At 55.6% G+C, this 114,650-nt stretch carries 114 protein-coding genes, 1 tRNA gene and 1 pseudogene (2 of these 116 cut by a window edge); 40 read left to right on the top strand and 76 right to left on the bottom strand.

All coding sequences use genetic code 11. The features are described from left to right. The 3 genes in view from FKW31_RS12845 to FKW31_RS12835 are tightly spaced (at most 47 nt apart) and all read right to left on the bottom strand, a layout consistent with a single transcriptional unit that may run on beyond the window. A protein-coding gene (locus tag FKW31_RS12845) for an acetoin dehydrogenase dihydrolipoyllysine-residue acetyltransferase subunit (protein ID WP_150178732.1) crosses the window boundary here: on the bottom strand, positions 1-538 show its start. The gene continues 629 nt to the left of window position 1, outside the view; the window shows 538 of its 1,167 coding nt (coding positions 1-538); the start codon lies at positions 536-538; its stop codon lies off the left edge, out of view. Between the two features lie 3 nt (positions 539-541). Further along, a complete protein-coding gene (locus FKW31_RS12840; RefSeq protein WP_063353664.1) occupies positions 542-1,570 on the bottom strand; it encodes an alpha-ketoacid dehydrogenase subunit beta in 1,029 nt (342 codons plus the stop codon). Between the two features lie 47 nt (positions 1,571-1,617). Beyond that, positions 1,618-2,613 carry a thiamine pyrophosphate-dependent dehydrogenase E1 component subunit alpha gene (locus FKW31_RS12835; RefSeq protein WP_035354178.1) on the bottom strand — a complete coding sequence of 332 codons (996 nt, stop codon included), beginning with the start codon at positions 2,611-2,613 and terminating at the stop codon, positions 1,618-1,620. Positions 2,614-2,851: 238 nt separating this feature from the next. Here FKW31_RS12835 and FKW31_RS12830 point away from each other — a divergent pair, with 238 nt between their 5' ends. From FKW31_RS12830 to FKW31_RS12815, 4 genes are all read left to right on the top strand, one after another. Next, positions 2,852-3,076, top strand: a complete 225-nt coding sequence (locus FKW31_RS12830; RefSeq protein WP_170315329.1) for a hypothetical protein — start codon at positions 2,852-2,854, stop codon at positions 3,074-3,076. 70 nt (positions 3,077-3,146) lie between these two features. After that, positions 3,147-4,760, top strand: coding sequence for an inorganic phosphate transporter (locus FKW31_RS12825; RefSeq protein ID WP_006117113.1), 1,614 nt, complete (start codon positions 3,147-3,149; stop codon positions 4,758-4,760). A 56-nt stretch (positions 4,761-4,816) separates the two neighbouring features. Further along, positions 4,817-5,734 (top strand): polyphosphate kinase 2, encoded by a 918-nt coding sequence (gene ppk2, locus FKW31_RS12820; RefSeq protein WP_089178678.1) that lies wholly within the window; start codon positions 4,817-4,819, stop codon positions 5,732-5,734. Positions 5,735-6,191: 457 nt separating this feature from the next. Then, positions 6,192-7,919 carry a Hint domain-containing protein gene (locus FKW31_RS12815; RefSeq protein ID WP_238332836.1) on the top strand — a complete coding sequence of 576 codons (1,728 nt, stop codon included), beginning with the start codon at positions 6,192-6,194 and terminating at the stop codon, positions 7,917-7,919. A gap of 96 nt (positions 7,920-8,015) precedes the next feature. Here the strand turns inward: FKW31_RS12815 and FKW31_RS12810 are convergent, their stop codons facing one another. Together FKW31_RS12810 and FKW31_RS12805 are read right to left on the bottom strand one after the other, a co-directional pair. Further along, positions 8,016-8,603 (bottom strand): hypothetical protein, encoded by a 588-nt coding sequence (locus FKW31_RS12810; RefSeq protein WP_006117110.1) that lies wholly within the window; start codon positions 8,601-8,603, stop codon positions 8,016-8,018. 142 nt (positions 8,604-8,745) lie between these two features. Beyond that, the gene (locus tag FKW31_RS12805) at positions 8,746-11,196 is read right to left on the bottom strand and encodes a TonB-dependent receptor (protein WP_150178730.1); all 2,451 of its coding nucleotides are present in this window, start codon (positions 11,194-11,196) and stop codon (positions 8,746-8,748) included. A 136-nt stretch (positions 11,197-11,332) separates the two neighbouring features. Here FKW31_RS12805 and FKW31_RS12800 point away from each other — a divergent pair, with 136 nt between their 5' ends. Together FKW31_RS12800 and FKW31_RS12795 are read left to right on the top strand one after the other, a co-directional pair. Continuing rightward, positions 11,333-13,528, top strand: coding sequence for a M13 family metallopeptidase (locus FKW31_RS12800; RefSeq protein WP_150178729.1), 2,196 nt, complete (start codon positions 11,333-11,335; stop codon positions 13,526-13,528). A 124-nt stretch (positions 13,529-13,652) separates the two neighbouring features. Beyond that, complete coding sequence (locus FKW31_RS12795) at positions 13,653-14,858, top strand: energy transducer TonB (protein WP_035354184.1); 1,206 nt, start codon at positions 13,653-13,655, stop codon at positions 14,856-14,858. Positions 14,859-15,081: 223 nt separating this feature from the next. Here the strand turns inward: FKW31_RS12795 and FKW31_RS12790 are convergent, their stop codons facing one another. Then, complete coding sequence (locus FKW31_RS12790) at positions 15,082-16,776, bottom strand: Hint domain-containing protein (protein WP_150178728.1); 1,695 nt, start codon at positions 16,774-16,776, stop codon at positions 15,082-15,084. A 317-nt stretch (positions 16,777-17,093) separates the two neighbouring features. Between FKW31_RS12790 and FKW31_RS12785 the strand changes: the two genes are divergently transcribed. The 3 genes from FKW31_RS12785 to FKW31_RS12775 all read left to right on the top strand — a co-directional run bounded on the left by FKW31_RS12785 (position 17,094) and on the right by FKW31_RS12775 (position 19,046). Next, the gene (locus tag FKW31_RS12785; protein ID WP_006117106.1) at positions 17,094-17,534 is read left to right on the top strand and encodes an acyl-CoA thioesterase; all 441 of its coding nucleotides are present in this window, start codon (positions 17,094-17,096) and stop codon (positions 17,532-17,534) included. Positions 17,535-17,768: 234 nt separating this feature from the next. Further along, positions 17,769-18,593, top strand: coding sequence for a ferritin-like domain-containing protein (locus FKW31_RS12780; RefSeq protein ID WP_063353656.1), 825 nt, complete (start codon positions 17,769-17,771; stop codon positions 18,591-18,593). Positions 18,594-18,662: 69 nt separating this feature from the next. Further along, positions 18,663-19,046 (top strand): VOC family protein, encoded by a 384-nt coding sequence (locus FKW31_RS12775; RefSeq protein WP_150178727.1) that lies wholly within the window; start codon positions 18,663-18,665, stop codon positions 19,044-19,046. 142 nt (positions 19,047-19,188) lie between these two features. On the opposite strand, the gene FKW31_RS12770 is transcribed toward FKW31_RS12775, so the two are convergent. The 4 genes from FKW31_RS12770 to FKW31_RS12755 all read right to left on the bottom strand — a co-directional run bounded on the left by FKW31_RS12770 (position 19,189) and on the right by FKW31_RS12755 (position 25,618). Continuing rightward, the gene (locus FKW31_RS12770; RefSeq protein WP_150178726.1) at positions 19,189-23,640 is read right to left on the bottom strand and encodes a Hint domain-containing protein; all 4,452 of its coding nucleotides are present in this window, start codon (positions 23,638-23,640) and stop codon (positions 19,189-19,191) included. 104 nt (positions 23,641-23,744) lie between these two features. After that, complete coding sequence (gene crcB / locus FKW31_RS12765) at positions 23,745-24,179, bottom strand: fluoride efflux transporter CrcB (RefSeq protein WP_150178725.1); 435 nt, start codon at positions 24,177-24,179, stop codon at positions 23,745-23,747. 9 nt (positions 24,180-24,188) lie between these two features. Continuing rightward, positions 24,189-24,959: an SDR family NAD(P)-dependent oxidoreductase gene (locus FKW31_RS12760; RefSeq protein ID WP_150178724.1), complete on the bottom strand. Its 771-nt coding sequence runs from the start codon at positions 24,957-24,959 to the stop codon at positions 24,189-24,191. Positions 24,960-25,108: 149 nt separating this feature from the next. Continuing rightward, on the bottom strand, positions 25,109-25,618 hold the full coding sequence (locus tag FKW31_RS12755; protein ID WP_150178723.1) for an Rrf2 family transcriptional regulator: 510 nt from the start codon (positions 25,616-25,618) through the stop codon (positions 25,109-25,111). An 80-nt stretch (positions 25,619-25,698) separates the two neighbouring features. On the opposite strand from FKW31_RS12755, the gene FKW31_RS12750 reads away from it, so the two are divergent. From FKW31_RS12750 to FKW31_RS12735, 4 genes are all read left to right on the top strand, one after another. Next, a complete protein-coding gene (locus FKW31_RS12750; protein WP_150178722.1) occupies positions 25,699-26,073 on the top strand; it encodes a DUF488 domain-containing protein in 375 nt (124 codons plus the stop codon). Positions 26,074-26,495: 422 nt separating this feature from the next. Continuing rightward, complete coding sequence (purU, locus tag FKW31_RS12745) at positions 26,496-27,341, top strand: formyltetrahydrofolate deformylase (protein WP_089178672.1); 846 nt, start codon at positions 26,496-26,498, stop codon at positions 27,339-27,341. A 68-nt stretch (positions 27,342-27,409) separates the two neighbouring features. After that, complete coding sequence (locus tag FKW31_RS16185) at positions 27,410-27,889, top strand: hypothetical protein (protein ID WP_202878726.1); 480 nt, start codon at positions 27,410-27,412, stop codon at positions 27,887-27,889. A gap of 128 nt (positions 27,890-28,017) precedes the next feature. Continuing rightward, positions 28,018-28,539: an RcnB family protein gene (locus FKW31_RS12735; protein ID WP_150178721.1), complete on the top strand. Its 522-nt coding sequence runs from the start codon at positions 28,018-28,020 to the stop codon at positions 28,537-28,539. A gap of 123 nt (positions 28,540-28,662) precedes the next feature. On the opposite strand, the gene pnuC is transcribed toward FKW31_RS12735, so the two are convergent. From pnuC to FKW31_RS12605, 28 genes are all read right to left on the bottom strand, one after another. Further along, positions 28,663-29,226 (bottom strand): nicotinamide riboside transporter PnuC, encoded by a 564-nt coding sequence (gene pnuC / locus FKW31_RS12730; protein WP_150178720.1) that lies wholly within the window; start codon positions 29,224-29,226, stop codon positions 28,663-28,665. Beyond that, positions 29,223-30,530 carry a phosphotransferase enzyme family protein gene (locus FKW31_RS12725; RefSeq protein ID WP_150178719.1) on the bottom strand — a complete coding sequence of 436 codons (1,308 nt, stop codon included), beginning with the start codon at positions 30,528-30,530 and terminating at the stop codon, positions 29,223-29,225. The genes pnuC and FKW31_RS12725 overlap by 4 nt, the downstream gene beginning before the upstream one ends. Positions 30,531-30,532: 2 nt before the next feature. Continuing rightward, entirely contained in the window at positions 30,533-33,034 is a 2,502-nt protein-coding gene (locus tag FKW31_RS12720; protein WP_193562079.1) for a TonB-dependent receptor, read from the bottom strand. 6 nt (positions 33,035-33,040) lie between these two features. Continuing rightward, positions 33,041-34,303: a sodium:proton antiporter gene (locus FKW31_RS12715; RefSeq protein ID WP_150178718.1), complete on the bottom strand. Its 1,263-nt coding sequence runs from the start codon at positions 34,301-34,303 to the stop codon at positions 33,041-33,043. A gap of 72 nt (positions 34,304-34,375) precedes the next feature. Then, entirely contained in the window at positions 34,376-34,822 is a 447-nt protein-coding gene (locus FKW31_RS12710) for a hypothetical protein (protein ID WP_150178717.1), read from the bottom strand. Between the two features lie 123 nt (positions 34,823-34,945). After that, positions 34,946-35,515 carry a hypothetical protein gene (locus FKW31_RS12705; protein WP_006117091.1) on the bottom strand — a complete coding sequence of 190 codons (570 nt, stop codon included), beginning with the start codon at positions 35,513-35,515 and terminating at the stop codon, positions 34,946-34,948. 6 nt (positions 35,516-35,521) lie between these two features. After that, positions 35,522-35,677, bottom strand: a complete 156-nt coding sequence (locus FKW31_RS16460; RefSeq protein WP_238332834.1) for a hypothetical protein — start codon at positions 35,675-35,677, stop codon at positions 35,522-35,524. Next, entirely contained in the window at positions 35,667-36,620 is a 954-nt protein-coding gene (locus FKW31_RS12700; protein WP_238332833.1) for a phage tail protein, read from the bottom strand. Before FKW31_RS12700 ends, FKW31_RS16460 begins: the two co-directional genes overlap by 11 nt. Before the next feature lie 7 nt (positions 36,621-36,627). Next, complete coding sequence (locus tag FKW31_RS12695) at positions 36,628-37,206, bottom strand: DUF2612 domain-containing protein (protein WP_150178716.1); 579 nt, start codon at positions 37,204-37,206, stop codon at positions 36,628-36,630. Further along, positions 37,206-38,399 (bottom strand): baseplate J/gp47 family protein, encoded by a 1,194-nt coding sequence (locus FKW31_RS12690; protein WP_193562082.1) that lies wholly within the window; start codon positions 38,397-38,399, stop codon positions 37,206-37,208. Before FKW31_RS12690 ends, FKW31_RS12695 begins: the two co-directional genes overlap by 1 nt. A 28-nt stretch (positions 38,400-38,427) precedes the next feature. Beyond that, complete coding sequence (locus FKW31_RS12685) at positions 38,428-38,781, bottom strand: hypothetical protein (protein WP_006117087.1); 354 nt, start codon at positions 38,779-38,781, stop codon at positions 38,428-38,430. Positions 38,782-38,792: 11 nt separating this feature from the next. Further along, on the bottom strand, positions 38,793-39,482 hold the full coding sequence (locus tag FKW31_RS12680; protein WP_150178715.1) for a Gp138 family membrane-puncturing spike protein: 690 nt from the start codon (positions 39,480-39,482) through the stop codon (positions 38,793-38,795). Further along, positions 39,479-40,405, bottom strand: coding sequence for a baseplate hub protein (locus tag FKW31_RS12675; protein ID WP_150178714.1), 927 nt, complete (start codon positions 40,403-40,405; stop codon positions 39,479-39,481). The genes FKW31_RS12680 and FKW31_RS12675 overlap by 4 nt, the downstream gene beginning before the upstream one ends. Beyond that, positions 40,402-40,722, bottom strand: a complete 321-nt coding sequence (locus FKW31_RS12670; RefSeq protein ID WP_006117084.1) for a phage baseplate plug protein — start codon at positions 40,720-40,722, stop codon at positions 40,402-40,404. The genes FKW31_RS12675 and FKW31_RS12670 overlap by 4 nt, the downstream gene beginning before the upstream one ends. Continuing rightward, a complete protein-coding gene (locus FKW31_RS12665) occupies positions 40,719-41,432 on the bottom strand; it encodes a hypothetical protein (protein ID WP_089178664.1) in 714 nt (237 codons plus the stop codon). The genes FKW31_RS12670 and FKW31_RS12665 overlap by 4 nt, the downstream gene beginning before the upstream one ends. Positions 41,433-41,467: 35 nt before the next feature. Next, the gene (locus FKW31_RS12660) at positions 41,468-42,505 is read right to left on the bottom strand and encodes a hypothetical protein (protein ID WP_150178713.1); all 1,038 of its coding nucleotides are present in this window, start codon (positions 42,503-42,505) and stop codon (positions 41,468-41,470) included. Next, positions 42,490-42,639 carry a hypothetical protein gene (locus FKW31_RS16070; protein WP_166443406.1) on the bottom strand — a complete coding sequence of 50 codons (150 nt, stop codon included), beginning with the start codon at positions 42,637-42,639 and terminating at the stop codon, positions 42,490-42,492. The genes FKW31_RS12660 and FKW31_RS16070 overlap by 16 nt, the downstream gene beginning before the upstream one ends. Positions 42,640-42,674: 35 nt before the next feature. Then, complete coding sequence (locus tag FKW31_RS12655) at positions 42,675-43,130, bottom strand: hypothetical protein (protein WP_150178712.1); 456 nt, start codon at positions 43,128-43,130, stop codon at positions 42,675-42,677. A gap of 39 nt (positions 43,131-43,169) precedes the next feature. Continuing rightward, positions 43,170-43,607, bottom strand: a complete 438-nt coding sequence (locus FKW31_RS12650; RefSeq protein WP_006117079.1) for a phage tail fiber protein — start codon at positions 43,605-43,607, stop codon at positions 43,170-43,172. Between the two features lie 2 nt (positions 43,608-43,609). Further along, positions 43,610-44,764 carry a DUF3383 family protein gene (locus FKW31_RS12645; protein WP_150178711.1) on the bottom strand — a complete coding sequence of 385 codons (1,155 nt, stop codon included), beginning with the start codon at positions 44,762-44,764 and terminating at the stop codon, positions 43,610-43,612. An 18-nt stretch (positions 44,765-44,782) separates the two neighbouring features. Then, a complete protein-coding gene (locus FKW31_RS12640) occupies positions 44,783-45,319 on the bottom strand; it encodes an LIC_12616 family protein (RefSeq protein WP_193562078.1) in 537 nt (178 codons plus the stop codon). Continuing rightward, entirely contained in the window at positions 45,316-45,696 is a 381-nt protein-coding gene (locus tag FKW31_RS12635) for a hypothetical protein (protein WP_150178709.1), read from the bottom strand. The genes FKW31_RS12640 and FKW31_RS12635 overlap by 4 nt, the downstream gene beginning before the upstream one ends. After that, positions 45,687-46,193, bottom strand: coding sequence for a DUF4054 domain-containing protein (locus FKW31_RS12630; RefSeq protein WP_150178708.1), 507 nt, complete (start codon positions 46,191-46,193; stop codon positions 45,687-45,689). The genes FKW31_RS12635 and FKW31_RS12630 overlap by 10 nt, the downstream gene beginning before the upstream one ends. Before the next feature lie 36 nt (positions 46,194-46,229). After that, on the bottom strand, positions 46,230-46,547 hold the full coding sequence (locus FKW31_RS12625) for a hypothetical protein (protein ID WP_006117074.1): 318 nt from the start codon (positions 46,545-46,547) through the stop codon (positions 46,230-46,232). A 46-nt stretch (positions 46,548-46,593) separates the two neighbouring features. After that, positions 46,594-47,631: a major capsid family protein gene (locus FKW31_RS12620; RefSeq protein ID WP_035354206.1), complete on the bottom strand. Its 1,038-nt coding sequence runs from the start codon at positions 47,629-47,631 to the stop codon at positions 46,594-46,596. Then, entirely contained in the window at positions 47,631-48,131 is a 501-nt protein-coding gene (locus tag FKW31_RS12615; protein ID WP_150178707.1) for a hypothetical protein, read from the bottom strand. The genes FKW31_RS12620 and FKW31_RS12615 overlap by 1 nt, the downstream gene beginning before the upstream one ends. Positions 48,132-48,169: 38 nt before the next feature. Then, positions 48,170-49,171: a DUF2213 domain-containing protein gene (locus tag FKW31_RS12610; protein WP_150178706.1), complete on the bottom strand. Its 1,002-nt coding sequence runs from the start codon at positions 49,169-49,171 to the stop codon at positions 48,170-48,172. Then, positions 49,172-50,548, bottom strand: coding sequence for a DUF1073 domain-containing protein (locus FKW31_RS12605; protein ID WP_150178705.1), 1,377 nt, complete (start codon positions 50,546-50,548; stop codon positions 49,172-49,174). A 147-nt stretch (positions 50,549-50,695) separates the two neighbouring features. Here FKW31_RS12605 and FKW31_RS12595 point away from each other — a divergent pair, with 147 nt between their 5' ends. Then, positions 50,696-51,847: a rhodanese-related sulfurtransferase gene (locus FKW31_RS12595; protein ID WP_170315328.1), complete on the top strand. Its 1,152-nt coding sequence runs from the start codon at positions 50,696-50,698 to the stop codon at positions 51,845-51,847. Here the strand turns inward: FKW31_RS12595 and terL are convergent. Genes terL through FKW31_RS12580 form a run of 3 tightly spaced genes read right to left on the bottom strand, consistent with a single transcriptional unit; the run spans position 51,844 to position 54,014 of the window. Continuing rightward, entirely contained in the window at positions 51,844-53,298 is a 1,455-nt protein-coding gene (gene terL / locus FKW31_RS12590; protein WP_150178703.1) for a phage terminase large subunit, read from the bottom strand. The genes FKW31_RS12595 and terL overlap by 4 nt on opposite strands. Then, entirely contained in the window at positions 53,279-53,485 is a 207-nt protein-coding gene (locus FKW31_RS12585; RefSeq protein ID WP_035354212.1) for a hypothetical protein, read from the bottom strand. Before FKW31_RS12585 ends, terL begins: the two co-directional genes overlap by 20 nt. Then, complete coding sequence (locus tag FKW31_RS12580) at positions 53,472-54,014, bottom strand: hypothetical protein (protein ID WP_150178702.1); 543 nt, start codon at positions 54,012-54,014, stop codon at positions 53,472-53,474. The genes FKW31_RS12585 and FKW31_RS12580 overlap by 14 nt, the downstream gene beginning before the upstream one ends. Before the next feature lie 162 nt (positions 54,015-54,176). Between FKW31_RS12580 and FKW31_RS12575 the strand changes: the two genes are divergently transcribed. Further along, positions 54,177-54,824 (top strand): hypothetical protein, encoded by a 648-nt coding sequence (locus FKW31_RS12575; protein ID WP_150178701.1) that lies wholly within the window; start codon positions 54,177-54,179, stop codon positions 54,822-54,824. On the opposite strand, the gene FKW31_RS12570 is transcribed toward FKW31_RS12575, so the two are convergent. Next, positions 54,821-57,016, bottom strand: coding sequence for an acyltransferase family protein (locus FKW31_RS12570; RefSeq protein WP_150178700.1), 2,196 nt, complete (start codon positions 57,014-57,016; stop codon positions 54,821-54,823). The two genes, FKW31_RS12575 and FKW31_RS12570, sit on opposite strands and share 4 nt — an antisense overlap. A 100-nt stretch (positions 57,017-57,116) precedes the next feature. Here FKW31_RS12570 and FKW31_RS12565 point away from each other — a divergent pair, with 100 nt between their 5' ends. The 3 genes from FKW31_RS12565 to FKW31_RS12555 all read left to right on the top strand — a co-directional run bounded on the left by FKW31_RS12565 (position 57,117) and on the right by FKW31_RS12555 (position 60,505). After that, on the top strand, positions 57,117-57,425 hold the full coding sequence (locus FKW31_RS12565) for a hypothetical protein (RefSeq protein WP_150178699.1): 309 nt from the start codon (positions 57,117-57,119) through the stop codon (positions 57,423-57,425). A 22-nt stretch (positions 57,426-57,447) separates the two neighbouring features. Further along, on the top strand, positions 57,448-58,791 hold the full coding sequence (locus FKW31_RS12560) for a B12-binding domain-containing radical SAM protein (protein ID WP_089179882.1): 1,344 nt from the start codon (positions 57,448-57,450) through the stop codon (positions 58,789-58,791). A gap of 613 nt (positions 58,792-59,404) precedes the next feature. Continuing rightward, positions 59,405-60,505 (top strand): Hint domain-containing protein, encoded by a 1,101-nt coding sequence (locus FKW31_RS12555; protein ID WP_238332830.1) that lies wholly within the window; start codon positions 59,405-59,407, stop codon positions 60,503-60,505. Positions 60,506-60,584: 79 nt separating this feature from the next. Here FKW31_RS12555 and FKW31_RS12550 read toward each other — a convergent pair whose 3' ends face one another. Next, positions 60,585-61,139, bottom strand: a complete 555-nt coding sequence (locus tag FKW31_RS12550) for a recombinase family protein (RefSeq protein ID WP_035354216.1) — start codon at positions 61,137-61,139, stop codon at positions 60,585-60,587. A 313-nt stretch (positions 61,140-61,452) separates the two neighbouring features. Between FKW31_RS12550 and FKW31_RS12545 the strand changes: the two genes are divergently transcribed. Continuing rightward, a complete protein-coding gene (locus tag FKW31_RS12545) occupies positions 61,453-63,216 on the top strand; it encodes a Hint domain-containing protein (protein ID WP_150178697.1) in 1,764 nt (587 codons plus the stop codon). Between the two features lie 87 nt (positions 63,217-63,303). Here the strand turns inward: FKW31_RS12545 and FKW31_RS12540 are convergent, their stop codons facing one another. Genes FKW31_RS12540 through FKW31_RS12525 form a run of 4 tightly spaced genes read right to left on the bottom strand, consistent with a single transcriptional unit; the run spans position 63,304 to position 66,068 of the window. Continuing rightward, a complete protein-coding gene (locus FKW31_RS12540; RefSeq protein WP_006117060.1) occupies positions 63,304-63,843 on the bottom strand; it encodes a hypothetical protein in 540 nt (179 codons plus the stop codon). A 42-nt stretch (positions 63,844-63,885) separates the two neighbouring features. Beyond that, positions 63,886-64,560: a hypothetical protein gene (locus FKW31_RS12535; protein WP_238332829.1), complete on the bottom strand. Its 675-nt coding sequence runs from the start codon at positions 64,558-64,560 to the stop codon at positions 63,886-63,888. Between the two features lie 3 nt (positions 64,561-64,563). Next, positions 64,564-65,400: a winged helix-turn-helix domain-containing protein gene (locus tag FKW31_RS12530; RefSeq protein ID WP_150178696.1), complete on the bottom strand. Its 837-nt coding sequence runs from the start codon at positions 65,398-65,400 to the stop codon at positions 64,564-64,566. Next, complete coding sequence (locus tag FKW31_RS12525) at positions 65,400-66,068, bottom strand: hypothetical protein (RefSeq protein WP_006117057.1); 669 nt, start codon at positions 66,066-66,068, stop codon at positions 65,400-65,402. The genes FKW31_RS12530 and FKW31_RS12525 overlap by 1 nt, the downstream gene beginning before the upstream one ends. Before the next feature lie 157 nt (positions 66,069-66,225). Between FKW31_RS12525 and FKW31_RS12520 the strand changes: the two genes are divergently transcribed. Together FKW31_RS12520 and FKW31_RS12515 are read left to right on the top strand one after the other, a co-directional pair. Beyond that, the gene (locus tag FKW31_RS12520; RefSeq protein ID WP_089178647.1) at positions 66,226-67,023 is read left to right on the top strand and encodes a LexA family transcriptional regulator; all 798 of its coding nucleotides are present in this window, start codon (positions 66,226-66,228) and stop codon (positions 67,021-67,023) included. 217 nt (positions 67,024-67,240) lie between these two features. After that, entirely contained in the window at positions 67,241-69,235 is a 1,995-nt protein-coding gene (locus FKW31_RS12515; RefSeq protein ID WP_150178695.1) for a Hint domain-containing protein, read from the top strand. 40 nt (positions 69,236-69,275) lie between these two features. Here FKW31_RS12515 and FKW31_RS12510 read toward each other — a convergent pair whose 3' ends face one another. Next, positions 69,276-69,494: a hypothetical protein gene (locus FKW31_RS12510; RefSeq protein WP_063353627.1), complete on the bottom strand. Its 219-nt coding sequence runs from the start codon at positions 69,492-69,494 to the stop codon at positions 69,276-69,278. Between the two features lie 120 nt (positions 69,495-69,614). Then, positions 69,615-70,271 carry a LysE family translocator gene (locus tag FKW31_RS12505; protein WP_150178694.1) on the bottom strand — a complete coding sequence of 219 codons (657 nt, stop codon included), beginning with the start codon at positions 70,269-70,271 and terminating at the stop codon, positions 69,615-69,617. Between the two features lie 219 nt (positions 70,272-70,490). Here FKW31_RS12505 and FKW31_RS12500 point away from each other — a divergent pair, with 219 nt between their 5' ends. From FKW31_RS12500 to FKW31_RS12480, 5 genes are all read left to right on the top strand, one after another. Continuing rightward, on the top strand, positions 70,491-71,942 hold the full coding sequence (locus FKW31_RS12500) for a Hint domain-containing protein (RefSeq protein WP_150178693.1): 1,452 nt from the start codon (positions 70,491-70,493) through the stop codon (positions 71,940-71,942). Positions 71,943-72,127: 185 nt separating this feature from the next. After that, positions 72,128-72,472, top strand: coding sequence for a hypothetical protein (locus tag FKW31_RS12495; protein WP_238332828.1), 345 nt, complete (start codon positions 72,128-72,130; stop codon positions 72,470-72,472). Positions 72,473-72,617: 145 nt separating this feature from the next. Beyond that, complete coding sequence (locus FKW31_RS12490; protein ID WP_089179881.1) at positions 72,618-72,935, top strand: hypothetical protein; 318 nt, start codon at positions 72,618-72,620, stop codon at positions 72,933-72,935. Positions 72,936-73,025: 90 nt separating this feature from the next. Next, entirely contained in the window at positions 73,026-74,276 is a 1,251-nt protein-coding gene (locus FKW31_RS12485) for an FAD-dependent oxidoreductase (RefSeq protein WP_006117047.1), read from the top strand. A 4-nt stretch (positions 74,277-74,280) separates the two neighbouring features. Next, complete coding sequence (locus tag FKW31_RS12480) at positions 74,281-74,811, top strand: c-type cytochrome (protein ID WP_035351092.1); 531 nt, start codon at positions 74,281-74,283, stop codon at positions 74,809-74,811. Positions 74,812-74,895: 84 nt separating this feature from the next. Here the strand turns inward: FKW31_RS12480 and FKW31_RS12475 are convergent, their stop codons facing one another. The 4 genes from FKW31_RS12475 to FKW31_RS12460 all read right to left on the bottom strand — a co-directional run bounded on the left by FKW31_RS12475 (position 74,896) and on the right by FKW31_RS12460 (position 80,194). After that, positions 74,896-77,112, bottom strand: coding sequence for a TonB-dependent siderophore receptor (locus FKW31_RS12475; protein WP_035351090.1), 2,217 nt, complete (start codon positions 77,110-77,112; stop codon positions 74,896-74,898). A gap of 423 nt (positions 77,113-77,535) precedes the next feature. Further along, the gene (locus FKW31_RS12470) at positions 77,536-78,225 is read right to left on the bottom strand and encodes an invasion associated locus B family protein (protein WP_150178691.1); all 690 of its coding nucleotides are present in this window, start codon (positions 78,223-78,225) and stop codon (positions 77,536-77,538) included. Positions 78,226-78,266: 41 nt separating this feature from the next. After that, positions 78,267-78,644, bottom strand: coding sequence for a hypothetical protein (locus tag FKW31_RS12465; protein ID WP_006117042.1), 378 nt, complete (start codon positions 78,642-78,644; stop codon positions 78,267-78,269). Positions 78,645-79,039: 395 nt separating this feature from the next. Further along, a complete protein-coding gene (locus tag FKW31_RS12460; RefSeq protein ID WP_255448264.1) occupies positions 79,040-80,194 on the bottom strand; it encodes a Hint domain-containing protein in 1,155 nt (384 codons plus the stop codon). 465 nt (positions 80,195-80,659) lie between these two features. Between FKW31_RS12460 and FKW31_RS12455 the strand changes: the two genes are divergently transcribed. Both FKW31_RS12455 and FKW31_RS12450 read left to right on the top strand, forming a co-directional pair. Then, on the top strand, positions 80,660-81,484 hold the full coding sequence (locus FKW31_RS12455; RefSeq protein WP_150178689.1) for an META domain-containing protein: 825 nt from the start codon (positions 80,660-80,662) through the stop codon (positions 81,482-81,484). 228 nt (positions 81,485-81,712) lie between these two features. Beyond that, positions 81,713-82,213: a CHRD domain-containing protein gene (locus tag FKW31_RS12450; protein ID WP_035351123.1), complete on the top strand. Its 501-nt coding sequence runs from the start codon at positions 81,713-81,715 to the stop codon at positions 82,211-82,213. A 121-nt stretch (positions 82,214-82,334) separates the two neighbouring features. Here the strand turns inward: FKW31_RS12450 and FKW31_RS12445 are convergent, their stop codons facing one another. Further along, positions 82,335-82,766: a hypothetical protein gene (locus FKW31_RS12445; protein ID WP_089178642.1), complete on the bottom strand. Its 432-nt coding sequence runs from the start codon at positions 82,764-82,766 to the stop codon at positions 82,335-82,337. Positions 82,767-83,028: 262 nt separating this feature from the next. Then, positions 83,029-83,982, bottom strand: a complete 954-nt coding sequence (locus FKW31_RS12440) for a hypothetical protein (protein ID WP_150178688.1) — start codon at positions 83,980-83,982, stop codon at positions 83,029-83,031. Between the two features lie 242 nt (positions 83,983-84,224). On the opposite strand from FKW31_RS12440, the gene FKW31_RS12435 reads away from it, so the two are divergent. Together FKW31_RS12435 and FKW31_RS12430 are read left to right on the top strand one after the other, a co-directional pair. Beyond that, positions 84,225-84,911 carry a YoaK family protein gene (locus FKW31_RS12435; protein ID WP_170315327.1) on the top strand — a complete coding sequence of 229 codons (687 nt, stop codon included), beginning with the start codon at positions 84,225-84,227 and terminating at the stop codon, positions 84,909-84,911. Between the two features lie 31 nt (positions 84,912-84,942). Next, on the top strand, positions 84,943-85,746 hold the full coding sequence (locus FKW31_RS12430; protein WP_150178687.1) for a hypothetical protein: 804 nt from the start codon (positions 84,943-84,945) through the stop codon (positions 85,744-85,746). A 67-nt stretch (positions 85,747-85,813) separates the two neighbouring features. Here FKW31_RS12430 and FKW31_RS12425 read toward each other — a convergent pair whose 3' ends face one another. Next, positions 85,814-86,002 (bottom strand): hypothetical protein, encoded by a 189-nt coding sequence (locus tag FKW31_RS12425; protein ID WP_003626200.1) that lies wholly within the window; start codon positions 86,000-86,002, stop codon positions 85,814-85,816. Between the two features lie 263 nt (positions 86,003-86,265). Between FKW31_RS12425 and FKW31_RS12420 the strand changes: the two genes are divergently transcribed. Continuing rightward, the gene (locus FKW31_RS12420) at positions 86,266-86,445 is read left to right on the top strand and encodes a hypothetical protein (RefSeq protein WP_089178639.1); all 180 of its coding nucleotides are present in this window, start codon (positions 86,266-86,268) and stop codon (positions 86,443-86,445) included. 114 nt (positions 86,446-86,559) lie between these two features. On the opposite strand, the gene FKW31_RS12415 is transcribed toward FKW31_RS12420, so the two are convergent. Together FKW31_RS12415 and FKW31_RS12410 are read right to left on the bottom strand one after the other, a co-directional pair. Next, the gene (locus FKW31_RS12415; protein ID WP_063353613.1) at positions 86,560-86,958 is read right to left on the bottom strand and encodes a hypothetical protein; all 399 of its coding nucleotides are present in this window, start codon (positions 86,956-86,958) and stop codon (positions 86,560-86,562) included. A 53-nt stretch (positions 86,959-87,011) separates the two neighbouring features. Beyond that, entirely contained in the window at positions 87,012-87,422 is a 411-nt protein-coding gene (locus tag FKW31_RS12410; protein WP_006117031.1) for a YggT family protein, read from the bottom strand. 20 nt (positions 87,423-87,442) lie between these two features. On the opposite strand from FKW31_RS12410, the gene FKW31_RS12405 reads away from it, so the two are divergent. Then, a tRNA-Ala gene (locus FKW31_RS12405) sits at positions 87,443-87,518 on the top strand. 159 nt (positions 87,519-87,677) lie between these two features. Here FKW31_RS12405 and FKW31_RS12400 read toward each other — a convergent pair. Further along, positions 87,678-88,313, bottom strand: coding sequence for a recombinase family protein (locus tag FKW31_RS12400; protein ID WP_006117030.1), 636 nt, complete (start codon positions 88,311-88,313; stop codon positions 87,678-87,680). Between the two features lie 48 nt (positions 88,314-88,361). On the opposite strand from FKW31_RS12400, the pseudogene FKW31_RS12395 reads away from it, so the two are divergent. Next, a pseudogene (locus FKW31_RS12395) lies at positions 88,362-89,828 on the top strand (Hint domain-containing protein); the annotation flags it as partial. 99 nt (positions 89,829-89,927) lie between these two features. Here the strand turns inward: FKW31_RS12395 and FKW31_RS12390 are convergent. Next, positions 89,928-90,170 carry a hypothetical protein gene (locus tag FKW31_RS12390; protein WP_035351113.1) on the bottom strand — a complete coding sequence of 81 codons (243 nt, stop codon included), beginning with the start codon at positions 90,168-90,170 and terminating at the stop codon, positions 89,928-89,930. Positions 90,171-90,371: 201 nt separating this feature from the next. Here FKW31_RS12390 and FKW31_RS12385 point away from each other — a divergent pair, with 201 nt between their 5' ends. Further along, complete coding sequence (locus FKW31_RS12385) at positions 90,372-91,628, top strand: MFS transporter (protein WP_238332826.1); 1,257 nt, start codon at positions 90,372-90,374, stop codon at positions 91,626-91,628. Between the two features lie 81 nt (positions 91,629-91,709). Here FKW31_RS12385 and FKW31_RS12380 read toward each other — a convergent pair whose 3' ends face one another. Beyond that, the gene (locus FKW31_RS12380; protein WP_150178685.1) at positions 91,710-93,389 is read right to left on the bottom strand and encodes a Hint domain-containing protein; all 1,680 of its coding nucleotides are present in this window, start codon (positions 93,387-93,389) and stop codon (positions 91,710-91,712) included. A 323-nt stretch (positions 93,390-93,712) separates the two neighbouring features. Here FKW31_RS12380 and FKW31_RS12375 point away from each other — a divergent pair, with 323 nt between their 5' ends. Continuing rightward, entirely contained in the window at positions 93,713-93,940 is a 228-nt protein-coding gene (locus FKW31_RS12375) for a hypothetical protein (RefSeq protein ID WP_063353573.1), read from the top strand. Between the two features lie 14 nt (positions 93,941-93,954). On the opposite strand, the gene FKW31_RS12370 is transcribed toward FKW31_RS12375, so the two are convergent. Beyond that, complete coding sequence (locus tag FKW31_RS12370; RefSeq protein ID WP_150178684.1) at positions 93,955-95,052, bottom strand: class I SAM-dependent methyltransferase; 1,098 nt, start codon at positions 95,050-95,052, stop codon at positions 93,955-93,957. Between the two features lie 107 nt (positions 95,053-95,159). Here FKW31_RS12370 and FKW31_RS12365 point away from each other — a divergent pair, with 107 nt between their 5' ends. From FKW31_RS12365 to FKW31_RS12350, 4 genes are all read left to right on the top strand, one after another. Next, positions 95,160-96,236 carry a DUF563 domain-containing protein gene (locus FKW31_RS12365; protein WP_150178683.1) on the top strand — a complete coding sequence of 359 codons (1,077 nt, stop codon included), beginning with the start codon at positions 95,160-95,162 and terminating at the stop codon, positions 96,234-96,236. Between the two features lie 105 nt (positions 96,237-96,341). Then, complete coding sequence (locus FKW31_RS12360; protein WP_006117022.1) at positions 96,342-96,803, top strand: (2Fe-2S)-binding protein; 462 nt, start codon at positions 96,342-96,344, stop codon at positions 96,801-96,803. After that, on the top strand, positions 96,800-98,992 hold the full coding sequence (locus FKW31_RS12355) for a molybdopterin cofactor-binding domain-containing protein (protein WP_150178682.1): 2,193 nt from the start codon (positions 96,800-96,802) through the stop codon (positions 98,990-98,992). Before FKW31_RS12360 ends, FKW31_RS12355 begins: the two co-directional genes overlap by 4 nt. A 4-nt stretch (positions 98,993-98,996) precedes the next feature. Further along, positions 98,997-100,301 (top strand): cytochrome c, encoded by a 1,305-nt coding sequence (locus FKW31_RS12350; protein WP_150178681.1) that lies wholly within the window; start codon positions 98,997-98,999, stop codon positions 100,299-100,301. Positions 100,302-100,408: 107 nt separating this feature from the next. Here the strand turns inward: FKW31_RS12350 and aldA are convergent, their stop codons facing one another. From aldA to FKW31_RS12290, 12 genes are all read right to left on the bottom strand, one after another. Next, a complete protein-coding gene (gene aldA / locus FKW31_RS12345) occupies positions 100,409-101,857 on the bottom strand; it encodes an aldehyde dehydrogenase (RefSeq protein ID WP_063353568.1) in 1,449 nt (482 codons plus the stop codon). A 105-nt stretch (positions 101,858-101,962) separates the two neighbouring features. Next, positions 101,963-102,829 (bottom strand): LysR family transcriptional regulator, encoded by an 867-nt coding sequence (locus tag FKW31_RS12340; protein WP_150178680.1) that lies wholly within the window; start codon positions 102,827-102,829, stop codon positions 101,963-101,965. A gap of 6 nt (positions 102,830-102,835) precedes the next feature. Next, a complete protein-coding gene (locus FKW31_RS12335) occupies positions 102,836-103,732 on the bottom strand; it encodes an aldo/keto reductase (RefSeq protein ID WP_150178679.1) in 897 nt (298 codons plus the stop codon). An 84-nt stretch (positions 103,733-103,816) separates the two neighbouring features. Continuing rightward, on the bottom strand, positions 103,817-104,548 hold the full coding sequence (locus FKW31_RS12330; protein WP_006117015.1) for a hypothetical protein: 732 nt from the start codon (positions 104,546-104,548) through the stop codon (positions 103,817-103,819). A gap of 128 nt (positions 104,549-104,676) precedes the next feature. Beyond that, positions 104,677-105,267, bottom strand: a complete 591-nt coding sequence (locus FKW31_RS12325; protein WP_063353565.1) for a hypothetical protein — start codon at positions 105,265-105,267, stop codon at positions 104,677-104,679. Between the two features lie 48 nt (positions 105,268-105,315). Then, positions 105,316-106,695, bottom strand: coding sequence for an outer membrane beta-barrel protein (locus FKW31_RS12320; protein WP_170315326.1), 1,380 nt, complete (start codon positions 106,693-106,695; stop codon positions 105,316-105,318). Positions 106,696-106,803: 108 nt separating this feature from the next. Beyond that, the gene (locus FKW31_RS12315) at positions 106,804-107,313 is read right to left on the bottom strand and encodes a hypothetical protein (protein WP_003625993.1); all 510 of its coding nucleotides are present in this window, start codon (positions 107,311-107,313) and stop codon (positions 106,804-106,806) included. Between the two features lie 2 nt (positions 107,314-107,315). After that, complete coding sequence (gene mauA / locus FKW31_RS12310) at positions 107,316-107,903, bottom strand: methylamine dehydrogenase (amicyanin) small subunit (protein WP_006117008.1); 588 nt, start codon at positions 107,901-107,903, stop codon at positions 107,316-107,318. After that, positions 107,890-108,492 (bottom strand): redoxin family protein, encoded by a 603-nt coding sequence (locus FKW31_RS12305; RefSeq protein ID WP_193561108.1) that lies wholly within the window; start codon positions 108,490-108,492, stop codon positions 107,890-107,892. The genes mauA and FKW31_RS12305 overlap by 14 nt, the downstream gene beginning before the upstream one ends. Further along, a complete protein-coding gene (locus FKW31_RS12300; RefSeq protein WP_150178678.1) occupies positions 108,492-109,034 on the bottom strand; it encodes a MauE/DoxX family redox-associated membrane protein in 543 nt (180 codons plus the stop codon). Before FKW31_RS12300 ends, FKW31_RS12305 begins: the two co-directional genes overlap by 1 nt. Continuing rightward, on the bottom strand, positions 109,031-110,236 hold the full coding sequence (locus FKW31_RS12295; protein WP_150178677.1) for an amine dehydrogenase large subunit: 1,206 nt from the start codon (positions 110,234-110,236) through the stop codon (positions 109,031-109,033). The genes FKW31_RS12300 and FKW31_RS12295 overlap by 4 nt, the downstream gene beginning before the upstream one ends. A gap of 152 nt (positions 110,237-110,388) precedes the next feature. Beyond that, positions 110,389-111,300, bottom strand: coding sequence for a LysR family transcriptional regulator (locus FKW31_RS12290; protein WP_150178676.1), 912 nt, complete (start codon positions 111,298-111,300; stop codon positions 110,389-110,391). Between the two features lie 62 nt (positions 111,301-111,362). Between FKW31_RS12290 and FKW31_RS12285 the strand changes: the two genes are divergently transcribed. Then, a complete protein-coding gene (locus tag FKW31_RS12285) occupies positions 111,363-111,899 on the top strand; it encodes a PACE efflux transporter (protein WP_035351053.1) in 537 nt (178 codons plus the stop codon). A 71-nt stretch (positions 111,900-111,970) separates the two neighbouring features. Here FKW31_RS12285 and FKW31_RS12280 read toward each other — a convergent pair whose 3' ends face one another. Both FKW31_RS12280 and FKW31_RS12275 read right to left on the bottom strand, forming a co-directional pair. Continuing rightward, positions 111,971-112,945, bottom strand: coding sequence for a glycosyltransferase family 2 protein (locus FKW31_RS12280; protein WP_150178675.1), 975 nt, complete (start codon positions 112,943-112,945; stop codon positions 111,971-111,973). A gap of 107 nt (positions 112,946-113,052) precedes the next feature. Next, positions 113,053-114,650, bottom strand: partial view of a YfhO family protein gene (locus tag FKW31_RS12275; protein ID WP_150178674.1) — the 3' portion only. Its footprint extends 1,051 nt past the window's final position; 1,598 of the gene's 2,649 nt are visible here — the last part of the coding sequence; the start codon falls outside the window, past its right edge; the stop codon is at positions 113,053-113,055.

Below are 114,650 nucleotides of genomic sequence, written 5' to 3'. Positions count from 1 at the left end.
CCACGTTTTTAGAGGAAGCCCCATGCCCCGGCAGATCAAATGCTATTACGCGCCTATCTGCCGCCAAAGCATCCTGCGTGAGCAGCCAGTTGCTGATATCTCCACCAAAACCATGCACCAGCACAATGGGCGTACCCTGCTGCGTGCCGACATCACGCACATTCAACGTGTGCTCGCCCACCGTGATCTGCTTGGGTTCACCTGCGGTGGCATCCTGCGTTGCTGCGGCATCCTGCGGGTTGTCTGCATGAAAGTTTTTGATAAAGGCTTCAATATCCACATCTGGCGTTTCAGCATCTGCCAGAACGCCAATCAGTGCGCCCACGGGCAGGGTTTCCCCCGCTTCTGCCACCTGTTTGCGTAGCACGCCTGCGGCGGGGCTTTCATAACTGCTGGTAATTTTGGTGGTTTCAATATCCGCCAGCTCATCACCCTGCTGCACGCTTTGGCCAACAGATACTGTCCATGATGCCAGCTTGCCTTCTGTCATGGCCAAGCCAAACTTGGGCATTGTCAGTGCTGTAATGGTGTCTGTCATGGCTTATGCAACCTTCTGCTTCTGGCTGGAGGTAATGGAGCGCACAGCGGCGGCAATTTTGTTTGCATCCGGCATGTACAGCTTTTCCAGCGGGGTGGAAAACGGCACTGGCGTATGGGGTGGCACCACACGGCGGATAGGCGCTTTAAGGCTGAAAAACGCTTTTTCCGCCACAAGGGCAGAAATATCGCACGCCATGTTGCAGCGTGGGCTGGCTTCATCCACCACCACAAGGCGGCCTGTTTCGGATACAGATTCTAAAATGGTTTCTTCATCCAGCGGGGATGTGGTGCGCGGGTCTATCACTGTGCAGCCAATGCCCTGCTTTTCCAGATCATCTGCTGCGGCGTTGGCCATGCCAACCATACGGCCCATGGCAACAATGGTGACATCTTCTCCTTCACGCGTCACATTCGCTTCACCAAACGGGATGGTATAGGCCTCATCCGGCACGTCTTCCTCATCATCATACATCACTTTGTTTTCAAGGAAGATCACGGGGTCATCATCCCGGATAGCTTCTATCAGCAGGCCCTTGGCCTCGTAGGGTGATGACGGGATAACAACCTTAAGCCCCGGAATATGCGTAAACAGCGGGTAAAGCGCCTGGCTGTGCTGGGCCGCCGCACTAAATCCGCCACCATACATGGCCCGAATAACCAGCGGCGTGGTGGCCTTGCCGCCAAACATGTAGCGGAACTTGGCCGCCTGATTCATGATCTGATCCAGACAACAGCCCACAAAATCTACAAACATCAGCTCGGCCACGGGGCGCAGGCCGGTAGCGGCCGCACCTGCGGCGGCACCAATGTAGGAAGCTTCGGAAATAGGCGTGTCCAGCACGCGGTCATCTCCAAATTCTTCCCACAGCCCTTTGGTTACGCCCAGCACGCCGCCCCAGGCATCTGTAATGCCAGCGGTGCCGCCACGGCCCCCGGCAATATCCTCGCCCATCAGGATCACCCGTGGGTCGCGCCGCATTTCCTGCCGCAGGGCTTCGTTAATGGCCTGTCTGAAACTCTTTTTACCCATTGTTCTGGTTCCCGTTTGCCTGTGTGGCTGAAAAACTGGTGGAAGGGTTAGTACCGCGCATACACATCGGCCATCAGGTCTTTGTCCTGCGGCCACGGCGCCTGCTTGGCGGTGACAACCGCGCTTTCCACCTCATCCGCCACGGCGGCGTCTATTTCATCCATATCGCCTTCGGGCAGCAGGTTTTCCGCCACCGCGCGGGCGCGAAACTTTTTGAGGCAATCATGATCTTTCTTTTGCTCGGCCACTTCTCCGGCCTTGCGATAGGTCATGGCATCGCCTTCAAAGTGCCCATACCAGCGGCTGAGATGCACATGCAGCATCACCGGCCCCTCGCCAGAGCGTGCGTGATCTATGGCGTTGCGGGCTGTTTCATACACTGCAAAAAAATCATCTCCTTCGCAGGAGAAATACGGCAGGCCAAACCCGGCGGCCCTATCCTTTTGCGTGCCTGCGCAGGCGTAAGATGCCCCTGTGGCCTCTCCATATCCGTTGTCTTCCACCACAAACACAGCGGGCAGATGCCAAACAGAGGCAAGGTTCATGCTTTCCAGCGTGGTGCCCTCGTTAGAAGCGCCATCACCAAAAAACGCCACGGCCACACCGTTATCCTTAAGCGTTTTATGAGAAAGAGCAGCCCCGCAAATAAGCGGTGGCCCGCCACCCACAATGCCATTGGCCCCCAGCATGCCTTTAGAAAGATCCGCAATATGCATGGATCCTCCCTTACCGCGGCACACACCGGTATGGCGGCCATAAATTTCGGCCATCATGCCGCCTACTTCCACGCCTTTGGCAATGCAGTGCCCGTGGCCACGGTGCGTACTGGCAATGGTATCGTTATCTGTCAGGTTAGCGCACACCCCCACGGCAGAGGCTTCCTCGCCGCAATAAAGGTGCACAAATCCGGGAATTTCCCCTGTGGCAAATTCCACGTGCAGGCGTTCTTCAAAAACGCGAATGGTACGCATGCTCCGATACGCACGCAGCAGGGCTTCTCTTGAAATCTGAACCGACATGTTCTGCCTGACCTTTCCATACATCTGCACAGCGTTACACGAGTGCCAACGTAGGGAGGAAAGGCGGCGTTCCGGCCTATAGAGGGTAATATATGTTTTTAACGCATATGTGATATTATTATTTCAATATAATAACATGTTTTCAGAGCGTTAGCCTTACTCTTTTGCGAGCAGTTCTCAACGTTTGTCATGAAAGCGTCACGCACAATAGGCCAGCAAGAGGCTAAAGGACTGCTCATCCTGTTTGGAGGAGAAGCAGACAATGTGTGCTGAACCAGTTACTGCAATGCAGCCCGATGCACATAAGCCAAAGTGGCGCGAAGCCGTGCGTGAGCGCTGGCGCACCACGTTGCTCTATGTATGGGAACGTAACGGCACCCCGCACCCGTATGCAGCCCTGCCGCATACCGCACGCCGCAAGGTGTGTGCTGGTGCACGCCCTGCTTCAGCGGCCCATGCGGCCGGTAAGCCGGCCCACGCCGTCTGAAACCTGACAGCAGGACGGGAAAATATCTGCTTTTCCCCCATAGAGTGAAATTGACAGTCAGGAAAAATCCATGTCCGGCACGTTGCTGAGTCCGGCTGCCGCGCCACGCCCAAACATGAAGGGAGGCACCAACCAGGCCTTCCGCATGTTCTTTATGGGTGTGGTGACGGCTGCTCTTGTTTTTGTAGGGTATAGTGTTCTGGCAGACCTGCGGTCTGCTGGTGAAAACGGCATGGCCATTGGGGCCTTTGCTTTATTGGCCTTGGCGCTGCTGATTGCGCTGGGGTTTGAATTTGTAAACGGCTTTCACGATACGGCAAACGCCGTGGCCACCGTCATCTACACCAACAGCCTGCCCCCATTGGTGGCGGTTGTGTGGTCTGGCATGTGGAACCTTGCGGGCGTTCTGGTTTCATCCGGGGCGGTGGCGTACAGCGTTGTTACGCTTCTGCCGGTAGAGCTTATCTTGCAAGTTGGCAGCGGCGCTGGCCATGCCATGATTTTTGCCCTGCTGCTTTCCGCCATTATCTGGAACCTGGCCACATGGGCCTTTGGTATTCCCAACAGCTCCTCCCACGCTTTGGTGGGGTCTATCCTTGGTGTTGGCTTTGCAAACCAGCTTATGTCTCCTGCTGGTAGCGCCCTGTATGGGGTGGACTGGTCTCAGGTGCGCAAGGTGTTTTCTGCCCTGCTGTTTTCCCCCGTTTGCGGCTTTGTGCTGGCTGCGGGCATGTTAATCCTGATGCGTCTGGTTATCCGCAACGCAGCCCTGTATCGCGCCCCAGAGGGTGATGCCCCGCCGCCACTGTGGATCCGTGGTTTGCTGGTAGGCACCTGCACGGGTGTTTCCTTCTTTCACGGCAGTAACGATGGGCAGAAAGGCATGGGCCTTATCATGCTTATTCTTATTGGTGCGGCCCCTACGGCGTATGCGCTTAACCGCGCCATGCCCGATGACATGATGCCCGCCTTTGTGCAAACCGCACAGCAGGCCGCACATGTGTTTGAAGTGCACGGCTCCCCCGCCCCTAGCCTGCCAAGTGCAGAAGAAGCCCGCGCACAGGTTACCGATGCGCTGCGCACCAAAGCAATCGCCCGCCCGGAAATCTATTCCGCCCTTGGCGTGCTGTCTGATGACATTGCGCAATCTGTTGGCAGCTATCACTCCCTCCAGGCTATTCCGGCAGCAGCCGTGCCAAACGTGCGCACAGATATGTATCTGGTGGCGGAAGCCGTGCGCAACATGGGCAAGGTTTCTGGCTTTACGGGGGATGAAACCGCAGAGCTAAGCAAGTTTATGGGGCAGCTTAACGCTGGCACACGCTTTATTCCCACATGGGTTAAAATTGCCGTGGCGCTGGCTCTGGGCCTTGGCACCATGGTGGGCTGGAAGCGCATTGTTGTGACCGTTGGTGAAAAAATTGGCAAAACCCACCTCACCTACGCGCAGGGTGCTGCGGCAGAACTGGTGGCCATGGGCACCATTGGCCTGGCAGAACGCTATGGCCTGCCGGTTTCCACCACGCATATTCTTTCCAGCGGCGTGGCTGGCACCATGGTTGCCGGGGGCGGCGGCCTGCAATGGGCCACACTGCGCGCCATGGCCATGGCATGGGTAACAACCCTGCCCGCCGCCATGCTGATTAGCGGCGTGCTTTACTTCATCTTCCGCCACATCTTCTAACACAACATAAGCGGGGCACCCCAAAGTGCCCCGCTTTTTGCTTGAGGGCCTTGGATATGACAGATCAGGCAACAGAAACACTTCGCGCTGCGGAACATGAACGTGAGCGGATGCGCCAGGAAATTATTGATGACCTGGACGAAGAAATAGAACTGGAATTGCAGGAAGACGATCTGGACGGAACCATTTCCGAATCTGAAAACGCCTTCCGCCGTGAATATTTTAGAGAACTGGTGCGCCTGCAAACAGAACTGGTAAAGTTGCAGGATTGGGTGCAGGCCACGGGCCAGCGCATTGTGGTGCTGTTTGAAGGGCGAGATGCCGCAGGCAAAGGTGGCGTTATCAAGCGCATTACCCAGCGGCTTAACCCCCGCATCTGCCGCGTGGCCGCCCTGCCCGCCCCAACAGACCGTGAAAAAACCCAGTGGTATTTCCAGCGTTATGTGGCGCACCTGCCTGCTGCGGGGGAAATCGTGCTGTTTGACCGTAGCTGGTATAACCGCGCCGGTGTGGAACACGTAATGGGCTTTTGCACCGATGAAGAATATGAAGAATTCTTCCGCTCTGTGCCGGAATTTGAGCGCATGCTGGTGCGCAGCGGCATTAAGCTGGTGAAATACTGGTTCTCCATCACCGATGATGAGCAGGAAGCCCGCTTCCGCGCCCGCATGGAAGACCGGTTGAAGCAGTGGAAGCTCAGCCCGATGGATCTTGAAAGCCGCCGCCGGTGGGAAGCCTACACCAAGGCCAAGGAAACCATGCTGGAAAAATCCAGCATCGAGGAAGCCCCGTGGTGGGTTGTGCAGGCCGTAGATAAAAAGCGTGCGCGGCTAAACTGCATGAACCACCTGCTCTCATTAGTGCCGTATAAGCCTGTGCCACGCCCCGAAGTGGTTTTGCCACCGCGCGTGTATCATGCAGATTACGAGCGCCAGCCCACGCCAGACACCATGATTGTGCCCGAAATTTACTAACCCTCTGTTTTCGGTAAAGCATTGTCAGTTCATGCCTTTTATCACAGTCATGAACTGACAATTTCCAAAAGTTTTTTCCTTTTATAAAATAAAAAAAGCATTCCCCATTAAAAAATGTGGCTTTTCTTTGGCATTCCAGAAAAGTTAACCCGAACACACAAATAAATAAAAACAACTTTAAATACACGTAAACTTATTTGAAATAAATACTTATAAAATATAATTTAATCTCATTTATTTGTTAAAATATTAGCAATAGACATCAAAACGTTAACTTAATTATACTATATCTATAAAATATATAATTTTATATTTACATTTATAAAATAAAATAATTACCACAATAAATTTTTCTAAAAACATTATGTATTACTGCCCCTTTATATATTTAAAAATGCTTGCAGAATCTTATCGTGAGTTTATATGTTGCGAATTATATAACTTTTTAGGGCAACTTATGACAACCGATACATGGACAGGCACCGCAGGTGATAGCAACTGGAACAACGCAGCTAACTGGTCTAACGGCGTCCCAGGTTCAGATTCGGATGTTGTCATCGACACAAATGCCACGCAAAACCAGACAATCAACATTCCATCTGCGGTTGAAATCTCCAGCCTGACCATTACAGGTGATACAAATATTGCGTTGAACAATTACACCGGAGATTCTTCGCAACGCGTTGGCTTTACTGTTGATAACAATATCAGCATGGATGATTACAGTGGCACGCTTCGGGTCAACTCTCTGTATGTGATAAGCTATGGAGATATGACGGGCGGCACCGTTCTGATTGATAACTCTACCGTGCAGCCTTCAGGCAGTTTTACGTCTGTTGCGTCTTTCTGGCCAACACCCAACAATGGCAACACCAATTATCTTAATCTTTCGGGGGCGCAAAACACTGTTCCCTCCGTTATTAACTTTTCCAGTTACGATGCCATCACTTTTGGCAGCCGCCAATCTTCCGATGGTAGCGCGGGCATCCATATCAAATGGGTTCCTTTGGGCAATAACACCTACAAAGTTGTTAACGCCGCAAATGCAGATGATGTTCTGGTAGATTCCCTTACCTTTGTAGATGGAGAATCCCCCGATAAAATCGGCTATGATGGTGATACCGCAACTATCGACTGCTTTCTTGCAGGCGCCCTGATTGAAACACCACAAGGCCCGCGCGCCATTGAAGATATTCAGATTGGCGATGCTGTTTTTGTCTATTCAGATGGTGCAAGAAAAGTCAGCCGCGTCACATGGGCTGGTCATGCCCCGGCAAAGGCAAACACCGCCCTTACGCAGGATGAGGCAGGCTACCCCATCCGCATTGTTGCCAATGCGTTGGCTGAGCATGTACCCAGCACAGATCTGCTGATCACACCAGAACATTGCCTGTTCTTTCATGGCAAGTTTGTACCAGCACGCATGCTGGTGAATGGCAGTTCCATTTTCTATGATACATCCATTGTATCTTACGAATATTACCACATTGAAACCGCAGAACACACCATCATCATGGCAAATGGTGTGCTGACGGAAAGCTATCTGGATACGGGCAACCGCGCATCCTTCCAGCAGAATGGTAGCGTTGTTATGCTGGGGCGCGCGCCCACCAAAAGCTGGGAGCACGATGCCGCAGCGCCTTTATGCATAGATCGTACTTTTGTGGAGCCTCTGTTTCACGCGCTCTCCTATCGTACAAACAACATTGCCGGATGCCATGTATCTGCAAGAAATGTTGAAACAACCACCAACCCCAACCTGCACCTTGTTACGCAGTCCGGGGCTATTGTGCACCCTGCGCGCCACACCACGTGCCAGTACAGCTTTATGCTGCCACCTAACACACAATCCGTACGCATTGTTTCTCGCGCCAGCCGCCCGGTAGATATTATTGGCCCGTTTGTGAATGACCGCCGCTATCTGGGCATTGCCATTGCAAACATACACCTTCTGTGCGCCGAAGATGTGCATAATATTAACGTGCACCTTCAGGCAGAAAAACCCGCAGGTTGGTACGCTGAGGAAGCCGCAGGCTGCGCATGGACAGATGGAGATGCCCTGCTGCCTCTGGATGGATACCTTACCGATGGCAAAATTGGCATGCTGTCCATTACCGTACAGGCAGGTGGCCCCTATGTTATGGAAAACCACCAAAAGGCAGAAACACACACACGCTCTGCCTGATGTTAATCTGTACGCATGGCGTATATAAGCGGGCCCTTATCTCCCCTGTAGCAGATAAGGGCTTGCGGCTTTTAACGGGTCGGCTTTGGCCATAAGCTAATTCAGCACATGGCCATTTGCCACTTTTGTTACAAAGTCATTGCCAATCTGGGCTACGGCTTTTTCACTCGCCTGCATCATGGCGTGTTTAAGCGCCCCGCAGCTTCCGGCCACCGTGTTGCTGCCCTGCCCGGTAATTGGCACCACCTGCACCGGCTGGCCCTGTGCGTTCAGCACCTGCACAGTGCCTTTTAGGGTGGTATCCACCGTGTATTTGTTATCCCACAGGCCCGGTTTAACGCTTACCTGCTCATCCGCTGTTTGCAGGGAAAGGGCCATTGTATAACCGCGTGTTTCTGGGGTTTCCTGCTGCGCATGGGCAAAGCTGGAGCGAATGGCCTGCTGCAACCGCTCCTCTGCAGAAGCCCCTAAATTTGTGGTGTAATTTATGCCAAGGCTGCACGCTATTTGCGCATTCTGCTTGGCAAAGCCCGGCGCAAAACTATAGGCCACCGGCGTTTGCACCAAATGCTGCACCGGCAGATCCTGAATAGGAAAGGAGGCCTCGTTAAGGGCAATGCGAGAACTGCACGCCCCTAAAAGCACCGCCAAAGCAATCAGGCACGCACCGTTTTTACCGGCCATAACCAGACCTCCGTTTCAAAAACAAGAACGGAGGCAATACAAGCAGCGTTACCCGTAAATAAGAAATAGATTTTTAGTGACCAGTTCCGCCCTATTTCTCTCAAAAACGTGAATCACGCGCTTGTTATACTTGATTTAATACTTAAAATCCGCAGGAAACCCGCCCACCAATAAAGCGTGGCTCACCGGGAATATAGAAATACGTGGTGGTGGCCATACCGCCGCTTTCTGCGTAGCGTTTATCCAGAATGTTGCGGGCGTAAAGCGTGGCTTCCCACTTGCCCGAAGGCGGGCGGAACGTTACGTGCGCCCCCAGTAAAAAATAAGATGGCAAGCGCTGATACCCCGTGCCGCCCACCACAATGGCCTGACTGCCCCGGTATTGCCAATCCGGCCCAAAATCCAGCCGATACCCTTTGCCCAAGGGCTGCCGCCACATGGCCTCACCATTCAATGTGAGTTTGGGGGAACCATTATCCACCCCGGCAAAGTTACGCTCTATTGCTTTCCATGTGCCGTGCTGGGCGTAATAGGCGTTGGTGGCGGGGCGATCCACATTGGGGAAGTTCTGAAAATCCCCGCGCTGCCAGCCAATGTTTTGCATAATGTGCAAACGGCTTATGGGGTTGGCCTCCAACGTGGCCTCAAAACCCCAGCTTTCAGATTTAGGGGCGTTTGTAATTTCGCTTAACGGGCCGTAATTGGGAATCAGCACCGTGCCCACAACCTGCTGGTTGTGGTAATCATTATAAAACGCCGCACCGTTAATGCGCAAACGGTTGGGTATGGGGTCTGATTTAAAGCCCAGCTCGTATGTTAGCACCGTTTCGGGGTGAAAGGGGTCTAGCTGCGCCTGCACCTGCGTATTGTTGGCCGTAAAGCCACCGGGCTTAAAGCCCTTGCTCATTTTGTAATACAGCATGGCATTGGGCACGAACTGCCATGAAACCCCCACCTGCCCCGCAAACTGGTTGGAGGCCGTGTTTTCTGCGTGGAAGTTATGCGTAGCCCCGCCAAATATCTGCGATGTCAGGCCCGTTATGCCGCGATCATCCAGTTCATGCAGCAGCCCCGCCCAGATGGTAACGTTATGCGGCAGCCGGTAGCTGACATGCCCAAATTCCGAAACGCTCTGCTGGTTCTGCCCGAAGGAGGTGGACATCATATACCCACGCGCGGCGTAATCTGTGTAGTTAAAGAAGAAGCGCTGGTTCATCTGGCTGCGCTGATAATACCCGCCCACAACCCAGTTCAGCCGCCCACCAAGGGCAGAGCCGTTAAGCCGCGCTTCCTGCGTAAACACGTTGCCATCTATGGTGCGGTAGGTATCGGCCTCCTGCCGTGATGTGCCATCCTGATCCGTGTATTCTCCACGCCGTTCGGTTTCAAACGCGCTTACAGATGTAAATGTTACCGGCCCGAAATCGTGCATGATATGCACATCCGCGCCCCAGTACTGGTTGTGCTCGCTGGGTTTTAGCCCATCGCGGCGGCCTATCAGCTTGTCAAAGGTGGAATTGGAAGACCATTGCGCATCTGTTCCCATGCCGTAATCGGGCAGCGGGGTAGAGCCAATAATGCGGTGCACGGCTTGCGGGGTTACAACCTCGCTGTTGTCCTGCACAAAATGGCCGCCAAGCTGGATGGTGGTTTTATCATCCGGCCGCCAGCGCAGCTTGCCGCGAAGCGCCCATAAATCTGCATCCCCTAAATGGTCTCCATTTTCGGGGTCTCGCTGCCAGCCGCCGCCTTGGCGTGTTTGCCCCGCCAGCCGAAAATCCAGCCCCTTGGCCAATGGGCCAGAAACATAGGCCTCGCTCCGGCTGCGGGCGTAAGAGGCAATATCCTGCGATGCCCCAAAATGCCACGTATCTGTTGGGTCTGCCGTGCGCAAATGCACTTCCCCACCCGTGGTGGACTGTCCGTGCTCTGTGCCTACTGGGCCGGGGGTTACGCTGGCGCTGGCCAGATCAAACATCATGCCGTCTGTCATGGCGGCATAGGGGTAGGCAACATCGTCCACATAGGTCAGCACGGTGGGCATGTTGTTCTGGGTGAAATCATTAAACCCGGAACCACGCAGGTAAAAGTTGGTGGAGGCTGTGCCGTTGATGCTTTGCATCGTTAAGTTGGGGGCTACGTGCTCCAGCCCGCGCAGGGTGGTAATATCGCGGTTGCGCAACAGCTCCGCCGTAAGATGCGTGGTGGCATCTGGCTCATGCTGGGCAGATTGAAACATGTAATCGTAGCGGTGGGCGTTTACCTGCACAGATGTACTACTGCGCGCTTCCACCGCCGCAGGTGGGGCTACGTGGTGCCCCCGGCCTACACCCCTAACAGGCCGCCCATGTGCATGCGGGGGTGTATGTGCTGCTTTGGGCTGGGCAGCCTGCGCCATAATGGGCCACAAACCCAGCGCCATAATGCTGGCACAGCGCAAAACACGGCGCGCCCGATGCGCCGCAACACGCACGCGTTGTTGCTGTGGCCCCCACCATATGGCGGCATGCTGCCTGTATTTTGCTCGGCCAGAAATAACGCCATACCCCTTGCTTGTGTGCACCCGCGGGCCGCCGCATAACGTGCAACGCATAACATTTATGTGTGTTTCAGCCCCCTAATGCGGGGGATGCCTGCAAGATGCAAGCACACATACAGGGCTGGCAGAAAAATTCATTCTCGTAGGGCCTGCTAACATTGCCCTTACTGCACGGGGTAGGCAGCCTTCCATGCCAAGGCTAAGGTGGGGCAGAATATTCTTTGTTTCCGAACACTCTGAGAGGTGGGGCTTGCCCCACGCATCAGACCCAGAAGAAAGAAAGCGGAGACTCCATTTGTCCAATTTCCTCTCCCGTTCCTCCCTGCGTGGCGCATTGTTGCTTTCTGCCGCCCTTGTTGGCGCCACTGCCAGTGCCCCCGCACATGCTGCGCCATCTGCCCCCACAGCGCAGCCAGTCCCCGCCAGCTTTGGTGCGTGGGGCGTAGATCTGGAAGGCCGGGACTTAAGCGTAAAACCGGGGAATGACTTTTTCCGCTACGCCAACGGCACCTATCTGGACCACCTGCAAATTCCCGCAGATATGACAAGCTATGGCCCCTTCAACGCGCTGGCCGAGCTTTCCCGCACACGGGTACAGGATATTCTGAACGATCTTTCCGCCCATCCGGTGGAAAACCCACGGAGTATTGAAGAAAAGCTGGGCACCTTTTACGCCTCCTATATGGATGAGGCAGCCGTAGAAAGCCTTGGCAGCCGCCCGCTTAAGGAAGATCTGGACGCCATTCGCGCCATTAAAACGCCTTCTGATCTGGCAGCCCTTACAGGCTCCTGCCCCGGCAACTTCCAGTTCTCACCGTTTTCTCTGGGTATCAACCCGGATGCAAAAGACCCCACACGCTATGCGCTTAATCTGGATCAGGCCGGGCTGGGGCTGCCAGACCGCGATTATTACCTGAAGCCGGAATTCGCCAGCAAGAAAAAGGCCTATCAGGCTTATGTAGAAAAGGCGCTAACACTGGCAGACTGGCCAGAACCCGCAAAAGCCGCCACAGCTATTGTTACGTTTGAAACACGCCTAGCCAAAGCCCATTGGGCGCGTGAAACCCTGCGCGACCCGCAAAAAACCTACAACCCGATGACGGTGGCAGACCTGGCCAAAAACGCGCCGGGGTTTGAATGGTCTATCTGGCTCTCTGCCGCGGGCCTGCCCGAACAGGGGCTGGACAAGCGCGTGCTGATTGTGGGCGAACCCTCCGCCATTACGGAAGAAGCCCGCGTGGTGGCCGATACGGATATGGATACGCTGCGGGCATGGCTGGCCGCGCATCTGGTAGAAAACGCCACATCCTACCTGCCAGATCGGTTTGAGCAGGCGCGTTTTGCGCTTACCAAATCCCTTACCGGCCAGCCCTCTCTGCCTGCACGGTGGAAGCGCGGCGTGCAGGCCACCAGCTCCGCCATGGGTATGGCGCTGGGCAAGGTGTATGTGCAGCGTTACTTCCCGCCAGAAAACCGCGCCACCATGCAAAAGCTGACCACGGATTTGAAAGACGCCTTCCGCATCCGCCTGCGCAACAATACGTGGATGAGCCCTTCCACCAAGCAGGCCGCGCTGCGCAAGCTTGAAAACTTTGAAGTTCAGGTAGGCTACCCCAATAAATGGCGCGATTATGCCAGCCTTGAGGTGCATAAGGGCGATGTGTACGGCAATGCCCGCAACGGCGTGGCGTATGAATGGCGCTACTGGCTGGCACGGCTAGACCAGCCGGTAGACCGTGATGAATGGGACATGACACCCCAAACCGTAAACGCCTACAACAACCCGCTGTTTGATCAGGTTGTGTTCCCCGCTGCCATTCTGCAACCGCCATTCTTCAACCCCAAGGCAGATATGGCCGTAAATTACGGGGCCATTGGCGGCGTGATCGGCCATGAAATGACCCATTCCTTTGATGATGAAGGCCGCCAGTTTGATGAACACGGCCGCCTGCATGATTGGTGGACAAAGGAAGATGCCGCCCGGTTTCAAAAACTGGCAGACCGGCTTGGCGCACAGTTTGATGCGTTTGAGGTGCTGCCCGGCGTACACGTAAACGGCAAGCTGACAATGGGTGAAAACATTGCCGATCTGGGCGGGCTTACGCTGGCGCTAGATGCGTATCATGCCGCACTTAAAGGCAAGCCCGCGCCCGAACTGGATGGCCTAACGGGGGATCAGCGCGTGTTCCTTGGCTGGGCGCAGGTCTGGCGTGAAAAACTGCGCGAAGAAACCATCCGCCGCTTGGTGGTGACAGATCCGCACTCCCCCCCGCAGGCGCGGGTGAACATGCCCATGCACAATATTGATGCGTGGTACGAGGCGTGGAAGGTGCAGCCCACAGATAAGCTCTACCTTGCGCCAGATCAGCGCGTAAAAATCTGGTAACGCTATCTCTGCCCCACACCGTATGGCCCATGCATGTGCTAGGCCCATACGGTGTGGCAAACTTCGTGCAAACTTCTCTCTGGCACCACAGCAGCAGCCATGACACAATACGCACCACACTGGCATGGGGCCGGTATGCGTAAACCCTGCGGAACAGGTGGAGAATAACGGGCGGGTCATGATCGACAGGTTCAGTTCTTCCCGCCATCCTGCCAGACAGGAACCCCGGCTGCTGCCCGACAGCGGCACAAACGCTGCGGAAAACCCCGCCAGCCAGCGCACATCCCAACCGGATACGGAAGATGTGCGCGCACGGCTTTTTCCCGCAGCACCTGTACCGCGCACACGCGGCGTTAACGTACGCGGCACCTCTACCCCGCTTATCCGCAAGGAAATATACGCAGATCCCACATTGGGGCCTGTGCTTACGGCCTCTTTTCTCGCACATGTACTGCTGCTGGCCGCCTTGTTGTATAAGGCCACGCACCATCAGCCCCAAGGCTCGCCCGATGCCGCCCAGCAATCCGCCGGGGTGGAAATGGTGTTTTCTCAACCGCAGGCTTCCAGCGGTATGGTGGGCGCACAATCCCCCGATGCCGGTGGCGGGAACGAGGCCAAACACGCCGCCCAAACCAGCAGCGAACCCCCGACCCCGGCAGATGCCGAACCCACGCCCACACCCCCGGCAGAGGAAGCGCCCTCCGCCCCCATTCTGCCGCCATCTGATGATGGGCTGCCCAAGCCGGTGGAAAATAAAACACAAACCAAACCCTCTCACCCGGTTACGGGCCACAAACCCAAAACGCCACAGCCTGCGCGCCCCACACCGCACGCCAAGCCAACGCCCCGGCCCAGCCACCACAAGCCCTCTCCGCTGGACCACCCAATGGATATGTCCTTTAACGAGGCCCCAGCCCCACGCCGCAAGCAGCGTGGCCGCCCCGGTGGTTCCAGCGCCCCGGTTGATCTTTCCATTGGCCCGATGGTGGAAAATGGTGAGCTGAACGCCCATTACGCATCGCGCACCACAGTGCATGGCGTGAGCAGTGATTACGCGGCAGAAATTGATGAATGGATCCAGCGCCACCTGTATTACCCGCCAGATGCGGCAGAACGAGGGGATGAAGGCCCATCCTCGGTGCATGTTATTCTGGATCGCACGGGGCATGTGTTCAAAGTGTTCCTGACCAGCGGCTCTGGCTCCTCCGATCTGGATTCCGCAACAATAGGCATGTTCCACGGGGCGCAACTGCCACCCGTGCCGCCGGATATGAAAGATAAGTTCATTAACTTTGATGTGACGGTTAATTACATGCTCATCCGCAACTAACGCGGCAGTGCCTTACATTTTCATGCACCACGCGGGCCAGTATGGCTGCCCTTGCAAGGCTTTGTAGTGGGCACGCCGCATGGTGTGGGGTCTGCACGCCGCACAAAAAACCCAAAGCCAATAAAAAAACGGGGCTCCGGCTTGCACAAAAGCAGCCGATACCCCGTTTTTTAACGTGTAGAGCAGGGTGTTTTCAAACCACCCCACTTTTTATACCAAACCTTCAGGCCGTTTTGGCAAGCCGATGTGCTGGCGTGTCTGATGCCAGATACGGGCCAGCAGCCAATACCTGCATGCTTAGCATACGCAGGCCAGATGTTGATTGGCTTTCCAGATCCAGCATGGCGTTGCCATTTGTCCAGCGGGCTGCGCCACCGTGTTCCAGAACGTACCAGCCGGGGATATCTTCATTTTGTAAATGCGTTGAAATTTCCTGCATATTTTGGGTATCACACAGGGTTACCTGCCCAATGGCCACACCCAATTTGCGCCGGTCATCTACAAACGGGCCTTCTACATCACACGGGCGGCTTGCGCGGGAGACAATCTGCACGCTTTGCACATTTTCTGGCAGCATAAAGGTATAATACCCATCCTGCACCTTTATGGCCCGAATACGCTTGCCAGTGTTGGTTTGCAGGCAGATATCCGGGTCTGTCAGCAACTCACGCGGGGCAGGCTGTGCAGGGGCATGCCCCAAAGCGTTATCCCTGTTTGCAATTTTTTCAAACAAAGGCTGCACAAATTCTTTTTGCGTGCACAAAGGGGCTGCGGCATTTACAGACCAATTGCGCGGTTTGCTGCCAATGCTGGCCAGCACAATGCCAGAACTGCGGAAGCTGGTACGATTGCCCGTATCCAGGTAGCTTTCGCTCAGCACACCATCCGCCATGATAACAGCATGTTCGGGCGTTTCTATGTGGTAATAGGTGTAGGATGTAAACGTACGATCGTAAAAAATGCTGCTGCCATTTACAAGCATACGCACCGGCACAAAGCGCCCATCAAAATACAGGCAGTGTTCGGGCGTTACCAGCATATCCTTGTAAGGCACGCCATCTGCTATGGCATCCTGCACAATACGCACGGGGTATCCGGCCTCATCATCCGCCAAGGTGGGGTTTACCGTAGCCTGTGCATGGCCTGCCCATACAATCTGGCGGGGTTCTGCTTCACCCCTTCCATAAGCCAGCACGGCATCACCCACGCGCAGGTCTTCTACCGCTACATCACCATTGGGGGTGCGGATCATGCTGCCAGCCAGATAGCAGATAAGAATACCGCCCGTGCCATCCGGGTTGGAGGTGTTTGTCCATTCCTTGGGAATATACCATGTTAATCCAAATGGGTTGCCAGAAACCTTAATGCTTGGGCCAAGCGATACGTCAATAACGTTAAGAATATTCAGATCCAGCCCCACCGTGGTGGTGTTTGTGAGTGGATCATAATACCCCCACACATTGGAGGAATCCGGAAAATCTACCGTAAAGTTTGGGGGAACGGTGCTTGTTGTTTTACCGTTTGAATCAATAAACGTGACCACGTTGGAAAGTACACCCACACCAACGCCTGCACTATCCACCTTGATGTTGCCGCCATCTGGCCCAACATTGATAGAACTTAGCACATTGGCGGAAATAATATTTCCCCCCAGTTCCAGCGTGCCACCATCTACCGTAATATTTTTAATGGCCCCAACAGATGCCAGGCCGCCACCCGCCACCACTGTTGCACCGTTTTCCACCACAATGCGGCTGAGCGCCTGCACATCGGCAATATTACTCAGGTTTACCACCACGGGGTCTCCCGCCGGGGTGCCAGCATCCCGCGTGACCAGAATGTTGCCAGTTACGTTAAGGTTAAGCAGATCCTCAACAGAGTAATCTATAACCTTGTCAAACAGTAGATTGATGGCCATGGCCAACGGGTCCTTTTGCATGAATAAAGCCCCGGTTAATTATTTATTAAGCATTAACGCGGGACGTTATTTATTTTTATTTTAAATTCCTTTATAAACAGTAAACGTTTTGAAAAATTTTACATTGCCGTCGCACAGAGCCCGCACGCGCCAGCCAAACCGCCCCCGCGTTACGCTCAAGGCAGGTTTGATCACGAAAAACTGAAGCTGCACCCCGCCATGTTTACGCGCTATCCTGCTGGCAATGCTTTCGTGCAGGGCGGCTCTCTTCCCTGCAAGTCAGAACATAAGGCCCTTGCCAGAAGGAACAGTACTGCATGCCCCGTTCAGATAACTCGCAAATCCCAACCGATATCCCCACCATCCGCGTGGTGGCCATGCCCACAGATACCAACCCGGCGGGAGACGTGTTTGGGGGGTGGATTGTTTCTCAGATGGATCTTGCAGCGGGCACCACGGCAGCTTTTCGGGCCAATGGGCGGTGTGCCACCATTGCCATCAACAGCCTTGTGTTTATGGAACCCGTGGTGGTGGGGGATGAGGTGAGCATCTACACCCGCATTATCCGCGCGGGCCGCACATCGCTTACCATTCATGTAGAAACATGGCGCCGCGCCCGCCACACGCATCTGACATCCAAGGTAACGGAAGGCGAATTTATTTTTGTGGCGCTGGATGAAAACCGCCGCCCCCGCCCGCTTCCGCCCGCGCAGCCGGGTGATGAGCTGCCAGAAATTGTGCCCCCCAACGCAGGCTAAAACAGCACGCAGCACCTTTATAAGCCCCTGCCGCGTTATAGTAAGGCAGCCAGAACACACCTTGGGTGTTATCTGGCTGTAGGGCCTTTTTTCAGCTTTTCACGCCAAGGCCGGATGGTCTAGAAATCCGGCCATCAGGTTTTTTCATGCCTTGGCTCTGGCGCAAACCCAACCTGCACGGCATATAAACCACGCACACGCGTAAACAAAGGCAGGAAAGGGAGGCCCGGGCTTATGAAACACTGGCAGATCGACCAACTGCCTTGGGATCAGTTTGATCCCTCTAAAGTAGATCCGCAATTGGTGCCTGCCATCAAGGCGGCCTCGGTGGTGGAACGCAACAGTGTGGATTACGCGCTGTACCTTAATAATGTGTTCCGCGATGATCCGGACTTTAGAGAAGCAGCAGACCACTGGGCCATAGAAGAAGTGCAGCATGGTGATGCACTGGGCCGTTGGGCCATGCTGGCAGACCCTACGTGGGATTACCACGCCGCCTTTGAGCGCTACCGGGATTTTTACCAGATTCCGCTGGAAGTGGAGCAATCTGTCCGTGGCTCCCGCACGGGGGAGCTGATTGCCCGATGTATGGTGGAAACAGGCACCTCCTCTTTTTATTCCGCACTGGCCGATGCTACGGAAGAACCCGTTTTAAAAGCCCTTTGTAAACAGATAGCCGCGGATGAGTTCCGCCACTTCAAACTGTTTTACGACCACATGAACCGCTACCTAAAACGCGAAAAAATTGGCACGCTGCAACGCGCACGCATTGCCCTTGGCCGCGTAACGGAAAGCGAGGATGACGAACTGGCATCCGCCTACCACACCACCAATGACCCCGCAGATATGCCGTATGACCACACGCGCTGCATTGCGGCGTATATGTCCCGCGCCATGAAAAACTATCAGCCCCAGCATCTACGGCGCGTCACCAACATGGTGTTCAAAACCATTGGCGTTTCCCCCCACGGCAAATGGCAGAGCGCTGTGTTCTGGATTGCTGAAAAACTGTTTTTCAGCCGTCAGCGTAAATTTGCGCGCATTGCGGGCATAAGCTAAGCGGCCTTTCCCTCTTGCAAGCCGGCGCGTAAGGTTCGTTCCGTCATAACAGACGGAGATTTACATCTGATGTTTACGCATATTGTGGTGGGCAGCAACGATATTGCCCGTTCCAAAAAATTCTACGATGCTATTTTTGAAGCTATGGATATTCCCCCTTCAGAAATTCACCCCAATGGCCGCCTGGTTTACGCCAAGCACGGCCAGCGCTTTATAGTCACCAAGCCGCTGGACGGCAAACCCGCCACCCCCGCCAACGGTGGCACCATTGGGCTGGAAGCCGCTACAACCGCTATGGCCGACGCATGGCACAAAGCTGGTGTTGCCAATGGCGGACAGGCCATTGAAAACCCACCCGGCGTGCGCCAGACCCCCATGGGCCCGCTGTATCTGGCTTACCTGCGGGACCCGGATGGCAACAAGCTGTGCATTGGCTGCAAGGTTCCGGCCTAAGCCTAGCCCGTTGCGTTTAACCTTGGCGGAACACCCTTCCGCCGGGGGGTGAACACAAAAAAAGCTGCGTTCCGTTTTGCGGGCCGCAGCTTTTTTGTGCCAAATTTTATACTAAGTTCAAGGCTCTATGCTCATATGCTGCTTATCCAGCCTGCCGTGACATCTGCTGGGGGGCGCGTGCACCAATGGCGGTTGCCAAAGCCTGTTGCACCTGCTGAGCTGTAAAGCCTGCGCGCATAAAGGCCCGCCCGGCTCGGCTGGCCTTGCTGTTGGCACTGGCCTGCTGATGCAACTGTACAATGGCAGCAGCCAATGCATCTGCATCCTGCCCCACAAAAGCAGCCAGATCCTGCGGCAGTTCCAGCCCTTCTGCCGCTGCAGGGGAAAGCGCACAGGGCACCCCAGCGGCCAAACTATCCAGCACCTTGCCTTTTACACCTGCGCCAAAACGCAGCGGCGCAACGCTTAGGCGCACGCTATCAAACAGGGCCTGCAAATCCTGCACATGGCCCAGAATTTCTACACCATCACGCGCAAGGGCGCGCAGTTGGGCGGGCATACTGGCCCCGGCCAAAAGGCAGCGAATTTCCGGATTGGTGGCCCATACGCGTGGCATAATATCCTGCACCAGCCAGCGTGCGGCATCTGCATTGGGGGCGTGTGCGTAATTGCCCACAAACACCACACCATCACGCCGGGCAAACCCCGGAACACGCATGCGCACTGGCACATCCCACGGTGTAACCTGCACCCGCACTTGCGGCAGTTCACGCCGCAGCAGATCAGCCTCAACGGTAGAATGGGTCATTACCACATCGGCCAACAGCATAGCGCTGTATTCTGCCTGTTTTACGGTACGGGCACGGGCCATAAGTTCTGGCCGACCCTGCACCTGCGCCTGCCTGCCCAAACGCAGCCAGTGCAGATCGGCCAGCGCATACACAACCCGTGCCTTCGGCTGGTGCCGCCGTGCGAGCGCCGCATAGCGCGTGGCCGTATCCATGCGGTGCAGATACACCACATCAAAACTACCAGCCTGACGGCGCAGCACATCTTCTACCGATGAATAGAATGGCAACGTGCATACCGTAACTTCTGGCAGAACTTCCAGCGTGGCGGCCCCCTCCATCTGGTCTGCCGCAACAAGGCTGACATCATACCCCAACGCCACAAGTGCGCGCATATGAGACAGCACGGCATGAGACCCAGCATCCCGCCCGGTATCGGGGCGCAGTGTATCCACCACCAATGCCCGTTTGCGCACAGCCAGCGGCGCCACACCCTGCCCCCTGCGTGCACGAGCCGCGGCCAGATTGCGCATATCCTGCCCGCTTTGTGCACGTGCATGGGCCTGCGTAAGTTTTTCTACCTGCCCCAGTAAAAAGGAGAGCACCTGCGCCTGTTCAGCCTCGCCCATTGCGGCTGTAACCGCCTGCGCAATAGCCTGCTGCATTGTGGGATCAAACGCATCTACCGCTTCCAGCACATGCGGGGCACCCAGCAATGCGCCATCACTTTCACGCCGGATTTCCAATACATGCCGCGTAAAGGGGGAAAGACCTGTGGGGAGCAGCACATCAAACCCGCAGCGCTCTGTTGCACAGCCGCCAGCGCGGCGCACATCTGGCCGCAAACCGTTGGCCACAATGGAAGCCACAAGCTGCCCGTTATCCAGAATCTGCAAAGCTACGGGTTCATCCGGCATGGTGGGGCTGTGCGCCCAGCCTGCCACATGTTCACGGGTTGCGCAGTCCACATATCCAAGCAGCGGTGTTGCGGGGGTGCGGGCCAGAACGGCCTGCACGGGTTTGGCTGGGGCCAAATCCAGCATCCACGGGCTGTTGCCAAGGGCTGTATGGTCAGCCACGCGCTGCACTTCCAGCACATGCCTTTCATGCACGCTCAGGCCGCCGGGCACTTCAAACACAAAGCCAACGGCATCTTGCATATCGGCACGGGGCTGGTTGGCCACAACCTCGCCCAGCACTACGCCGCAATCCAGAATACGCAAGCGCACAGGGGCGCCGTTTTCCGGGTTCCGGGCCCATCCTGTCAGACGGGTGCGGGTTATCGTATCAATATAGCCTTCCAGCGGCCCCTGCGCGCGTGGCCACACGCCAGCACGGGCGTTCAACCGTTTCCGAATGGCCTCCAGCCGGGGGCCTTCTTCTACCCTTGGGGCGCAATATTGCGCAGGTTGTTTGGGGGCTGATGGATAAAGTGCCGCGTATTCCGCCGCATTGTGGAACATGCCGCGCGATTCATCATCCACAAAGGTTTCAGACCACGTGCCATTGGCAAAGATAACATCGTGGCTTTCCAGTTCGATATGGAAATACGCCACCTCATCCATCGCCTCTGCCTGCATGATGGATGTGCCATTCACCAGCGCCACAGCAGGCACCAGCACGTTATCCAGATACATGGCGTGAAGTGGAGAAACAGAGAGATCCTGCCGGGGCAGCCCCTCCGCCAAGGAACCTCGGCGGAAAATAACTGGCAGCACATCCGGGTTGCCTGCTGCAAACTGGCCAGAATACGCACGGCGGCCGATCCAGCGGATAGGCCGAAAACCATGTTCCAGCGTGCGCACCTGATCACCAATTTGCAGGTGTTCTACCGGCACTTCACCCCGATCTGTTTCTATCAGCGTGCCGCAGCAATAACAGGGGGTGCCATCTTCAATCTCGTAAATACCCTGATCATCCAGAACGCCCAGCTTATAATTGCCAGAACCACCCTCTATTTGCAGTGTTTCCGCCTGCCCCGTTTCCGAATTGGTGAACGTAAACGTATTGCCGCTTATGCCCATGTCACCATAAAATTGCGGAATCAGAATAGCTCCGTCCTGCAAGATATCATTTTGCAGGTTGGAGTTTTGGTTGAACTGAAGCGTAGCGCCAGAAACAATGGTGGTGTTGCTAAGCGTGGCATCACCCCCAACGTAAACAGAAACGGCGGTTTCCATTGTAACATGGTTGGCGCTGCCTAAATCAAGTTGCAGCGTAGCCCCGTTTTGCAGTGTTATATTTTGCAGGGTATCTTTGGCGTTCTGCACATTTTCCGAAACACCACTGCCCAGAATATCTGCTGTTTGGGCAACGGCACCTTCCAGAACAATAGAAGCGCCAGATGTATATGTATTGCTGGTAAGTGTTTGGTTAGACCCAAACACAATAACCGAGCCACCATTTACGGTGTTGTTTGAAAACTGCGTATCCTCACCATAGATGATTGCGCTGGTTTTGCTGGCAAATGTGTTGCTGGTAATTGTGGCTGGCGCAGCCTGTATGGATGAGGTGGTGCCTGAATAATGATAGATATCAGAGTTCTGGGCGCTGAGTAGGCTGCCATCTTGAAAGGTTTCCCCGCTCAGACTCCCGCCCGCAGCCAGAAGCTGTTCTTCCGAACCGGCTTCAAACGTCAGGCCGCTTGCACTGCCACCTTCTACGGTTACCAAAGCGCCGGATGTTACTGTAACATCCCCTGTAAGGGCGGCTCCACTTTTAACCCATAGGCTGGAAGCAACCTGTTCATCCCCATATATCCAGACCCCTCCGCCCACAGTCGCGTTTTGCAACGTGGTGCCGGATTCCATAGAGATATTCAAAGCCGGGATAGCGCCAGAAACAGTAGCAGGCCTGCCACCACTGATAGCGCCTTCCACCACTGCATTTCCATAAGCAGATATGGTGCTAACCGGGTCTGTGTAAGCGCTGGCATCTGCTGTGGCAACGGTTACGCCACTCAGAGTGCCGTTTAAAATAACATCTGTTTTGTTGCCCTCATGATTGGGGGCGGCAAGCGTTAAGGCATCAACTTCTGCGCCAGATGTTACATACATCATCAGCGTGGCGTTCTGCTCTGCTGGCAGGGTAGAAATATCTACACCAGAAAAAGGCTTGCCATCTGCTGTAACGTGCGTTTGCAGCACCACATCATCATCTGTGGCAACGGCATAACCCGGCAGCGCACCTGTTACAGCGCTTACATTGGCGCCATTTTCCGCCATGAAAAAACCACCGCTCTGGATTGTTTCATGCGAGACAGTGCCCCCTGAATCCACATATTCCATTGCGCCGGACTGTATGGTGTTACCAGAAAGAAGCCCGCCCGTTTCTGCTGCTTCTATATACCCACCCGCCAAAACATTTGCGCTGGTTACAATGCCGCCTGCCTCGGCAAATATGTTCCCGCCAGAAGAAACGGTGGCAGCACTAAGGTAGGCAGAGTTTTTAAACGTGCCGCCCTGATCATCCCCAACGGTAACAACCCCGGCACTTGCAATCTGCACATTTGTGGCGCTACCGCCTACATCCACGGTAAGTTGCGCGTTATTGCCTGCTGTTACGCCAGAAAGAACGCCGCCATTGTAAACCTCTACATAGCCATCGTTCATCTGCGTGTTCAGCGCAGAGCCATGCACGTCCAGTTCAGCAGGATCAAGGCTATCATCCTGATTATAGGCATTTGTAGGATCCAGCACTGTATTCACAACAGTGCCGCCTTTGGCAACATTTACAACTTCATTCGTGTTGATGATGTGCCCGGTTAGGGTCTGCCCGCTGGAAACGTTACGGGTTGAATCAGCCATCAGCGTGCATGCCTTTTCTTAAATACCCGGACAACCGGCAACATAAAAATTACAAACTCAACCCTATCGCATTTTGCCCCTTGAAAATAGAAGAAAAAATAGCCTCACACTTCTTCTTCCGTGTTGGTTTGCGCCACCAAAATGGCGTGGGAGTTCATGCGAGACGCCAGCATGTGCCCCATAGCCACCGCCCCGACAGAAAGTGCTACAGAAAGCACCACATTCACCAACGCACGGCCCCAGCCCCCAACCCGAATAAGATCCAGCGTTTGCAGGCTGAAGGAAGAAAACGTGGTGTACCCGCCGCATATGCCCAGCATAACAAACAGCCGCGTGGTTTCCGATACCGGATACCGGCCAGATGCCAGCGTAAGCGTGCCAAAAAAGCCGATAACAAAGGAGCCCACCATGTTAACGCCAATAATGGTGCCCCACGGAATATACCGGCTGATGGGTGCAGTAAGAACAGAAACAAAATAGCGCGCCAGTGTGCCCAGCGCGCCCCCGGCCATAACAATCAGGCAGGAATAAAAAGACATTCGTAAACCTTACTCCGTCATTGTGCGATCTACCGCCAAACCGGCAGAGGCCTGGCAGGTGGGCATCATTTCCACATGGTTGATGTTCACATGTGCAGGCAAGCTTAAAACCCATGCTACCGTTTGGGCAATATCTTCGGGCAAAAGCGGGTGCGTGCCTTTGTAAACATCCTCGGCCTTGGTGGCATCTCCCAACCGCACCTGGCTGAACTCACTGCCGCCGCACAGGCCGGGGGCAATGGTGGTGGCCCGCACCTGCTTGCCCAGCAGATCACTCCGCAAATTGCGCATGAACTGCTCAACAAACGCCTTGGAAGCCCCATATACGTTGGAACCGGGGTACGGATACGTGCCCGCCGTGCTGCCAAGGGCCACAACATGCCCCCAGTTACGCGCCACCATGCCGGGCAGCAATGCGCGCGTTATTTCCACCATGCCGGTTACGTTGGTGGCAATCATGCGCTGCCAGTCTTCCAGCTTGGTTTCCCACGCTTTTTCCAAGCCCAGCGCCAGCCCGGCGTTGTTCACCAGCACGTCCACCTCCTGCCAGCCTACGGGCAGGCTTTGCGGTAAGGCGGCAAGGGCTGGGGCGTCTGTCATATCCAGTTTAAAAGGCAGGATCTCGCCTTTGGCTTGGGCGGCCAGTTCCTCCAGCCGTCCCTGCCTGCGGCCTGTGGCAATAACGCGGTAGCCCTGCTGGGCCAAAAGCAGGGCAATGGCATGCCCAAATCCGGCGGTGGCGCCCGTTACCAAAACAGTTTGTGGTTGCTTGCGTGTCATACCCGTAGCCCTTTTTTGTGCATGAAACGGGGCGAGCCCCAAAGCAGAAAAGCCGCAGCAATGGGCGTGCGCCATGCTTTTCCGCTGTGCCTGCAACTGTAGGGCAAGGCGGGCCAAGTTTCAAAATCCCATCTTGGAGATGGCTGGCTTTAGGGGGTTACGGGGGCCTGCTGGTTGGCTTTGGCTTCCTGCAAAATCTGGCGTTCTGGCGTGTGCAACATATCGGCCAGCGTGCGGCTATCCAGCACCGCCATAAACGCATCCAGCGCCTCACCCAACGCGCCACGTAAATGGCAGGCACGGGCCAGCAGACATTCCGCACTGCCCGGCACACCGGGGGAAGGAGACATGCAGCTTACCAGCGCCATATCATCTTCCGTATGGCGCACCACATCGCCAATGCGAATATCCTCTGGCGCACGCCCCAGCATAAGCCCACCACCCCGGCCGCGCAGCGTATCTACAAACCCGCCCCGGCCCAGATGATGAATGATTTTAACCAAGTGGTTTTCGGAAATGCCATAAACCCGCGCAATCTCCTTTATGGAAACACGGCGGTTGGTATGCACGGCCAGATAAAGCAACGTGCGCAGGGCATAATCTGTGTGCAATGTCAGACGCATGAGGCCTTTTACACCATGAAAGGCAGGTATGCCCATTCATCTCTTTAAGATGCCTTAAAAACACATCTTAATTGAAACCCCAAAACCATAAACGTTCAGCATAAGCAGAGGCCACAATGCCCCATCAGCCCGATATCTGCATCCGCCGTGTATATGAAGACGCCCAGCCCGATGATGGTGCCCGCGTGCTGGTAGATAGGCTGTGGCCGCGCGGCGTGAGCAAAGAGCGCGCGCACCTTACCTTGTGGTTGAAAGACATTGCCCCCACCACCGCCCTGCGTGAATGGTTTGCGCATGACCCTGCCAAGTGGGAGGGCTTTTGCCAACGCTACACGGCAGAGCTGAACGCCAACCCGCAAGCTGTGCAGCAACTGGCCGATCTGGCCCGCAAAGGCCGCATAACCCTGCTGTTTGGCGCGCGGGATGAAGCACATAACGAGGCCGTGGTGCTGGCCGCCTATATGGCCGCGCATCTGGCCCACCGCGCCTGAAAAAACGCCCCCCTTGGGCATGAGAGAACAAAGCGGGAAACGCGGGAAAACACTATGGGCAAGCTGCCTTCCACAAATCTATCCACAGGCTTTTCCCGTGTTCTCTCCCCCTTTTCTGTGGATAAGATTTGTTACAAAGCCAGAGAATAAATGTTTAGAATCGGCTGTTTTCTGGGATTTTTAGGGATTCGTTATATGACAAGCGCAGAATTGGCTTGACCATAAAAAAACATCACGAGTCGGGCTTGCCACGATTCATCCACAGGCCATCCACACATTTCGCCCAACGCCCCACCGGTTATAAACAGGTGGCAACACAAGCTATTGCGCAGCCCCCTGTGCACTGGCACAAGATGAGGCCATTGCGCCCCTGCGCCCTTTAATCAGGCCCAGTAGAAGAACAAAGGAGCATACGCCACCGCATGCAGTTTATTCTTACTTTTTCCTGCCCGGATCAGCCCGGCATTGTTGCGGCTGTGACATCCGTTCTGGCGGAGCGAGGTGCGGACATAACCGAAACCCACCAGTTCAGCAACCGGGAATCTGGCACATTGTTCATGCGGCTGGCCTTTAATGCGCCCGCACCGGGGAATTTGGCAGAAATAAATACTATTCTGGCCCCCGTGGCCCAACGCTTTGACATGAAGATGCGCCTGCATGACGCCGCCGTGCTGCCGCGCATTATTATTATGGTGTCTCGCTTTGACCATGCGCTGCTTAACCTGCTGTATCAGGTGCGGGTGGGTTGGCTGAAGGCAGATATTGTAGCCATTGTTTCCAACCACACAGATAGCGCCGCCACGGCGGAACAGGCCGGAATTCCCTATTACTGCTGGCCCGTTACCAAGCAGAACAAGGCCGAGCAGGAAGATAAGCTGCGCGCCCTTATAAAGGAAACAAAGGCGGATCTGGTAGTGCTGGCCCGCTATATGCAGGTGCTTTCGGATTCGCTCAGTGCAGAATTAAGTGGCCGGGTGATTAACATCCACCACTCCTTCCTGCCCTCCTTCAAAGGGGCCAAGCCGTATCATCAGGCCTATGCGCGCGGGGTTAAGCTAATTGGCGCAACCGCCCATTACGTGACAGCGGATTTAGATGAAGGCCCGATTATCGAGCAGGAAACCGCACGCGTAACGCACAACCTCTCTGTGGAAGATTACATTGCCACGGGGCGCGGTGTAGAATCGCAAGTGCTGGCGCGGGCCGTAAAAATGCATGTTGAGCATCGGGTTATGATCAACGGCCACCGTACTGTGGTGTTTGGCTAAATACCCAAGGCTGCCGCCCCATTGTGGGCGGCCCTACCCGGCTACGGCCATAAAAAAAGGCGCCCCATTTGGAGCGCCTTTTTTATGCAACCCATAAAGGGCCACATGTAGCAAGATTAGTTGCTGCTGTTGTTTTCGCCGCCGTTCGGGCCGCCATGTTCGCCACCTGGGCCACCATGTTCACCACCGAAGTTGCCCTGCTGGCCACGATCACCATGTTCGCCACCCTGCTGGCCACGGTCACCATGTTCGCCGCCCTGCTGGCCGCGGTCACCACGATCACCGCGTTCGCCACGGTTTTCATCACCACGGCCGTTCTGGTTATCGCTGTTTTCGCTATGCTTGTGTTTGTGGTGATGGCTTTCTGCGTGAGAAGCAACCGGCATAGCAACACCCAGAGCAGCAAGCAGAAGAAGAGCTTTTTTCATCGTGAACAATACTTTCATTCAATGCGTTTGGCACCGCACTTGGCAGTGCGTGTCAAAAATGAAGCTAGGAAAGAATTAAGACAAAATAAAGGCTCGCAGACATACATTATGTTAATTTGATTTATGCCTTGCGTTGCATCCTACGCAAGCCGCCTGCCTTACCCTTTATTATAGTGTGAGAAAGCTGGAACGTAATTCTGCCACAAGCGTATGTGAAAAATAGATTTATTATAAAATAGAGGTTTGACATGAAATTCCGTTATTTTGCAGCCGCTGCCATGATGGGTGTGATGTGTGCATCCGCCCCTCTTCATGCCGAACCCCAGTTTAATGGCCGTGGTGGCCCCAATGGTGGCCCCGGCGCCATGCACGGCGGCCCACAACATGGCGGCCCCGGCCCAGCCATGCACAACAACCGCCCCGGCCGTGGCGGCCCCGCGCGTAATGGCGGCGACAATTTTGATATGAACCGCACATGGCGTAAGGGAGACCGCTACGATGGCCCCCGCAACAGCCGCTGGATGATCACAAACTGGCAGAGCCAGCGCGGCCTGTACGCCCCGCCATCTGGCTATTACTGGATGCGCTATGGCAACCAGTTTTTGCTAACATCTCTTACCACGGGCATTATTGCTGGTGTTGTAAGCGCCACCATTGGGGCCGTTGCCACCCCAGCAACCCCCACCTATGCCACACCGGGCTATACAGCCCCCGGTTATGCCGCGCCGGGCTATGCCGCACCCGGATACGCCGTTCCGAGCGGTTACTAAAAATAGCCTGATACACCATAGAAAAAAGCCAGAACGTATTGTGCAATCTGGCTCTTTTCTACACATAAAAAAGCCGCTGCCCTTGATATATTGGGGCGCGGCTTTTTTCTTTTTACAATGGGTTTATGGGCTGCGTGCCGCCACATGCCGCCACCGCCACCAGCCTTGTGCGGCAAGGCCCACAAAGGCCGTGTACAACACAGCGGTTACAAACAGCCTGCGTTGCACAAACAGCAGCGCATACAAAACATCCACCACAATCCACAACACCCAGCAGGCGCGGTAGCGTTTGGCTGTCCATATCTGGCCCAGCACGCTGTAGGCACTTAGCCCAGCATCGGAAAGGGGCATGGGGTCATCCGTTATGCCGCGCAAGGCCAGCCCCAGGGCCAAACCTGCCACGGCTGTTATGCCGGTATCTCGCCATAAGGTGTGCCGGGTTAGGCGTGCAATATGCACCTGCCCGCTTGCCTGCACACCACGTTGCCAGCACCACAGGCCATATAACGCCAAAACCCCAAACACGCCCTGCAAAGCGGCATCTGCATAAAGGTGATCCTGCGCAAACACCACGCCATATAATACCGAGGCCAGAAGCATAACCGGCCAACACCACACCGTTCTATGCCCCGTAAGCCACACGCCCAAGGCGCTGGCAACTGCCGCCAGCCATTCCAGCCCTGTCACCGCTGGTGCTCCGCCAGCAAGGCAGGCAAACGGGCCAGAAGTTCCTGCCCCTCTGGCGCTTGCGCAAACCACTGGGCATGGCCAAGCAGATACGCGGTATAGGCAACCTCCGCTGATGCCTCATCTTGCAGCAGAGTTCCAAAATATGCTGTTTCAGACAGCGCAAATTCAACATGCACCAAAGGCAAAAACGCCACCACCTGCGCACGTTCTGCCGCACTTAAAGGCCGGATATGCTGATACCCCGTTACAAACGCAGCAAGCTGATCCCACTCCACCATATGCGGGGCCTGCTGTGCCGTTGCGCTACAGCTTGGCAAAGCCAGCCAATCCACCATGCTGCGTTCTATGGCCACGGCCACATCAAACGCGGCGCAGGTGCGGTCTGCCATGCCAAAATCCAGCACGGCAACAGGTGTGTTTGCATGCCAGAACAGGTTGGAAGGGTGCCAGTCTCCATGCCCCCAAGCGGGTTTTATGCCGGGTAGCAAAGGGCGCAAGCGTTCATGAAACGGCACAACAACCCGCGCCACATCCTGCTGCCACGGGCGGTTGGCCAATGCCGCCACCAACCCCGGTTGCCGCGCCACCCATTGCTGGAGTGCAGGCATAAAATCTGCTTGCCCCACCACGCACATGCTGGAAACCAGCGGCACCACCGGGGCGGTTTTGCCCGCCACATTGGCGCTGCGTTCGGGGGCTGTATCATCCGCCGCGGCCTTGTGCAGTTGCGCCAGCGCCACCCCCGCTGCATGCGCCTGCGCGGTGGAGAAATACGGTTTCCAGGACATCACATCCCGGTAGGTGTCTTGCCCTTTGGCGGGTAGAAAAGCCTCGTATGTCCAGTTTTCAAGTTCCAGCGCGGTGCGCCCGTTATGTAAGGCCAATGCGGGGCATACGGGCAGGCCCTTGCTGGCCAGATGGCGGATAAACGCGTGTTCCTGCTCCAGCATGGCGGCACTGCGCAATGCGCGCGCATGGCGTTTGAGCACGCAGCTTGTGGCCCGCACCACCTGCCCGCCCATATTAGCACTGGCACTGGCACTGGCACTGGCACTGGCACTGGCACTGGCACTGGCACTGGCACTTACATGGCTGGCAGAAGCCTCTCCCGCAAGCTGCACCACGCAGGCGGCAGAAAACGGGCGCATGCTATGCCATGTTACCTTTTGCGCAGGCGGCATATTGGCAAAATGCGCCAGCACAGCAGAAACTTCATCCAGCGTAAGGCAAGGCCAATCTCGCTTTTCCTGCACACCGTGAACGCCAAACTGCGCCGTATTCTGGGGGGAAGAATCTGCCACGCCTAAAACCCGGTAGAGGCTGTAAACAGGGCCGCAAACCCGCCGCCAATATAATAATCCGGGGCCTGCCCGGCTATGGTGGTGCCGTAGCGGCCCTGTGTGTCATGCGCGTTCATGGTGGGGTCTGCCACGCCGGAAAGATAGTGCTGGTTGGTGATGTTAATAAAGTTCATGCGGAACTCTGGCCGATGCAGCACAGAAACATCATCCATCCGATACCCCAACGCCAGATTACCCGTAACATGGCTGGGCATGCGCTCATCATTCATGAATGTTGCGTATTGATGGCCGGTGTATTTTACGGTCATCACGCCAAAAAAGTGCCCGTCATCATATGTCAGGCCCGCGGCGGCTTGCAGCGTGGGGCTGCGTACGGCGCGTTTGCCGCGTGTGGGCAGCAGATCTCCGCCCGAATACAGATCATTATCAATGGTGGCGTGCAGATATTCGCCCGAAAGATACGGGCTAATATGGTGCCACGGGCGCAAACCTATTTCTACATCCACCCCGCGAGATGTCTGCCCACCTGCGTTGATGGTGGAATCCACCGGGGCGCCATTTATCATTGCCAAAGTGGCAATCTGGCGGTTTGTGAAGTTATAGTTAAATAACGTCAGGCTGCCCACAACGCGGCTACCTGCGTAACGGTAGCCCAGTTCTTCTGCTATGGAATATTCATTTTTCAGGCTGGAAGTGCCTTTTTGTGTTACCGCGCCGGATGTGGGGTCATACACATCATACAAGGCGGGTTCTGCCGGGGTGCGGAAGTTGGTGGTGGCATTGAAAAACACCTGATGTTCCGGCGTAATCTGAAAACGCACACCAAAGCGCGGTAGGGGCACGGCGGTGTTCATATTAGCGTGGTAGGGCGCGCCCGGCACGGCGTTTGTGCCTGTGCGCGAGAACATTACTTCCTTAAAACCTGCTGTCAGCAACAGCCTATCCTGCAACAGGGAAACCCTATCCCCCACAAACAGCGCATTGGTTTGCGAGAGAGTGTGGTTGCTGGCCCCCAGCAGCATGTTGCCATCGGCCAGCGTAATGGGCCGCCCACCCCATACGCTGCCCGCATTGCCGCTGCCATTTACGGCGGCAAAGGTTTCGCGCTCGGTGTCATCACCGTAATCATACCAGTAGCCCAACACCAGATCATTTACGCCGCGCTTCCATTCCAATGCGGATGTAAAGCCAGAACGAAAGCTGCGCTGTGTGTAATCTGCCCGCACAGTGCTATAACCATCTGCCGTTACGGGCAAATCCAGCACATCGGGCACGGCCTCTGTGCCATTATACAGGCCAGATGTGGGCAGTTGCGTACCGCCTGCGGCATTGCCATACGCGCCTTGCGCATAAGGCGTAACGTGCAGGCTCAGCCCCTCCGCCAGTGTAAATTGCAAAGGCGCGGCCAGATACAACGTGCGTTCCGGCTGCCGAGAAAGCCGCCAGTTATCCGAACCCCCGTAATCATCATCCGCATGGAAGTGCCTGTCCAGATTATTGGGGCCGCCTATGCCGTACGTGCGCCAATCATCCTTGCTAACCTGCGGGTAATAGCTATCCACCGCTTGGTTCCAAGATCCTAACAGACCCGCGCTGTTGCCTTGGCCCCATGTTTTTTCCAGCTTGAAATCAACATGCTGGCGTTCATCCCGCCCGGCACCGCGCCAGTTATCCGTAGCGCCGTGAGAATAGGAGACAAAGCCCCGTAGGCCGGTATTATGCCCGATCTCGCCCGTATCCAGCCGCAGGAACTCGCGGTTGGTATCGTAAGAGCCGTAGGAGGCGCTAAGCTGCCCACCCGCCTTTTGTGCTGGCGCGCGGAAACGCAGCTTCATTAACCCGCCAGCGGCATTTAGCACCGGGCTATCCAGATCGGGAGATCCCTGTTGCAGGGCAATGTTTTCGTAATTTTCGCTATCTGCAAACTGGCTGGGGTAACCGGTGTAATAGGCAATATCGTTCAGCGGCATGCCTTCCAGCACGTAGCCTATGGCATCTCCATTCATGCCGCGCACGCTGATATTGGTTTGCGGTGAAAACCCAAACGGGTCTGACCCGCTAACATTGGCGCCCGGTAGTTGGGAAACAAGCTCAAACGCCGTGGCGGTGGGGGATTGCAGGCGAATATACTCCTGCCCCACCACGCTTTGGGCCTGAGGTTCGGTTTGCGAATGAATCAGCCCGCCGCCAGCACTGGCATGCAGCGGGTTGGCCCGCACAATAACCACCTGCGGGCGGCCAGAAGCCTGCACCGGCACACCCTGCGCTTTGGGGGGTGTAGCCGCATGCGCACCCGTGGGCGCTGCCGCATGCTGGGCGGCTTTTGGCCCGGCCACTGGAGGCACAGATGCAGCCTGCGCCTGCCCAACCCAAACCGGCCACGCCATGCTGCAAAGCAGCGCGCCAGAAGCCAGCGCACAGGCCATCCACCACCGTTGGCGGCAACAGGGCCGCACTTTGGGGGCCACGCACCAGCATACTGCACGTTGTATTAAGGCAGGCATCTGGTTTTATCCTTCTGCCGCACCAAGGCGCACCTGCCGCACCACGCGCTCCATCGTTAACCCCTGCACTAAAATGGTAAACACAACCACCGCATAACACACTGCAAGCAGCACATCACGCATAGGCCCGTGTTCCAGGCTTAACGCAAGGGCTATGGAAATACCGCCACGCAGGCCGCCCCATGTCATAATAGCCAATACGCGCCAGCGCTGGGAATCCCGCAAATATACGGGCAGCATGGCCAGCAGCACGCTAAGCGCCCGCACGGTAATGGAAAGCGGAATGGCCAAAGCGGCCGCCAGCAACACCGGAACACGGATAGGCACGCTGAGCACATAAAACCCTATCAGCACAAACAGACAGGCGTTAAGCACCTCATCCACCATCATCCAGAAATTTCGGATTTCGCGGTGCCCGTGCTGGCTAAGCGCCCCCAGTGCGCGGGGCATGCCCAGCACCAGCCCGGCTGTAACGGCCGCCACCGGGCCAGAAACTTCCAGCATTTTGGCAAGGCTGTACACCCCGCTGGCAAGAGAGATGGAAATAAGCAGTTCAAGATGCGCATCTGTTACCAGCCGCATGCACCATACCGCCAAGCACCCGCACAAAAAGCCCAGCAGCAGGCCGCCCCCCACTTCCTGCACCATTTGCCACACCAGATCCCCCAATGGGCCAATGGTGCCCGCCTCTGCCAGTTGCACCGCCACGGCAAACACCACAACACCCACGCCATCGTTAAACAGGCTTTCCCCCGCAAAAATGGCCTGCACTCTGGGGGGCAGCCCCAAGCGGCGCAACATGCCCACAACAGAAACAGGATCTGTTGGGGCCAGAATTGCCCCCAGCACCACACACCACGGCAAAGAAACCGCAAACCCCACCAGCGGAAACGCCATCCACATGCCCCCGGCAAGCAGCGCCACAGCCAGCAGTGTGCCTAAAAGCGCCAGTGCCAGAATGGAAAAACGGTTCTGCCATAGCTCGCGCTGATCTACAGATTGCGCACCCGCAAACAGCAGGAAGGACAAAGCCCCATCCAGCAAAGTGGCTGGCAGATTTATGCTATCCAGCACCGCGCGGGCGGCATCCATACGGGGCATGGGCACGGCCTGCTCCAGAAAAAGCAAAACCGTGGCCACCCCCAAAGCCTGTGCCGTAATGCCAATAGTGGTGGGCAGGTGCAGGTAACGGTGGTTGATAATGGCAAAAGCTGTTGCCAGTGTGATCACAATGGCAAACAGCGCCAGCGGATTGAAAAAAGGCGGCATGAGCGGTTTCCAGTCTGATCAAACAGGCTGATGACGGGCGCAAACCAGAAAACCGCAAAACCGGATGCCAGATCAGGCGTTATTCTGCGGCTGCCCGGCCTCATCCATATTCACGATCGTCTGATCCGAAATGGAAACGTCTGTAAGTTCGGGGCGTTGCAATGCCTCGTTGGCAGAGCGCGCCAAACCGGCTGTCTTGTCTTTCAGATCTGCCAGTTCCTCCCGCACATCTCCCAGAATTTCCAGCAGGGCCTGATGGTCTTCTGCTGCGCGCCGGTCTGCCCCACGGCTTAGCACCGCATTACCCACCATAAGCGCGGGCAGCGCCACAAGCTGGATACAGTTGCTGATATATAGCAGCGTGTTCTGCCACTGGGGCACAACCGCTGGCACCAGAGAAAACAGGAAAAACACATACACGCACCAGATACTGCCGAACATGACTGTCATTTTAACAGCCACGTTCTCGTTAAATCTGTTCACAAATGAATCGGCCTGTTGCTGTGATTTAGGTTTCATTTCTATACCTTTGCCTGAAATACCCACCGCGTTCGGGTGGGCTATCTATTTGCTCCAAGGTGTATCACAGCGTTGTGGGCTTGTCCGCTTGCGGGCAGCAAGGCTGGCTCCCACGCGCATGCTTCAGGCCAGCAGATAGGGCTGGCCGGTGGGGGTGGTTAGCACGCCTTGGGGGGCCAACAGGGCATTGGGCGGTATGGGCGTGCCATCTGCCAGCGTGGGCACCTGTGGCGGCGCGGCGGCGGCACTTTCTGCACTGATGTAAAGCTGCACGCTGGCCGTAACGCTGCGCCCCTGTACGGTGTGCAGCACCATCTGCACTGTCTGCACCGTATCTGGCGGGCCGCTGCCCAAAAACACGCAGGCCATGCCTTGTATAATTGTAACCCACAGCACGGCCAAATCCGTATCCTGCCCGGTTGCAGTGGGCACGCTGGCCGTCACACTGGCCAGCGTATCCCCCGTGCCTTCCAACCATGCGGCTGGGGTAAGGGTATAATCCAGCGCATCTGCACTGCTGCGGGCAGGCCATGCCTGCACCACCTGCTCTGCCAGTTGGCCACGCAGGCATAGCCCCGGCGCCATCATAACCGGCAACACGCGTGCGCGGGCGGGTTGCCACCCCGGCGCCAGCACGGCCCCTTCAGGCAGCACAGAACAGGCCGTGCCTGCGGTATTGCAAGAACATGTCATGGTTTTTTACCTTGGCCCAATAGCTGTAACCCATACCGTTATGGGGGTGGAAACCGCGCCATCGTGATCATCCACCACATAGCGCACGCCCACAGCGCCAATGCCCGTGGCGGTAGGGGCCTGATCGGGCATGGCAAGTGTCATGCGTTGTTCATACTGCATGCACTGCAACTGCACAGATGTGGGCACCCCCCGCAAAAGCCTGCGGAAAAGTAATGGCATCTCCATCCTGAATGGTAACGGAAAAGGACTGAATGCGCTGCCCGTATGGCAGGTTGATTACACGCCCATCCTGCGTGGCAAAATCGGCCTGATACGTGCCCAGCCCCACATAACTGCCAGCGGGCTGAAACACCCCGTTGGCCCAGCTTTGCGTAGCCACCACCGCGCCATCTGGCATACGGATGGAGCCATCCTGGCGGAACTGCCATTCATGCCATCCGCCTGCGGCATCTGTTAACTGCACGCTGGCAAACGCATATTGCTCAAACGCATCACGCAGGCAGAACAGCGCCTTCATGCTGGCGCTATACCCCAAGCGAGAAATAAACTGCGGCCCCCACGGCATATCACCCGCCTGTGGTGCGCCATTGCTGCCGCTGCCGCCCCATGTGCCGGTGCTATCGTAATAACCGTTGCTGATTTTACCGCCCGTAAGCGGAAAAAAGCTTTGCGCGGCTTGGGCAGATGTAAGCAGCCCGCTAAACAGGTTTGTCCACGCCGCACCCTGCGCGCCGGGGGTGGACAGGTTGTTATCCTGCCCAGAAACCCAAAACGTGCCCACAACGCTGCCCGCCACCACAGCCCCAGCCGGGTAACCACCAATAGCGGCGGCAAAACTGGCATCAAACGGGCCAACATAACCTGTTTGCAAAACCTGAATGGCAGCAGAAAGCGTTTTCAAAAAACCGTTCATATCCGCCCCACGCGGGGGTACGCCACCGGCTGCGCGTTCTGTAAAGGTTTCGGGCGGAAAACCCAGCGCCATGCTGGCAGAGCCATCGCCCGCCGTGGTTTGCGCTGTGGGAATATCCGCACAGTTGGCCGCTGTGGCGGAGGCCGCAATAGGTGTTGTAAACCGCCCGGAAATATCTGCTTGTTTCATAAGGTCTTCAGCCCCTGATGCTGTAAGATACCGCAACCCCGCCGGGGCGCGGCAGCACACCGGCGTTTTCGATAATGGAAACCTGCACATCTGTTGGCACAAAGCCAAAGGCGTAGGTCATGCTCATGTTGGTGTTATCTTCCACCCACGCATCGCCCTGCCCGGCAAACAGCGTGCGCAAAATGGCGTTAAGCGAAAGCACAGAACAATCCGTAATATTGGCCAGCGCCTTGGCATAAATAAGCTGCCGAAACCCGGCATCTGACAGGCTGCAATTTGTAAAATCACCCACCACAACACGGCCCGCATACCACGGGGCGGTGTTAAAGCCCTGCTCTGTCAGATCATTGGCCTCGGCAAAGCCCAGATACTGGCCAGAGGCCATGCGCAACACGCGCGAAACCCCAACAATGCGGCCCCATACATCCAACCCGTAGCCTTGGGCTGTTTCTATGTTCCATAGATTGTCAAACCAGTTTTCTATACTCTGCGCGGGGTCTAAACACTGGTTCCAGCCCTCTAGCAGCGCATTCAGGCTGGGCGAGCACGCATATTGAGAAAGCACCGTTTGCCCCACATTCTGCATCAGGCAAACTCCACGGCAATATCAGCCAGTTCCAGCGTGAAAATCTGGTTGATATTTGCCTGCGCCGTAACACCCGTGGGGCTGGCCGCTGTGCCCACCCGAATATCCACCACCTGCGCCCAACTGCCCACCGCCGCCACGCAGGCGTAAAACCGGCTGGCATATAACGTGCCGCCAATACCCACGCGGGCAGAACCATCCTGCCCCAAAAAGCACGCCAGAACAGCTTGCTGCACGGCAGATGTTGCTGTGTTTGGCACGCCAGAACCGGCTGCCAGTGTAAGCACAATATAAAGCGGCGTGGGCTGGGCACGCTCAAACGCCACTGTATAGCTGGGTGGTGTGGTGTACGTGCCAGAAGTATCTGTTACAGAAACGCTGGTGCTGCCAGTATAGGCACAGCCGGGTGGCTTTTTACGCAAGATAGCCAAAGCCACGGCGGCATCCGTACCACCATTTACGCACACATACAGGCTATTGGGCGCAAGTGTTATGCCCCCTTGCGTTACTGCAACATTGCTGCTGTTATCTGCAACATACGCATCTGTTACGCCATCTACCGCCTGCACGGCCGCCAATATGGCAGCCAATGCCCCTACGGAATTCACAGCCACGGCGGCCTGCCTGCGGGCTTCAAACGCTGCACGGCCTTCTACCGCACGCCCCGTAACCCCCGCCACCGCGTTGCCCACGCCAGACCACCCGGCAACAGATTGGCACAGCCGCACACTGCCCGCCGGGCAGGATACCTCCCCCAACGTGGTGCAGGAAAACGTGCCCGTGCCTGTGCCCGTGGTATCCAGCGTAATGGCCGCATCTGCCGCATAGGTATTGCCCGCGGCATCTGCCACCAAAGCCCCTTGCGGAATAACCGTGCCCTCCACCCCCGTGCATTGGCATGTTACCACCGTGGGCGTGGCGGGTTTGCGCTCCATAAAATAAATACGGCCAATGGCATCCTGCATGCGGCCAGAAGCACGCGCTGGGTCCACCCCGTTAAACACAGCCAGCATTTGATCATACGCATCGCCCAAAATGGCGGTAAGCGATGTGGCCAACTGTCCTTGTGGGGTAGATAAATCCGTGTTCAGCGTATTGCCAAAAGCGGCGTTTATATCTGCCAGAACACCGGCCAGCATGTCTGCCTCCTGCGGCAGCACAAAGCCGGTATCATCCAGCAAGGGCGCAGGCACGGATGTTGTGCCTGCGGCAAGTGAGGTTTCAGAAACTGGCAAGGGTTGTGCTTCCGTTTTCCAATGTCAGATAAATCTGGCCGCTTAGCTTGCGGTCTGCCCCAAGGCTGGCCAGCACACAGGTTGCGCGCGCCACGTTGGGCACAGCAAGGGCCGCCTGCGCAACATCGGCCCGAAACAGCGCGGCAGACTGGTTGCGCCCCAAAACACCTGCCAGATAGGGCAAGCCAAGGGCCGTGTTGTACCAGCATTCTCCCTTAAACACGCGCACCGCGCTGGAAACATCCTGCGCGGTGGCGTAGGGCACATCCGCCACGGCAATATTGCCCTGCGCATCCACCACCAGATCCCACGTTGCACGATCTAGCAACAAGGTTTTCATACGTGTTTCTCCTAACCCTGCGGGGCGCTGGTGGTGCCACTGCCGGGCATAACGCCACCATGCACATGCGATACCAGCGAAACACCACCGGCCTGCACATCCTGCCCCACATTCAGGCTGCCACTTATGCTGGCATCTCCTGAAATCTTGAGTAATTTTGCAGATATTTCCACAGTTCCGGGCGTATGTATAACCACCCCATCAGGTGTGAACTGAATATACTGGCTGGGTGCCGCATTTAAAAAACCGCCCAAATACAGCGCATCCGCCATACTGTTGTGCCGAAAACTGCCGGGCGGAGCAGCAGTGCGGGCGGTTTTTACGTTTAGAATATCCCGATCCGCCATGACGGCCAGCCCGATATCCCCCACCGCGGGGTCTAGCACCACAGCGCTGCTGCCACCCTGAAGCCGAAAATATGGCACGTTATACACCACACCATGCGGCATGGTTTGGCCTGCGGCATCTTGCTGATGCACCATAGGTTGCACATCCACAAACCCAACAGGGGCCAAGCCTGCGCCAGAAACCGCACACACCTTAACGGGTATAGCGGTGCGCACCTCCACCAACATGCGGCGCATAACGGCCACCAGCGCGTTGTAATCCGATGCCGCCGCCCCGGCCCTATCAAACACCACCTGACCAGATGCGGGCATGTTGGGCGGAAAGCCTGATGTAAAACTGCTCTGATCTGTCATGAATTTTTCAATCCCACGGCCTGCGCCACCACATTGGTAAACCACGGGCCATCTGGCATTTGCGCGCTTAAACTGTGCCGAAGATGCAAAACCTGCCACAGCCCCGTTGCCCCTCCACCGGGCTGATACGGGCTTTGCAACGCCAGCACGCCACCACAGCCAATGCGCGGGTTAAACAGCATGTCCAACGACACCCCACCACCAGACCACGTGGGATACCCCACCAGCCCCGTGCTGGCCGAAACCTGAATAGCGGCAGATGTATCCACTGTTGTGCTGGTTCCGCCGGTTCTGGCGGGCCATGCCGCCAAACGCCCCCGCCCCAATGCGGCCTGAAAAGGTTGCGTATTCAAACACTGGCTGATCTGCTGCCCCGGTGTGCCATGAAAATACGGATCATGCAGCACGGTGTTCAGCCCGTTATTTTCAAATGTCAGCCCGGCTTTTGCGGCAATACGCGCCAATACCTGCGCCAGCGGCACCGCCCCCCTAAACCCGGTGGGCAAAGCAGGCAGCGCATTTGGCAATACTGTAGAAAACGCCTGCACCACAAAAGCAACATCTGGTGCTGTGCTATAATCTGCATAAGCCAAAGCAACCCCACCCTGAAACACCAAAGCCTGCGCGCCAGAGGCCCCATCGGGCACCATGAGCAACACTTCGCTGGCGCTCTGGTTGGCAGGATCTGGCGCGCTCAGGCTTAGGCGGTTCATTAAATCTGGAGGCATGCCGGTGATACGGATAGACACGGTTTCTCCCGTTGGGTACGGGGCCTGCAAAATATCCGCCTGCACCTGCAAACCAGAAAGCGTAACCGTATCCACCCCATCTGCCGTACCAAACACGCCATTAAGCAGCCGAAACATTACCTGCACATCTCGCGTGGCCCAGTCTGGTGTTTTTGTGCTGAGCATGCTGCTCATGCGGGCCATCCGCTGCGCCATAACAGCACATAGCGCGTGCCAAGCCCGGTGCTTTGCGGGTTCTGCGTGCCTTGGGTATCCATAAACGCCAGATCACCCGGCAGGCCGGTGGCGGCATTCCGTGCCAGCCATGTGCGATCTTGGCACAACACGCCAGAAAGCACGCGCGTGCCAGCGCACCATATATCTGCATACAGCCCCGTAGCACGTTGGCGCAGGGCTATCTGGAGTGTTTGTGCTGCCAGTGTAATCTTAAACATCTGTGCAGGCACGGCACTTATGGGCACCTGCACCAGTGTTGTTGTGGGGGTGCTCATGCAATTTCTCCGGCATCTGCATAACTGGTGGCCGCATAGGCCATGCCGCCGCATTGTATCTGCTGGCCCTGCGGCATGCGGGTGCTGGCAAACTGCGTGCTTCCGGTTATACGCACTTCCTGCAAGGCAATTTCTACAACTGGCATGGTAATGCCCTGGCGGGCTTCCCTCATCCAACGGTGGCCGATAATGTTAACGCTATCGTATTTCTTTTCCGGGGTGATAACGGCATACAGGTTTGTATCGGCCTCCAACGCCTCCAGCGTGGCAAAAAAACCTGCACGCACATACAAAGCCCCCGCCTGCCCGGCCCCTGCCAGAACATCCAGCGCAAGACTGGTGGCATTGGCATCCTCCATTCCGGCTTCTGAACCATCGCACACCATCACAATCCGATGCTGCCGAGACATGCGCACTTTGCTGTAAGATAAAAACGCACCACCCTCCAGCGGGGCTTCTGCAATGCGCCACGTACTTTGCATATCGGCAGAAAGCACATGGGCAGATGTTAAAACCCTCTGCCCATCCTGTGTAAAAATACCCCACTGGCTGGCGGCCTGCGTAATTTGCAGATCATCCAGCAAACTGCCCACCGTAACAGATGCCGAAGCCTGCACCCCGGCAGAAACAGATTGCCCCATAAGGGCAGGCACCCCCGCTGCAACAGGAATATTCCATACAGATGGCAGGCTGACAGGCAACATGGGCATATAACAGAACTCTTTACTGAACAGGAAAAGGGTTTTTAAATAGAACCAAGCGTAGAAAGTGCTGCCAAAGCAGTGCTATCGCCCCCGCCAAGGCCCTGCATGGCCGCACGTGGCGGCAGAGGCGGAGGTTGTTGAGGTAGTTCCGCAAACGGGCTGGCCGTTGAGCGCACAACACTTTGCCCCTGTGGTGCTGGAGCGGATTGCCCCCAAGGCAGAACAGGCTGAACCGCCGCCTGCATAAGAGGAGAGGACGGCAAAAATGCCCCCACCCGCCCTTGTGCATCGGGCGCCGCAGCACGTGGCGTGGTTTGCAAAACAGTGCGCGCGGGCTGTTGGGGAACAGAAACACCTTGCCTGAACACAAAAGACTGCAAACCATTCTTGCGTTGTAGGTATTGTGGAAAGTGCTGTATGTGCCGTGAATATTCTGCAATAACCGGCATCTCCCTCCAACTTGCAGACACGCGCACAGCGCCTGCTGCCAGCTTTGAGATACCACCTGCCACAGGCCCAGAACGCTCTGGCAAATATGCAGATAAATAGCCTGGCGACACAGAAAACGGCCTGCGTGCCAGAATATCCGCAACTCCCTGATAAAGCTGACGCCCGCACGGTTTTGAAGGCTGCGTAAACTCTAGGCCGCTTACCGCCCTTGGTTGCGCCGTGCTGGCCACCAATACCGCACGATAAGGGAGCGGGGCCGCATTCTGCAAAACCCTTTGTGATACTGTTTGCGTTTCCCTCAAAACAAATGGCACATCTGCACTTTGTCCCACATATCCAGCACGTTCTGCACGGCCTGTTGTCGGCGCAAACACAGATGACCCTGCCCCCAGCGCAGGGAGAGGAACAGAAAATACAGATTTCTGCTCCCCCGCTCCCAAAGGCATATGCACGCCCCCTAGGCTATACTGGTGCAAAAGGTGCAATAACGCTAAAAGGCCCTTGTGTTCCTTCTTTTTTACCTGTGCATGGGGCTGCATAAAGCGTTCCAACACATGGCGCAGCCGTTCTAGCAACGGCAAGGTTGCACGTGCGCTGCTGTGGGGCAAAGTATTTACAATTTTGGCCATGTTTGGGTGCTTTCCTGCGCGGGAGCATGCGCCATATTCCAGTTGCGGACAGAAAGTATTTCGACAAGCGTATAAAAATCTTCGCTGTCGTAAATTGTTTTCAGATCATGTAATGATGCAAGACCCGATGCCACAACCGCCGCCATAGCGGGCGAGATATTTACACAGTTTACAACGGGGCCTGTGCGGCCTCTTCCCCCAGCAAAGCCGCCACTAGGGGGAAAAGCTGGTGCGCGGCGGCCCGCAAAAAACCCACATGCAACCTAAAAGCCTCGGCCCGCACCATGCCCAGAGTTTCGGGTTCTGCAAAATCGGCGGAAATAACAGCACGTGTTACTTCTGGCCGGTGCGGATCTGGCCGCATTTTAACGCATTGCATCAGCCGGGCCAAAGCGGCATCTAAATCGGCTTCTTCCATAAAACCAAAAATTTCCAGCCCAAAAGCGGCAAGCCCGGCAAGGCCTGCCTGCGCCATATCCGCCCCAACGCGCGCGCCGCCCCGTATGGCAGCCTGCAACACGTGGCGCGCCCAGCTATCTGCGGCAAACGCATCCATGCGTGTCAGCACAAATACCTTGCCTTGGTCTTCCCCCGACAGAGGGTGCGTGTATTCCACGGTTTTCATGCCTGCTCTTTCCTGTATCTTTTTAAAAACATCTGTTTTTTACAAGGCAGCAGGCAACACGCGCTCCCACAGAATTTCAAAACTGCGGCCTTCCAGCACGCGGCCTGCGCTGGGCATAACAGCCACGGCCTGCAAAAGGCCGCGCACCATGGTATATTTGCGCCCAATGGAAGGCAGTTGAATTTCCGCCCCCAGCCGATACAGCCCGCGCTGGGCATCCTGCGCTGCGGCAATGGCCTCAAACACCAAGCCACTTTCACTGCTGGCCGCCAAAGAGATTGTTTGCCGAACAGGGGTGGGTATCCAACCAGCGCTCAGATAGCCATCTATGCTCATTGAGGTTTCTGCCAGATCCCGCATGGTGGTTTCAAAAGCACGATCGGCGGCGTAGTTTTCCAGCGTAATGGGTGTATTGTATAACCCCGGCACCGTAATGGTAAAAACCGAGTTGGCGGCGGTAATATCGTAATCAGACATGCTTACTGCACCTCTACTGTAGCCAGAGAGATAGACTGGACCGACTGCCCATCCATGTAAAAGAACCGCGCCTGCACTGGCCCACGTTTGGCCCGTGTAGCGGCAGATGCGGTAGAAGCACCGGGCAGCAGATACCACCCGCGTGTGGCCAGCGTATCTGCAATGCTGCGCCCTGCCTGTGCATTTACCACCTGCGCCTGCGCGGCAGAAAGCGATACGTTGGGCTGGATAGCGCCAAAAGCTACGGCAGTATCAATCGTATTTTGCACAGCGGTAGCCAGCAGCGTATCACCCTGCGTGGCATAAGGAATTTGTCCCACGGAAGAAAACAGCGTGAGCAGATCAGACTGGAAGGAGGATGTCATCCAGATCTGGTTTAGATAACTGTCTGCCCATGCAAACGGGCCAGACACTGCACCGTTATTGAGAAAACTGAATGTGGAATCTCCACTTTTGTAGGAACCATAAAAGCTGTAGCCATTTTCTAGCAATGCTTGTGCTTGTGTGGCCGTAATATCCGCCGGGGTTACGCCCCCATTGTTGCGGAACATCAGCGTGGTACGCCCGGCATTGCGCTGTGGGTTCATGCTGGCGGCCCAGCCTAAACACAGGGCGGCGGCCAGTGTGCCGTTGCCATCCGTATTGCACAGGCACGTTAGCCCCGGCGTAGCCTGTGCTGTAACAGTTCTGCCAAAACAGGCTGATCCTGCCTGCAAAATGCTGGCATCATTATCCTGCATAATGCCCCAGTAGCGGTTGGGGTTTGTGGGCATCCATGCGGCAATAGCCGTTTTGGCTGTGGCATCTGGTTCCTGCGCAAACGCAAAAGCGCACCAATCTGCACTGGCGGCGGCGGCATTTGTAAGCGCTGTGGTGTAATCCGTATCTGCCGGGCTGGCGGGCAGTTGGTAAAAATACAGCGTTTGCGGCAGATCCTGCGCATTGGTGTAGCCCGCAAAGTAAATGCTGGCCATGCTGGCTTCAATACTTTCCGCACCGCATGTGGCTGCTACTTCCGCCGCCGTTGTAAACATGGAAAGGCCCGAAGAAAGCGCCGTATTTGTAGAAAATACAAGCCCATTCAGCAGGTTTGTAGTGCCCCCCGCCGCCAGCACACCCGGCGTGACAGACACAAGGGAAGAAACAGGAAGGATCATGCAGGTTTTACTCGCATTTCAAAGCCTGTCTGCGGCCACGCTGTGCACTGTGGCAGTGGTGGCTGTGGCGGCTGGCAGGGTGATGGAAAAAGTAAGCTGGCTGTGCAGGGTAAGCTGCCAGTGGGGTTCGTATTGTTGTTGCGCGTTAATGTAGGGCAGACACTCGGCATTATCTGCATATAAAGGGGTAATGCGTGGCATATCTTGCTGTTGTGCCACAAGGTTTGTAAAAAACGTGGTGCTCCATACATCACGCCAAAGGGTGAGCACTGTTTGCGCGGCATCTGCGGCATCCGTGCCAAAAAGGCTGATCTGGGTGGCAAGCTGCTCCTGCCGCAACAGGGTGCAGCTTTGCGCCCCATAATGCGTGCTACCTGTGCCAATAGGCTGGCGGTGCAGAGGCGCCATTAACACCAACATACCGCGTGGAGGTGGCGTGCGGTTTTGCCGGGCCTGCAAAACGGTTGTGCCTGCTGGCAGAACTTCCGTTAAAAAAGTGCGCAAAGCGGCAAATACCGTTTCTTCATCTGGCTGTTGCACAACTTGGGTGCTCATGCCGCCACCTGTTGGGTTACCAACACGCGGCACCATTGCCCACCCCAAGCTTCGGGCTGAGCCGTTACCAGCCAGTGCGCGTTATCAAACACAAACACATCGCCCCCAAACTGATGCGCACCATCCACCCCGCAAATTGTGCCGGGCATATAGATTTCTCGCTGAATGGTGCTTTGGTTTTGCCCATCTGTTTGCGTAAGCTCATCTGTAGGCACGGGCTGAACCCGAATGGTTACGGCAATATCTATGGTGCATGGGGTGGTGGTGCCATCTGCTGCGGTTTTATAACCCGTGTTGATACGCAATATGGCGGGCACAGATGGCAACAAAGCCGCCGTGGCCCCCAACGCCATGTTGAACACTGCGTTCATGGCCATGAAATCACCCTCTGTGGCCACCCCGGCACATAGCGCCCCATACGCAAAAAGGCAGATGCCGCCCAAAAGGTTGCGCCATAAGGTGTTTGCACCCACCACGCCTGCGTGGGGGAAACCGTGCCCATATCGGCCTGTACCTGCACGCTGCCCATGCGTGCGGTGGTAATGCGCCCCACAAGGGCAGGCGCACTATCCCCCGCTCCGGTGGCATACGCCCCGCTATTAAGGCCAAGCTGAAGCAGATGTGCTGTAATCAGCATCAGCAAATCTGCCCGGCGGGCCGGGTTGCGCACGGGGGATGTGGCCGAGTTGTTTAAAAACAGCCCGGCCTGTGCAAAACACGCGCTTGCGGCATCTGCCCCCGCGCTGGCCACAAGGGCTGGGTAGCGCGCCTTAAAAGCTACGGCATCAAACACAACGGCCCCATCTTCCGCCATGTTGCAGGCAGTAGATAAGGCAGCCGCTTGCATTGGCTGGTTTTCCGGCATGAAAAACATCCTTTTACATGCTGCAAAATAACGGAAAGTTTGGCTTTATGCGGGTGTAATGCCGGGGGCTGGCGCTGCGGGGTTAAGTGGCTCCATACCCGTGCGCAGGCTGGCTTGCTCCTTGGCTTGGCCTGCAGCTTTTTCTGGCGAGGTTTGCGCAAAAATCAACCCGGCTTCCAACGGTGGAAAGCCTGCGTATTTTTGCGCCCATGCCTGCCAGAACTCTGCTGGCACGGGGGTAAGCCCATACCCGCCCGCCTTGGCTGTGCGTGCGCCTGCCAGTTCGTGCTTCTGGCCTGCCAGTTCCAGCACAAGCCCGTTGGGCAGCTTGCACCCAACGGTAACTGTTGATGATGTTGCCATGTGTTTTTCCGTTTTTATGCAGGGTTTGCGTTACGCGGGCTGTGTTTTACAGGCCTGTCATGGTGGCAATGCCTGCGGGCATGTAAATAATGGCCCCCCATGTGCCTTGAGAGAGCTTCTGCTTCCATGCCGATGCTTCTGTAACCACGGCATGGGCACGCAGTTTTTCTGTAAATGCGGCTTCTGCGGTTTTCTGCACATCCACGTGGTCGGCCATAATTTGCATGGTCTGCACGCCGTTGGCGGCGGCATCTCCGTATTCTACGGCCTGCACAAAGCGCAAATTGGGGTAGGTTTCACGCAGCATGGTTAAGGCGGAAAGGCCAAAACTGTTGCGGCGCGTTAGCAAACCCATGCGGGTTGGGGCAAGGCCCAGCACCATGGGGGTATCCGTATCCACCAGCCCGGCGGTTTGTTTGCGCAACTGGTTGATAAGGGCAATAACGTCATCCTGCCGTTCTTCCGGGGTGGCGTTGTCCCACGCGGTGCCACCTGCGGTTTTGGTGGTGGGGGTAATGGCGGCAGGCAGGCGTGGGTCATTTAAATACCCATACAGTTTCAGACCACTGATACCAAAAAAGTATGTCTGGTTCTGAAACTTGTTCAGCTTAAGTGCTGCGGCCTCTCGCAGGCTGGCGGCCCATTGCAGGCGGGCCTGCCCGGCCAGCGCCAGTTCCTGCTCCCCCCACGCCACAAACACCTGATAATGGTAGGACTGGCGCTCAGGAAAGCTGGGGTTAAGGCTAACCGTGCCATTCTGGTTCCAATCCCCGTAGGAGGAAACCTGCCCTGCCGTTTCCAGCATGGGAAATACAGCCGTTTTAGAAACCCAATCCCCTTTACGCACCTCGCCCAGCAGCTCGGCGGCGCGCATGGGGGCAAAGGCCACCTTGATCAGCCCCGTATCCACCCAGGCAGACATAAAAGCCGGAATGCCCGCATTAGCGGTGGTAGAAAGCGCGGGCTGAGCATCCAGCGCCATGCTGTCTGATACCAAATGCTCTGCGCCAATCAGGCCGCGCGCATCGGGCACCACAAAGCCAAGGCGGTTAAGTTCTGCCAGTTCTGTGTAAGACGTAACCATTATGCGTGCATCCATGTAGAAATCCGAACCAGCTCATCCACGGCACCGGCAGAGGCTACAAAAAACCCTGTTGCCACCGCGCCATTTACGGTACTGCCCGTTGCGGCAGTTTTAATGGTGCCATCTGTCAGGCTGGCAAAAACGGCCTGCCCCGGCGTGGCCTGTGTGGTGGCCTGCACCCAGAAATCTCCCGCCGTAAACAGCGTTACGGGAAAGCCCTGCGGAACAACCATGCTTTCCGATGCCGTAAAATCCGAGATCTGGGCTGTAAGATCACGATGCACAAAGCCATCTGGCGCGGCGGTGCTGCCACTTGGCGGCATGTTGGCCACGCTTACGCCATCGGCCTGCACCCAGCCAAAAGCGGCCACCGTGCACCCACCAGCGGCCGCCACCAATGCGCCTTCACCCGCCGGAAAAGTGGCTGTGGGGTTGAGAGATGCAAAATCACCCGGCACAGCAGGCGCTGGCTGGATATTGACCTGATTTTGAAAAGACATTTACCTGCCTTGTATCATGCGTAAAGAAAAAAGGGGGTTCAGCCGCGCACGCCAATGCGTTCCAGCCCAAAGCGCTGCCGAAAACCCTGTGTGGCTGCGGCATCCTGCCCCATAATGGGGGATGCCCCACCAGCACGCGGCTGCATGCGGGCATAGCTTTCAAACAGCGGTTTTAGCCCCTGTTCGGGCACGTTGGTTACATCAATACCCGTTTCCTTTAAGGCAAAACCGTAAATGGCGGGGGCGCTGTCCATGGCAACATCGCCCACAAAGGGGCGCACGGCGGCGCGGGCTGTGTGCAGTTCCGCCATCTGGCGCACTGCGCGTTCTTCCGCCTGCTGCACGGCCTGGGCAATGGCGGCATCCATAGTTGCAACGGTAATGGGGGTTTGATCAGGCATGGCCTGAAAGCTCCTGTTATTTAAAGGCATGTTTTGGTTGGGTGCGGCATCGCCAATAATGGCGGAAGGCACGCGCGGCTGGGCTACAAGGGCCAGATGGTTAAAGGCAATATCCGCCATAACCAGCGTATAAGGCGTGCCCATATAAGTGCCCGCCTGCTTAAGAGCCGTGTACCGATACCCCGCAGAAACCGCCCGCTGTGTCCCGTTTTCTATGGCCTTAATGGCCGTGGCATCCCATATTGTTAAGCTGCCTGTCAGGTTGGGTGGGGTAAAGTGCACATCGCTGCCCACCGCGCCCACGGTTATGCTGGCGGGATGATCCTGCGCACTTACGGGGGTATGCTGCATCAGCACCGGCTTGCCACGCAGGCTGGGAGCGGCCCGCATAAGCGCATCGGGTGGGCGAAAAACGCTGTAAACTTCATTATCTTTCAGGCCCAGCGCCGCAGCGCCCGGTATTTCCCGCCCGTAATAGGGACTAACGGTTGCAGCGGATAAAATGCAGTGCGCAATGTGCAAATGTCCATCTGCATCCACCCGGCGCACGCTGGCCCTGTCCAACGCCAAAAGCTGCGTATCTGGCGCAGCCATAGCGTGCGGGCTGGCGCGGGCCTGCCCGGTATTGGGTGTGTTCATTTAAGGCGTGTCCTGTTTTTTGGCGTCAATTTCCGCCTGTTCGGCCTCATCCATCTGCCACAGCGGGCGGAAGGTGAAATCTATGTCCGTATCCACCACGCCCCACACATTCAGCATCACCATATGCAAAATGCGTGTCAGGTTCGGGCGCAAGAAGGATTCCTGATACGCGCTGATCCGATCATAAAAAACCCGGATCTCTCCATCTGCCGAGGCATTGAGCCCGGAAGGCGAAATACCGGCAAACTTTACCAGCGGCTGTTGCGCCACGGTGCAGATTTGTTCCAGCGCCTGCGCCTGCAACTTGTCCAACCCGGCCAGCGGAGCCGCCAGAAGCTCCAGCTTTTCGCGCTCCTTATCCAGCACAAACGTGCCCCTGTTGGAACGAAAGCGGTTAAACGCCTCCACCCGTGCCAAAAGCCCTTCGGGGTCCTGCGCATAAGCCGCCATATCGGTAGATAGGGCAACAATGGAAAACGCATTCAGCAAATCCGAAACACTCTGGCGCGTGCGCAACCAGTTTTCTACATAGGGCCGCGCCATTTGCGTAAGGGAAACACCGCCGAAGTTATAGGCAGGTTTGAGAATATCCGGCACCTCCCGCGCGCAAAACCGCAACAAGCGCGAGGCATGCAAAAGCGTGCCCTGCACCCACCAGCTTTGCGGCCTGTAAAACGCGGGGTGCAGCGGGTTTGTGGTTTCATACGCGGCGGGGGTTGTCCAAACCGGCTCTACCGGCACCAAGGCCCGCAAACTGCCTTTACGAAAAGTTTCGGGCCGCAACAGCAAAGGTGATGCCAAACCACCCGCCACGGGGGAAAGCCCGGTATCTACATACAGCAGTCCCATGCCGTAATGGCCATCCATTTCCGCCATGCGGCGCAGCACATCACGCACATTCAGGCGGGTAAATTCGGCCTCCAACTGGCTGATGCGCGCGGCTTTGCTCTGCTCCTGCCCTGTGCGGGAGGTAAACACCAGCCACTGGCGCGTGGCCTCCGTGGCAATGGTGTCCACCATATGCCGATATTCCGCCCGCTGGGCCATTTCCGCCAGCCGCGCATAACCGGGAAACACCACCCCATCCGCCACGGCATTGCGCAGCCAATCCAGCAAACCGGGGTTACCCTGTGCGGCGGCACTATCCATAGCCAGCGGGGCGGTGCTGCCATTGGCCCGCACCCCACGCGGGGGCCGATACGGCGCAAACACATCTGCCCGCGCTGGAGCTGCCGGGGCCACCTTGGCAACATCTGCCGCAAAAGCCCCTTGGGGCAGCAGCGGCTCCTTCCGTGGCGGGGCTACGGGGGCACAACGCCCGCGCATACGCTGCCACCACCCCGGCATAGCGCGGGAAGAAAAAGACAAACCAGGCATACCCTGCCCCTTGTTAAAAATTAAAAAAACGTAGCCACCACACAGCCACAACCCCATATGCACCCATACGGCGCACCCACCCCTCCGCCGCCCAAAACCCATAGTCGGCGCGGAAAAAACTTGTCTGCCCCCGCTGCGGGCGGGTAAATGGGCGGCATTGAAATGCAACCTGATTGCGGTGCTGTAAGCCGTGGCGCGGAACGGATGATCTGCAATCACCCAACAAGCCCAAGGAACCCGCCGAGCATGACTGCCCAGCCCTCTGCCCCAACGCCCGATACGGATAATGCCGCCCTGCCCATTTGCGTGGCAGCGCTTTACCGGTTTACCCCATTTGCAAACCCGGCTGATCTGCGCGGGCCGTTGCAGGATGTGTGCACCGCCAACGGGGTAAAGGGCATTCTGCTTTTGGCGTCCGAGGGCATTAACGGCACCATTGCAGGCCCAGATCATGGCATTCAGGCCGTGCTGGCGCATATTCGCACCCTGCCCGGCTGCGCGGATATTGAGGTCAAGTTCTCCCGCGCGCCAGAAATGCCCTTCCTGCGCATGAAGGTGCGGCTGAAAAAGGAAATTGTCACAATGGGTGTAGAGGGCACAGACCCCAACCACATTGTTGGCACCTACGTTGCGCCCGCAGAATGGAACACCCTGTTAAAAGACCCCGACACCATTCTGATAGACACGCGCAATGATTACGAAGTGGCCGTAGGCACGTTTGAAGGCGCGATAGACCCGCAGATTAAAACCTTTCGGGAATTTCCCGCATGGTTCCGCCAGCACCGGAAAGAGCTTTTGGCAAAAGGCCGCAAGCCGCGTGTGGCCATGTTCTGCACGGGTGGCATTCGGTGCGAAAAATCCACCGCCTTTGCCAAAGCCGAAGGGCTGGACGAGGTGTATCATCTGCAAGGGGGTATCCTAAAGTATCTGGAAACCGTGCCAGAGGCAGAAAGCCTGTGGCGTGGGGAATGTTTTGTGTTCGACCAGCGCGTAACCGTAGGCCACGGCCTTAAACCCGGAGAGCTGGAACTGTGCCACGCCTGCCGCACCCCCATTACCGCGGAAGACAAAGCCAGCCCCAAGTTTGAAACCGGCGTATCCTGCCCGCACTGCTACGGCCAGTGGGATGAGGCCCGCCGCGCCCGCCATGCAGAGCGTGAACGCCAGGCCCGTTTAGCCGAACAGCGTGGCGAGGCCCATTTGGGGGCCAACATGGCCGCAGAACGCGCCCGCAAACGCCAACAGCGAGAAGAAGAAAAACGCCGCCAGCAGGCCCTTCGCCAGCAGCACACCCCTTAAATCCGGGCCAAAAAATCCGGCCCAAAGCGTGGCAGGGGGTGCGCCTCCGCCAACGCGGCAAAGGCACCGGCTGCGGCATCTACTTGGTCATCATGCATGGCGGCGGGGAATGCTGCCAGTTCCTCTATAAACGCATGCACCCACGGGGCGCGCAGCAGCAGCACGTTGCCTGCATTCACCTGCGCGGCAAACGGCGCGGCGCGGGTGGCTTTATCTCCTGTTTCGCGCACGCAGCGCACTTTGTAACCGGCCAACCGGCGGGTAAGGTAGCGCGCCTGCGCCACACCGGCTTGTCCGGGGTCTTGCGGCAATACAATTTCCACACCCACACCATCACGCGCGGCGGTGGCCAACAGGGTGGCTTCCACTTGGGCGGGGTCTCCGCGCAGGCGGGTTATGTCCGCTACGGCAAAGCGCCCATCTGGCAGGTGGTGCATTTTTACGCCCACCGTCCAATCCGGGTTTTTGCTACCGGTCTGGCGAGTGGCGGCTAAATCCCACCTGCGCACTGTCGCGCCAGATGCTGCGGGCAAGGCCTCCTGCACGCTAAGCATATGCGTATGGAACAAATTGCCACAAAGCGGCACCGGGTTTTGCTGATACAGCGCCGCCCATTCCCGCTCCCCCACGGCTTGACGAATCCGCGCAAGTTCTGCCGTATCAAACGCCTGCGGCCATAATGCCTGCCCCGGCGCGCGGCCCAGCGCATCTGGCGCCGTGGCCAAAGCGGGCAAATCCAGCACGTGCCATGCCTCTCCGGTTTTGTTTTGCATATCGTCCAGCAGGCGGCCTGCCAGATCGTCCATGCTCCAGCGTGTCATCACCAGCACAATGGCGCCGCCGGGCATCAGGCGGGTGCGTAATACGGCGCGGTACCAATCCAGCACGGCGGCACGGCGGGCGGGGCTTTCGGCTTCCTGCCTGTCCTTTACGGGGTCATCTATAATAGCCAGATGTGCGCCGCGCCCTGTTAAGCCGCCACCCACACCCATGCCGGTGTAACCGCCACCCTGTGCGGTGTGCCATACATCGCGCGCGCTGCTATCCGCCGCCAACCGCGTGCCGGGAAACAACACCCCATAGCGGGAGGAGGCCACAATATTGCGCACATCGCGCCCAAAATCCTGCGCCAGCGTGGCCCCGTAGGAAGCCCCGATAATCTGCCGCTTGGGGTGCCGCCCCAGATACCACGCGGGAAAGCGGCGTGATGTCAGCTCCGATTTACCGTGCCGGGGCGGCATAAACACCATAAGCCGTGCAATATGCCCGGCCTCTACCTGCTCCAACGTACGGGCCAGCAAGGCATGATGTGCGCCTGCTTTGTAATCTGGCAACGTATAACGGGCAAAATCCAAAACATGCGTGCGTGCGGCATGCCTGCGCGCCAGCTCCGCCCGCGCCACCCGGCCCGCCTGTACGGTACGTGCCGTTTTAGGGTGCGCGTGGTGCATCCTTGCGCCCCTCCGCCATTCCGCCGTTTTCTTGCGCCAGAGCGGCCAGTTCCTCATCTGTAAAGGCATCTGCGCTCCGCCGGGGCAGAGCATCTGTGGCAAGGCCCGAAAGTTTGGGGTGCATGTAGGGGGCGGCCACTTTGGCGGCATCAAACTGGCGGTCTGTTATGCTTTCATCCCCCTGCATGATGCGGGTGAAGATATCCAGCGGCGTTACGGGTTTTGTGCTGCGCCTTTTGCGGCGCGCCATTGGGGCCAAAGCTGATGGCCCTAATGCGCCCGGCGCGGGTGCTGTTGTCTTGCGGGGCATGGGGGCTTATCCAACCGTGCTGAACAAAAGAAGATCCAGAACGCCCAGCCCTGCCACGGGCTATAAACGGACGGCCTGTTTCGTGCTGGTGGTGGTGCAGTTCCCGCACAAGGGTGGCCACCATGCGCTGGCATGCTGGGGGCTTTAACCTGCCCACACAAAAAAGCCCCGCCACGTGCCCGCGCCATACCGGGCGGCAGCGCAGCACGGCCTGCGCGGGGCAGCCCAATAGCAGAGCTTGCGCCCACCCTATGCACATATCTGCCCGATGCCGGTGGCGTGGCATGCATACCAGCGGGCACATCAGCACCCCTGTTGGCGCAACCTGCGCCACAACCCACCAGCGGCCACCACCACGCAAAACCGCACCACAGGCCAGCTCTGCCTTACGCAATGCTGTTGGCATGGGAATGTCCTTGGTTTTTACAATTTTTGGGATGATGATTGGGAATTAGGAATGACCACGCGCCATGTCAAAGCAAAGCAAACCGGTATGTGAACATACAGTTAAGAACAGTTCACAATCAGGACTGGCAAATATATCGAACACTGATATAGTGCGCCGCGCGTGACAGAAATACTTGACAGATTGGGTGATGGGGAGGTCATGGACAGAGCTTGTGCATGGTGTGACCGAATTTATCACACCACCACCCACGCGCCGTATTGCAGCGCCCGATGCCAGAAAAAAGCAGAAAAAGCGCTGCGTGCTGTCTCGGTTGAGCCTATTTCCCACACATCGGATGCAACCCGCGCCATACGTTTTGGGCTGGTAAGCCTGGTGGGCATTGCTGCGGCGGGTTTTGCCATGCTGCTGCTGGCTGGCCCCGTGCCGCCAGAACCCCCGCCCGGTAGGCGCATGCCGCCGGGGGTGGCCTATGCGCTTAACACCGCCCCACCTGCGCCGGGCGCACAGCCTTACCACGTTCTGCCACCCGCCATGGCCATGCCCAACAGCCCCGCGCAGGATATGATTGCGTATCATGAAGGGCAGACCGCCCGCCATGTATGGAACCGCTGGATTGCCGGTTTAAGTGGCGAGCGCAAACGCGGCGCATTGTTCTGGATGCAGGGCGCGCTGCACCATCGGAGCGATTCGTGCGATGGCACGGCGGGCTTTGCCATGGGCTGTTTTCAGGCCCGCAGGCACCTTTCCCCCATCTTGGCCAAATGGAACGATGCCCCAGATTTCTGGCTGGGCTGGAACGCGCCTTAACGGGCCAACACATCATCTAAAAACGCGGCGTGCTGTTGCACAAATCCGGGCCTTAAATGCTTGTCATCGGCATATTTGGGGGTGGCTGGCGGGGTAACAACCGCACAGGCCGGGCCGGTGCCGCAAATATCGGGCCACGCATCCAGCACCTTTGCCCCGGCTTGCGTGGCAACGCCCTGCACAAAAGCTGTATCGGCCGCTGTATCATTGCGGAGCTGCCGGGTGGGAATACCCTGCTCCAGCAAAGGGGTGTTCACACCAATATGCGCAAGGCTACGGGCCACCAGTTTATCGGGGCTGAAGCGTGCATCTGCCGGGGTAGGCAGCACCAGCCATACAGGCCGCGCCCCGTTGCCCGAAAGGCTGCGGATATCCTGCACAAACGCCGCCTGTTTTTGGGCCTGCGCGCCCGGCGTATGCAGCAGCACGCGTGGCCAGAACGCCCCCACAACCACGGCCTGCACATTCTGTTGTTGAATGATACGTTGCTGCACGTTTTGCATATTCTGGCAATATGCAAAGGATTTTTCGTAAACCTCGCCCGCAAAGGGGCTACAGCTTGGGCCTGCCACAAAAATAACCGTGTGTTTAAGCCGCCCCTGCTGCAACAGCGCCTCTACCCGCGGCCCCCACTGAAACAGCAAACTATCCCCCGTAAACAGCACGGGGCGGCCCGCATGGCCCAGGGTGGCCACTGTCAGCCCGTTTACGTGCGTGATGCGCATATGTGGCGTGGGGGCAAAAATGCCATCTCGCACCGCCAGATTGATTGCAGACAGATCCGTGCCCGCAGGGGTGTGCGCAAACCGCCCCGGCCAGCCTGCCATGTGCCACGTTACCAGCCCCGCCGCGCATATGGCCGCCAAGCCGCCCACAAGGGCCACCGTTTTGCCCCGCCGAAAATGCCCGCCGCGCAACGGGTTTTCTACGGCTTTGGTGGTAAGCCACGCCAGCACCAGCGCCGCGCCTATAAGCGCAAACCCCGCGCTGTTATGGATAACCCCAGCCCCTCGCACAATATGAAACCAAGATACCAGCGGCCAGTGCCACAGATATAGCGGGTAACTGATAAGCCCCACCGCCCGCATAGGCCGCGCGGCCAGCACATGCCGGTTCACCCACGCGCCAGCACCTGCCCAAATCAGCAATGCCGTGCCCCCGGCGGGCAACACAGCAAACGGAGCCGGAAAACCCACCCCCGGCCGCAGCGCCACAAACCCGGCCAGCACACAGGCCAAACCCAGCACCGCCGCACCATGCCGCACACCGCTTGCCTGCATAAACGCAACACGCCGCGCCCACATGCCCCCCACGCCAGCCCTTGCGCCACGCGCCCATGCCGCCCCCGTGGCATCGCCCGGCTTATGCGCCACACCGTGCAGGGCAAGGGCTGCGCCGAGCATGAACTCCCAGCCTCGGCTGAAAGGGGCGTAAAACCCGGCCCCCGGCCACCACACGCTGCACGCCAGACTATATAAAAAGCAGGCCGCACCCGTGGCCCCCACCAGCACGCCTGCACGCACCCGCGCGGCAAAGCCCACCGCCAGCACCAGCGGCCAGAACAGATAGAACTGCTCCTCCACCCCCAAAGACCATAAATGCAGCAGCGGCTTCAGCACGGCGGCGCGGTCAAAATAGCCTTGGGCGTGCCACATCAGCAGATTGGCTACAGATGCCGCACCCGCTGCGGCATCCAGCCCCACGGCGGCAAATTCGGTTGGCAATAGGGTCAACCACCCGGCCAGCAACGTGGCAGCCAGCACCACCAGCAAGGCCGGGGCCAGCCTGCGCACGCGCCGCGCAAAAAATGACGCCACAGAAAACCGCCCTGCCCCAAAATGCGCCACCAGATGCCCGCTAATTAAAAAGCCGGAGATCACCAAAAACGCATCCACCCCGCCAAAGCCACCGGGCAACACGGCGGGAAAAACGTGGTACACCACCACCCCCACCACAGCCAGCGCGCGCAGGCCATCTATATCTGCACGCCATCCGGCATGGGGGCGGGCTGCAAGCTGGGCAGAACTGCCGGGCCACACCCATGCCGCCGCACGGGCAAACCGCTGGCCCATGCCTATGCGCCGCACAAGATAGTCCGCTGCACCGCGCACCGTGCCACAAGGCGCCACGCACCGCGCCCTACCCCGCGCTGCCGCCTGCATAACAGGCCGAAAAAAGCCAAACCCAACCATCCTGCCCCTTTACGCCGCCAGCCCATGCCACCCATTGCCCCTTATATAAACTGCAACACCCCCTACACGCAGGTTTTACAGCACCCTTGGCTTTGCCCCTATGGCCACCCCATACCTCGGCACGGCCTTGGCGCGCCGCCCCCAACATGCAGGCATAGGAGCCATGCCAAAAGCCCGCCCGCGCCGCATTGCAGGAAACGCATGGATATGCCAAATCCATGCCCTGCGTGCATTCCTGTTATTACAGCGCACGCAGCACCATATCGCCACCCCGCAGGCCAGCTTGGGGGCTGCGTTTGGTTACGGTGCGCACACATCCGCCATGCTTGAGCGGAGGTGGACAGCCCCCCACCCCTGCTTATGTATATTCCGTAACAAAGGGGCGCTATCTGCCCATTTTTTCTTTTAATACAGCAGATCCTGATACCCACATGCCAGCAAATGACCTACGCCTTCTGATCATTCAGCCCACGCATTATAAAGCCCCTACAGACCGAACGCTGTTCAAAACCAAGCGCAGGCAGATGGTGCCGCTTGCCCTGCCGTATCTGGCCGCCCTAACCCCGCCAGAATGGAAGGTAACGCTGCTGGATGAACAGCTTGAAGATATAGATTTTGATGCGCCGGTGGATGTTGTGGCCCTTACGGCCTGGACGCTCCATTCCTACCGCGCTTACGATATTGCCAAGGAATTTCGTAAACGCGGCGTAAAGGTTATTATGGGCGGCCCCCATGTGTATTTTAACGCCGAAGAAGCCGCAGAGCACGTAGATGCCGTGGGCGTGGGTGAGGCCGAACCCATCTGGAAAGAAATGCTGGATGATGCCGCCGCCAACCGGCTGAAAAGCATTTACCGCGCCACCCCCCTTAAGGAACTGAACGGCCTGCCCGCCCCAAGGTATGACCGGCTGGACCTTAAAAAGTTTGGCCCCTTCCGCACCTTTGCCGTGCAATCCTCCCGCGGGTGCCCGTTTGTGTGCGATTTCTGCTCCGAACGGTTCTACCTTGGTGGCCGCTACCGCTGGCGCCCGGTGGACGAAATGGTGAACGAGCTGAAGCTGATCAAGAACCGTGGCAGCCACTTCTTTTTTGGTGAAAGCAACTTTGGCGGCAAAAAAAGCCGCGCCATGGAACTGATGGAAGGGCTGGTGCCGCTGGGTATCCGCTGGTCTACCCTGTGGTCTTCCAATTTGTGCCTGGATAAAGAGTTTCTGGATCTGGCGCGCAAATCCGGCGTGATGCACGTAAATATCGGTATTGAAAGTATTGATAAGGATATTCTGGACGGCATGCGCAAAGGCTGGAACAAAGCCAGCCGCTACCATGAAATGTTCGAAAACCTGCGCCAGCGCGATATCAGCTACTCGCTCAACTTCATCTTTGGTTTTGATGATGAAGACCACGATATCTACCGCGCCACCATCTCCTTTCTAGAAGAACACAAGGTGCCTGCGGCGTATTTCAACATCCTTACGCCCACCAAGGGCACGGCGCTGTTTAACCGTATGGAAAAGGCGGGCCGTATTATCAACGCGCCAGAAATTGACCGCTGGCCCGGCCAAATCTGCCAGATCTGGCCCAAAAATTGCTCCCCCAGAGAAATGGAAGCCCGCATTCAGTGGATGTATAAAAAGTTTTACTCCATGCGCTCCATCTTCAAGCGGCTGCCCTTTCCGCCGCGCTCCCGCTCAGACATGTCATCGTGGATTTTGGATCTTACAGAACGCCGCATGGCTTTTTCCTCCACCGGCAATAACGATTTCGATATCTACTAACATTTTGCACGCCCGGCCTTTCCCCTGCCACAGCGCGGGGGAAAGGTTCTGGCAGACCATACCCATATTGCATTTCAGATATACTTAATTTGCATATAATGTGCGTAACGCATACAACAGATTGATAATCACGTTAGATAAACATTTACACCTTCCCCTGTGTTGGAAAAAAATTCTTATATTGCTGTTATAATTTCTAGTTTTCCAATTTTTAGCTTCTGCGTATCTTGCGCGTAAGGGCATTTTTCATGGGCAAACCAAACAAAATCCGTATAAATTTCAATAAATAAAAATATTACCTTTTAATTTTATTTCAATTATTTGTATTTTTATTTACGTTAAATTTACATATACACAACATAGTAAAATGATAAACTAAGCCTCCGCCCGGTTTATTTGCTTTTATATCTTGGCAAATTTTTTATAGCTGGTTACAGTATGGCGTAAACAAGGCCTGATGGACGCAGTTGCTACACACATTAGGCAGTCGTGCCTTATTCCTCAGACTTTGAAAAAATTCTGGATGCTTCTTGTTCTGCAAGGATCAAGGAACATTTTATGTAGAAGCACAGATACGGAAGCCCTTTTCCGTGGTGTAAGTCAGAAGGAAGAAATGACAGCGCTTCCCCGCCATGCGGTTGTGCATGACATTCACGACAAATCCGGTCAGGTCCTTCCCGATGGCGCTTTCGCACGCCATCCAGATATCTCTGTGCCGGGCGTTCTTCATAATACCAACATTCATACGCAAACCGGACCGCTGCCTGTTCAAAGCCTAACCCCCGGCCATATGCTGGTAACGTATGATCCGGAAATGGCAGAAACCCCAGCCCCGGTTACCAAGGTTATGCCGCAATATATTTGCGTGCTGCCCGGCCTGCCAGAAGATGAGGCCGGATACCCCATACGCGTGCTGCAAGATGCCATTGCAGATGGCCTGCCCATGCAGGATGTGCTGCTTACACCAGACCAATGCCTGTTTTTTGAAAACAAGTTTGTGCCCGCAGCACTGTTGGTAAACCGGCTTTCTATTTTTTACGATCACACCTTTGAGCGCTACACAGCCTATCCGCTAGAAACAGATGGCCCCGCCATTATTGTGGCAGAAGGCCTGCTGGTAGCCAGCGCCCTGCCGCCGTGCCCCAACAATACACACTGGCACACCCGCACAGATGCCCCCGTGGTAACAGAGCGCAATGTTGTGGGCGCACTTTACCACCGCCTGTTGGCGCGGGCGCAAAGCCGCGGCCTAAAGCACGATCTGTTTGCCCCGCCCGAAATAACGCATGAGCATGACCTCAGCCTGATTACGGATACCGGCAAGCTTATCCGCAAAATGCGTGAACAAAACAATCTGGCCATGTTCATGCTGCCGCCCAACGTGCATGAAGTGCATCTTTCCACCCGTGCCAGCAGGCCGGTAGATGTTATTGCACCTTACGTGCAGGACAAACGGCGGCTTGGCATACGTGTGGGGGAAATTACCCTTCAGGAAAACAGAAAGCCCCGCAAGATTTCTTCACATATAGAAAAAGACCTTTCTGGCTGGCACGAACATGATGGTGAGCCCGGCCGCTGGACAGATGGCCACGCCCACCTGCCCATGACAGCAGAGCGCAGCCGCAACAAAATGGGGCTTTTGTCTATCCAGATTCTGGATAGCATCCCGTATATGAAGCACGATTTTCATGGGCCTCGCAAAACCCACAAGTAATACAAGGGGTTTTGCAAACCATGTGTTCAGGATAATAGCCCTGTAAAACGGGCAGGGATTATCATCCTGAACACATTATTTATGATTTACGAGGCAACTTTTTTAATAACCTCGAAATCATGCTGATACTCACATCATATTCCTGGGCAATCTCACGCAGGGTATGGCCTTTAGCGCGTGCCTGCGCCACGGCCTCTAGCTGCTGTTGTGTTAATTTACTGGGGCGGCCCATGCGGCACCCGGCAGATATAGCCTTATGCCGACCAGAAGACATGCGTTGGTGTATAAAGCGTTTTTCAAGTTCTTCCAGCCCGCACAGCATTTCCAGCATAAGCGCACCACGCCCGGCAGATGTATTAATCCACGGTTCTTTTACAGAAACCAGCGTGCAGTGCTTGTGCTGAACTTGCATGATAATATCACGCAAATGCCGCCAGCCACTTACAATGCAATCCATCTGCACCACGGCAATACGCATGCCTGCCTTTTGCCGCGCCACAAACTGCAAAAAACATGATCCGGTTTTTGAAAAAGAGCCCGTGAATATAACACGGCATCCCGCGTCTTCCAGAACCTTTTTTTGCTCATCCCGGCTTACAAAAGGGCAATCTGCACTTACATATCCTATCATCATAACCTTGCTCCGCGTGCAGATAAGTTTTTGGGATAAAATTTTATAAAATCTCCCATTTTTTCAAAAAACTTCCAAACTTCTCGCGGCGGCTTATATCACCGCTTCCGCCATATAGAAACAATCCGTACCAAAAACAGTTCATTTTGAATTATGTATTAATTTTAATTTTATGAATGTTGTTAGTATTTAAACACTTTTTCTAAAAGTTTCTTATTTATGAAAATAAATATCCGTAACGCCTCATCTGCGTTTACCTATATTATACATGCAAGAATCAGAAATATTCTTTATTTCCAGTACATCATTTAGGAACATGCCGATGTCCAGTCTTTATGGTTATGGCAACACTGTCACCAAAAGCGGCAGTTACACACTCTTTCCTGCGCTGTGGGTTTTGGGTGTTGCATCTCTCGGCGGAGCGGACGCTACATTTGAAGGCAGCAATGTTACAGCTACGCTTAGTTTTGCGCCTACAATTATTGGCGCCATTAACCCCTACAGCGTTACGGCAGAAGATGGCGCAAACGTTACCATTAATGTTGGCTCTACCGTGCTGGGCCTGCTTACGGGTTCCACCTTTACAGCAGATGGCGGCACCATTTCCCTTACCGGTGCCAATGTTATTACCGCGCTTACCGGCACAACATACAATATCGAAAACGGCGGCACCCTTAATCTGGGCGTTGTGCAGCAATCCGAAATTTCTGCGCTTAGCGGTGCGGATATTGCATTTGGCAGTGGTGGCGGCACGCTGGTGGTTACACCCGCAAGTGGCGTAGAAATTCTAACATTCACCAACATTGATGGTTTCAGCAACGCAGGGGCCACTATCGAAGTTCCCGGTGCTGGTTACGTTACAAACGCCACATATAATGGCACCAACACAACCATTACCACCAACACCGGCATTACCGTTGTTGTGAATGGAGATTACACCCCCGCCACCAAAACGCTTTACCAGGCCACCAGCGGGGGCAACCTTTACCTTAGCGCCACGGCACAAAACAGCACCGATACAACGGGCGTTCTGGTTTGCTTTTTGCCCGGCAGCATGATCCGCACCCCCAACGGTGATGTTGCGGTAGAAAACCTTGTTGTGGGGCAGGAAGTTCTTGCATTTACAGCAGATGGCCAGCCCGTTGCGCGCCGCATTACATGGGCAGGCAAGGCGCAGGCCCGCACCAACCCCGCTGCGGCGGATGATCTGGCAGGCTACCCCGTGCGCGTGCGCGCCAACGCCATTGCCGCTGGTGTGCCCGAAGCAGATCTGCTGATTACGCCAGAACATTGCCTGTATCTGCAAGGCCAGTTTGTGCCTGCGCGCATGCTGGTAAACGGCACATCCATTGCGTATGACACAAGCTTTGCCAGTTACGATTACTACCATATCGAAACCGAAGGCCACGCCATTATCATGGCCAACGGTATGCTTACAGAAAGCTATCTGGATACAGGCAACCGCAGCAGCTTTACGCAGGCAGGCCCCGTGGCGCGCATTGGCGGCGCCGTAAAAAGCTGGGCGCAGGATGCGGCCGCAAAGCTGGAAACCAGCCGCACATTTGTAGAACCGCTGTTTCGCACTCTGGCAGAACGTGGCAGCACGCTTTATGCAAACACCGCGGCACAAAGCACAGAAAAATCTGCACAGCCCAACCTGCATCTGGTCACTGCACAAGGCCATACGGTGCACCCGCTGCGGCATGAAAACGGCATGTACACCTTTATGCTTTCCGCACAGGGGGCACAAAGCGTCTCTCTGGTCTCACGCACATTCCGCCCGTGCGATGCAGAAGGCCCGTTTGTAGATGATCGGCGCATGTTGGGTGTGGCTGTTGGGCATATCAGCATCACATCTGCTGGCACGCGCCAGCCTGTAACGGCGCATCTTACAACCGATACGCTGGAAGGCTGGCACGCGGTAGAAGTATCCGGGCAGGCACGTTGGACAAACGGCCACGCCAAGCTGCCTCTGCCTGCCAGCTTGCAGGGGCTTTGCCAGTTGCATGTGCAGGTTTTGGCAACAGGCGCTTACACTGTGGCCGCGCATAACGCACAGGCCAAAACCGCGCTGGCGTAAAAAACCGCACAGCACTGCATACGCTTTGCAAAAAAGGGGCCGGTGCGTGGGCATCGGCTCCTTTTTGCATGGGTGCATTTCTGCACGTTACGGCTGCACAACTTTCTTTTCTACATCAGCCTTTTTGCGTCTGCTGGCTTTTTTGGCCTGCTCTGCACGGCGCAGCGTTACCTCCAGCGCGGCAAGCTGCTCCAGCACCAAAGCACATTGCGCCGCTATCTTGCGCTGCGCAGAACTGCTGGAAATTGCGGGAAACAACGCCTCCCCCATAGCGCGGAAGGAAAGATCATCCACCAACATCATGCGTAAACGCTGGTGCGCACACAGGCCCAGCGCATCGCGCACCGCCGTAATACGCCCCATAGCCTGTGCACGCACCATCTGCCAGGATACGGCATCATGCCGCACAGTTTGCCCTTGCGGGGCGGGGCCTGTGTGTTCCAGATAATCAAAATAGCCAAACACATAGTTGCGGCACCACCGCTCTGCGGCATCGGCGGCTTCTTGCGTAATATCCCCGGCCTGCAACAGCCCCTGCACCGTGCGGCGCGGCCTGTTAAGGGCAGCCTGCGCCACAAGGCCAGCGGGGGCAGATGTGTTGGGTAAGGCTGTGGCCTGATTTTTCATGTGTGTTCCGTATTTTTGCGGTATTTACAAAGCATTATTGGGTTATGGCGTGCGTGTGGGCCGCCCCAGCAGGGCCTTGCAGCCGTGGGCATCGCGCCAGATGGTGTTTGCAAAAGGCAGCAGCACAGCGCGCAATTCTGCCGGAGCAGGCCAACGCGCCCCCACCGGGTAACCATTGCGGGCCGGTTGCCGCGCCCATGCCAAACGCGCCTGCGGGCACCACGCCCCGGCGGGAATATCTGCGCACACTTCATAAATGGCGCGGCACTGTGCCGCCGCATCCGCCGCGCCCGGTGGGTTGGAAACAAGCTGCCCCAGCTTTTTCAGCCACGCCGCCACAACAGGTTGGCTTACGGGCTGCATGGCCACCTGCACACGCTGCCAGCACGCCTGCACATGCGCCACAACATCCGGCGGCATATCTTGCGCAGTTAACGCCACACCCTCTCGCCTTGCGGCAAACAGCGCCTGCACATCGGGCGGCGCGGGGGTGTAACCACCAGCAAGGGGAGTGGGCGTTATTGCACCTGCGCCCTTTGGCTGTGGCACGCCCTTGGCATTTTCTGCACGCAAGATCGGGCCGCAAGATGCGTTGCCCTGTAGGGGGCGTGTTGCCGTATTACGCGGAGCTTGCGCCTGTTGCGTTGCAGGGTTTTGTGTGGGCGCGCCCCGTGCAAATGCCGCGCCCGCTACCTGCGCCTTGTAAAGCTGCGGCATGTTTTACACGCCCTCCATATCCGGCACGCCATCCCACGCGGCCATGCGGCGCGCGTGCGGGCTGGTGGGTTCTGGGGCGGGGCGCATCTGCAACTGGGTGCGCAGGGTGGCATCTATCCACGCCACGGGTTCGGCGGGGTTGAACGTGGCGCATTCGGCCAGCACGTTCAGCACCACGGCGGCATCATCCCCCGCAAGTTTGAGCCAGCGGCCCAGAATGGCACGGGCGGATCGATCCGGCCTGCCGGTGGCTTTTTTCAAAAAATCCAGACCAGATTTGAACAGATGCGTGCGCGCATCCGTGTCCGGCCCGAACTTTGTGAGGGGATGTTCTGCTTCTGCCTCTGCTTCTGCCTCTGCTTCTTGGAGCATAACCGCAGCACGGGGCGCAGGCGTTATCCCCTGCTCTGCCCCCGATAATGGAGGCTCGGCCTTAAGCTGCGGGTTGCCACCTGTGCGGCCCCATGCGGCCCCGGCATCGGATGCGGCGCGGTCTCTCACCAAACGGCGAGAATACGGCACGCCCTCCGCCGTGGTGGCATACACGCCCGCATCTTGCAGCTCTGCCATATAGCGCCGCACCTGCTGGGGGCTTACGCCCACCATCTGGGCAATCTGGCGCGGGTGCAGGGGTTTGCCGTTAACGCATAAATGCCCGTAGGGCTCGGCCTCGTGCATCAGGCACAACAGGCGCATCCACAGCCCTTGCGCCGCCAAGGAGCACAAACGCAAAGCCGGATCTCGCTCATGATCCTGCCACCAAAACTTGGACCATCTGCGCCGCGTGCTGGCGGGCGTGGCAGCAGGTGTGGCGGGGGATGAAGCAGCGGAACGTGGCATTAGGCGGCGCCTCCGTTCCACAACAGAGCTTGGGCCAATGCGGCCTCATCCTGCTGCCATGTGGTGGGGGTGGCGTGCGCCTGCGTGGGCTGCCAGCGTTCCAGCCCTTTCCATAACCCGCGCATGGCAATGGGGTGGCCTGCGGGCAGGGGCTCGGGGTCTCGCACCAATTCGGCATAGCCTTTGGGTTGGGGCGCATGGGCGGGGGCTTGGGCTGTTAGGGCATCTTCATACCGCATCAGCACTTGCCGCACGCCCTCCATGCAGCGGCCGACCTCCCGCCCGATCCGCCGGAAGGAATAGCCCTTGCGCCGTAGCCCCACCATGTTGGCCACCACCTGCGCAGATGTGCCGGGCCGCTGCGCCTGCTGGCAGGCCTGTGCGTTTACCCCGCCTTGTGCGGGCAGCACCAGCGCCGGTGTGGATTCGGCACGGTGTTGTGATGTGTCACACCATCTTAACGCCTTGGAAACGTTTTTCCCGTGGTCTTTTTTTCCCTTAAGGGCCGGGGTGCCCCCCTTTTGTGCAGCCGGGTGCAGCACGGGCGCATTGGGGGGCATAACCCCACCCTTTTTGGGTGCGCACAGTAAGTTAGGAAACTGCAAAACATTATGATTTGAAATACTATTTGGTAAAATCCCAAACACATTGGAACCGGAAGCAGGCATAATGGGGTATCCGTGGTTGCGGGGTGGCTGGCCATTTACACCACCAAAACATGGCCTGCCCCGGACGCTATGGTGACCACTCCCGCAGCGTCAACCCAAAAATTGTGATATATCCCCTTTTGCGCCCGCGCCCCCGGCATGGAATAGTGCGCAGGCAATGACAAGATCACCTGTGGCAGATGAACTGGAACGCCGGATGGCCCTGCTTGGGCTTTCCCAAAAGGCACTGGCCCGCAAGGCGGGGGTGGGCGATACCTATGTGCGCGATATTCTTAAGGGGAAATCTCGTAATCCGGGTGGGGAAAAGCTGGAATGCATTGCCGCAGTGTTGGGCTGCACCGCGCGGGATCTGCTTTTTCCGGGGGTGGATCACACCCAGCCGGGGCTGATGCTGCGTGAACGCCGCACCCCGTATTTGCCCCCACCGTTTACACCTGCCACAGCCCCCACGCGCGGGCGGTTGCACCATTCTTCTGCATCTGCAACGCGTATGGCGCCCCCCCCCCTTTCTGCCCCGCCGCCAGCCCCCGCGCCGCCGGGCTATGTTGTGGTGCCGTTTTTGGCGCAGCGCGGCACGGCCTCTGGCCGGTATGATGAAGCACAGATGCTGGGCAGCCCCAAATATTTTGAAGAAAGCCTGATAACCCAACGCCTGAACGCCCGCGCAGAAAACTTGCGCGCCTTAAGCGTAGAGGGCCAAGCCATGGAACCCCTGCTGCGCGATGGTGATACGGTGCTGATGGATACACGGCGCACCACCATGGCCGAACCGGGGCTTTTTGTGCTGTTTGATGGGGAAAACGTGGTGTGCCGCTGGGCAGAACGCACGTTTGACCCCCAAGGCCGCCCCTTGGTGCAGATAAGCTGCGAGAACAAGCGGTTTTCTGCCTGCACACTGCCCGCCAGCCGGGTGCAGATATTGGGCCGCGTTGTATGGTATGCGCACTGCGTATAAGCGGTGTGACTTTTTTACAACAAAATCCTTAAAAGCCCGTTAAAAGTTCACTTTTTCTTTAACAAGACCCTTGCGGTCCTGTTTGCGGCTGGGTAAATACGCCTTATCAAGAGCGTTAAAAGAGCGCTAACAATGCCTTAAAGAAAACAAAAACACCAAGTACTAAAGTGTACTAAGTGGGTTTCTTTACTGTATTCATGCAGGACTATACAAATCTATGACAACACCCGATTGGACTTCTGGTTCAAACTACACGTGGGCTGGCCCTGCTTCTGGTGGGGTGTGGACCGATGCCAGCAACTGGCAATACGACGGCGAACCCGCCACGCATGCGCCAAATAACCAAACCACCGACACCTTTACCATTCCGGCTGGCGTTACGGTTACCATTCCATCTACTGTAAGTTCTCTGGGGTATCTTACGCTGGACGTGCAAGGCACGCTGGTTATGCCAAGCAGTGATTCCCAACTGACATTCAGCAAGCTGGTCGTAGAAAATGGCGGCCAGGCCACCATTTCCCGCACGTTGAATATCAATGGTGGCCTGCAAATAGATAACGGCGGCACAGCCACGTTTGAAGGCGTAACACAGAACTGGACCAACCCAGCCCTTAACCTTTCCTTGCTACAGGGGGGCACGCTTAATATTGATAAATCCAATATTGTATTGGGGAATGTCAATCAGGGCAGCGGTAAAGGCACACTCAATATTACGGGTGGTTCTGTTGTCAGCACAGCCAGCAATTCCACCGATTTATCTGGCCCCATTCATGTTACCGGCTCCAGCTTTACGGATTCCAGCTCTCTTGCCAGCACAACCGTACTCACGCTGAATGATGGCGCCACCGCCACGCTAAGCACTTCTGCCTATCCGGCAGATGGCTCCACCGTTGTATTTGGCACTGGCAACAACACGCTTGTTCTGCCCAACCTGCAATACGGCGCCAACAAGGTGAACATAGAAAACCTGAAAAACGGTGACAGGCTTGGCGTGGATGGCACAAAGGTAACCACCGCCACACTTTCCGCCAATAATGTTGCACTCGCCACCGCAAGCGGCACGCCCATTCAGGTTAAAAGTGTTACGTATGACAGTTCCTACACGGATGCGCCCACGGGGGATAAAACCCAGACTGTCACCATTGATAGCGGGCAAGGCGTGATCTGCTTTTTGGCAGGCAGCATGATTGCCACGCCCAACGGTGTGGTGGCGGTGGAAAACATCCGCCGGGGTGATGAGGTTCTTACTTTTGTAAACGGCGTAACCCATGTGCGCCCGGTGGTATGGGCTGGCATGGCGCAGGCCACCATAAACCCCGCCCTGCCCGATGATATGGCAGGCTACCCTGTGCGTATTCTGGCCGATGCCATTGCGCCGGGGGTGCCGTATCAGGATCTGCTGGTTACGGCGGAACACGGCATTTTTGCCAATGGCATGCTGGTGCCCGCGCGTATGTTGGTAAATGGCAGCAGCATCTTTTTTGATCGCTCCATAACCGATTACACCTATTACCATGTAGAAACAGCCGAACACAGCATTATCATGGCCAACGGAATGCTGACAGAAAGCTATCTGGATACCGGCAACCGCCGCAATTTTGTATCCGATGGCAATGTTGTCACCATTGGGGCCAAGGCCAAAAGCTGGGCAGAACACGCGGCGGTACCGCTGGGCACGGCGCGCCATGTGGTGGAACCCATATGGCGTGTGCTGGCCGCGCGTGCGCCAGATGTTGCGGGCCATATGGCTGTTTGCGCCAAGCCAGAAATAACCCACAGCCACGGGCTGCACCTTGTTACGGCAGCGGGCACGGTTATTCGGCCTTTGCGGGCAACGGGGCGCAATATCTCCTTTATGCTGCCTGCGGGGGTGGAGGAGGTGCGCCTTGTTTCACGCGCATCTCGCCCGTGTGATGTAGAAGGCCCGTTTGTAGATAAGCGCCGTATGCTGGGCGTGCTGCTGGGCCGCGTAACGGTGCTTTCTGCTGGCACGGCCACAGAAATAACCGCCCATCTGGCCTACGCAGATGGCGCCTATGGCTGGCAGGATATGCCCCAGCCCACCACGCGGTGGACAGATGGCAACGCCCTTCTGCCATTAAGCGCCACCACGGCACGCGGCCCCGCGCTGCTTACGGTGGAAGTGCTGCAAGCTGGCCCTTATCTGGCCACGCCCGCAGCATTTACGCTGCCGGTGGCCGCCAACGGCTAACACCACTTTGCCCCCGCATGTTGCCTAACGTGCGGGGGTTTTAGTTTCCGCCGCCGGGCCTGTTCTTCCATTCTATGGATTGATCGGCAATGTAGTAGGTAATGGCGGAAATAAACAACCACAGCGGCCCCGCCACGCTGTTTTCCAGCACCAAAGCCACGCCCATGCTAAAGGCAGCAATGGAAAGCGTAAGAATAACGCAACAGCACAGCACGGCCAGAGGCCAGTTTCTGGGCCATCCTTTTTTGGGCTGAGACATCTGGTGCGTATCCTATCTGGGCCGCGCAAAAGGCCGGGGCTTATGGTGTGTTATTGCGTATCGTAATCAACTGGGCAGTTAAGCACAATATACACAGCGAATGGCTGCCCTTTTGCCGCCTTATGCGCGCCCACGCAAAAGCACGGCCCCAAAACCCATAAACACGCAGCCTGTTATACGGTTAAACACCCGGCGGATGGCGGGGCGCTGCAACTGTTGGGCCAGTGTGTAACCGCCCACGGCATACACGCCGTACCACAGCATTTCCAGCAGCGCAAAGGTGGTTATCAGCACCACAAATTGCGGAAGCTGCGGGGCATGGGGGGCAATAAACTGCGGAAAAAACGCCGCCGCAAACAGCAACAGCTTGGGGTTGCTAAGCCCCACCCAAAACCCCTTGCGCCAGCGCCCCCATGCGCTGCCATGTTGCGGGCTTTCTGCCTGCGCGGCGGGCGTGTTGGGCGCAGCAACAGGCGCAGAAGGTGGCACGCGCCCGCCCTCTTGCCATGCCTGTATGCCCAGCCAAACCAGATACACCGCCCCGCACACACGCAGCACGCCAAACAGATGAGGAGAGGCCGCAAGCGCTGCCCCCAACCCGGCGGCAGAAGCCACAAGCACCAGCACAACCGCGCTTAAACACCCCAGCATGGTGGCCAGCCCACGCGCCATGCCCACCCGCGCCACGCTGGCCAGCACATGCAGCATGTTGGGGCCGGGAATTGCGCACAAAAAGAACACTATGCCGCAAAACACGCCCCAATTATGCCAGCTCATGCTACAGTCCTTAATAATAAGAAAGACAAGCCACTGTTACACACTCTCTGCCACAGGGCCAGAAACGGCACAGCACAGCCGCGTTAGAGAATACGCTTAAAAGTTCCACCACTTTAACGTGGTTTAAATATTTTTTAACCTTGTGCATTTGCGGTTCATAATCTAACTTTTGTATATTAAGTAATTCCAAACTTGATCATTTTTAAGAAAGTCCTCGTTATGGCAACGTCCACAATCACCGTTGGCAGTAACCAGACCGTTACATTTGATGCCACATCCAACGCACTCAACAGCACCGTTGATTTTACCGGCACAAGCGGCAATCTGGATTTGCAGAACCTTTCTGCCTCCAACCCGCTGGCTCTTACAATTACCGGAAATTTTGGGGGCGGTATTAGCAACGTTCTTACGTTTGGCACCGCAGATAATGTTTCTATCAGCAATAGTAGTGTCAGCTATAATACAGATAACAAAAAAACAACCATTATTACTCTTGTAAACAAGAGCGGCCAGCAACTGGGCACCGTTACAATAGCGGGTGACGTTTTTGAACTTACCGACGGTTTCCCCAACAATACTGTGCCAAGTGATAGCCTAGATGTTATTGCCACCCCCTATAACAACGGCGCCATTACCGTTTGCTTTCTGGCAGACAGCCTGATTGCCACCCCCAATGGCGCGGTGGCTGTGCAGGATCTGCTTGTTGGGGATGAAGTGCTGACATATGCAGATGGCGTGGCCTCTGCTGGCACGCTTAGCTGGGCGGGTATGGCACATTGCACGGTTAACCCCACCTTGCCGGATGATCTGGCAGGCTACCCCGTGCGCATTGTTAAAAATGCCATTGCCGATGGCGTGCCCTTTAAGGATATGCTGATAACGGCTGAACACTGCCTGTTCTTTAACGGCGCGTTTATTCCCGCACGTATGCTGGTAAACGGTGTTTCCATCTTTTACGATAAATCCATCACCTCTTATAATTACTACCACATTGAAACCCCAAACCACGCGGTTATTATGGCCGATGGTATGCTGACAGAAAGCTATCTGGATACAGGCAACCGCCGCAGCTTTACCGCAAAAGGCAATGTTATCCAGATTGGTGGGGCCGCCAAAAGCTGGCAGGCAGATGCCGCCGCCCCGCTTTGTGTGGAAAGAGAGCAGGTGGAAACCGTGTTCCGCCAGATTACCGCACGTTACCCGCAGGGGGCCACCGCAGCCGCGCCAGCAACCGTGCATAACCCGGATTTGCACCTTATCACCAACACAGGCGCCACCATCTGGCCAGCAAACTGCAAGAACAACACTTACAACTTTATCCTGCCCGCCAACACGCAGGGCGTGCGCGTGGTTTCCCGCGCTAGCCGCCCGGCAGATGTAATTGGGCCTTTTGTAGATGATCGGCGCAACCTTGGCGTGGCTGTGGCGGAAATTACCCTTTTATCCGCCACCAAACAGCAGGCTGTAACGGCCCATTTGCAGCCCGAAAAGCCCAAAGGCTGGTACGCTACAGATTGGACAGATTGCGCATGGACAAACGGCAATGCCGAACTGCCCCTGACCACGCAGCAAACACAAGGGGCCATTTGCATGCTGTCCCTTAAAGTGCGGGCCGCCGGGCCTTACCTGCTGGCAGATGCTGTGCAGCACAGTGCTGCCAAAACTGCCTGATCTACCAAAAACTGCTTACATATTTTGGTGTTTTTAAAGCACAATTTGGGCCAGTGCAAAAATGCATTGGCCCTTTTGCAGCAACATGGCCATGCTATTGCCTTAATTGGCATATGATATGCAAAAATGAGTGCAACACGCTCTAGCAAAAGGCATCAGCTATGTTTCAGCGCATGACGTCTCTCTTGAAATTTCAGAACACTCCATCGGAAGAATGGCAAAAAATGCCCGTGCATTTGCGCCGCTTTCTATACGCCACTTTTGTGGTGGAAGGCGTGTTGTGCCTTTATCTGCTCAAAAGCATGGCCTCCCCTCTTTTCCATTTAACCATGTTGCTGCCAGCGGCATTTTTGCAGCATCAGGTTTCTGTTGCCCAATTCTCGCTTATTGTTTCCATGTATCTTACTGTGGCCGCTATTGGCAGCATTGCGGCTGGCGCTTTTCTTCTGCGCAAAAATTATGAAAAAAGCATGATGCGGTATGCCGTTATACAGGAATTAAAGCAAAGCGCCGCCCCTAAAAAGAACTGATCTGCCAGACCTGTTGCGCCCATGTGGCAGCCTTTGGGGGGGGCTACGCAGCACAATGGGTACAGCCGGGTGGGGCGCGCTTTCCTGCTCTCATAGTCCTGCCTAACCCTGCAAGAAACCCACCTTGCAGGAAAGCCCCGCCACCATGCCAACATCACCAACACATGCAGCCCCCCGCAAGCGGCCTTTGCCCAACACGCAGGAATGGCCGCCCCTACCCGGCACCAGCGCCTATATGGCCCGCCAGCTTGCGCAGGATACCGCCACCGTGCGCCAGATTGTGACAGTTTTACAAAACTGCGCCCAGCAGATTACCCCGCTTGTGGCCCAGCTTTACTTTACCCAAGGCCCGCTAACAGTGCTGGACTGCGCCCCCACCCTGCGCGCGCTGGCCGATGACATTGCGCATGATGACCCCCAAACCCTGACCGAGCTGGCGGCCGAGCGCACCCGCGCTGGCTGATATGTGGGTTTTGGAAACACCCCCGCCCTGCTATGTTGCCCCCTCGCCATGCTGCGCGACAAAACAGAAACCGTATAAAGGACGCCCCTTTTGAAACGCAGAAACCTTTTTGCCGCTTCTCTGGCTGCCGGTGCATTAGCCGCCGGGCGCAAAAGCTGGGCCAGCGTGCCAGAGGCCGCACAGGCTATGGGCCGCACCGCGCCGCCCGGCACCGTACCCGCCCTAACGCCCGCCCGCGTGCATGCAGACCAGATAATGGACATTAAGGTGTGCCTGCGCCCCTTCCGCCCCGCTGGCCCACGGCTGGAAATAGAGCCGGTGGCAGATAAAATTGTGGTGCACAATTACGGGCATGGCGGCAGCGGGTGGTCTCTTTCATGGGGGTCTGCCGCTATGGCGGTGGAACGCGCCGCCCCCCTTATGGAAAAACGCGTGGCCGTAATTGGCTGCGGCATTATTGGCCTTACCACCGCCATAACCGCCCAGCGCGCGGGCATGGATGTTACCATTTATGCGCGGGATATGCTGCCCCATACGCGCTCTGTGCGGGCCAATGGCAGTTGGACGCCGGATTCACGCATTGCGCTGATAACCGCCGCCACGCCAGATTTTGCCGCCACGTGGGAGCGCATGGCGCGGTATTCTTGGCAAACGTATCGGGAATATCTGGGCCTGCCCGGCAACCCGGTGGATTTTAGAGACAATTACATCCTATCCGACACCCCACCGGATGAGGCCGACCATACCGAGCCCACGCCCGATATCAGCAAAGGCTCCTATGCCTCTACCGGCGTGCCGCAGAGCGAGGCCGAATTTGCCAAATATGCTGAGAGAATAAAGGATATTATTCCCGCAGCAGAGCTTCTGGCCGGGGCGGACAACCCCTTCCCCGTTGCGTATGCGCGGCGCAAGCCCATTATGATTTACAATTTTGGTGCGTTTGGCCACGCTTTGTTGTCTGATTTTTATCAGGCAGGTGGGCGTATTGAGATACGCGAGTTCCACAGCCCATCCGAGGTGGCAGATCTGCCAGAACGTGTGGTGTTTAACTGCACCGGCTATGCAGCGCGAGATTTGTGGGGCGATAAATCTCTTATTCCCGTACGCGGGCAAACGGCATGGCTGCCGCCACAACCCGCCGCCAATTATGGCGTGCGCTACAAGGGCGCGGCCATGCTTTCCAAATCCGATGGGCTGATGGTGCAGGGTGTCAACCTTTCCGGGTTGGGAGAGCTGGAAGGCGTGGGCAACAGTATGGAACAGCCCAACCGCGCAGAGGCCGAACAGGCCGTGGCTGTGTTTGAAGATCTGTTCTCCCGCTTTCGGCCCCGCAGAGGATAACGGCATGGCACAGCACCGCATTTTTGCAAAACAGGGCCAAACGGCTAAAGGATTTTGCGCCGCCCTGTTGGCCGCAACCGGGCTTGTGGCCACAGCCCATGTTGCACAGGCCGCCCCACGCCATGCACCGGCAGCACCCCCTGCCCTTGCCGCGCCAAGTTTTACGGCAGAACAGGCAGACCACGGGGCGCAGATTTACGCAGGCACCTGCGCCATGTGCCACGGTGCAGCGCTGGAGGGCGCGCATGATATGCCGCCTTTGCGCGGGCTGTTTGTGGCGCGCTGGGCCAATACATCGCTCAACAAGCTGTACGCCTACATCACCCACGCCATGCCGCTTATGGCGCCGGGCACCCTGCCCCCGCAGGACAACATAGATGTTCTGGCGTTTCTACTGCGCGAAAACGGTGTGGAACCGGGGCACACACCCCTACCGACGGATGAAAACCGCTTGGCGCAAATGGTGTTTCCCGCTGCCTCGGCGCTGCCTCCGGTAAAAGCAGCGCAACCGGGCAAGGCCCCGCGCGCACGGTAAAAAAAAACCCCGCCCACTGTTTTATGGTGGGCGGGGTATTTTTAATATTGCTGGCCGTTTAGCCTGTTTTACAAAACAGATGGCTTACCACTTAAAGCCAATGCTGCCTTGGGCGTTCCGGCGCTCTCCATAATAGCACCATTCCTGCCCGTAAGAGGCATAGGCCATGCAGTTGCCGAGATACTTTTTATCAAACAGGTTGCGCACGCTGGCCGCCACACTCCACCCACGCAGAGAGGGAGAAAGGTTAGACAGATCATACCCAATGGAGCCATCAAACACCGTATATTGCGGCACATGCACGCTGCCGTAAGAGGCTTCGCCCCCATAACGTGGGGCGGAATAACGTAGGCCGCCGCCAAAGCCAAAACCCTTCATCACACCTTTGGGCATGGTGTAATAGGCAAACAAAGAGGCATTGCCTTTGCCAGACTGCATAAGCGGCTTGCCGGTGGAATCATCCTTAATTTTCTGCACGCTCACTGCGGCAGTAATCATCAGGTTTTTGTAGGGTTCGGCGTGGGCTTCAAATTCAAAACCATCTGAATGCACCTTGCCACTTTGCGTATTGTAGCCCAGATTCCCCACAGATACCAGCACGTTGGTTTGCTCGATATGGAAGCCAGCGGCTGTTAGCAGCACGGATGTACCGGGGAACTGATACTTCACCCCACCTTCAAGCTGCTTGCCCAAGGAAGGATCTGCCTGCCGGAAGCTCTGCCCCCCATTGTTAGACACAATGCCAGACTGCGGCTGAAAGGATGTGGAATAGCTGATATATGGCGCAAGCCCGAAATCAAAGTGATACAGGCCAGAAGCACGCCACGTAATCTGGCGTGGACTTTCACTGGTGCCGGTATGGCTGATATAGTTCATCTGGTGGGAACGGTACCAGTCATTCCGCAAACTTCCTGTTACAATCAGGTTTTTCCAGCGCAGTTCATCCTGCGCATACATGCCAATCTGGTGTGAATCCGTGCGGTAGTTCATATACGGACTGCCCATGTCTGGCATGGTCATGTGGTAATTGGGGTGCAGCACATCCAGAGAGGGCGCTGCGGCATAATAGCCTACCTCTGTGGCGCTTTGCTGCATGTAATCAAACCCGAACATCATATCATGCGTCACTGGCCCGGTGCGCACGTGGCCCTTAAACTGGCTATCAAACGCCAGATTATGCGTGTGCTCGTTGGTGCCAAAGGCAGAACGGGCAAGCATTGTGGGGTCTGTATCGTAATAGCCGCTATCATACACGCTGCGGTAGATGGTTTTAATATCATCATACCGGCCGCGGGTGCTAAAGCTCCAATCATCATTAAACTTGTGGTTTAGAATATAGGTAATGCCGCCCTGCCTGCGGTTGAATTTTTCAAAAGGCACGTCACCATCATAAAAGTTGCGCGGCAGGTAACCGTATGATGCACGTTTGAGAGAGCCCACAAGCGGCACGCCGCCATAAGTGCCGTTTTCGGGATCATACTGATAATTGCCCAGCAGGGTAAGCGTGGTGGGGCCGTGTGCGCCAAAGGTAAAGGCCGGGCTTATGGAAAAACGGCGGCTGCCCGTGCGTGCAAGCTGGCTGTGCTGGCCATTAACCGTGCCATACAGCCGATACTGCACGGAACCATCCTTGGTGGCGTAACCGCCAACATCTGCATCCACCCGGTACAGATCAAAACTGCCGCCGGTGGTGGTGATATCTCCGTAAAACTGTTTGTCTATCGGCAGTTTGCTGGAAAGCGCTACAAGCCCACCGGGGCTGGATTGCCCATACAGGGCAGAGGCTGGGCCTTTTAGCACTTCCACCCTATCAAGGCGGGATGTATCTGTTTGCGGTGTGGCGTACCCGGTGGGGCTAGCCTGCACCTTCAGCCCATCTAAAAAGGTGGGCACGGTAAAGCCGCGCAGCATGAACTGATCATACCGCGTGCCTACGCCACCGCCACGCAAATCAGACGTAATGCCCGCCGCATAACGGATGGCCTGATTAAGGCTGAGCACGCCGCGCACATCCATTTCATCCCGCGTAATGACTGTAACAGACTGCGCTGTTTCAATAAGCGGTGTGTTGGATTTGGTGGCGGAAGACGCAATGGTGGACGCCCTGCGCGCGCGCACTTCCACCCCTTCAACATGCACGGCGGATGCAGGCCCCTTGTTGGCGGCCTTGCCGTGTTTTGCTGCCGTTGCCCCAACCCGCTGAGACTGCCCGGATGTGGGTGTCTGGGTTGCTGCAAGAACCTTACCGCTTATGAAAAATGTAAGGGGAAGCGCACAAAAAATAATCCTGTTGTGGTGCATACCCATTTTACCCCGTGGTTCTTGCTGGTGTATTGGCTGGGCAGTTAACAACATTGCGAATCATTTGCAATAATTAAATGAGGCTCAGATTTTTGCGGTTTTCTGCCGTTATATAGCGTTTTGCGGGATGTTTTTGGTGCAGGACATGCACAGGCCATGCCCCATAAAACGGGCGCAGGCCGGGCTGTATCAGACCGGAAAATACGGCCCGATGTTTTATAAACTATCTTTTAATAATCAAGCCGTTTGGCAACACATGCCACCCGTAGCACAGTGCTGAACAGGGACTAAAAATTGGCCTTGGCATGGCCGCCGCACGGCTTGCAAAGGGCCTGTTCTGGCCCCTTGCCGCGCAGAGAGAATAGGGAGTGGCCGCTCTCTAAAATTTGCACATGAGAACGTATTGCACTTGCAACTGTGGCGTTAAGGAGACACCCCACCATCCCTACCGGCCCAGCCATCTGCTGTATCCAACGCCGGAGCCAACCCCTCTAGCGGGAAGTTTATGGTCAGCACACCTGCATCACGCTTAGACAACATCAGATGGCCCACTTTGCCACGGCGCAAGGCGTCCATCAGTTCCAGCGTAAAGGTGGCCAGCGCCAGGCAGCCCTTAGTATCGCAATATTGCCATTCCAGCGGCACGGGCGGCGCGTTATCCACCGCCAAAAAGGAATGTTTGCTAAGCGAAAGGCCAAGCGGCACCCGCACAATAATTTTGTATGGCGCATCAGACAGCCGCGCAGTGCTGTTGGGTGGCACGGCACGCGCAATTTGCATGCTGCCAATAATGCTGGTGACGTGGTGCTGGGTATCGTTTATCTGAAAATTCTGCTGCACGCCGCATAAAAACGGCTTGCTGGTGGCGCTGTTAAAATTGCACTGCCAGCCCCAATGCTGGATAACCCCGCTTTTACGGTCTATTTGGCTTATACCCGCCTGCGTTGGGCCAACGGGGCCTTTATCATGCAGCGTATCCAGTAATGTTGTATCTTCTGAAGGAGATTTGCTGGCCGCCTGTGCTGGGCTACATAGCAGCGCCGCCATAACGCCGCACGTGGCAAAAAGCCCCGCCCGCGCAAAATACACTTTAAAAAAACGCTGCAGGGACATGCTAAAACTCCTGTTGTTTCATTTAAGCTGCCCCTCTGCCGTTATGGCACAGGCAAGGCAGCATTGCACCGCACGTAGGATTCCTTATCCCTAAAGATAAACAGCACGTAGTAATCCAACGCGCGGCCACGCCTGCGGGTGGTGTGGGTGTAAAACGGAAACACATCCTGCGGGGGGCCGTATTCTGGGGGCAGAGGGTCACTCTCCAGCAGGGTTTCCACTCTAAACAATGGCACATAAATATGCACCGGGCCGGGGTTGCGCCGCACATGCCACAAATTACGCCGAAACTTGCGCAACCGATCTGGCAAAATGAAGATCATGTTTTCTTCAATAAACCGCTCATCCGGCTGGGCGCGGCGCAGGTAGCGCGTATCTTCCGGCATATCGCAAAAAAAGTTGTAACCCTGTATTTTCATGCTTCTCTATGCACTTTCTTCGGGGTCATATCCGCTGGGCTGGGGCATGGGGTATCCTTTTGGTAACGCCTTAATTGTCTCCTCCCATACTGCGCGCAGGCATGCAACCAGAGCGCATGCACGGCAGACCTTAGGCGTTACACGGCCCTGCGGTTGTTTGAGGTGTATATTTTTTGCTGTTTTAAACGCGCAAATTACGCAAGCAGGGCAACTGCTGGATGGCCCGCAGCTTTAAGCTATCGCCCATCATGCCCATACAGTGTGCAGGATAACTTGGCCGCAACAACACGGCTTTTACAAAATGCGTGCGCGCGGCGCAAACACACCACATATTGGCGCAGAGTTATCATCTATAAAAAAAACCCTGCCCCAAAATATGGAGCAGGGTGAGGTTATCAGGCCCGCAGAGCGGTTTCTTCTGGCATTTCAGCCCTGACAACATAAGGGCCAGCTTCTAGAATCTGGAGGGCAAGAAGTGCGCCTGTTCCCGGCTCTCTCTGGCCGAGGGGGAGGCAGGCATTTCCATCCGTCCAGCGCATGGGGTAAAATTCTACGTTATTCCATCCGTCCAGATTTTCATCATGCAGATAAGATGTGATCGTGCGCGAAGTCGCCCCTTCGAAAATCCTGACATCCCCAACCAGAACCCCAAGGTGGCGGCGATCATCTACAAATGGCCCTATTGCCTCATTCCGGCGGCTGGCGTTGGAGCGGATGTAAACCGTTTCAATACCTGCGGGAACCATAAAGAGGGCGTAATTTTTTTCTGTGCGCAGGGAATGGATAACACGACCATTGCCCAATGACAGAGAGAGACCGCTTTCCGCTGTTAGAACTGGTGTTTGTGTGTGCAGCGGCAAGCCCATTTCTGCCGCACGTGCACTGAGCTTTTGAAATATTGGCTCAACAAAAGCGCGGGAGACATCAAGCGGTGCTGCGGCATCATCCCACGTAAGCTGACGGCTGCGGGTTATGGAAAGCACATCGCCATCCTGCCGGAAACTCTGCCGGTTTCCGGTATCCAGATAGCTTTCCGTCAAAACACCATCTGCGATGATAACGGCATGATCTTCGGTTTCAACGTGGTAATAATCGTAAGATGTGAAAGATTGATCGTAAAAGATGGACTGACCGTTTACAAGCATGCGTGCAGGCACAAAGCGGCCGTTAAGAAACAGGCAATGTTCAGGGGTAATCAGCATATCCTTAAAAGGCACGCCGTCTGCTATGGCGTCCTTAACAATGCGCACCGGGTATCCTGCCATATCTACAGAAAGAAAAGGCTTTACAACGCAGGTTGATTTACCAACCCATGAAACCGTTTTCTGCTCTGTTTTACCGTTTACAAGCACATCGATCCGGTCACCAATAACCAGATTTTCAACCTTACACGTTGTTCCATTCACTGAAATTTCTGTGCCCGCAAGGAAACATGGATCAAAACCGCGGTTTTGAAATGCCAGCGATGTGCTTGTGCCATCGGTTCCTTTTACTTGCCAATGATTGTTACTTTGGCCGTATGAATCATTCACATAGGTATAATTGGAGATATTTACATCTGCGTCTGTTAATAGAAAATACCCGCCCGCCGTATCACCTAATATGATTTGCGATGAACCAGCCTTACCCCAAGTAAAGTTATATGAATATTTTACACCATTAATAGTGAAGCCTGTTGAACTATTAAAAGTTACTGTAACACTATTTTGGATATTAGAGACAGTTGATTTTGAATTTACTGTTTTTATAGTTGCAAAGTTAAGTATATAACTTCCTGAAGATGGAATGTTGGTTGTGGTCGCCATGGGGTACTCTTAAATGATTGTTAATGAAAAGTTAGAGTTAGTTATATATTATCGCACCTCAGAGTCAAATGATTCTGCACATCTGGCCCCGCTGGCATAGGTGCCCCTTAACAGTTCTGGCATAATGCGGCACAGATACACGCACGCGTTTTCCATCGCCCGGCGTGCCTGTGCTGCCAAGGGGCAACAGAAGTAGAAGGACACTTGGCCATGCGCTTTTCCGCCCCTTTTTTCCGCTCCGGCCTTTTTGCGCTGTGCGCTGCGGGTGCGGTGCTGGCTGGCTGTGCAGACCCCCGCACCACCACCACGCCAGAAGGCAAGGAAGCCCCGGTAGCCGCCACCGGCCCCAAAGATGTGTATGAAGCCCGCGGGAACGCACCCTTCTGGAACATGACACTGGCTGATGGCGCGCTTTCTGTTGAAACACCGGATGGCCCGCGCATGGCCCGCGTGATCCGCCACGCTTATTCTGAAGGTGGCACACGGTATTACGAGGCATCGGATATAAAAGCCGCCCTTACCGCATCTGCCTGCACAGATAACATGACCGGCCAAGTGTTTACAGATACCGTAACCCTTACAACCGCCACCAAAACCTTGCGGGGCTGCGGTGGCGCCCTTGTGCCCCCCACCAGTTTAAACAATACGCGCTGGGTGGTTACGGCTATGGATGGCCGCAAGCTGCGTAGCGGCAATTTTGTGCCCGACACAGATGATAGCGCCACGGATGAAAACCCCAACCCAGCCGCAGATATGTTTGCCCCCACGCTAGATATTAACGATACGGGCAAGATTTCTGGTTCCGATGGTTGCAACCGCTATGTGGGCGGGTTGGTGTTTGGGCCAAAGGGCAGCGTAAAAGCCACACCTGTGGGCAGCATGAGCACGCGCATGGCCTGCCTTGGCAAACAGAATGACATTGCAAACACCTTTAGCCCATTGCTGAACAGCGTAACCGGCTGGACAACAGATGGCACACACCTTGTGCTGCAAACCTCCGGCGGCAAAACCATCCGTTTGCGGCAGGTGTTCTAACCCTTGCGCCTTGTGCCGCGCCTTTTTGGGGCGGCGGGCTGGCCCCTTTATGTATCACGCGAGCGTGAGAGATTGCGGGCCTACAACACAAGGCTGGCCAACCCCATATTGGCAGCAAGTAATGCAAATACGTGCCTTTGCCCGCCCTTTAGCGCAGGAACCTCTGCCAGAGCGGGCCGTTATAGGCCTATCGCACAGATGTTTTTATGTTTGAAAGGGCGCTTTCGTATGATTTCAGCCAGCAAAAAAGTGTTTCGCAAGGTGGCTTTGGGTGTCACGCTTGCGGTTACAGTGGTTCCGGCGGCTGTAAGTGCGCTGGTTTCCACCGCGCATGCTGAACGCAGCGAACGGTTTGGTGGCGATTTTACAGCCGAACACAACGCAACATCCCACCCAACTGGCAAGGTGGATGCGGTGTTTTTCCCTTCCACGCATGAGCTGCGCTACACCATTACGTGGGATGGGCTAAGCGGGCAGGTTACGGTGGCGCATTTTCATGGGCCAGCAGATCCGGGGCAGGAAGCAGGCCATATGATCACCCTGAAAGGCCCGTTTAAAAGCCCGTTTTCTGGCACCGCCATTTTAACGGCAGATCAGGAAAAAGCCCTGCATGATGGCAAGATGTACCTCAACCTGCACACCGCCGCCTACCCCAAGGGGGAAGCCCGCGCGCAGCTAACATCTCCTTATAATGGAGACACAGCACACACAGACCCCAACCGCACCTAATACACTTTGCCCCCGCGCGCATAAAAAACGGCCCCGCTGCCTACACCCCGCATATGGGGCAAGGCAGCGGGGCCGCTTTGCGTTTTAAGCCCAGATACTGGTGGGCATAAGCCGCAACATATTACAGGTGCTGTGCGCCTTCTGGCTGGGCTTCACCCCCCTGCGGGGCACCGTTAGGCTGCTGGGTGGGCTGCATGGTGCCAGGGGTGGTGGAATGTTCTACATCATACGCCGTGGCTTTTTGCTGATACGTACCCTTTGAGCCGGGGTGTTCCTTATCATACAGCGCGGCCTTGGCGCGGGCTTCCTTACGGTATTCGTGCCGGCGATACATGCCTGCGGCACACCCCGCAGCCGCACCCAGCACACCATGATGGTTGGCCACATGGCCACCCACGGCACCAGCGGCGCCATACTTCAGGCAGCCGCCCGGTTCGCTGGCGTTTGCGGCGGTGCCAATGGTGGCAGCCATAAGGGTTGCAAGGCCAAGGGTTACAATCTTACGCATTCTTTTATCCGTCTTTTCTATGGCCTGCCGGTGTGGGGCAGGCATCTGCCAAACTTATATAGCAAATAGATATGGCAGCAGCTTTGTTCAACACCGCCACACTAATCAGCAAACAGTGGCGGAATATGGGCCAAGGCAGAATACCGGGGCGTTTGCTATGCGGTAGCCTGTGTACTTAAAACTTTGTTTAAGCTGTTCTATCACAACAGGCACGCATCCCCTTTTTAGCATGGCTTGCAACGCAAAAGCCCGCCAGCGCGGCTGCCAGCGGGCCTGATGTGTGTGTTGGCGCTGTGGTGGGCGCGTATTACCGCACAGCTCCGGCCTGAGATGCCGCCTGACGGGCAAATTCGGCCTGTGCTGCGGCTTCTCGCGCTTCGGCCTTTTGCGCCACGTCATCCTGAATAGCCTGCTGCGAGGGCAGCGGCGTATAGGGCACTGGCTTGGGTGCTGGCGCGGGTGTGGGGGCCATAACAGCCGGTGGCGGAGCAGAAACAACCTTCGGCACAGGGGCAGAAGCCGCAGGGGCCGCCACATGCGGCGTGGCAGCCACGGCACGCGGGGCCACATAAGCCGGGGCAGATACAGCCGGGCGCGGTGGTGCCACATGCGCAACAGGGGCCGAAACCGCACGCGCTGGCGCTGTTATCTTGGGTGTGGCGGCCACACCTGCGGGAACAGCCGCCGCAGCGGCAACGGGGGCTGTGGCACGGATAGGCGGCGGGGGAGCGGACGGCCATCTTGGTTTTTCATCCGATGCCCGCTGGTTATCTATGCTTGGCGCGGCATCACCATTGCGGGCGGCCTTAAGCAGATCCGGCCCCATAAGGGCGGTGCGGGAGCATACGGCCTCACGCTGGTCTCGGTTTAGGGTGCGGGTATCAAACATCTGGTCTGGGCCAAGGCGCAGCATGCCAATGCCACCCCATGCGTAATCGGACGAATTGCGGACATCCGGCAGTTTTGCCAGTTCCCGCCCCAGCATGTTTACCGTGGTGTCTGTTATCAGCTTGTTGTGGTAGCAAAAATACATCAGCCCGCCCACATTGGCCGCATTTGTGCCCAATACGGTGGGTATGCCATCGTAATCCAAAATGCCGGGGGCGGCTGTGGCCACTGTCATGGGGGGTGGGCCGGGGCGCATCTTCATAATCTGTAGCCCGTAATGAGGGTTTTTCTCCGCCGCATAAGCCGCCGGGGGCGCGGCCAACAGGGCAGTGCAGGCCCCCAACGCCAGAAAAACAGGACGGAATCCCAACATCTACTTTGTTCCTTGCTTTGGTCTGGCCGCAGAATACGGAAAAACCCCACCTGCCAGCAAGGCCCGCCGCGCGTGCCATGCCGCATAAACTTGCGCATAGATGCCTGATATCCACACCTACGGCCACCCCATTGGCACGCAAATACAGCCTTACGGCCCTGTGAATGGCCTATATGCCACGCAGCGGGCACAAAGGCTGCGGGTGGATTTTGTGTAATATTCTTGTATGCTGATGGATGAATATGGCCGAGCTTTCTTCTTCCTCCTCCGTGCGGGTTTCTGCGCGGCGCATTTTGGTGCTGGATCTTTTAGCCGGGTATGTGGATGCGCTGGGCTTTGTGTATCTGGGCGGGCTGTTTGCCTCCGCCATGACAGGCAACACAACCCATCTGGCCGCCGCCCTTGTTGGGGGCATCTGGCCGCATGCGCTGCTGTTGCTGGAAATTTTAGGCACGTTTTTTGTAGCGGCCATGCTGGCTACTCTGGCACGGTTGCGCTGGCAGGCAGCCATTGGCATAGCCTGTGTGGGCGTGCTGCTGGGGGCCACGCAAATTGCCATGCTTACGCCGTGGCACCGCCCACTGGCCCTTGTGCTGCTGCCCGCCCTTATGGCCGTGCAGGGTGAAACAATTGCCCGGTTTTCTGGCACCGCTATCCAAACCATTGTGATCACCAGCAACCTGCTGAAATGTGCCTCTGCACTAGCTACATCACTGGCTGCGCGCTGGCCGGGCAGCACGGTTAAACCGCCCGCACCCGGGGCGGCCCTGCTGCCGGGGCTTTCCTGGCTGGGGTTTGCTGCGGGGGCTCTGTGTGGCACCCTAGCCATGGCGTGGCATGTGCCGCTCCCCTTTATCTGGCCCCTGCCCCTGCTGATTTTGCTGTATCTGGACATTGCCCGCGCCGAAGCCCACAACACACCGCCCTAAACACCCCCCCACCCTTTTACGAACAAGAGTAATGACCGGTCTGCCCTTTCCTTCCCTGCCTATTTCTGCCTCTGCTGCTTCTCTGTTTTATCGTGCACGCGGGCTTGCCGCGCTGGTGCTGCTGCCCGCGCTGGCAGGCTGCGGATATATAGATAGCCGCACCGCCCATAAGGGCCAGTTAGCCGTGATTGGCATGACAAATGAGGATTTACAGGCCTGCGCGGGTATTCCCGACAAAACGCAAAAGATAGATGAACACACCACGGTTTATCAGTATGTGCGCTCGGTCAACATGCCTTCTACCAACGATTCCTCGCTGTTTCCGCTCCAGACATTTGTGAACATGACGCAAACCACCTTTGGCGGCGCGGGCAAAACCTGCGTGGCCAGCCTGCGGATGGTGGATGGCCGTGTGTATGACCTGCACTACAGCGGCGATAATGACCGCATGATTGGCACGGATGGCGCGTGCTCTACGGTTGTAAAAGGCTGCATTCGCTCCCCCGTGGCCTCCACCAACCGGTTCCATGACAGGTTGATTGGGTTTGGCCCGGTTTCGGCTTTTCATGAACCCAGCATAGAAGCCCAAAGGCGTGCGCTGCATTCGGTTTATGAACAGCCAGAACCGCAACGTATCCTCAACCCACGGCCAGATTCTGCTGGCGCGCCCTCCTCCGCCGCCACGCCCGCAGCGCAGGCAGGCACGGCAACACAGGCGGTTCCGGTTTCTCAAACGCTCACGGGCCCGCAGGCTGTGGCCGCCGCTTGGGCTGCCAAAGCGCAGGCTGCAACACCCGCTACGGGGGCGGCCCAAAACAGCAACGCCCAGCACTAAGGCCGGGCGCTTTATATATTATGTGGGCTGGGGGTATGTGCCCCGGCCCGGCATATGTTAAGGGCGTTCAGGCCTTGCCGCGTGCGCCTTCCTGCAACTGGGCTTCCAGCTTACGCAGGCGTTCACCCAGAGCTTTTGCGTGTTCTGGCCGATCCTTCAGCGCAATATCGTATTCCCGCTTTACCTGTTCCATTTCACGGCTAATATCTGTGGCGGATGGCAGGTGGTGGGTATGGTTTTCTGTTTTTTCAGACATAAAAATCTTATCCTTGGTTACATAAGCCTGCTGTAAACATTGGGGCCACCCCCGCAGCCTACAACCCGTACAAAAGCAGACCAGCATTACCCGCCACAACGCCATGCCCAGATAGCGGTTGACCACACGGGGCAAAAGAGTAAGTGTGACGCTGTTTTGATTTGGCATGATTCCGGCGGAATCTGCGGGGCTTGAGATGCATGGATATGGCACCGGCCCGGCAACCCTTTTACCGCCGGAACACTATATAAGGGGTTTTTGGGATGGGCATGTTTCTGTGCATTGCGCTGCTGGGCCTGGATCTGATGTTGTACTTCCTGGGCATGAACGTTGCAGCTATGGGTTCTGCTGTGGTGGCTTTTCTTGTTCCGGTTATCGTGATGTGCAGCTACAGCCTGACCCACATTGAAAAAGACCCGAACGCGTCTTCTTCTCACCACTAATGTGGGCTGGCGGGTTTTTACCTGCCATGCTGTAAAAAAGCCGCCGCAGCCTTATTTGGCCCGGCGGTTTTTTTGTGCCCACATGTGTGCGGTATGCGGTGTAAAGTGGTGGCCTTACTGCGCCGTGCGGGCCAGTTGCGCATGGGTAAAGGCGCAGGCCCCGTTATGATAGGGCGCGCAATTTTGCTCCTCGCTCCCTATCACGCCATGCGCCCCCATGCGGAAGGTGATGCGGCATGATTGGCCGTTATATTCCGGATCTGTTGTAACCACCCATGTTGTGCCGTGGCGGGCGGCTGCGCCCTCGGCTGATCCGGCGCAGGTATCCCCCACAACCGAAACTTCAGCAAAGGTTTCATCCCCCGTTTGCACCAGTTTAAGGGTGCCTTGGCCGCCTGCCATGCTGCCGGTGTACATTTGGGCGGATGTAGCGGGCGGTGTATCCTGCGCCAGCGCGGGTGTGGCGGCTATGGTGGCGCAAAACAGGCCCAATGTGCGAAAAAGATGCGGCATGGCGGTTGCTCCGTTTTTAACAAACCGGGCTAACGCCAGCCACCGTGCGCGTTTTAATGAGACATCAGCGCACGAAACAGGCTGACAAGCCCCGGCTGTAGCACATACTGGATAATCAGCAGCACCACCATTGGGCTAAAGTCCATGCCGCCCGGCATTGGCAGCATACGCCGCACGGGGGCCAGCACGGGTTCTGTTATCCGTTCCAGAAACACGCCTATTTTCCAGACAATCTGGTTGCGGCTATCCAGAATGCCAAAGGCATACAGGTTTACAAAAATACAGGCTGCCAGAAGCACCCAGCTATACAGTTCCAAAAGCCGCATCAACAGCATGAAAACGAAAAACACGAACGCCAAATCCTGCCTTGCTAAAAAACCGAACACACCCTTATGGCATGCCCGCATGTCTGCCATCAGACACCTACAATACAGCTTGACAGCGAATTGGTAAGCCCTATACACCCAAAAATCACGGAACAGGCGGGGCTGTAGCTCAGATGGGAGAGCGCCTCGTTCGCAATGAGGAGGTCAGGGGTTCGATTCCCCTCAGCTCCACCACCCTCCTGTTCAAGCCCTCAACAGGCTGCTGCTTCTGCCATGTGCCATGTAGCAGCTTTGCGCAAATTATGCTTGGGCATTTTTGGACGAGAAAAGTGCGCAAAAGCCTCCATAGAGAGCAGGCTGTTTCTGAGTTACAACGCATATAATAAAAATAGACTATTGAACCATAAGCTTTTTTGTTTTTCGGCTTCTATGGCTATCTGCTCCTGTAATAATTCTGGAGACAGTTGTTGAGCTAATTCCAAAAACATCTGCAATTTTCTTTAATGTTTGACCGTTCTTTCGATATTGAATGATTTCCTTTCGCTGTGCAGGAGTAATTTTGGCAGGCCGCCCCATTTTTTTGCCCTGCGCAATGGCTCTTGCGCGCCCTTCGGATGTACGATTGCGAATAAGATCGCGCTCCACGTCTGCCAAACCACCTAAAACCGCAAGCATCAGACGGCCTGTGCTCGTATTTGTATCCGTCCATGGCTCTGCCAAAGAGTAAAACTGAGAATTTTTTTCAGTTATTACTTTTACAATAGAAAAAAGGTCAAATGTGCTACGTGCCAGCCTATCCAAACGCGTTACCACAACTATTTGGCCCTCCTTCAGATTGTTGAGTAATTTGTGTAATTCTTTTCGTGCAGCATCTGCGCCGCTAGCTTTTTCACGATAGATACGGTGACATCCGTATTCTTTTAAAGTTTTTATCTGAATATCTAAAGTTTGGCCCACTGTACTTACACGAGCGTAACCAATTTTATCACACGATTTTGATGAACTCATAACATCATAAACGACAGACATTTTTCAAAAGTTTCTTGCTAAAATCTTGAATATGGCGGAACACTTAATACCGGTTCTGCATTAGCTAGCGTTTTAGAAGGCTCAACTGTTAATTTTGGAACAGGTGGCGGCACTGTTATTATCAACGGTGGCGGAACGCTTATCAGTCTTCTTTCGTCTGGTTCAGTAAACGCAACAACTTTCCAAAATTACGATCCTTCCAAGGATACGATCGAACTCCAGAATACAACAAGCACGATTGCATCTTACACCATCGAAAATGGTGGTTTATTTGGAACGAGTAGTTCAGAAAAAATTGTTACACTTAAAGATGCAAATAGCAATGTAATTGGGCAGTTTGCTGTTTCTCCTGCATCAGGTGTTACACTTAACAACGGTGCTTACATTGTTAATGCCTCAACCAATGATACAAACCCCCTGAAAATCACTGTATCTGATGGCAACACCTACATTGGTGCCTGCTTTCTTGCTGGCAGCATGATCAGCACGCCAAAAGGTGATGTAGCTGTAGAAGACATTCAGATTGGTGATGAAGTTGTAACCTTTGATTGGCGCAACAACAAGCATGTCACGCGTTCGGTTGTGTGGGTCGGCAAAGCACACGTTAATGTTCGCTCCGGCCTTCCTGATGATGAGGCTGGCTGGCCTGTGCGTATTCTAAAAGATGCCGTTGCAGATGGCGTGCCCTACAAGGATATGCTGATTACATCTGAACATTGCTTATTCTTTAAAGGCCACTTTGTGCCTGCGCGTATGCTGGTAAATGGTGTGTCTATTTTCTATGACAAATCCATTAGCTCCTATAATTACTACCATGTAGAAACGGAACAGCATTCCGTTATCACCGCAGACGGTATGCTGACAGAAAGCTATCTGGATACCGGAAACCGCTCCACCTTCCGGCAGGAAGGTAAAGTTGTCACACTGCATGGCATTGCCAAAAGTTGGGAAGACGATGCAGGCGCACCACTATGTGTGGGTCGCGCTTTTGTTGAACCTCTGTTTCGCGCACTTGAATGGCGTGAAAATCATGTTGTTGGCTGCCCGCCATCTGTAGAAAAAATTGCAACAACCCATGATCCAGATCTGCACCTGATGACGCAAACAGGTGCTACCATTCGCCCAATGCGGCATAACGGCCAGCAATACAGCTTTATGCTGCCACCTGATACAAAATCCGTGCGCATTATCTCCCGCGCCAGCCGCCCAGCAGATGCCATCGGCCCGTTTGTGGATGATCGCCGTTACATGGGTGTAGCTGTTGCTGATATACGTTTGCTTTGCGCCAAAAAATCATATGGCATTACAGCCCACCTTCAGAATAAAAAACCAGAAGGCTGGCACGCTACAGAGTGGACAGATTGCGCCTGGACAACGGGAAATGCGGAATTGCCACTTGGAGACCATCTCACACACGGGAAAATGGGCATTCTTTCCCTGAGCATTCGTGCTGCCGGGCCTTATCTTGCCCAAACACAGCACACAGCACAGTTGAAAAAAGCACACTCCGCTTAACGGTTTTAAACAGGCTCTATCTTTGCGGGTAGAGCCTGTTTGTACAATTAAAGCCCATCCGTTGCTTTTAAAAACGGCTGCACCAATATCTCTATGCTCTTACTGTAGGTGAGAAGCCGCGGGAGAGTGCTCTTTTACAATCTGGAGTGCTTCTGCCATTCCCGGAATTTCCACGCTGCCTGCACAAACTTTTTCCAGAGCTTCGCGCAGGTTTTGTAAACTCTGCGGGGGCAACCCGCTTACGGCAAGTTTCAAAACATCTTTCAGCCCTTCAACCTGCATATAAAGCTTTTGCGGGTCTAATTCGGTGCCTGTTAGCATACGGGCTTCATCATCAGTCATCTCAACCATCCTACTGTGTCTTTTTTCCTGCCGCATCATGAACGCAGATAGCTGCGGTATCAATGCAAAGGCTTACATCAATTTCCGCACAGGCGTGTGTATGTTAAGCGTTAAGTATTTCTGAAAATTGTGTTGCCTCTTGCCAGCAGATAATGCCAGACCAGATAAGCGTTGCCACTGTATAAAATGAAAAATGTATATATGAATTTTACGCCCCCAACACATAAGCCCACAACTTCAATCCAGACACCCTATATTATTGCTTGGTTTTTGTGTTTGGTGTTTTACCTGCTGCAATACTCCACGCGCTCTGCCCCCAGCGTTATGGTGAACGAGCTTGTCTCCTCCTTTGGGCTTACAACGGTTGGGTTGGGGTCTTTGCTTGGGCTGTATTATTACACCTATTCCTTCTGCTCCATTATTTCAGGCGCTGCGGTAGATCGGTGGGGGGGCAAATATACCATTTCGTTTGGTGCGCTGGTGCTGGCAATTGGCACCTGCCTGTTTGGTTGGGGGGATGAGTGGATGGCAAGCCTTGGCCGCCTTATGCAGGGTGCGGGCTCGGCTTTTGCATTTGTGGGCGCGGTTTATCTGGCTGCACGGGGGTTTCCCAAAAAGTATCTGGCCACGGCTGTAGGGGCAACGCAATGCGCAGGCATGCTGGGCGGCGCCATGGGGCAATCTACCGTGGCATGGTTGATTCATGGCGTTATCAACTGGCATTTTTACTGGATTGATACCGGGCTGCTGATTGCCCTGATAGCCGTTTTTTTGTTTGTAATGACCCCGCAGGAAAAAAAGGCAAACACCGCACACGTGGGCAAAGCATCTGCTTCCATGTTTGCACCGTATAAAAGCGTGCTCAGCAACCCACAATCTTATCTGTGCGGGCTGTGTGCGGGGCTGCTGTTTTTACCCACCACCGTAGGCAGCATGACATGGGGCATTACGTTTTTAACCCAAAGCTGGCACGTTGGTTACCACGAGGCCGTTATGCGGGCCGCCATGGTGCCTGTGGGCTGGATGTTTGGCTGCCCTGCCCTTGGGTATTTAACAGATAAGATCGGGCGCAGAAAACCCGTATTGCTGGGCGGCATTATTGTTATGGCGCTTACGGTTGCAGCCATTATTTATCTGCCGGGCAATACGTTTCCGCCTTATGTGCTGGCTTTGCTGCTGGGCTTTTCTTCCGGCGCGGCCATGATCCCCTATACCATCATCAAGGAAGCCAATGCTGATGATGTAAAAGGCAGCGCCACAGGGGCTATTAACTTTTTGGTATTTGTTATGAGCGCCATTGTCTCTCCGCTGTTTGCAATGTTTCTGCAACATCTGGGGCATGGGCGACCACTCAGCGGGGCGGATTTTACAAAAGGCTTTAGCTTTGGCCTAGCCGGTATTGTGCTGGCAGGCGCACTTACTTTTCTCCTGCGTGAAACCGGGCAGAAAAAGCAGTAAACTGCGGGCTTTCCTTACCATATGCAAAAGGCCCTACCCTTTTCAGGTAGAGCCTTTTGCACACATTCAGAACTGATAAAATCAAGCCGAACGCAGGTTTAATTCAGCAACTTCCTGATCTTCAACAAGATATGGCCCAGCCGCCCGAATGGTCATGGTAAGAATGCCCATTTTGCCGTTGGTCAGATAGTTCCCCAAGGGCAGCACGGCATCACCATTAGTCCATGTGCAATCTGTCCAATCTGTAGCGTGCCAGCCAGCGGGTTTTTCGGCCTGAAGATGTGCCGTGATGTTATGTGCCTTTGTGGCGCAGAAAAGGCGCACATCTGCCACGGCCACACCCATATAGCGCCGATCATCCACAAACGGGCCAATCACATCTGCTGGCCGGCTTGCGCGGGAAACCACACGCACAAACTGCGTGCCAGAAGGCAGCATAAAGCTGTACTGCTGGGTTTCCTTGCGCAGGGGCCGCACAATAGCGCCGGTGTTTGTAACCAGATACAGGTCTGGATCTACCGTTGTTTCTGCTTTTTTAGCCTGCGCAATATGGCCCGCAATATCATGCGCACGTGTATTTAGAACATGGAACAGGGGTTCAACAAAGGCACGTTCTACCGCCAGAGGGGCGCCTGCATCATGCGCCCAGCTTTTGGCCTTGCCACGCAGCGCAGCAACCTTGCCAAGCTGGCGGAAGGTGGCACGGTTGCCGGTATCCAGATAGCTTTCTGTCTGCACGCCATCGGCAGTAATAACGGCGTGCTGCGCTGTTTCGATATGATAGTAATCGTAAGAGGTAATGGATTTATCATAAAAAATGGATACGCCATTCACCAGCATACGGGCCGGTACAAACTTGCCATCAAAAAACAGGCAATGTTCGGCCGTAATCAGCATATCCTTGTAAGGCACGCCGGGGGCAATGGCGTTTTCAAGAACACGCACGGGCCAGCCTGCTTCATCATCCGCAAGATCAGCCTGCACATGCGCATGGGCTTTACCGGCCCACACAACCGGGCATGCCACATCTTTGTTCTGCTGCCAGTCAAAAGTTACAACGTCATCACCAAGCTGGATATCTTCCACCGCCTTTTCACCTTCGGGCGTGCGGATCATGCTGCCTGCCAAAAAGCAGGTAACGGTTACGCTGTCTCCGTTAAAGGAGTAATCGTCCTTGCTATACCCATCAGCAAAGGTCACGTTCGCCAGAACTGTTCCGTCCTGATCCACAATTTTGTTACCATTGCCGCTCCAGCTTAGGCTTGTGGTTTCACCATTGGAAAACACAATCTGATCGCGCGGAGACAGGTTGTTAATTGTAAGCGTTCCGCTGGACGCATAATTGCTAACAATTAACGTATTATACCCGCTGGAATCTGAGGAAGAGGCTCCGAAAGTAACAGGCGCCTTCAACGTGCCAACAGACAGGGTGCCACCGTTTGCAATGGTAACGGTGTTTCCTGTCAGGGTGCCATTTACTGCAAAGTTGGTCGATTCAACAGTGAAGGAAGAGGCGTCGTTCGTAACCGTATTGTTGATAGAAAGGTAACCATCACCGGTGAACGTAACATTCCCTTTAATGGTCATGGTGGGGGAATGGAAGTTGGAATTTGCCGTATCACCTTCAGTCCAGCCACCGTAATTATGCGCTACAACGTTAACTGTAATTGGAGATGATGTTCCATCTAAAATAACATCGTCACCATCATAAGTAGTGGGAACGCCCCAATCCCCACTTGTATTTACAGTTAGTGTTGTCATGCTCTTAATCCCTCACGTTATTCTGATTTTGTATATGCAGTCTGGGAATCCGTTTAATATTTTTCTAACGTAAGCTCAATCAAAACGTTAATCTATTTAGAACAAATTAACTATGTTGAAAAATATCTTTCCTTTTTGAGAGAGAATGATTATCATCTAGGGTTAAATTTTGTGCTGTATATCGGCTATTCGCACCAGCCATCGCTTAAAAATGCTATTTGCCCGATTCTGTCTCTCATACTTGGTATGGTGGGGCATAAAATGGGCTGTGCGCTACACATTGGTGCAAGCGCTTTTGCCCAGCACCAGCATAAGGATCACACATGATAAATGCGCCTGCCCCCACGCCAGAAGAAGACTGGACAGAGGAAAACCCAATAGACGCAGATATTGATGCACGCGTTGCGCAGGTTAATCAGGCAGCCGGGTTGCCGCCAGAACGCCCCTCACGCTTTGGGGCGTTTGTAACAATCGTGCTGCCGGTGCTGATAACTGGCGCCTTGATGTTTATCATCTGCTGGCTGTATTTTTTCCCGCTTTTTTTCCGTTAATCGGGCTGCGGCCTTTATTTGCGCCGCAGGCCAACCACCTTACGCAGCGGGGCTGTAAGCTTCCATGATGAGGAAGCCCGCATGATCTCAACATCCCGCCGGGCCTGCTGCACTTCCTGCGCCAGATGTTCTTCGCGCAGGCTGCCATAAAACTGCGGGCCCTGCTTTTTAACCCCTTCCAGCGTAGAGCCCGCGCAAATCACCTTTTTGGTTTCGGGGCTTAATTCCGTGCAAAAAGGTTGCTGCATCATGTCTGGAATGGGGGCAGACAAAAAGTCATCCACCCGCATGTTGCCAAACTGGGCCTTGGCATGTTCTGGCAGGCCGTTCTTCCAATCCTCCATCATCCAGCGCAGGGCATGCACAGGGTGGAAATGGTCTTCTACAACGCAATACTGGATATCACACCATTTTTCAAAAAGGCTGATATTTCCTTCAGGCGTGGCGTTAAAGTAATGCGATGGATAACCATGCACAGGCTGCAAGAACGGATAATCTATGCGCACAATGCCGCCGGGTTTGAGCACGCGGCAGATTTCCGCTGCTACTTCCCACGGGCGTTTGGTGTGTTCCAGCGTGGCGGCACAGAGCACAAAATCAAACTGAGCATCGGCAAAAGGTAGGTTTTCCCCCACACACACCACATCCGTGCTGAGTGCGGGAAACACATCCACATTCACCATCTGCTCGGTTACGGTATCGCGCAGCCCGGCCCCTACATCCAAAAACATCCAATCCGGATGCTGCTTTTGCAGGCCCGCAATATAGCCGCCGTAATTATGGGCGGAAATGGGCGGAAAAGGCGGAATATGAAATTCCTGCTTTATAGCATCTGTCATATAATTGGCGGGCTGGCCGTAGGTGCGCGGTGTTACGGGGTTCTGGCGGAAGGCAATGCGCTCCAGCTTGCGTTCGCGCATGGCGGCCACCAAATCCTGATTGGCAGCCTGCATACGCCCTTCGTGCTGGCCATGCTGGGCATAATGCTGGGGGGCAGAAAGCCCGCACGTGGCCACATCCGGGTTGGCTTGCCAGTAAGCCAGATCATCCGCCGGGGTTTTAAAAACTGGTGTTCTGATAACCGGCACTTCGTTATAGGAACCGTCTTGCATCCGCTCTACCTTGCATACTGTGCGCGCCAAAGTTCCGCCCTATTGCCTGAACCCAAGCCCCACCCTTATACTTGGCACACCCTTGCAAAACGCTAAAGCCCCCTGCCATGTCTGTGCTTCTTTCTACCTTTCCGTGTGTGTTTCAGGCCTCTGGAGGCCGGGGGTTAATTGAAACCTCATCTCGCATGGGCGGAAACTTTGCCTTTGGCGGCACGCTGCCCGATGGCACCCACAGCCTGCTAACAGACTGGCACACAGATACCCCCCCCATATACCGCTACAGTTTTGGCCCCGCAGTGTTTGACCCCGCCTTGGCCCTGTTTGCATGGGAAGGCCGCCCCTTGCATGATACAGTTTATACCCAAGGCCCGGACGCGCTCAGGCGCTGGCATGCGGCTCCGGCCAACACACCTGTAGAACAGCACAATTGCACCGCATGGGCAGGGTTTGACCACTGGAACACCAATTACTACCACTGGGTAGCGCATACGGTTCCGGCTCTTTACTATTTTCTTAAACACGCTGGGCAGAACGATGTGTTTTTGCTGCCCCCCCTTACCCCATGGCAGGAGCAATTTGTAACATTGGCGGGGCTGGCGCCCGAACGGCGGCTGATAACCCGGCACGGCACACGCTATGCCTTTGCGCGCGTGGTTTATACAGATTTTGTGCGCGGCAAAACCGATTTTACAGCATCCCAAACAGCACTTGCCGCCTATGCGGCGTTACGCCGGGCCGCCAGCACCACACCCAAACGCGGGCGCTATCTGTTTTTGGAACGCGGCGAAGCCACAAACCGCCGCATGCCTAACGAGGCCGCGTTGGCCGAAGCTTTATCCACGCTCGGCTTTGCCCGTGTACGCCCCGAACGCCTGCCCGTAACCCAGCAAATAAACCTGTTTGCACAAGCCGATATGGTGGTGGGCTTTTTAGGCGCGGGCCTTGCCAATGTGGCATGGTGCCAGCCCGGCACGCTGGTGTACGAACTGGTGCCCAGCCACCACCTTAACCCGTGTTTTCTGGCCATGTGTATTCAGGGTGGTTTGCAGTATTGGGCAGACAAGGTGGAAACCGGCGTTGCGCATGAAGACCACTACACACCCGCAAACCTGCCTCTGCCTGTAGGCAAGATTGTCAGCCACGCACAAACGCTGCTGCACTTCCGGCAAAAACAGACTGGGTGAATATCCACGTCTGTATTCTTGCATATATAATAAAGAGGATTCCGTTTCGTTCCCGCTCCGAAAGTGTTAGGCTGGTCTTTCCCCCGCCAACTACAGGAGCCCCCTATGCCAACCCTTGTGATAAACGGCCAGCCGCACAGCGTGGATGTTGATGCCGATACGCCGTTGCTCTGGGTTTTGCGCGATATTCTGGGCTTAAATGCCGCCAAGTTTGGCTGCGGCATTGCCCAGTGTGGGGCCTGCACCGTGTATGTAGATGGCAAGGCCGTACGCGCATGCAACCTACCCGTTGGGCTGGTGGGAGAGCGCGCCATTACCACCCCGGAAGGTCTGGACATGGCAGACCCGATTGTGCGGGCCATCAAATCTGCGTGGATAGCGTTGGATGTGGTGCAGTGCGGATACTGCCAGCCGGGGCAGGTTATGGCCGCCGTAGCCCTGCTACGCACCACCCCCAACCCCACGGATGAACAGATAGACAGCGCCATGTCTGGCAATATGTGCCGCTGTGGCACGTATATGCGTATTCGCGCAGCCATTCACCACGCAGCGGGAGAACTGGCATGAGCACACATTCCCCCTCATCCACCGCGCGGCTCCAAACAGGCCGCAGGCGCGTGCTGCAAGCGGGCGGCGCATTGTTGCTGGCCACACTGTGGCCCATGCCTCGTGGGCGGGCAGCTCAGGCCACGCAGGCAGGCACCGGCATGCTGGTAGAAGATGTTGCCACCCCTTTTGCTCCCAACGCGTTTATCCGTATTGCCGCAGATAATACCATTACCCTTATTTTACCAAATATCGAGATGGGGCAAGGTATTTACACATCCTCCGTTATGCTGATGGCGGAAGAACTGGGGATAGATCCGTTTGCCGTGCAAATAGAGGCCGCGCCCCCCGGTGGCGGGGCGGAAATTACCGGCGGTTCTACCTCTACCATGACAGAATGGTTGCCGTTGCGCCAAGCCGGTGCGGCAGCACGCGCTATGCTGGTGCAGGCCGCAGCCACACGCTGGGGCGTTGCGCCAGAAAGCTGCACAACCGCCAATGGGGCCGTTATGCACCCGCCTTCTGGCCGCACCGTGCCATTTGGCGATGTGGCCGAAAATGCCGCCAAATTGCCTGTGCCCAAAGAACCAAAACTCAAAGATGCTGGCAATTACACACTTATTGGCCGCAAACATCATCGGTTGGATAGCCAGATCAAGGTAGATGGCGCAGCCCGCTTTGGCATGGATGTGCAGGTGCCGGGCATGAAAATTGGCACCGTGGCCGCCTGCCCCGTGCAAGGCGGCACCATGCGCAGCATGAACCGTAATGCCGCATTGGCCGTAAACGGCGTGCAAGCCGTGCTGGTAACGGATAATAAAGATACCGTATGCGTGGTCGCCAACCATTACTGGGCGGCCCGCAAAGGGTTAAAGGCCCTGAACCTGAAATGGGATTTTGGAAAAAATGCAGACATTACCACCCAAACCATTTATGATGATCTGCACGCAGGGCTAAACGGCCCGGCCATTGTGGCCAACGCCAAGGCAGATGCGCCGGGTATTATTGGCCAATCCGGCACCACCTATACGGCCACTTATCAGCAGCCCCTATTGGCGCATTCCCCTATGGAACCCATAAACTGCACCGCCCATGTGCGGCCAGATGGGTGCGATATATGGGCAGGCACACAGGTAGCCGAACGTGCGCGAGATACGGCAGCCGAAATAACCGGCCTGCCCGCCAGCAAAATTACAGTGCACAGCCAGTATATTGGTGGCGGCTTTGGCCGCAGGCTGGAGCACGAATACGTAACCCAGTGCGTGCAGTTTGCAAAACAGGTGCCCTACCCGCTGAAAATTATCTGGAGCAGGGAAGAAGATATTACCAAAGATAGGTATCGCCCAGCTTATGTAGATAAACTCACCGCCGCGCTGGATGAAAAAGGGCATATCACCGCACTGCAACATCGCATTGTTGGCCCGGCAGTTGTGGCGCGGTGGGACCCGCCAGAACTCACAAAGGATGGGTATGATGATGACCTCTCCCTTGCCACGGTGGTTACGCCCTACACCTACCCCGCGTATCGGCTGGAATTTGCCCGGCGCGAGGCCCCCGGCATTACCACCGCATGGTGGCGCGGTGTAGGTGGCACACGCGGCCTGTTTGTGGTGGAAGGATTTATAGATGAGCTGGCCGCCCGCGCGGGGGCAGATCCGGTAGCTTATCGGCGCGCCATGGTGCAAAACAACCCACGTGCGCTGGCTGTGCTGGAACGCGCCGCCGCAGATGCAGGCTGGAGCACGCCTGTACCCAAAGGCCGGGCACGCGGTGTGGCCTTGCAGTTTGCTTTTGGATCTTACATGGCCAGCATTGCAGAAATTGAAATGCCCAGCCCGGATGAAGTGATTATCCACCGCGTAACTGCTGCGGTAGATTGCGGGCAGGTTATCAACCCAGACCAAGTGATTGCACAAATAGAGGGTGGCCTGATTTTTGGCTTTTCCGCCGCCCTGTATAATGAGATCACGCTGGAAAACGGGCGTGTGCAGCAGCAAAACTTCAACACATGGCGCGTAATGCGCATGAACGAAGCCCCGCGCCGCATTGATGTGGTGGTAATGCCCAGCAAGGAAAACCCCGGCGGTATTGGTGAGGTTGGCACAGCCGCAGCCGCCCCGCTTCTGGCTAACGCCATGGCCGCCGCACGGGGGCAGCGTTACCGCACCCTGCCCCTGCTTTCTGCCCGCAACATGGAAGGGAAAGAGTAAGACCATGAAACATGATTTTTCTTTTCCATCCGTTAAGCGTGTTTCCTTTTCTGCCAAAGGTGCTGCGGCAACTGTGTTGCTGGCAACCTTATGCCTGCCCACACATGCTGCCCATGCCAGTGCTGCCGAGGAGGGCACACCCGGCAGCACGCCCGTAGAACGCGGGCAGTACCTTACCCGCGCATCGGATTGCGAGGTCTGCCACACGGCCCCCGGCGGTATGCCGTATGCTGGCGGACGGGCGTTCAAGTTACCGGGCATGGGAGTGGTATATTCCACCAACATTACAGCAGATAAGCAGCACGGCGTGGGCGCGTGGAGCGATGCGGAATTTGTTGCTGCCGTAAAGCAGGGTGTTTCCCCCGGCGGCAAGCACCTTTACCCCGCCATGCCCTACCCCGCCTATGCGCGCCTGAGTGATCAGGATGTGCGAGATATTCGGGCTTATATGGCCACATTGCCCACATCTGCCAGCACCCCGCCAGAAAACAAGCTGCGTTTTCCTTTTTCCATACGCAGTTTGATGATTTTCTGGAACATCGTGAACGGCCCGGCCTCTGCCTACCCAGATGACACCACAAAATCTGCCCAGTGGAACCGTGGCCGCTGGCTGGTGGAAGGCGCAGGCCATTGCGCAGATTGCCACAGCCCACGCACGCTCACCTTTGGGCTTTCCACCAGCAAGGCACTTGGCGGCAATATGCTAAATGGCTGGCGCATCTATAACATCTCGTCCGATACCAAAACCGGTATTGGCGGCTGGACAGATGCCGAACTGGCGCAATACCTTTCCACCGGCCATGCAGATGGCCACGGCACGGCATCTGGTGATATGGCAGATGTTATTGGCCACAGCCTGCGTTACCTTACCCCTGCGGATATTCAGGCTATGGTAGCGTATCTGCGCAGCACAAAACCTGTTAGCACACCGCAGGATTCTGTAACCTTCCGCAAAACAGCCAGTGGTGATGCCAGCCTGCCGCAAAACAGCCGTGGCGCACGGCTTTATGCCGCGGCCTGTGCGGGCTGCCATCTGCCAGATGGCACAGGGCGGCAAAGCAGCTTTGCCAGCATTGCGGGTGGCAGGTCACTGGGGGCGGATAATGGCCGTAACCTGATACAGGTTTTGGTAAATGGCACCGGCCTGCAAACGGCAACGGGCGTGCAGATTATGCCGCACTTTACGGGAGGCGGTTTAAGCAACCGTGATCTTGCAGATATGACCGCGTTTGTAATGACACACTTTACCACAGCCCAACCGCATGATCTGGAAAAACAGATTGAACAGACCATAAAAGATCGGGACTAAATCTTTCCTGAAAACAAAAAAACCGTGCCGGGTGCGCTCTGCCCCGGCACGGTTTTTTATATCCGCCACGCCACACATAAAACCTATGGCATGGCGCGTATTGGATATTACGCGTTGAGATAAATGGTTTTGGTGCGCACATAGGCTTCCAGCCCGTGCTGACCGTCCTCACCCCCTAATCCGCTTTCACGATAGCCGTGGTGGAAGCCCTGCGGTTCTTCACCCGATCCACGGTTGACGTAAATTTCCCCAAAGTCCAGTTCCCGGCCCATACGCAGGATACGGGAAAGATCATTGGTGAACAGGTAGGCAGAAAGCCCATAGCGGCTATCATTGGCGCGGGTTAGGGCCTCATCAAAATCCTTCACCTTGATAAGGGAGAACACGGGGCCAAATACCTCGTCCTGCACAATGTCCATATCCGGGGTAATGTCTGTGAGCAATGTGGGAGCGTAAAAAGTGCCTTTATCAAACAGGCCGCCAGTAAGACGCTTGCCGCCCAGTGCCAATTTTGCCCCCTGTGATATGGCTTTTTGCACAATGCCATCCACTTTTTCCAGCTCGGTTTCATTCACCTTGGGGCCCATATCTGTGGCATCATCCATCGGGTCCCCCACTTTCAGGCTGGCGATACGATCCTTCAGCGCTATGGTAAAACGATCATAGACATCTTCCTGCACGTAAGTACGTTCGTTGGCTGTGCACACCTGCCCGCCGTTAAAGAAACGTGCCGTAACGGCAGCTTCCACTGCTGCGGGAATATCTGCATCTTCCATGACAATAAAAGGCGCTTTACCGCCCAGCTCCAGCCGAACTTCCTTAAGGTGCTCGGCTGCGGCTGCCATAATCTTCTTACCTGCGGGGGTAGAGCCTGTCATGGTAATCAGCGGTGTATCCTTATGTGCCACCAGTGGCACACCCACGCCTTGGCCGCTGCCTGTCACCACATTAACTACACCTGCGGGAATACCTGCTTCCTGCACCAGTTCAGCCAGCGCCAAGCCAGAAAGCGGTGTGCCATCAGCGGGTTTAAGAACAATGGTGTTGCCTGCCGCCAGAGCCGGTGCAATTTTACGCGCACACAAAGCCAGCGGGAAGTTCCATGCTGCTATAGCCCCCACCACACCATGCGGCACGCGGTCGATCAGGATTTTTTCACCTTCACGTTCACCGGGTATAATTTCCCCCTGAAGCCTGCGGGCATTTTCCGCCGCAAAACGCAGCAGCCCTGCGGCAAAATCTACCTCGGCGCGGGCTTCCTTAATGGGTTTACCCATTTCTGAGGTAATAATGGTGGCCAGGCGTTCCTTATCGCGCTCTACAAGGTTTTTAAGGGCGTAAAGATAATCGGCACGCTGGCTGGCAGGTTTACTGCTCCAACCTTTAAACGCAGCCTTTGCGGCGGCCACAGCTTTTTCAACATCCTGTGGGTTGCCTTCTGCGGCCTGCCCAACTTCCTCCCCCGTAGCGGGGCTTTTAATGGGCGTATATTTGCCAGATGTGGGTTTTACCCATTCATTATTGATAAACAGATCCTGCTGTTTGACATCAGCCATGAGATGTTCTCCTTTTTTATGAAATGCTGTTTACAGTATGACGCACACATGTGTTCATTAAAAGTAATGATATATCAGCAAACCATTTACGAAAAATGAATGGTTTTAATCTCTTTCTGCCGGGCAAATGGTATTTATAAACCTGCGTAGCAAAGGTTTTGCACCATTACGCCGCCATACACAGTAAACAGGGGCCGGGCGTAACCCTTGCACGGCTAACACGCGCACATCATCCGGTGCTTTGTGTTGAAAAATGCTTTTAGGAAAACAGGAAATACCAATACCATCGCGCACGCAGGCCCGAATGACATCGTAAGATTCCACTGTTTGAATGGCACGGGGGACAAAGCCCTGCTCTGCCATCCAGCGTTCAAACGCGCTACGGTAAAAGCAATCTGTGTGGAACAAAAGCACTGTCGTGCTGGGCCAGTGAATATCCTGTAAGCTACGGATATTTTGTGGGGCCACCAGCACCAGTTCTTCTGTAAAAACAAAGCGGCTTTCAAGAAGCGGATGCACAATGGGGCCATCCGTTATAGCCAGATCCAGTTCCTGATCATCCAGCATATGTTCCAACGTATAGCTGGCGCGGCGTAACAGGCGTATTTCCACATCCGGGTGGGCGGCCATAAAGGCTGGCATATATTGGGGCAAAAAATGCGCCAAAGCCACATCCAGCGCCCCTATACGCAAAATACCGCGCGGCACATCGGGCTGAAAAAAGCTTGTAAGTCTATGGGCTTTTTCTACAACATCTCGCGCTTCATGGTAAAACAGGCGGCCTTCTGGCGTGGGAATAAGCCGCCCTTTTTCCCGCGCAAACAGATCCTGCCCCAAAAGCTGTTCTAGCTCCTTGAGCCGCGCCGTAATGTTGGAGGCCACACAGTGCATACGGCGCGAGGCCGCAACCACCGAGCCTTCCTCCATCACGGCGCAGAAAATCTGCAACTGCGCCAGACGGAGAGCCTCCATAGTTAATTAAAACTCTTCGTACGTTGCGGGATCCTGCCCGTGGCTGCGGCCATCAGGACGGGCAAGGGTTGCCATGTCCTTCATATCCTGCTCTGTCAGTGAGAAATCAAAGATATCCATATTGGAAATCTGATGTTCTTTGCTGGCAGCTTTGGGAATAGGCACGCAACCCAACTGGTGGTGCCAACGCAGGATAACCTGCACGGTAGATTTGTTAAGCCGCTGGGCAATTTTTGTAATCAGCGGATCTTGCAGCAGCTTGTTGGCCCGGCCAAGGGGGCTCCATGACTGGGTAAGAATATTCAGCTTTTTGTGCAGCGCCCGCATATCATCCTGCGGGAAGTAGGGGGAAAGCTCAATCTGGTTTATAGATGGCAGAACCCCTGTTTCTTTCTGCAATTTTTCCAGATGTTCGGGCAGGAAGTTACACACGGCAATAGAGCGCACATAGCCACGTTTTTTGGCTTCAATAAGCGCCTGCCATGCCTCTACATACTTGCCAACCTTGGGGTTGGGCCAGTGAATATAATACAGATCGTAATAATCCAACTGGGCACGGTAGAGGGATTCTTCAATTGTTGTCAGTGCCTCGTTATAATCATGGTGGCGGCCTGGCAGTTTGGAGGCAATGCGCAGGTTCTCCCGCTTTTTACCACTTTTGCGCACGGCATGGCCTACGGCACCTTCGTTTTCATAATTAAAGGCGCTATCCAGCGCATGGTACCCTACATCCAATGCGCTGACCATTGCTTCCATGCCAGCTATACCGTTCAGTTTGTATGTACCAAAGGTAATAACGGGAAAAGTAAGACCATCGTGCAGTGTGATATCGGGAATACCCAAAACGTGTTCTCCTAAATCCGGCGGTAAACGGCAACATGTTGGTTTTGCGTGTAAAACCATGCCACATGCTATCCCCAACGCCTAGCTGTAGGAGAGGTTGCACGTATCCATACTCATGCCTGCCTTGCAGGTAGCGAACACTCCTTAGGGCAAGGGGGGCAACCCCAAAAGGTTTTCCCTAAGAGCACGAAATATTTTTTCATAAACCGCTAGATCTTCGGTTTCCGGCAATGTCAGATTAAGCATGATGTAGGGCATATCTGGGCGCGTGGTATTCTGCCCCGCAAGCGGTAGCCCCATAAGTGCGGCTGGTGGCGCGCTGCCCTTGGTATCTGGCGCGGAATCTTCTGCCTGTAGGCCAAACAGTTGCGCCTTATCTTTAGCTGGCTGTGCTGGTGCGGCAACAAGCATGTCTTGATCTTGCTCAAGCAATCCGCTTTCTAACAAAATATCTATCAAACACCGTGCGCCTGTTTGCGTATGCGCATGCTTTTTATGCACCGAAACATCTAGAATATGTGCCGATAAATCCTTTTCGCTCATCCCACGCTTGATATCTTCTGTGGTGATAAGCTCCATCATGGCAGAATTGCTAGAGATAGCCTCGCGCCAGTATGCTTGTGCATCGGCCCCTAAAGCATATTCCAGAGCATGCCCCAGCTTTTGGCCTAAAGGGGTAACTGTTTTTTCTGCGGCACCAGCAATAACGCCGATATCCATTAGAAATTTATTGTTTCTGCTGATAGCAGCAGACCCCATTTTGGTAAGCCGCGCAAGAATATCTAGCGTAGGATTATCGGGCACATGACTGTACGCGATAATAATTTTCTCCAACCCTTCAAGAGAGATTTTGGGGAGATGAAAGGAGTCGGTCATGGTGGCACTCCTGCTCTTTTCCAGAACTTAATTTAAATCTGGCAAGTTATGAGCAACAGAGTCAATAAAAACTATTTGCGATTATTTATAATATCATTACCAAATATTTTATAATTACACGTCCAGCATCACGCGCGGTTGCGGCGCGTGTGCTGCATATAGGTTTGCACCGTGCTAAACCCGCTTTCCCACGCGTTCAGCAGGCTTTCCAGATGCTCGCGGTTGTTCACCAACCCACGGGCAATAAGCGTGCCCTGCTGATCGAACAAAAACGCGGCAGGCAATTTATCTACCTGCAAGGCACGGCCCAGCGCCGGATCATTTATAAACGCAGCAGCCGGTGTGTTGGTTTGCTGGGCAAAGTGCTGCTGAATGGTTGGGGCATCATCCCCCGCCAGCACCAGTTCCAGATTTTCACGCCCGCAGAAGTTGCGTGCAATAGGAATAACCTTGCGAGAAATCGGGCATGTTGCAGAAACAAACAGCACCAGCCGCGGCTTGGCGCCACCAGCCAGCCCCAGAACACCCCCCGCCAATGTGTGGAAAGGCTGCGGTGGGCAGGCATCTCCCGGTTGTGGCCCGCGTGAGCTGGTAAGTGCGCCCACAGGTGCAATTTCCTGAAACAAGCGGCGGATACGGCGCAGCATTAAGCCCATAACAATGCAGGCCGCAAGCAGCACAACAGTAAGGGCAGCATTGGCGTATATCAGGTTCTGCACGGGCTGATCCTCTGTGTTGTGCCGGTGGTGGGTTGGCGGAGCGGGTTTTTAGAATGCCCAGATAGCATCACAACTGAACCAGAACATATTGTTCATGCCATTATTGGCATAGTTCACGTTTGGATCATCCGTGGGGGAAACGCGGTTAAAGGGCCGCGTGCCGTTAAGGGATTTATCAAGCCGCACTTCCGGGCGGATGGAAAAAGACCCTTTGGGCAGTTTAAGAAAACCGGGGCGGTACGTAACACCCACCGTCAGTTCCCCATACGTGGTGCCGGGTGCATAATCGTACGGATAGTTCTGGCCACGCAATTCGTTCACGTAAGACATGGGGGATGTGTTGTTGCCCACCACGCCGCCATTATTATCACGGAAAATTTCACCACGGGCGTTAAACGTCAGTTCATCGCTGAAATCATGCGCGAAATAGGCCGTTACACCATAAACGTCATCCCGCAGGTAATCATCATGGAAGTAGGTGGCGTTCAGGGTGACGGTGGTTTTATCGTTAATTTTGTAGGAGGCCAGAAGGTCTCCGATATATTCCATATCGTGGTTGGCTTCGCGCCCAATGGCGTACACGCTTTGCTGCGGGCCAAAATAGCCAATGGCGGCAACATCCAGCTTGCCATCTGCAAGTTCTGTAAACTGGAAGCCAAAATACCCTTTGGGGCGGCTATTGTTTTTGGCATGGCCAAAGGTAGTGGAGTTACCGGCGTTTACACCCAGCACAAGGGCTGCGTGGTCTGTCATGTGCCATGTAGCCAGAACACCCACGGTTTCAAACGGCACAATGTAATCGGATGAATAGTTGTAGGAATAAAAAGGCCGTTCCAGCGCATCTGTGCCTTCAAAACCCTGAATACCGTATTGCTGGCCGATTTGCAGGTCTATCCCGCCTTTGGTCAGCCACGGCAGGTGGGCATCAATATGCGCCTGCGTGGGCGTCCACTGGTATATGCCTGTCAGGTTGCCATCCCCCATGCCAATGGTGGGGTTAAACCGGGCATCGGAGCCATACAGAACCTCAAACACAAAACCCAGCCCATAGCCATCGCCCAGTTCTGTTACCGGGTGGGAGAGTGTGCCTGTAATCTGGTTAAGTGTGGCAGTATTGGCCCTATCTACGTAAGACTGCGCCCAGTTGCGGCCTGTTTTGGTCCATGGGTTACCGTTTACACCGGCTTCCACCACAATATGGCCTTCAACATCATCAAACCATGAGTGGCTGGAAGGGCTTTTTAAATTCACCTCATCCTTCTGGGCCTGCTTTTTTTCTGCTGCTGTTTCTTCCACCGCCAAAGGGCGCTCGGCATCATCGGGGGTGGTTTTTTCCTGCGCAAATGCAGGCAGTGCTGCCAGTTGCAGGGCAAAACACATACCGGCGGACAAACGGTGGCGCAAACGCATGCTCCCTGATACTCCCATTATCCACAAACAACCGCGGCAGGGGGCGGGTTTGCTTCTGTTTTACAGTGTTGTGGCCCAAAGCTGTGATCTAGCCGAGAGCAGCCCCGCAGAACAGGGCTTACCGTGTTACTTTACTGTTGCAGCCGCGCCATTGTTGCCACGATGACACGCAGCCAAAGAGCGCTCCAGCACATGCGCACGGTTGGCCATGAAGTCTGGCATAGAAAGCGGGTGTTGCCGCCATTCATGCACTTCTGCGGCTGTATAGGGCTTAAAGCCCGGCGGCGTGCTTTTGCCGCCCAGATCAATCAGCACAAAGTTCATGACATCTGCCAACTGCTGATCATCCCGAATGAGGGACATGGAAACACCGGGCACCTGCACCAGATATTTCCGCCCTTCATCCGTGCAGGCAAAGCTGCCCACGCTATCACGCAGCATAGGCACAAAGGTTGGGCCAGATACGCCCGCAATACCGTGGCATCCCCCGCAGTGCGAAAGATAGGCAACCTGCGTGGGGTTTAAACTTGTGGCCCCCGGCACGGCATCTGCCGCGCGTGCCACCCCGCCTGCCAAAACCAGTGTTGCACACGCTGCAACAGCAGGCACGGCAAGGCGGAAAACAGCACGCAACATAATCAGGAAGCTTTCCCGATCACCGCAGCCGTGGAGCAGTTGTACATTTCAGACGTGCCCGTGCCAAAGCACCAGATGATGTCATTATTAGCCATGGGGCGGTAGGAAGGCTGATCTCCATCCGTGTTCAGGCAGGTCACCTCGTTACAGGAATCCTGGCCACAGCAATCACGATACGCAATCATGTAGGAATTGCCATCCTGCGGGTTGTAGCAGCTACCAATCCATGATGTGGGAGAAGGCGCTGTGCCCGGCGGGCAGCTATGAACGCCACCCCCACAGGTGGAGCACAAATTGCCATCAATAGCGCAATAACGCCAGTAATCGCACGCATTGGCATCTTTAGCCTGCGCTTTGGCGCCAAATGGCGTTGTAGCCTTGGCCACGGCCTTGGCGGCAGAGGAAGAAGCCGCATTGGCGCGGCTTACCGGCAACAGCGGAAACAGCGGCACGGCAGCGGCCACGCCGCCCAGCTTTGCCACCACGCCACGGCGGGATGTTTTGCCCGCAAAACGGCGGAGCAGAGATTCGGTCAACCGGTCAAACAGGGTGCCCTGTTCTGCGGAGTTCTTGTTTTCAGACGGCAGCATGAGACATTGCTCCTGTATCGGTCAGACCCTGCGGGGGTGTGGCGGTAACGTTGCCAAGCAACCCTTCGATCTGACGCCGGGTATTCACGAGGTCTTTGGCCAGAATGGTGCCGCGTTCATCAAGCAGCACCATGGCTGGCATACGGTTAATTTGCAGCACAAGGGCCAGCTCCACGCCGGTTATCAGGGGAACACCCTGCATTTCCGGGCGGGCAGCCACCATGCTTTTCAGTTCAGGTTCGGGGCCATCGCCCACAAAAATAAGGTCTAACCCACGTTCGGCAGCCACCTGCCGTGCAATGGGGATAACGCGCTTACACACCGGGCATTCCGCCGCCACAAACAGCAAAAGCTGCTTGGCGCCTGCGGGCAGGGTATCGCCCACCACAAAAGGCTGGCCCTGTAGCGTATGCAAAACCAGACGCGGCACAATCTGCCCCACATCCAGCCCCGGCTTGGCTTCCTGATTCCCTAAGGGTGCAAGGCGTTCGTGCAGCACGCCAATCTGGCGGGCCAAGGCCACCAGCATAACGGCAAGCCCAAGGGCCAGAACCGTAAGCAGCCCCTGCCAGATGTACAAAAACAGCATCATGCTTCCTGCCCTCCGCCAGATCCGGGTACGCGTTCTGGCGGCAAGGCCACCAGTGCCAACCACACCAGATACAGCGCCACACCCGCCATAACGCCCTGCCCCCATACAAAGGCAGAAACGCCAGAGGCAAAGCGCGGGGCCAGCGCCAGCGGCACGCACAACACGGTGCGGGCTACCAGCTTCCATGACAAAGTTTCGGACACCAAACCGGGCGTGCACCCGCAAGACAGGCTGGTGCGCCCACGGGCAATATTTATGCCCATAGCCAGTGCAAACACCACCAGCATGGCCGCAGCAGCCAAACCGCCAAGCCCGGCGGCAAAACCGGAAAACAGCGCCAGACCAGCCAGAACCTCTGCCCCAGCCAAGCCCCATGCCACACCTTCGTATGACCAAGAGGGCAAAAGCCGGTAAGAGGCCAGCGTGCCTAAAAACGCATCATGCCCACGCAATTTGGAAACACCAGCCACCAAAAACATGGTGCCAATGCCCCCTGCGCACAGGGCCGCAAGCGGGGCTGTTTCAGCCAGCAGGCTCATCCTTCACCCGGCGCAACCGTAAAGATAAGGGATGTGCCAAGGGCCTTTATGGTGCGCAGGGGCTTGCCTGTAAGCGCATCAGAAACAAAGAAATCACCATTATCTTCATTGGCAGTGAACATCAGCGGATGTGCGTCCTGCGTAACACCTACAAGGTTGCTGGCCACTTTAAGCGGATAGCGGCGGATGCGCTTGTGGGTTTGCGTATCAAACACCCACACTTCCGTGCCGTTATCCTTATGTGTCCAGAACGTGCCTTTGTGCATCAGCACATACATCTGGTGAGATGCCTTGTGCAGTGCGGCAATCTGCCAGCCACCGGGCCGCCATGTTACTTCAAACGGCTTGGAGGAATCGGGGGCGGCTTTCATTCCCGCGCCTTCCTGCAAGGACCACGGTTTTTCTACCGTGCTGTTTTCCCCCATTTTAGTGGGGTACACCATGCCGCTGTAGCTGATGAAGTAAGCCGTGCCATCTGCCGCAACAGTGGGGCTTTGTTCAAAAATACCGTCCTTATCGGGTTCAAAGAACGGTGCGGTGTGCGTCATGCCCACCTTGCCATCTGCCCCAAGGCTAACATTGGCCAGCGTGCCATCTGCACATAGAGAGGAAAAGCCAGCGTTGCCCCACGGATACACCAGCGCACAACCGGGAATTTCTACCGTTTGCGTCACCTTATGGGCGGTGTTGTCCACCACTTCCACGGCGTTGCTGGGGCTCATCTGATACACGTAGGAACGAGAGCCATCGGCATTCAGCGCGAAGTCGTTCTTTTTAGGCGTAACCAGTGCGCGGGCGGGCAGTTTTTCATCGGATGTGATCTTAAGCGTGTTGGCATCATATTCAGCCAGCAGATCGTTCCGTGCGCCACGATTGCCGCGTTCCCATGTGGTTTCTGCCACATAAATGCGCTTGGCATCGGGCGTAAGCGCCATGTTGGCGTTATAGGCGGCCTGCACCATGCCCAGCAGTTTGCCGGAATCGGCATCCACTACATAAACGCGGCCATCCTTGTTGTGGGTATAAACCGCATCTTCCACCAAAATGGTGTGGGGGGAATAAGCTGGCAGGGTAATAACGTCACTCTGCTCGGTCTGTAATACGGGTTCCGCTGCCTTGGCGGCGGTTCCTCCCATGGTCAGAATGGCTGCACTGCCCAAAAGAGCGCGCAGCAGAGAGGGACGGACTTTTTGAAGAGACATGCGAACTGTTTCTCTCGATACCGGAATGTTTCGGTATCATAGCGTTTCTCATTTCGCCTGCAAGACAAAACATGTGCTTTAAGGTGGCATTGTTGTTTTGTTACAACGGCTGTATTTTATTAAATATCAATCCATTACAACTGATCATGCTTTTATGAACTGACCTTTGGCCCTTTATACAAAACAGACTCCGAGGCACAGAGGCGTTGCCGTAACCAGCGCGCAGCCGCGCCTTGCGGCCGTTTGTGATGCCACACCACAGCCAACGGCACGGGCCTATCTCCGGCATCAAACGCCAAGGGTGGCGTAACAATATCTGGTGCTGCGGGAGAGGCCGCTAAAATATGATCTGAAATAAATGACCAACCGATATTGTGCTTCACCAGCTCCAGAATGACCCAGTGGCTTTCTACCCACCACACCTCGCCCGCTACGCGCAGGTGTTGGCGTTCGCGCTCCTGCCCACGGGCAGCCACCATGATCTGCCGATACCGTTTAAGATCTTCCCACGCTATGGGGCCGCATGCTGCCAATGGGTGGTTGCGCCCACATACCAGTTTAAGCGGCACCCGCCCGATGGTGCGAAACGCCAGATCTGGCGGCATACGTGTTTGCTGCCACATAACCCCCAGATGCGCGGCCCCTTCCTGCACAAGCTGGCCAACATCCTCCATGAGCGGGAAAAGGATTTCCATTTCCACATAGGGGAAGTGTTCGGCAAATTCGGCAAAAACCGGGCCCAGAGCGTATTCGGGGTACAATTCATCTATTGCCACAACCAGCCGGTTTTCAACCTGATTTTCTAAAGATCGGGCCACGCCTATCAGGTGCTCGCGCCGGTCTAACACCACGCGGGCCTCACGCAGCAGGCGTTCACCTTCTGGTGTCAATACAGGTGTGCGCCCGGTGCGTAGGAATAATTCCAGCCCCAGATCCACCTCCAGATTGGCCACATGCGTACTAATAGCAGATTGCGCACGCCCCAAACGGCGGGCTGCTGCGGAAAACGAGCCCGCATCCGCTGTGGCAACAAAGGCTTCAAGCTGTTCGAGCGAGACATTCATCCATCTGTTTTCCTGATGGTTCTTATCTTTTCTTTAGCCGGGATGACGATAGATTGCGCCGCATGTCAACGCAAACATTCAGTTCCCTTCAGGCCGCTCCGGCCTCCTCTGCCATGGCAGATCATCATGCTGCACAAAATGCCCCTGCTGTGGGCACGCGCGGCACGGCAGACCGTGTGCGCCACGTATTGCTGTTTGAGCTTATTGCACTGGCCATTGTTATCCCCACCGGCAGCACGCTGTTTGGGCTGCACGAATCCTCTATGGGGATGATCGGCATAGGCAGCGCCATAACCGCTACAATATGGAACTATCTTTACAACGTGGTTTTTGACCGGGTGATGGCGCGGCTTTATGCCACCACCCACAAAACCGTGGGCGTGCGTGTTGTGCATACGCTGCTGTTTGAAGCCGGATTGCAGGTTGTGCTGCTGCCCGCCATTGCCTGGTACCTACATGAAAGTGTGCTCACGGCGTTTTCGCTCAGCATGTCTATTGCCGTGTTTTATCTGGTTTACGCTTTTGTGTTTAACATGGTGTATGATCGGATATTCCCGGTTCCGGCAGATCACCCCGCAACCGGCAAGGCCAACGGGTAAAAAATCCCTTTACAGAGCTGAAGATACCCTACCCTCCTCATTGCAAAACGCCATAATTACGTAAGAAAAACCTACTGGCTTTGCATTGGGAGAGAGTAGGAAAGATAACTCAACCGGCGTTTTTCCAAACGATCCAACGCGATACTATCCAGAATAAGCCCACAAACGAGGGAAAGAGCCGACAGAAGCTCGAACCCTGTTGCCAAAAGCGCTGTTGGCAAGCGCGGCACATAACCGGTTTTAATAAATTCCAGCACGACCGGGATACCCAGCGTCATGCCCAACATAAAAAAGAGAAGAGAAAAAACACCAAAAAACAGCAAAGGCCGTTCGCACCGCACAAGGCTGATTATTGTAAATAATATACGCACACCATCGCGATATGTATTGAGTTTGGAAGTGGAGCCTTCCGGGCGCTCAATATAAGCTGTTTCCACTTCCCCTACAGGCATACACAATTTAAGAGCGTGTACCGTAAACTCGGTTTCTGTTTCAAACCCGCTTGAAAGGGCGAGAAAGGATTTTACAAACCGATTGGAAAAAACACGGTACCCGGACAGCATATCCTTAACGCCCTGCCCGAACATAATCCGCACCAGATTTGTAAGCACCCTATTACCCAGAATGTGCCCGAAGCGATAAGCCGCCTGTCTGTCTGAAACACGTAACCCCGTTACCATATCCAGAGATTGATCATAGGCAAGTTGCACCATCTGGGATGCAGCCGCAGCTTCATACGTGGCGTCACCATCTACCAGCACATAAAAATCGGCATTGATATCAGCAAACATTCTGCGGATAACATTGCCTTTGCCCTGCCGCCGTTCCTGACGGACAACAGCACCGTGCTGCCGCGCTATGGTGACAGTGTTATCCTTTGAATTGTTATCGTAAACGTAAATCCGGGCATCTGGGAGAGCAGCCTGAAATTCGCTGATAACCTGCCCGATCGTGACTTCCTCATTATAACAGGGGATAAGCACAGCAATGCGCAGTTTTTGACCCTGAGCTTCTGATTGGGAAAAAAAATCTGACTGCACAGACATTTATATCAAAACCCTCAAGACCAATCATACACATGCAGTGCTATATAGCATGTAAAGAGTATGCAAAGGCGTCATGTTTTTGCATAATTTCATAACCAAGACAAATATCAGGCTTCTGCTACCGTTTTACGCGGTTTGCAGGCCATCATACCCACCACTGCGCTGCCCACCAGACCTACTGTAAAAAGTATAAAAATAAGCCTTACATGCTGCGGAGCATAGTCATACGCAATATCAAAATGCCCGGTGCCCAAACGGATGCTTTGCTGTACCTGATCTGCCGCCGGAACCAACTGCACTGGTCTGCCATTTACAACCGCAGTCCAGCCTTCGTCATAAAATTCGTTACGGAAAAGATTTCCCGGTTTGTCACACTCCGCATGGGCGTGCGTGTAGTCTTTAAAAGTAACAACACAATTATCTGCATGATAATAAGGCGTTGTGCCAGAAAGATCCTCAATAACAACATGGCCGTTATTAAGGAGTTGCCGGGTATTGGAGCTTCTGGGCAGATCAATATCCAATGTCAGTAACGGCATCGGCTTACCGCCCTCTCCTGGCCACAGGGCTATCGCTGCTGGTTGGGCTGGTGCATCGCTCCAAATGGAATATGTCAGTTGGGTTTGGTTTGCTCCAATCGTAAGTGGGGTAGACAAGTTCAACCATGTAACAAGGTTATCGGCAGCATATTCAAGCTTTCCATCAGCTATAGTGCAGTTTTCTTTGCTGCATAATTTGATATGCCACACACCTTTTGCAGCCCCATTGTATGTTCCCAAACCTGTACCAACACGCCGTAACGTTGCGCCCGCAAGTTCAGGATGAGAAAAAACACCCGAAACCGGAGCGCCACCAAGGTTTTGATAACTGTTGGCCTGTGCAGGAATGCGCGTGCCGATCCGATCATGCCAGAATTGCAGATTTGCCGGATACATGATGACCCCGGTATTATGTTGCTGCAACCAGACAAGCCCATCCTGAAAAGACACAGAAGGCACCTGCCACCCTGCATAAGTCAGACCTTCGGTATCTCCGCTACAAAACTTTCCCAACCCAATGGAAAAGAACGCTGTATGATCATAATGAGGGCATACGTGCTGATCCATCTGCGCGGCAAAACGCTCTGGCAAAGGCAGAAAATTGTAGTTTATGGTGGGAATACCAAAAAACGCACCATAATTGGGCGGAAACACGCCAAAACTTACAAGACGTTTTTGCGTGGTGAGCTGTTTGAGCAAGGATAGAGCATCTGTATCCACCGGTGCCGGACGCACGCCTGTTAAGGTGGGTATAAAAAACAACACCGCTGCATTTACGACAAGTGCTGCAACCACAGTATGTTTACGCTTACCAAGTAATGAAACACTTAATACCGTAAGCACAAGGGTTGCCCATAGCAAAGATAAACCCAGATACCATTTGTACCCAGGGTGATTATAAAAATCCATAATATGTGGGCGCGCTTTAAAAAGGCATATAACGCTGCCAACAAGGGTGCCAGCCAAAGCAAACTTTATGGATTTACGGCCCGAATGTTGGTTTGATGTATTCAAATCATCAAGCAGCAAGCAAGACAGTAACGTAAGAGCAAACCACCATCCCGGTGCAATATAGACGTAAAACATTGTCTGCTTGATACCGGGAATAACGTCTATAAGACGGCTGACAGGTATAAACCCTACAGCTTTTAACCCCGAAAGAAGCA

It is taken from the genome of Acetobacter sp. DmW_136, from assembly GCF_008690365.1.
Taxonomy (GTDB): domain Bacteria; phylum Pseudomonadota; class Alphaproteobacteria; order Acetobacterales; family Acetobacteraceae; genus Acetobacter; species Acetobacter oryzifermentans.
Note: the sequence above shows the minus strand (reverse complement) of the source record. Positions and strands in the feature narration are given on the sequence as shown.

Bases quoted from the DNA above. Each gene is read 5' to 3' on its own strand.
- FKW31_RS12705 (WP_006117091.1), bottom strand. From the start codon at position 35,515: ATGACATGTTCTTGCAATACCGCAGGCACGGCCTGTTCTGTGCTGCCT.
- purU (WP_089178672.1), top strand. From the start codon at position 26,496: ATGCAGTTTATTCTTACTTTTTCCTGCCCGGATCAGCCCGGCATTGTT.
- FKW31_RS12445 (WP_089178642.1), bottom strand. From the start codon at position 82,766: ATGCCTGCCCCACACCGGCAGGCCATAGAAAAGACGGATAAAAGAATG.
- FKW31_RS12370 (WP_150178684.1), bottom strand. From the start codon at position 95,052: ATGCAAGACGGTTCCTATAACGAAGTGCCGGTTATCAGAACACCAGTT.
- FKW31_RS12570 (WP_150178700.1), bottom strand. From the start codon at position 57,016: ATGGTTGGGTTTGGCTTTTTTCGGCCTGTTATGCAGGCGGCAGCGCGG.
- FKW31_RS12645 (WP_150178711.1), bottom strand. From the start codon at position 44,764: ATGATCCTTCCTGTTTCTTCCCTTGTGTCTGTCACGCCGGGTGTGCTG.
- FKW31_RS12675 (WP_150178714.1), bottom strand. From the start codon at position 40,405: ATGAGCAGCATGCTCAGCACAAAAACACCAGACTGGGCCACGCGAGAT.
- FKW31_RS12295 (WP_150178677.1), bottom strand. From the start codon at position 110,236: ATGTCTCTTCAAAAAGTCCGTCCCTCTCTGCTGCGCGCTCTTTTGGGC.
- FKW31_RS12680 (WP_150178715.1), bottom strand. From the start codon at position 39,482: ATGACAGATCAGAGCAGTTTTACATCAGGCTTTCCGCCCAACATGCCC.
- FKW31_RS12360 (WP_006117022.1), top strand. From the start codon at position 96,342: ATGCCAACCCTTGTGATAAACGGCCAGCCGCACAGCGTGGATGTTGAT.
- FKW31_RS12650 (WP_006117079.1), bottom strand. From the start codon at position 43,607: ATGTCTGATTACGATATTACCGCCGCCAACTCGGTTTTTACCATTACG.
- FKW31_RS12280 (WP_150178675.1), bottom strand. From the start codon at position 112,945: ATGTCTGTGCAGTCAGATTTTTTTTCCCAATCAGAAGCTCAGGGTCAA.
- FKW31_RS12355 (WP_150178682.1), top strand. From the start codon at position 96,800: ATGAGCACACATTCCCCCTCATCCACCGCGCGGCTCCAAACAGGCCGC.
- FKW31_RS12560 (WP_089179882.1), top strand. From the start codon at position 57,448: ATGCCAGCAAATGACCTACGCCTTCTGATCATTCAGCCCACGCATTAT.
- FKW31_RS12400 (WP_006117030.1), bottom strand. From the start codon at position 88,313: ATGTCTGTCGTTTATGATGTTATGAGTTCATCAAAATCGTGTGATAAA.
- FKW31_RS12285 (WP_035351053.1), top strand. From the start codon at position 111,363: ATGTCAACGCAAACATTCAGTTCCCTTCAGGCCGCTCCGGCCTCCTCT.
- FKW31_RS12630 (WP_150178708.1), bottom strand. From the start codon at position 46,193: ATGTTTTTCATGCCGGAAAACCAGCCAATGCAAGCGGCTGCCTTATCT.
- FKW31_RS12775 (WP_150178727.1), top strand. From the start codon at position 18,663: ATGTTTACGCATATTGTGGTGGGCAGCAACGATATTGCCCGTTCCAAA.
- aldA (WP_063353568.1), bottom strand. From the start codon at position 101,857: ATGGCTGATGTCAAACAGCAGGATCTGTTTATCAATAATGAATGGGTA.
- FKW31_RS12505 (WP_150178694.1), bottom strand. From the start codon at position 70,271: ATGAGCTGGCATAATTGGGGCGTGTTTTGCGGCATAGTGTTCTTTTTG.
- FKW31_RS12800 (WP_150178729.1), top strand. From the start codon at position 11,333: ATGCCAAGGCTAAGGTGGGGCAGAATATTCTTTGTTTCCGAACACTCT.
- FKW31_RS12415 (WP_063353613.1), bottom strand. From the start codon at position 86,958: ATGCCGCATCTTTTTCGCACATTGGGCCTGTTTTGCGCCACCATAGCC.
- FKW31_RS12300 (WP_150178678.1), bottom strand. From the start codon at position 109,034: ATGAGCCTGCTGGCTGAAACAGCCCCGCTTGCGGCCCTGTGCGCAGGG.
- FKW31_RS12305 (WP_193561108.1), bottom strand. From the start codon at position 108,492: ATGCTGTTTTTGTACATCTGGCAGGGGCTGCTTACGGTTCTGGCCCTT.
- FKW31_RS12510 (WP_063353627.1), bottom strand. From the start codon at position 69,494: ATGTCTCAGCCCAAAAAAGGATGGCCCAGAAACTGGCCTCTGGCCGTG.
- FKW31_RS12525 (WP_006117057.1), bottom strand. From the start codon at position 66,068: ATGCCTGCTTCCGGTTCCAATGTGTTTGGGATTTTACCAAATAGTATT.
- FKW31_RS12350 (WP_150178681.1), top strand. From the start codon at position 98,997: ATGAAACATGATTTTTCTTTTCCATCCGTTAAGCGTGTTTCCTTTTCT.
- FKW31_RS12715 (WP_150178718.1), bottom strand. From the start codon at position 34,303: ATGCCGCCTTTTTTCAATCCGCTGGCGCTGTTTGCCATTGTGATCACA.
- FKW31_RS12635 (WP_150178709.1), bottom strand. From the start codon at position 45,696: ATGGCCATGAACGCAGTGTTCAACATGGCGTTGGGGGCCACGGCGGCT.
- FKW31_RS12795 (WP_035354184.1), top strand. From the start codon at position 13,653: ATGGGGCCGGTATGCGTAAACCCTGCGGAACAGGTGGAGAATAACGGG.
- FKW31_RS12720 (WP_193562079.1), bottom strand. From the start codon at position 33,034: ATGCCTGCCTTAATACAACGTGCAGTATGCTGGTGCGTGGCCCCCAAA.
- FKW31_RS12550 (WP_035354216.1), bottom strand. From the start codon at position 61,139: ATGATGATAGGATATGTAAGTGCAGATTGCCCTTTTGTAAGCCGGGAT.
- FKW31_RS12785 (WP_006117106.1), top strand. From the start codon at position 17,094: ATGCCCCGTTCAGATAACTCGCAAATCCCAACCGATATCCCCACCATC.
- FKW31_RS12545 (WP_150178697.1), top strand. From the start codon at position 61,453: ATGCCGATGTCCAGTCTTTATGGTTATGGCAACACTGTCACCAAAAGC.
- FKW31_RS12455 (WP_150178689.1), top strand. From the start codon at position 80,660: ATGCGCTTTTCCGCCCCTTTTTTCCGCTCCGGCCTTTTTGCGCTGTGC.
- FKW31_RS12330 (WP_006117015.1), bottom strand. From the start codon at position 104,548: ATGACCGACTCCTTTCATCTCCCCAAAATCTCTCTTGAAGGGTTGGAG.
- FKW31_RS12385 (WP_238332826.1), top strand. From the start codon at position 90,372: ATGAATTTTACGCCCCCAACACATAAGCCCACAACTTCAATCCAGACA.
- ppk2 (WP_089178678.1), top strand. From the start codon at position 4,817: ATGACAGATCAGGCAACAGAAACACTTCGCGCTGCGGAACATGAACGT.
- FKW31_RS12700 (WP_238332833.1), bottom strand. From the start codon at position 36,620: ATGAAACAAGCAGATATTTCCGGGCGGTTTACAACACCTATTGCGGCC.
- FKW31_RS12625 (WP_006117074.1), bottom strand. From the start codon at position 46,547: ATGGCAACATCATCAACAGTTACCGTTGGGTGCAAGCTGCCCAACGGG.
- FKW31_RS12475 (WP_035351090.1), bottom strand. From the start codon at position 77,112: ATGCACCACAACAGGATTATTTTTTGTGCGCTTCCCCTTACATTTTTC.
- FKW31_RS12835 (WP_035354178.1), bottom strand. From the start codon at position 2,613: ATGTATGGAAAGGTCAGGCAGAACATGTCGGTTCAGATTTCAAGAGAA.
- FKW31_RS12760 (WP_150178724.1), bottom strand. From the start codon at position 24,959: ATGACACGCAAGCAACCACAAACTGTTTTGGTAACGGGCGCCACCGCC.
- FKW31_RS12290 (WP_150178676.1), bottom strand. From the start codon at position 111,300: ATGAATGTCTCGCTCGAACAGCTTGAAGCCTTTGTTGCCACAGCGGAT.
- FKW31_RS12425 (WP_003626200.1), bottom strand. From the start codon at position 86,002: ATGTCTGAAAAAACAGAAAACCATACCCACCACCTGCCATCCGCCACA.
- FKW31_RS12840 (WP_063353664.1), bottom strand. From the start codon at position 1,570: ATGGGTAAAAAGAGTTTCAGACAGGCCATTAACGAAGCCCTGCGGCAG.
- FKW31_RS12580 (WP_150178702.1), bottom strand. From the start codon at position 54,014: ATGCCAACAGCATTGCGTAAGGCAGAGCTGGCCTGTGGTGCGGTTTTG.
- FKW31_RS12695 (WP_150178716.1), bottom strand. From the start codon at position 37,206: ATGCAGAATGTGGGGCAAACGGTGCTTTCTCAATATGCGTGCTCGCCC.
- FKW31_RS12615 (WP_150178707.1), bottom strand. From the start codon at position 48,131: ATGTCTTTTCAAAATCAGGTCAATATCCAGCCAGCGCCTGCTGTGCCG.
- FKW31_RS12710 (WP_150178717.1), bottom strand. From the start codon at position 34,822: ATGAAACCTAAATCACAGCAACAGGCCGATTCATTTGTGAACAGATTT.
- FKW31_RS12655 (WP_150178712.1), bottom strand. From the start codon at position 43,130: ATGAAAACCGTGGAATACACGCACCCTCTGTCGGGGGAAGACCAAGGC.
- FKW31_RS12780 (WP_063353656.1), top strand. From the start codon at position 17,769: ATGAAACACTGGCAGATCGACCAACTGCCTTGGGATCAGTTTGATCCC.
- FKW31_RS12470 (WP_150178691.1), bottom strand. From the start codon at position 78,225: ATGTCCCTGCAGCGTTTTTTTAAAGTGTATTTTGCGCGGGCGGGGCTT.
- FKW31_RS12375 (WP_063353573.1), top strand. From the start codon at position 93,713: ATGATAAATGCGCCTGCCCCCACGCCAGAAGAAGACTGGACAGAGGAA.
- FKW31_RS12335 (WP_150178679.1), bottom strand. From the start codon at position 103,732: ATGGTTTTACACGCAAAACCAACATGTTGCCGTTTACCGCCGGATTTA.
- FKW31_RS12660 (WP_150178713.1), bottom strand. From the start codon at position 42,505: ATGGCCAAAATTGTAAATACTTTGCCCCACAGCAGCGCACGTGCAACC.
- crcB (WP_150178725.1), bottom strand. From the start codon at position 24,179: ATGTCTTTTTATTCCTGCCTGATTGTTATGGCCGGGGGCGCGCTGGGC.
- FKW31_RS12670 (WP_006117084.1), bottom strand. From the start codon at position 40,722: ATGAGCACCCCCACAACAACACTGGTGCAGGTGCCCATAAGTGCCGTG.
- FKW31_RS12755 (WP_150178723.1), bottom strand. From the start codon at position 25,618: ATGGGCATACCTGCCTTTCATGGTGTAAAAGGCCTCATGCGTCTGACA.
- FKW31_RS12770 (WP_150178726.1), bottom strand. From the start codon at position 23,640: ATGGCTGATTCAACCCGTAACGTTTCCAGCGGGCAGACCCTAACCGGG.
- FKW31_RS12810 (WP_006117110.1), bottom strand. From the start codon at position 8,603: ATGGCCGGTAAAAACGGTGCGTGCCTGATTGCTTTGGCGGTGCTTTTA.
- FKW31_RS12830 (WP_170315329.1), top strand. From the start codon at position 2,852: ATGTGTGCTGAACCAGTTACTGCAATGCAGCCCGATGCACATAAGCCA.
- FKW31_RS12530 (WP_150178696.1), bottom strand. From the start codon at position 65,400: ATGCCACGTTCCGCTGCTTCATCCCCCGCCACACCTGCTGCCACGCCC.
- FKW31_RS12825 (WP_006117113.1), top strand. From the start codon at position 3,147: ATGTCCGGCACGTTGCTGAGTCCGGCTGCCGCGCCACGCCCAAACATG.
- FKW31_RS12435 (WP_170315327.1), top strand. From the start codon at position 84,225: ATGGCCGAGCTTTCTTCTTCCTCCTCCGTGCGGGTTTCTGCGCGGCGC.
- FKW31_RS12500 (WP_150178693.1), top strand. From the start codon at position 70,491: ATGGCAACGTCCACAATCACCGTTGGCAGTAACCAGACCGTTACATTT.
- FKW31_RS12555 (WP_238332830.1), top strand. From the start codon at position 59,405: ATGACAGCGCTTCCCCGCCATGCGGTTGTGCATGACATTCACGACAAA.
- FKW31_RS12420 (WP_089178639.1), top strand. From the start codon at position 86,266: ATGGGCATGTTTCTGTGCATTGCGCTGCTGGGCCTGGATCTGATGTTG.
- FKW31_RS16460 (WP_238332834.1), bottom strand. From the start codon at position 35,677: ATGCAGTATGAACAACGCATGACACTTGCCATGCCCGATCAGGCCCCT.
- FKW31_RS12520 (WP_089178647.1), top strand. From the start codon at position 66,226: ATGACAAGATCACCTGTGGCAGATGAACTGGAACGCCGGATGGCCCTG.
- FKW31_RS12465 (WP_006117042.1), bottom strand. From the start codon at position 78,644: ATGAAAATACAGGGTTACAACTTTTTTTGCGATATGCCGGAAGATACG.
- FKW31_RS12450 (WP_035351123.1), top strand. From the start codon at position 81,713: ATGATTTCAGCCAGCAAAAAAGTGTTTCGCAAGGTGGCTTTGGGTGTC.
- FKW31_RS12750 (WP_150178722.1), top strand. From the start codon at position 25,699: ATGCCCCATCAGCCCGATATCTGCATCCGCCGTGTATATGAAGACGCC.
- terL (WP_150178703.1), bottom strand. From the start codon at position 53,298: ATGCACCACGCGCACCCTAAAACGGCACGTACCGTACAGGCGGGCCGG.
- FKW31_RS12440 (WP_150178688.1), bottom strand. From the start codon at position 83,982: ATGTTGGGATTCCGTCCTGTTTTTCTGGCGTTGGGGGCCTGCACTGCC.
- FKW31_RS12595 (WP_170315328.1), top strand. From the start codon at position 50,696: ATGGGCGGCATTGAAATGCAACCTGATTGCGGTGCTGTAAGCCGTGGC.
- FKW31_RS12585 (WP_035354212.1), bottom strand. From the start codon at position 53,485: ATGCAGGGGGATGAAAGCATAACAGACCGCCAGTTTGATGCCGCCAAA.
- FKW31_RS12515 (WP_150178695.1), top strand. From the start codon at position 67,241: ATGACAACACCCGATTGGACTTCTGGTTCAAACTACACGTGGGCTGGC.
- FKW31_RS12790 (WP_150178728.1), bottom strand. From the start codon at position 16,776: ATGGCCATCAATCTACTGTTTGACAAGGTTATAGATTACTCTGTTGAG.
- FKW31_RS12665 (WP_089178664.1), bottom strand. From the start codon at position 41,432: ATGCCCATGTTGCCTGTCAGCCTGCCATCTGTATGGAATATTCCTGTT.
- FKW31_RS12610 (WP_150178706.1), bottom strand. From the start codon at position 49,171: ATGAACACACCCAATACCGGGCAGGCCCGCGCCAGCCCGCACGCTATG.
- FKW31_RS12605 (WP_150178705.1), bottom strand. From the start codon at position 50,548: ATGCCTGGTTTGTCTTTTTCTTCCCGCGCTATGCCGGGGTGGTGGCAG.
- FKW31_RS12565 (WP_150178699.1), top strand. From the start codon at position 57,117: ATGGCCACCCCATACCTCGGCACGGCCTTGGCGCGCCGCCCCCAACAT.
- FKW31_RS12640 (WP_193562078.1), bottom strand. From the start codon at position 45,319: ATGAGCACCCAAGTTGTGCAACAGCCAGATGAAGAAACGGTATTTGCC.
- FKW31_RS12430 (WP_150178687.1), top strand. From the start codon at position 84,943: ATGACCGGTCTGCCCTTTCCTTCCCTGCCTATTTCTGCCTCTGCTGCT.
- FKW31_RS12685 (WP_006117087.1), bottom strand. From the start codon at position 38,781: ATGAAAACCTTGTTGCTAGATCGTGCAACGTGGGATCTGGTGGTGGAT.
- FKW31_RS12815 (WP_238332836.1), top strand. From the start codon at position 6,192: ATGACAACCGATACATGGACAGGCACCGCAGGTGATAGCAACTGGAAC.
- mauA (WP_006117008.1), bottom strand. From the start codon at position 107,903: ATGCTGCCGTCTGAAAACAAGAACTCCGCAGAACAGGGCACCCTGTTT.
- FKW31_RS12735 (WP_150178721.1), top strand. From the start codon at position 28,018: ATGAAATTCCGTTATTTTGCAGCCGCTGCCATGATGGGTGTGATGTGT.
- FKW31_RS12340 (WP_150178680.1), bottom strand. From the start codon at position 102,829: ATGGAGGCTCTCCGTCTGGCGCAGTTGCAGATTTTCTGCGCCGTGATG.
- FKW31_RS12490 (WP_089179881.1), top strand. From the start codon at position 72,618: ATGCCAACATCACCAACACATGCAGCCCCCCGCAAGCGGCCTTTGCCC.
- FKW31_RS12365 (WP_150178683.1), top strand. From the start codon at position 95,160: ATGTCTGTGCTTCTTTCTACCTTTCCGTGTGTGTTTCAGGCCTCTGGA.
- FKW31_RS12480 (WP_035351092.1), top strand. From the start codon at position 74,281: ATGGCACAGCACCGCATTTTTGCAAAACAGGGCCAAACGGCTAAAGGA.
- FKW31_RS12540 (WP_006117060.1), bottom strand. From the start codon at position 63,843: ATGAAAAATCAGGCCACAGCCTTACCCAACACATCTGCCCCCGCTGGC.
- FKW31_RS12535 (WP_238332829.1), bottom strand. From the start codon at position 64,560: ATGCCGCAGCTTTACAAGGCGCAGGTAGCGGGCGCGGCATTTGCACGG.
- FKW31_RS12390 (WP_035351113.1), bottom strand. From the start codon at position 90,170: ATGACTGATGATGAAGCCCGTATGCTAACAGGCACCGAATTAGACCCG.
- FKW31_RS12320 (WP_170315326.1), bottom strand. From the start codon at position 106,695: ATGGGAGTATCAGGGAGCATGCGTTTGCGCCACCGTTTGTCCGCCGGT.
- FKW31_RS12380 (WP_150178685.1), bottom strand. From the start codon at position 93,389: ATGACAACACTAACTGTAAATACAAGTGGGGATTGGGGCGTTCCCACT.
- FKW31_RS12315 (WP_003625993.1), bottom strand. From the start codon at position 107,313: ATGTTGCGTGCTGTTTTCCGCCTTGCCGTGCCTGCTGTTGCAGCGTGT.
- FKW31_RS12805 (WP_150178730.1), bottom strand. From the start codon at position 11,196: ATGCGTTGCACGTTATGCGGCGGCCCGCGGGTGCACACAAGCAAGGGG.
- FKW31_RS12620 (WP_035354206.1), bottom strand. From the start codon at position 47,631: ATGGTTACGTCTTACACAGAACTGGCAGAACTTAACCGCCTTGGCTTT.